The sequence below is a fragment of the Streptomyces sp. NPDC111520 genome (assembly GCF_055635295.1).
Map to the genome: position 1 here is coordinate 224,615 of NZ_JBVKBW010000010.1, position 110,075 is coordinate 334,689.

The 110,075-nt window shown below is 72.8% G+C and carries 107 protein-coding genes, 3 tRNA genes, 1 other RNA gene and 5 pseudogenes (2 of these 116 running past the window's edge); 58 read left to right on the top strand and 58 right to left on the bottom strand.

The window, feature by feature from the left end; translation table 11 throughout:
* On the bottom strand, window positions 1–2,756 hold the 5' portion of the coding sequence (locus tag ACZ7MY_RS24780; RefSeq protein ID WP_499604822.1) for a helix-turn-helix transcriptional regulator. It extends 13 nt beyond the left edge of the window; the window shows 2,756 of its 2,769 coding nt (coding positions 1–2,756); the start codon lies at window positions 2,754–2,756; its stop codon lies off the left edge, out of view.
* A gap of 146 nt (window positions 2,757–2,902) precedes the next feature.
* Here ACZ7MY_RS24780 and ACZ7MY_RS24785 point away from each other — a divergent pair, with 146 nt between their 5' ends.
* Complete coding sequence (locus ACZ7MY_RS24785) at window positions 2,903–3,577, top strand: esterase/lipase family protein (protein WP_499604823.1); 675 nt, start codon at window positions 2,903–2,905, stop codon at window positions 3,575–3,577.
* Window positions 3,578–3,668: 91 nt separating this feature from the next.
* Here the strand turns inward: ACZ7MY_RS24785 and ACZ7MY_RS24790 are convergent, their stop codons facing one another.
* The 9 genes from ACZ7MY_RS24790 to ACZ7MY_RS24830 form a co-directional block, all read right to left on the bottom strand.
* A complete protein-coding gene (locus ACZ7MY_RS24790; protein ID WP_499604825.1) occupies window positions 3,669–4,439 on the bottom strand; it encodes a hypothetical protein in 771 nt (256 codons plus the stop codon).
* 67 nt (window positions 4,440–4,506) lie between these two features.
* Window positions 4,507–5,412, bottom strand: coding sequence for an RNA polymerase sigma factor SigF (locus tag ACZ7MY_RS24795; RefSeq protein ID WP_499604826.1), 906 nt, complete (start codon window positions 5,410–5,412; stop codon window positions 4,507–4,509).
* Window positions 5,413–5,581: 169 nt separating this feature from the next.
* Entirely contained in the window at window positions 5,582–6,541 is a 960-nt protein-coding gene (locus ACZ7MY_RS24800) for an RNA polymerase sigma factor SigF (protein WP_499604828.1), read from the bottom strand.
* A 161-nt stretch (window positions 6,542–6,702) separates the two neighbouring features.
* A complete protein-coding gene (locus ACZ7MY_RS24805) occupies window positions 6,703–6,999 on the bottom strand; it encodes a Dabb family protein (RefSeq protein WP_499604830.1) in 297 nt (98 codons plus the stop codon).
* A 31-nt stretch (window positions 7,000–7,030) separates the two neighbouring features.
* Window positions 7,031–7,195 carry a hypothetical protein gene (locus tag ACZ7MY_RS24810; protein ID WP_018558266.1) on the bottom strand — a complete coding sequence of 55 codons (165 nt, stop codon included), beginning with the start codon at window positions 7,193–7,195 and terminating at the stop codon, window positions 7,031–7,033.
* Window positions 7,196–7,374: 179 nt separating this feature from the next.
* Window positions 7,375–7,461, bottom strand: a tRNA-Ser gene (locus ACZ7MY_RS24815).
* 10 nt (window positions 7,462–7,471) lie between these two features.
* On the bottom strand, window positions 7,472–7,927 hold the full coding sequence (gene tadA, locus ACZ7MY_RS24820) for a tRNA adenosine(34) deaminase TadA (RefSeq protein ID WP_499604832.1): 456 nt from the start codon (window positions 7,925–7,927) through the stop codon (window positions 7,472–7,474).
* Window positions 7,928–7,965: 38 nt separating this feature from the next.
* Entirely contained in the window at window positions 7,966–8,508 is a 543-nt protein-coding gene (locus ACZ7MY_RS24825; protein ID WP_499604833.1) for a tRNA adenosine deaminase-associated protein, read from the bottom strand.
* Between the two features lie 221 nt (window positions 8,509–8,729).
* Window positions 8,730–8,939: a hypothetical protein gene (locus ACZ7MY_RS24830; RefSeq protein WP_499604835.1), complete on the bottom strand. Its 210-nt coding sequence runs from the start codon at window positions 8,937–8,939 to the stop codon at window positions 8,730–8,732.
* A gap of 145 nt (window positions 8,940–9,084) precedes the next feature.
* Between ACZ7MY_RS24830 and upp the strand changes: the two genes are divergently transcribed.
* Window positions 9,085–9,720, top strand: coding sequence for a uracil phosphoribosyltransferase (upp, locus tag ACZ7MY_RS24835; RefSeq protein ID WP_499604837.1), 636 nt, complete (start codon window positions 9,085–9,087; stop codon window positions 9,718–9,720).
* Between the two features lie 93 nt (window positions 9,721–9,813).
* Here the strand turns inward: upp and ACZ7MY_RS24840 are convergent, their stop codons facing one another.
* Together ACZ7MY_RS24840 and ACZ7MY_RS24845 are read right to left on the bottom strand one after the other, a co-directional pair.
* Window positions 9,814–10,491, bottom strand: coding sequence for a LytR C-terminal domain-containing protein (locus ACZ7MY_RS24840; protein WP_499604839.1), 678 nt, complete (start codon window positions 10,489–10,491; stop codon window positions 9,814–9,816).
* A 132-nt stretch (window positions 10,492–10,623) separates the two neighbouring features.
* Window positions 10,624–10,920 (bottom strand): type II toxin-antitoxin system VapB family antitoxin, encoded by a 297-nt coding sequence (locus tag ACZ7MY_RS24845; protein WP_499513003.1) that lies wholly within the window; start codon window positions 10,918–10,920, stop codon window positions 10,624–10,626.
* Window positions 10,921–11,017: 97 nt separating this feature from the next.
* Between ACZ7MY_RS24845 and ACZ7MY_RS24850 the strand changes: the two genes are divergently transcribed.
* Window positions 11,018–12,574, top strand: coding sequence for a helicase HerA-like domain-containing protein (locus ACZ7MY_RS24850; protein WP_499604841.1), 1,557 nt, complete (start codon window positions 11,018–11,020; stop codon window positions 12,572–12,574).
* Between the two features lie 11 nt (window positions 12,575–12,585).
* On the opposite strand, the gene ACZ7MY_RS24855 is transcribed toward ACZ7MY_RS24850, so the two are convergent.
* Window positions 12,586–13,182 (bottom strand): HhH-GPD-type base excision DNA repair protein, encoded by a 597-nt coding sequence (locus ACZ7MY_RS24855; RefSeq protein WP_499604842.1) that lies wholly within the window; start codon window positions 13,180–13,182, stop codon window positions 12,586–12,588.
* Window positions 13,183–13,325: 143 nt separating this feature from the next.
* Between ACZ7MY_RS24855 and ACZ7MY_RS24860 the strand changes: the two genes are divergently transcribed.
* From ACZ7MY_RS24860 to ACZ7MY_RS24870, 3 genes are all read left to right on the top strand, one after another.
* On the top strand, window positions 13,326–13,769 hold the full coding sequence (locus tag ACZ7MY_RS24860) for a DUF7144 family membrane protein (protein WP_499604844.1): 444 nt from the start codon (window positions 13,326–13,328) through the stop codon (window positions 13,767–13,769).
* 132 nt (window positions 13,770–13,901) lie between these two features.
* Window positions 13,902–16,124: a family 2 encapsulin nanocompartment cargo protein terpene cyclase gene (locus ACZ7MY_RS24865; protein ID WP_499604846.1), complete on the top strand. Its 2,223-nt coding sequence runs from the start codon at window positions 13,902–13,904 to the stop codon at window positions 16,122–16,124.
* A gap of 346 nt (window positions 16,125–16,470) precedes the next feature.
* Window positions 16,471–17,754: a hypothetical protein gene (locus ACZ7MY_RS24870; protein ID WP_499604848.1), complete on the top strand. Its 1,284-nt coding sequence runs from the start codon at window positions 16,471–16,473 to the stop codon at window positions 17,752–17,754.
* Between the two features lie 16 nt (window positions 17,755–17,770).
* Here ACZ7MY_RS24870 and ACZ7MY_RS24875 read toward each other — a convergent pair whose 3' ends face one another.
* Together ACZ7MY_RS24875 and ACZ7MY_RS24880 are read right to left on the bottom strand one after the other, a co-directional pair.
* The gene (locus tag ACZ7MY_RS24875) at window positions 17,771–18,799 is read right to left on the bottom strand and encodes a CU044_5270 family protein (protein WP_499604850.1); all 1,029 of its coding nucleotides are present in this window, start codon (window positions 18,797–18,799) and stop codon (window positions 17,771–17,773) included.
* Complete coding sequence (locus ACZ7MY_RS24880; protein ID WP_499604851.1) at window positions 18,796–19,338, bottom strand: sigma-70 family RNA polymerase sigma factor; 543 nt, start codon at window positions 19,336–19,338, stop codon at window positions 18,796–18,798. The genes ACZ7MY_RS24875 and ACZ7MY_RS24880 overlap by 4 nt, the downstream gene beginning before the upstream one ends.
* Window positions 19,339–19,433: 95 nt before the next feature.
* On the opposite strand from ACZ7MY_RS24880, the gene ctaD reads away from it, so the two are divergent.
* Entirely contained in the window at window positions 19,434–21,101 is a 1,668-nt protein-coding gene (gene ctaD, locus ACZ7MY_RS24885) for an aa3-type cytochrome oxidase subunit I (protein WP_499604853.1), read from the top strand.
* 18 nt (window positions 21,102–21,119) lie between these two features.
* Here the strand turns inward: ctaD and ACZ7MY_RS24890 are convergent, their stop codons facing one another.
* The 3 genes from ACZ7MY_RS24890 to ACZ7MY_RS24900 are packed head-to-tail and all read right to left on the bottom strand — an operon-like array spanning window position 21,120 to window position 25,080.
* On the bottom strand, window positions 21,120–22,982 hold the full coding sequence (locus ACZ7MY_RS24890; RefSeq protein WP_499604855.1) for a GMC family oxidoreductase: 1,863 nt from the start codon (window positions 22,980–22,982) through the stop codon (window positions 21,120–21,122).
* Window positions 22,979–24,391, bottom strand: coding sequence for a tocopherol cyclase family protein (locus ACZ7MY_RS24895; protein WP_499604857.1), 1,413 nt, complete (start codon window positions 24,389–24,391; stop codon window positions 22,979–22,981). The genes ACZ7MY_RS24890 and ACZ7MY_RS24895 overlap by 4 nt, the downstream gene beginning before the upstream one ends.
* The gene (locus ACZ7MY_RS24900; RefSeq protein WP_499604859.1) at window positions 24,388–25,080 is read right to left on the bottom strand and encodes a FadR/GntR family transcriptional regulator; all 693 of its coding nucleotides are present in this window, start codon (window positions 25,078–25,080) and stop codon (window positions 24,388–24,390) included. Before ACZ7MY_RS24900 ends, ACZ7MY_RS24895 begins: the two co-directional genes overlap by 4 nt.
* 196 nt (window positions 25,081–25,276) lie before the next feature.
* Here ACZ7MY_RS24900 and ACZ7MY_RS24905 point away from each other — a divergent pair, with 196 nt between their 5' ends.
* Window positions 25,277–26,653 (top strand): serine hydrolase domain-containing protein, encoded by a 1,377-nt coding sequence (locus ACZ7MY_RS24905; RefSeq protein WP_499604860.1) that lies wholly within the window; start codon window positions 25,277–25,279, stop codon window positions 26,651–26,653.
* 34 nt (window positions 26,654–26,687) lie between these two features.
* Here the strand turns inward: ACZ7MY_RS24905 and ACZ7MY_RS24910 are convergent, their stop codons facing one another.
* On the bottom strand, window positions 26,688–28,019 hold the full coding sequence (locus tag ACZ7MY_RS24910; RefSeq protein ID WP_499604862.1) for an amidase: 1,332 nt from the start codon (window positions 28,017–28,019) through the stop codon (window positions 26,688–26,690).
* Between the two features lie 170 nt (window positions 28,020–28,189).
* Entirely contained in the window at window positions 28,190–29,164 is a 975-nt protein-coding gene (locus tag ACZ7MY_RS24915) for a lysylphosphatidylglycerol synthase transmembrane domain-containing protein (protein ID WP_499604864.1), read from the bottom strand.
* Window positions 29,165–29,641: 477 nt separating this feature from the next.
* On the opposite strand from ACZ7MY_RS24915, the gene ACZ7MY_RS24920 reads away from it, so the two are divergent.
* Window positions 29,642–30,577 (top strand): SigB/SigF/SigG family RNA polymerase sigma factor, encoded by a 936-nt coding sequence (locus ACZ7MY_RS24920; RefSeq protein ID WP_499604866.1) that lies wholly within the window; start codon window positions 29,642–29,644, stop codon window positions 30,575–30,577.
* Between the two features lie 28 nt (window positions 30,578–30,605).
* On the opposite strand, the pseudogene ACZ7MY_RS24925 reads toward ACZ7MY_RS24920, so the two are convergent.
* Window positions 30,606–30,776: pseudogene (locus ACZ7MY_RS24925) on the bottom strand (ANTAR domain-containing protein); the annotation flags it as partial.
* An 83-nt stretch (window positions 30,777–30,859) separates the two neighbouring features.
* Window positions 30,860–31,411, bottom strand: coding sequence for a cysteine hydrolase family protein (locus ACZ7MY_RS24930; protein WP_499604868.1), 552 nt, complete (start codon window positions 31,409–31,411; stop codon window positions 30,860–30,862).
* A 280-nt stretch (window positions 31,412–31,691) separates the two neighbouring features.
* Between ACZ7MY_RS24930 and ACZ7MY_RS24935 the strand changes: the two genes are divergently transcribed.
* Window positions 31,692–32,975 carry a ferritin-like domain-containing protein gene (locus ACZ7MY_RS24935; RefSeq protein ID WP_499604870.1) on the top strand — a complete coding sequence of 428 codons (1,284 nt, stop codon included), beginning with the start codon at window positions 31,692–31,694 and terminating at the stop codon, window positions 32,973–32,975.
* 686 nt (window positions 32,976–33,661) lie between these two features.
* Window positions 33,662–34,870, top strand: coding sequence for a hypothetical protein (locus ACZ7MY_RS24940; protein WP_499604872.1), 1,209 nt, complete (start codon window positions 33,662–33,664; stop codon window positions 34,868–34,870).
* Window positions 34,871–34,923: 53 nt separating this feature from the next.
* Here ACZ7MY_RS24940 and ACZ7MY_RS24945 read toward each other — a convergent pair whose 3' ends face one another.
* Window positions 34,924–35,274 carry a hypothetical protein gene (locus ACZ7MY_RS24945; RefSeq protein WP_499604873.1) on the bottom strand — a complete coding sequence of 117 codons (351 nt, stop codon included), beginning with the start codon at window positions 35,272–35,274 and terminating at the stop codon, window positions 34,924–34,926.
* A 167-nt stretch (window positions 35,275–35,441) separates the two neighbouring features.
* Here ACZ7MY_RS24945 and ACZ7MY_RS24950 point away from each other — a divergent pair, with 167 nt between their 5' ends.
* Together ACZ7MY_RS24950 and ACZ7MY_RS24955 are read left to right on the top strand one after the other, a co-directional pair.
* Complete coding sequence (locus ACZ7MY_RS24950; RefSeq protein ID WP_499604875.1) at window positions 35,442–35,846, top strand: VOC family protein; 405 nt, start codon at window positions 35,442–35,444, stop codon at window positions 35,844–35,846.
* Between the two features lie 116 nt (window positions 35,847–35,962).
* A complete protein-coding gene (locus ACZ7MY_RS24955; RefSeq protein WP_499604877.1) occupies window positions 35,963–37,072 on the top strand; it encodes a hypothetical protein in 1,110 nt (369 codons plus the stop codon).
* Between the two features lie 97 nt (window positions 37,073–37,169).
* On the opposite strand, the gene ACZ7MY_RS24960 is transcribed toward ACZ7MY_RS24955, so the two are convergent.
* Window positions 37,170–37,601, bottom strand: a complete 432-nt coding sequence (locus tag ACZ7MY_RS24960; RefSeq protein WP_499605044.1) for a hypothetical protein — start codon at window positions 37,599–37,601, stop codon at window positions 37,170–37,172.
* A gap of 539 nt (window positions 37,602–38,140) precedes the next feature.
* On the opposite strand from ACZ7MY_RS24960, the gene ACZ7MY_RS24965 reads away from it, so the two are divergent.
* From ACZ7MY_RS24965 to fmdA, 3 genes are all read left to right on the top strand, one after another.
* Complete coding sequence (locus ACZ7MY_RS24965; RefSeq protein WP_499604878.1) at window positions 38,141–38,431, top strand: FmdB family zinc ribbon protein; 291 nt, start codon at window positions 38,141–38,143, stop codon at window positions 38,429–38,431.
* A gap of 137 nt (window positions 38,432–38,568) precedes the next feature.
* Window positions 38,569–39,198, top strand: coding sequence for an AmiS/UreI family transporter (locus ACZ7MY_RS24970; protein WP_499604880.1), 630 nt, complete (start codon window positions 38,569–38,571; stop codon window positions 39,196–39,198).
* 76 nt (window positions 39,199–39,274) lie between these two features.
* Window positions 39,275–40,522 (top strand): formamidase, encoded by a 1,248-nt coding sequence (gene fmdA / locus ACZ7MY_RS24975; protein WP_499604882.1) that lies wholly within the window; start codon window positions 39,275–39,277, stop codon window positions 40,520–40,522.
* 89 nt (window positions 40,523–40,611) lie between these two features.
* Here the strand turns inward: fmdA and ACZ7MY_RS24980 are convergent, their stop codons facing one another.
* The 4 genes from ACZ7MY_RS24980 to ACZ7MY_RS24995 form a co-directional block, all read right to left on the bottom strand.
* On the bottom strand, window positions 40,612–41,304 hold the full coding sequence (locus ACZ7MY_RS24980; protein WP_499604884.1) for a hypothetical protein: 693 nt from the start codon (window positions 41,302–41,304) through the stop codon (window positions 40,612–40,614).
* 103 nt (window positions 41,305–41,407) lie between these two features.
* Window positions 41,408–41,983, bottom strand: coding sequence for a hypothetical protein (locus ACZ7MY_RS24985; protein ID WP_499604886.1), 576 nt, complete (start codon window positions 41,981–41,983; stop codon window positions 41,408–41,410).
* Window positions 41,976–42,527 (bottom strand): SigE family RNA polymerase sigma factor, encoded by a 552-nt coding sequence (locus ACZ7MY_RS24990; protein WP_499604888.1) that lies wholly within the window; start codon window positions 42,525–42,527, stop codon window positions 41,976–41,978. The genes ACZ7MY_RS24985 and ACZ7MY_RS24990 overlap by 8 nt, the downstream gene beginning before the upstream one ends.
* Before the next feature lie 94 nt (window positions 42,528–42,621).
* Entirely contained in the window at window positions 42,622–43,119 is a 498-nt protein-coding gene (locus tag ACZ7MY_RS24995; RefSeq protein ID WP_499605046.1) for a MarR family winged helix-turn-helix transcriptional regulator, read from the bottom strand.
* A 204-nt stretch (window positions 43,120–43,323) separates the two neighbouring features.
* Between ACZ7MY_RS24995 and ACZ7MY_RS25000 the strand changes: the two genes are divergently transcribed.
* Entirely contained in the window at window positions 43,324–44,172 is an 849-nt protein-coding gene (locus ACZ7MY_RS25000) for an alpha/beta fold hydrolase (protein WP_499604890.1), read from the top strand.
* 160 nt (window positions 44,173–44,332) lie between these two features.
* Here ACZ7MY_RS25000 and ACZ7MY_RS25005 read toward each other — a convergent pair whose 3' ends face one another.
* A complete protein-coding gene (locus ACZ7MY_RS25005; RefSeq protein WP_499604892.1) occupies window positions 44,333–45,505 on the bottom strand; it encodes a serine/threonine-protein kinase in 1,173 nt (390 codons plus the stop codon).
* Window positions 45,506–45,746: 241 nt separating this feature from the next.
* Here ACZ7MY_RS25005 and ACZ7MY_RS25010 point away from each other — a divergent pair, with 241 nt between their 5' ends.
* Window positions 45,747–46,517 carry a hypothetical protein gene (locus tag ACZ7MY_RS25010; RefSeq protein ID WP_499604893.1) on the top strand — a complete coding sequence of 257 codons (771 nt, stop codon included), beginning with the start codon at window positions 45,747–45,749 and terminating at the stop codon, window positions 46,515–46,517.
* Window positions 46,514–46,888, top strand: a complete 375-nt coding sequence (locus ACZ7MY_RS25015) for a winged helix-turn-helix domain-containing protein (RefSeq protein WP_499604895.1) — start codon at window positions 46,514–46,516, stop codon at window positions 46,886–46,888. Before ACZ7MY_RS25010 ends, ACZ7MY_RS25015 begins: the two co-directional genes overlap by 4 nt.
* Before the next feature lie 51 nt (window positions 46,889–46,939).
* On the opposite strand, the gene ACZ7MY_RS25020 is transcribed toward ACZ7MY_RS25015, so the two are convergent.
* The 6 genes from ACZ7MY_RS25020 to ACZ7MY_RS25045 all read right to left on the bottom strand — a co-directional run bounded on the left by ACZ7MY_RS25020 (window position 46,940) and on the right by ACZ7MY_RS25045 (window position 51,742).
* On the bottom strand, window positions 46,940–47,446 hold the full coding sequence (locus tag ACZ7MY_RS25020) for a hypothetical protein (protein WP_499604896.1): 507 nt from the start codon (window positions 47,444–47,446) through the stop codon (window positions 46,940–46,942).
* Window positions 47,447–47,668: 222 nt separating this feature from the next.
* A complete protein-coding gene (locus ACZ7MY_RS25025; RefSeq protein WP_499604897.1) occupies window positions 47,669–47,968 on the bottom strand; it encodes a hypothetical protein in 300 nt (99 codons plus the stop codon).
* 308 nt (window positions 47,969–48,276) lie between these two features.
* Window positions 48,277–48,537 (bottom strand): DUF7683 domain-containing protein, encoded by a 261-nt coding sequence (locus tag ACZ7MY_RS25030; protein WP_499604899.1) that lies wholly within the window; start codon window positions 48,535–48,537, stop codon window positions 48,277–48,279.
* Between the two features lie 829 nt (window positions 48,538–49,366).
* On the bottom strand, window positions 49,367–49,933 hold the full coding sequence (locus ACZ7MY_RS25035; RefSeq protein WP_499604901.1) for a hypothetical protein: 567 nt from the start codon (window positions 49,931–49,933) through the stop codon (window positions 49,367–49,369).
* Window positions 49,934–50,569: 636 nt separating this feature from the next.
* On the bottom strand, window positions 50,570–50,887 hold the full coding sequence (locus tag ACZ7MY_RS25040; protein ID WP_499604903.1) for a hypothetical protein: 318 nt from the start codon (window positions 50,885–50,887) through the stop codon (window positions 50,570–50,572).
* Between the two features lie 606 nt (window positions 50,888–51,493).
* Window positions 51,494–51,742, bottom strand: coding sequence for a hypothetical protein (locus ACZ7MY_RS25045; RefSeq protein WP_499604904.1), 249 nt, complete (start codon window positions 51,740–51,742; stop codon window positions 51,494–51,496).
* Window positions 51,743–52,014: 272 nt separating this feature from the next.
* Between ACZ7MY_RS25045 and ACZ7MY_RS25050 the strand changes: the two genes are divergently transcribed.
* Together ACZ7MY_RS25050 and ACZ7MY_RS25055 are read left to right on the top strand one after the other, a co-directional pair.
* Window positions 52,015–52,380, top strand: a complete 366-nt coding sequence (locus ACZ7MY_RS25050) for a hypothetical protein (protein ID WP_499604906.1) — start codon at window positions 52,015–52,017, stop codon at window positions 52,378–52,380.
* 471 nt (window positions 52,381–52,851) lie between these two features.
* On the top strand, window positions 52,852–53,304 hold the full coding sequence (locus tag ACZ7MY_RS25055) for an SMI1/KNR4 family protein (RefSeq protein WP_499604908.1): 453 nt from the start codon (window positions 52,852–52,854) through the stop codon (window positions 53,302–53,304).
* A 53-nt stretch (window positions 53,305–53,357) separates the two neighbouring features.
* On the opposite strand, the gene ACZ7MY_RS25060 is transcribed toward ACZ7MY_RS25055, so the two are convergent.
* Window positions 53,358–54,023, bottom strand: coding sequence for a YdcF family protein (locus tag ACZ7MY_RS25060; protein ID WP_499604910.1), 666 nt, complete (start codon window positions 54,021–54,023; stop codon window positions 53,358–53,360).
* A pseudogene (locus tag ACZ7MY_RS25065) lies at window positions 54,020–54,226 on the bottom strand (UTRA domain-containing protein); the annotation flags it as partial. The pseudogene ACZ7MY_RS25065 and the gene ACZ7MY_RS25060, both read right to left, overlap by 4 nt.
* Between ACZ7MY_RS25065 and ACZ7MY_RS25070 the strand changes: the two are divergent.
* The 3 genes and pseudogenes from ACZ7MY_RS25070 to ACZ7MY_RS25080 all read left to right on the top strand — a co-directional run.
* A pseudogene (locus ACZ7MY_RS25070) lies at window positions 54,225–55,064 on the top strand (replication initiator); the annotation flags it as partial. The pseudogenes ACZ7MY_RS25065 and ACZ7MY_RS25070 overlap by 2 nt on opposite strands.
* Entirely contained in the window at window positions 55,055–55,291 is a 237-nt protein-coding gene (locus ACZ7MY_RS25075; protein ID WP_499604912.1) for an excisionase family DNA-binding protein, read from the top strand. The pseudogene ACZ7MY_RS25070 and the gene ACZ7MY_RS25075, both read left to right, overlap by 10 nt.
* Before the next feature lie 10 nt (window positions 55,292–55,301).
* Window positions 55,302–56,536: pseudogene (locus ACZ7MY_RS25080) on the top strand (tyrosine-type recombinase/integrase).
* Window positions 56,537–56,615: 79 nt separating this feature from the next.
* Here the strand turns inward: ACZ7MY_RS25080 and ACZ7MY_RS25085 are convergent.
* Window positions 56,616–56,703, bottom strand: a tRNA-Ser gene (locus ACZ7MY_RS25085).
* Window positions 56,704–56,775: 72 nt separating this feature from the next.
* Here ACZ7MY_RS25085 and ffs point away from each other — a divergent pair.
* The 9 genes from ffs to ACZ7MY_RS25130 all read left to right on the top strand — a co-directional run bounded on the left by ffs (window position 56,776) and on the right by ACZ7MY_RS25130 (window position 65,393).
* Window positions 56,776–56,872, top strand: an RNA gene (ffs, locus tag ACZ7MY_RS25090) — signal recognition particle sRNA small type.
* A gap of 67 nt (window positions 56,873–56,939) precedes the next feature.
* Entirely contained in the window at window positions 56,940–59,213 is a 2,274-nt protein-coding gene (locus ACZ7MY_RS25095; protein WP_499604914.1) for a DNA polymerase III subunit gamma and tau, read from the top strand.
* Window positions 59,214–59,370: 157 nt separating this feature from the next.
* Window positions 59,371–59,706: a YbaB/EbfC family nucleoid-associated protein gene (locus ACZ7MY_RS25100; protein WP_499604916.1), complete on the top strand. Its 336-nt coding sequence runs from the start codon at window positions 59,371–59,373 to the stop codon at window positions 59,704–59,706.
* A 24-nt stretch (window positions 59,707–59,730) separates the two neighbouring features.
* Complete coding sequence (recR, locus tag ACZ7MY_RS25105; protein WP_499604917.1) at window positions 59,731–60,330, top strand: recombination mediator RecR; 600 nt, start codon at window positions 59,731–59,733, stop codon at window positions 60,328–60,330.
* Window positions 60,323–60,970 carry a DUF5063 domain-containing protein gene (locus ACZ7MY_RS25110; protein WP_499604919.1) on the top strand — a complete coding sequence of 216 codons (648 nt, stop codon included), beginning with the start codon at window positions 60,323–60,325 and terminating at the stop codon, window positions 60,968–60,970. Before recR ends, ACZ7MY_RS25110 begins: the two co-directional genes overlap by 8 nt.
* A 269-nt stretch (window positions 60,971–61,239) precedes the next feature.
* On the top strand, window positions 61,240–62,514 hold the full coding sequence (locus ACZ7MY_RS25115; RefSeq protein ID WP_499604920.1) for an aspartate kinase: 1,275 nt from the start codon (window positions 61,240–61,242) through the stop codon (window positions 62,512–62,514).
* A gap of 390 nt (window positions 62,515–62,904) precedes the next feature.
* Window positions 62,905–63,465, top strand: a complete 561-nt coding sequence (locus ACZ7MY_RS25120) for a SigE family RNA polymerase sigma factor (RefSeq protein ID WP_499605048.1) — start codon at window positions 62,905–62,907, stop codon at window positions 63,463–63,465.
* Window positions 63,462–64,490, top strand: coding sequence for a hypothetical protein (locus ACZ7MY_RS25125; protein WP_499604922.1), 1,029 nt, complete (start codon window positions 63,462–63,464; stop codon window positions 64,488–64,490). The genes ACZ7MY_RS25120 and ACZ7MY_RS25125 overlap by 4 nt, the downstream gene beginning before the upstream one ends.
* A gap of 48 nt (window positions 64,491–64,538) precedes the next feature.
* The gene (locus ACZ7MY_RS25130) at window positions 64,539–65,393 is read left to right on the top strand and encodes an SURF1 family protein (protein WP_499604924.1); all 855 of its coding nucleotides are present in this window, start codon (window positions 64,539–64,541) and stop codon (window positions 65,391–65,393) included.
* Here ACZ7MY_RS25130 and ACZ7MY_RS25135 read toward each other — a convergent pair.
* Complete coding sequence (locus tag ACZ7MY_RS25135; protein ID WP_499604926.1) at window positions 65,349–67,139, bottom strand: S9 family peptidase; 1,791 nt, start codon at window positions 67,137–67,139, stop codon at window positions 65,349–65,351. The genes ACZ7MY_RS25130 and ACZ7MY_RS25135 overlap by 45 nt on opposite strands.
* Before the next feature lie 46 nt (window positions 67,140–67,185).
* Complete coding sequence (locus ACZ7MY_RS25140) at window positions 67,186–67,491, bottom strand: DUF6191 domain-containing protein (protein WP_499604928.1); 306 nt, start codon at window positions 67,489–67,491, stop codon at window positions 67,186–67,188.
* Between the two features lie 67 nt (window positions 67,492–67,558).
* On the opposite strand from ACZ7MY_RS25140, the gene ACZ7MY_RS25145 reads away from it, so the two are divergent.
* Entirely contained in the window at window positions 67,559–68,023 is a 465-nt protein-coding gene (locus tag ACZ7MY_RS25145) for a GNAT family N-acetyltransferase (RefSeq protein WP_499604930.1), read from the top strand.
* 218 nt (window positions 68,024–68,241) lie between these two features.
* The gene (locus ACZ7MY_RS25150) at window positions 68,242–69,804 is read left to right on the top strand and encodes an alpha/beta hydrolase (RefSeq protein WP_499604932.1); all 1,563 of its coding nucleotides are present in this window, start codon (window positions 68,242–68,244) and stop codon (window positions 69,802–69,804) included.
* A gap of 45 nt (window positions 69,805–69,849) precedes the next feature.
* Here ACZ7MY_RS25150 and ACZ7MY_RS25155 read toward each other — a convergent pair whose 3' ends face one another.
* A complete protein-coding gene (locus ACZ7MY_RS25155) occupies window positions 69,850–70,029 on the bottom strand; it encodes a hypothetical protein (RefSeq protein WP_499604934.1) in 180 nt (59 codons plus the stop codon).
* A gap of 209 nt (window positions 70,030–70,238) precedes the next feature.
* Between ACZ7MY_RS25155 and ACZ7MY_RS25160 the strand changes: the two genes are divergently transcribed.
* Window positions 70,239–70,568 carry a deoxyxylulose-5-phosphate synthase gene (locus ACZ7MY_RS25160; protein ID WP_499604936.1) on the top strand — a complete coding sequence of 110 codons (330 nt, stop codon included), beginning with the start codon at window positions 70,239–70,241 and terminating at the stop codon, window positions 70,566–70,568.
* A gap of 82 nt (window positions 70,569–70,650) precedes the next feature.
* Here ACZ7MY_RS25160 and ACZ7MY_RS25165 read toward each other — a convergent pair.
* Both ACZ7MY_RS25165 and ACZ7MY_RS25170 read right to left on the bottom strand, forming a co-directional pair.
* Window positions 70,651–70,724, bottom strand: a tRNA-Pro gene (locus ACZ7MY_RS25165).
* Between the two features lie 88 nt (window positions 70,725–70,812).
* The gene (locus ACZ7MY_RS25170) at window positions 70,813–71,745 is read right to left on the bottom strand and encodes a metallophosphoesterase (protein ID WP_499604938.1); all 933 of its coding nucleotides are present in this window, start codon (window positions 71,743–71,745) and stop codon (window positions 70,813–70,815) included.
* A 76-nt stretch (window positions 71,746–71,821) separates the two neighbouring features.
* Between ACZ7MY_RS25170 and ACZ7MY_RS25175 the strand changes: the two genes are divergently transcribed.
* Window positions 71,822–72,283 (top strand): GatB/YqeY domain-containing protein, encoded by a 462-nt coding sequence (locus tag ACZ7MY_RS25175; protein WP_499604940.1) that lies wholly within the window; start codon window positions 71,822–71,824, stop codon window positions 72,281–72,283.
* 93 nt (window positions 72,284–72,376) lie between these two features.
* Here ACZ7MY_RS25175 and ACZ7MY_RS25180 read toward each other — a convergent pair whose 3' ends face one another.
* Window positions 72,377–74,692, bottom strand: a complete 2,316-nt coding sequence (locus ACZ7MY_RS25180; protein ID WP_499604942.1) for a transglycosylase domain-containing protein — start codon at window positions 74,690–74,692, stop codon at window positions 72,377–72,379.
* 397 nt (window positions 74,693–75,089) lie between these two features.
* On the opposite strand from ACZ7MY_RS25180, the gene ACZ7MY_RS25185 reads away from it, so the two are divergent.
* Complete coding sequence (locus ACZ7MY_RS25185) at window positions 75,090–75,440, top strand: WhiB family transcriptional regulator (protein ID WP_499604943.1); 351 nt, start codon at window positions 75,090–75,092, stop codon at window positions 75,438–75,440.
* On the opposite strand, the gene bagB is transcribed toward ACZ7MY_RS25185, so the two are convergent.
* Window positions 75,422–76,924: an ATPase BagB gene (gene bagB / locus ACZ7MY_RS25190; protein WP_499604944.1), complete on the bottom strand. Its 1,503-nt coding sequence runs from the start codon at window positions 76,922–76,924 to the stop codon at window positions 75,422–75,424. The genes ACZ7MY_RS25185 and bagB overlap by 19 nt on opposite strands.
* Window positions 76,921–77,901 (bottom strand): ATPase BagA, encoded by a 981-nt coding sequence (bagA, locus tag ACZ7MY_RS25195; RefSeq protein WP_499604946.1) that lies wholly within the window; start codon window positions 77,899–77,901, stop codon window positions 76,921–76,923. Before bagA ends, bagB begins: the two co-directional genes overlap by 4 nt.
* 71 nt (window positions 77,902–77,972) lie before the next feature.
* Here bagA and sp36 point away from each other — a divergent pair, with 71 nt between their 5' ends.
* The 4 genes from sp36 to ACZ7MY_RS25215 all read left to right on the top strand — a co-directional run bounded on the left by sp36 (window position 77,973) and on the right by ACZ7MY_RS25215 (window position 80,401).
* Window positions 77,973–78,134, top strand: a complete 162-nt coding sequence (gene sp36, locus ACZ7MY_RS25200) for a Sp36 family protein (protein WP_319134706.1) — start codon at window positions 77,973–77,975, stop codon at window positions 78,132–78,134.
* Complete coding sequence (locus ACZ7MY_RS25205) at window positions 78,131–78,595, top strand: RidA family protein (RefSeq protein ID WP_499604949.1); 465 nt, start codon at window positions 78,131–78,133, stop codon at window positions 78,593–78,595. The genes sp36 and ACZ7MY_RS25205 overlap by 4 nt, the downstream gene beginning before the upstream one ends.
* Window positions 78,596–78,707: 112 nt before the next feature.
* Window positions 78,708–79,580, top strand: coding sequence for an NUDIX hydrolase (locus ACZ7MY_RS25210; RefSeq protein ID WP_499604951.1), 873 nt, complete (start codon window positions 78,708–78,710; stop codon window positions 79,578–79,580).
* Window positions 79,577–80,401, top strand: a complete 825-nt coding sequence (locus ACZ7MY_RS25215; protein WP_499604953.1) for an MBL fold metallo-hydrolase — start codon at window positions 79,577–79,579, stop codon at window positions 80,399–80,401. The genes ACZ7MY_RS25210 and ACZ7MY_RS25215 overlap by 4 nt, the downstream gene beginning before the upstream one ends.
* 75 nt (window positions 80,402–80,476) lie before the next feature.
* Here the strand turns inward: ACZ7MY_RS25215 and ACZ7MY_RS25220 are convergent, their stop codons facing one another.
* Window positions 80,477–81,151 carry a Crp/Fnr family transcriptional regulator gene (locus ACZ7MY_RS25220; protein ID WP_431950174.1) on the bottom strand — a complete coding sequence of 225 codons (675 nt, stop codon included), beginning with the start codon at window positions 81,149–81,151 and terminating at the stop codon, window positions 80,477–80,479.
* A gap of 254 nt (window positions 81,152–81,405) precedes the next feature.
* Between ACZ7MY_RS25220 and nth the strand changes: the two genes are divergently transcribed.
* Genes nth through ACZ7MY_RS25235 form a run of 3 tightly spaced genes read left to right on the top strand, consistent with a single transcriptional unit; the run spans window position 81,406 to window position 84,129 of the window.
* A complete protein-coding gene (gene nth, locus ACZ7MY_RS25225) occupies window positions 81,406–82,227 on the top strand; it encodes an endonuclease III (protein ID WP_499604955.1) in 822 nt (273 codons plus the stop codon).
* Window positions 82,224–82,904: an NUDIX hydrolase gene (locus tag ACZ7MY_RS25230; protein ID WP_499604957.1), complete on the top strand. Its 681-nt coding sequence runs from the start codon at window positions 82,224–82,226 to the stop codon at window positions 82,902–82,904. The genes nth and ACZ7MY_RS25230 overlap by 4 nt, the downstream gene beginning before the upstream one ends.
* A gap of 22 nt (window positions 82,905–82,926) precedes the next feature.
* A complete protein-coding gene (locus ACZ7MY_RS25235) occupies window positions 82,927–84,129 on the top strand; it encodes a MarP family serine protease (protein ID WP_499604958.1) in 1,203 nt (400 codons plus the stop codon).
* Between the two features lie 86 nt (window positions 84,130–84,215).
* On the opposite strand, the gene ACZ7MY_RS25240 is transcribed toward ACZ7MY_RS25235, so the two are convergent.
* The 7 genes from ACZ7MY_RS25240 to ACZ7MY_RS25270 form a co-directional block, all read right to left on the bottom strand.
* The gene (locus tag ACZ7MY_RS25240) at window positions 84,216–84,395 is read right to left on the bottom strand and encodes a hypothetical protein (protein WP_499604960.1); all 180 of its coding nucleotides are present in this window, start codon (window positions 84,393–84,395) and stop codon (window positions 84,216–84,218) included.
* A 94-nt stretch (window positions 84,396–84,489) separates the two neighbouring features.
* Window positions 84,490–85,410 carry an alpha/beta fold hydrolase gene (locus tag ACZ7MY_RS25245; RefSeq protein ID WP_499604962.1) on the bottom strand — a complete coding sequence of 307 codons (921 nt, stop codon included), beginning with the start codon at window positions 85,408–85,410 and terminating at the stop codon, window positions 84,490–84,492.
* A 12-nt stretch (window positions 85,411–85,422) separates the two neighbouring features.
* Window positions 85,423–85,905 (bottom strand): phage holin family protein, encoded by a 483-nt coding sequence (locus tag ACZ7MY_RS25250; protein WP_499604963.1) that lies wholly within the window; start codon window positions 85,903–85,905, stop codon window positions 85,423–85,425.
* 52 nt (window positions 85,906–85,957) lie between these two features.
* Window positions 85,958–87,397 (bottom strand): Na+/H+ antiporter NhaA, encoded by a 1,440-nt coding sequence (nhaA, locus tag ACZ7MY_RS25255; RefSeq protein ID WP_499604965.1) that lies wholly within the window; start codon window positions 87,395–87,397, stop codon window positions 85,958–85,960.
* Between the two features lie 220 nt (window positions 87,398–87,617).
* Window positions 87,618–89,579: an acetate--CoA ligase gene (acs, locus tag ACZ7MY_RS25260; RefSeq protein ID WP_499604967.1), complete on the bottom strand. Its 1,962-nt coding sequence runs from the start codon at window positions 89,577–89,579 to the stop codon at window positions 87,618–87,620.
* 215 nt (window positions 89,580–89,794) lie between these two features.
* Window positions 89,795–92,089: a SulP family inorganic anion transporter gene (locus tag ACZ7MY_RS25265; protein ID WP_499604969.1), complete on the bottom strand. Its 2,295-nt coding sequence runs from the start codon at window positions 92,087–92,089 to the stop codon at window positions 89,795–89,797.
* 198 nt (window positions 92,090–92,287) lie between these two features.
* A complete protein-coding gene (locus ACZ7MY_RS25270; protein WP_499604971.1) occupies window positions 92,288–93,268 on the bottom strand; it encodes an ATP-binding protein in 981 nt (326 codons plus the stop codon).
* Between the two features lie 213 nt (window positions 93,269–93,481).
* On the opposite strand from ACZ7MY_RS25270, the gene ACZ7MY_RS25275 reads away from it, so the two are divergent.
* Entirely contained in the window at window positions 93,482–94,312 is an 831-nt protein-coding gene (locus ACZ7MY_RS25275; RefSeq protein WP_499604972.1) for a Fic family protein, read from the top strand.
* A 403-nt stretch (window positions 94,313–94,715) separates the two neighbouring features.
* Here the strand turns inward: ACZ7MY_RS25275 and ACZ7MY_RS25280 are convergent, their stop codons facing one another.
* The gene (locus ACZ7MY_RS25280) at window positions 94,716–95,546 is read right to left on the bottom strand and encodes an HAD family hydrolase (RefSeq protein WP_499604974.1); all 831 of its coding nucleotides are present in this window, start codon (window positions 95,544–95,546) and stop codon (window positions 94,716–94,718) included.
* A gap of 490 nt (window positions 95,547–96,036) precedes the next feature.
* Between ACZ7MY_RS25280 and ssd the strand changes: the two genes are divergently transcribed.
* From ssd to ACZ7MY_RS25315, 7 genes and pseudogenes are all read left to right on the top strand, one after another.
* The gene (gene ssd, locus ACZ7MY_RS25285) at window positions 96,037–97,197 is read left to right on the top strand and encodes a septum site-determining protein Ssd (protein WP_499604976.1); all 1,161 of its coding nucleotides are present in this window, start codon (window positions 96,037–96,039) and stop codon (window positions 97,195–97,197) included.
* Window positions 97,194–98,348: a TadA family conjugal transfer-associated ATPase gene (locus ACZ7MY_RS25290; RefSeq protein ID WP_499604978.1), complete on the top strand. Its 1,155-nt coding sequence runs from the start codon at window positions 97,194–97,196 to the stop codon at window positions 98,346–98,348. The genes ssd and ACZ7MY_RS25290 overlap by 4 nt, the downstream gene beginning before the upstream one ends.
* A gap of 23 nt (window positions 98,349–98,371) precedes the next feature.
* On the top strand, window positions 98,372–99,253 hold the full coding sequence (locus tag ACZ7MY_RS25295; RefSeq protein WP_499605049.1) for a type II secretion system F family protein: 882 nt from the start codon (window positions 98,372–98,374) through the stop codon (window positions 99,251–99,253).
* Window positions 99,250–100,023 carry a type II secretion system F family protein gene (locus ACZ7MY_RS25300; RefSeq protein ID WP_499604980.1) on the top strand — a complete coding sequence of 258 codons (774 nt, stop codon included), beginning with the start codon at window positions 99,250–99,252 and terminating at the stop codon, window positions 100,021–100,023. The genes ACZ7MY_RS25295 and ACZ7MY_RS25300 overlap by 4 nt, the downstream gene beginning before the upstream one ends.
* A gap of 11 nt (window positions 100,024–100,034) precedes the next feature.
* Entirely contained in the window at window positions 100,035–100,232 is a 198-nt protein-coding gene (locus ACZ7MY_RS25305; protein WP_499604982.1) for a DUF4244 domain-containing protein, read from the top strand.
* On the top strand, window positions 100,219–100,566 hold the full coding sequence (locus ACZ7MY_RS25310; RefSeq protein ID WP_499604984.1) for a TadE family type IV pilus minor pilin: 348 nt from the start codon (window positions 100,219–100,221) through the stop codon (window positions 100,564–100,566). Before ACZ7MY_RS25305 ends, ACZ7MY_RS25310 begins: the two co-directional genes overlap by 14 nt.
* Window positions 100,563–100,844: pseudogene (locus ACZ7MY_RS25315) on the top strand (Rv3654c family TadE-like protein); the annotation flags it as partial. The gene ACZ7MY_RS25310 and the pseudogene ACZ7MY_RS25315, both read left to right, overlap by 4 nt.
* A 35-nt stretch (window positions 100,845–100,879) precedes the next feature.
* Here ACZ7MY_RS25315 and ACZ7MY_RS25320 read toward each other — a convergent pair.
* Window positions 100,880–103,282: a DEAD/DEAH box helicase gene (locus ACZ7MY_RS25320; protein WP_499604986.1), complete on the bottom strand. Its 2,403-nt coding sequence runs from the start codon at window positions 103,280–103,282 to the stop codon at window positions 100,880–100,882.
* A gap of 135 nt (window positions 103,283–103,417) precedes the next feature.
* Here ACZ7MY_RS25320 and bldG point away from each other — a divergent pair, with 135 nt between their 5' ends.
* The 5 genes from bldG to ACZ7MY_RS25345 all read left to right on the top strand — a co-directional run bounded on the left by bldG (window position 103,418) and on the right by ACZ7MY_RS25345 (window position 109,382).
* On the top strand, window positions 103,418–103,759 hold the full coding sequence (bldG, locus tag ACZ7MY_RS25325) for an anti-sigma factor antagonist BldG (protein WP_018562186.1): 342 nt from the start codon (window positions 103,418–103,420) through the stop codon (window positions 103,757–103,759).
* 84 nt (window positions 103,760–103,843) lie between these two features.
* The gene (locus ACZ7MY_RS25330) at window positions 103,844–104,338 is read left to right on the top strand and encodes an ATP-binding protein (RefSeq protein WP_499604988.1); all 495 of its coding nucleotides are present in this window, start codon (window positions 103,844–103,846) and stop codon (window positions 104,336–104,338) included.
* Window positions 104,339–104,647: 309 nt separating this feature from the next.
* Window positions 104,648–107,071 carry a sodium-translocating pyrophosphatase gene (locus ACZ7MY_RS25335; protein ID WP_499604990.1) on the top strand — a complete coding sequence of 808 codons (2,424 nt, stop codon included), beginning with the start codon at window positions 104,648–104,650 and terminating at the stop codon, window positions 107,069–107,071.
* Window positions 107,072–107,244: 173 nt separating this feature from the next.
* Complete coding sequence (locus ACZ7MY_RS25340) at window positions 107,245–107,808, top strand: small secreted protein (protein ID WP_499604991.1); 564 nt, start codon at window positions 107,245–107,247, stop codon at window positions 107,806–107,808.
* A 56-nt stretch (window positions 107,809–107,864) separates the two neighbouring features.
* The gene (locus ACZ7MY_RS25345) at window positions 107,865–109,382 is read left to right on the top strand and encodes a DUF7059 domain-containing protein (protein ID WP_499604993.1); all 1,518 of its coding nucleotides are present in this window, start codon (window positions 107,865–107,867) and stop codon (window positions 109,380–109,382) included.
* Window positions 109,383–109,435: 53 nt separating this feature from the next.
* Here the strand turns inward: ACZ7MY_RS25345 and ACZ7MY_RS25350 are convergent, their stop codons facing one another.
* Window positions 109,436–109,714: an NINE protein gene (locus tag ACZ7MY_RS25350; RefSeq protein ID WP_499604994.1), complete on the bottom strand. Its 279-nt coding sequence runs from the start codon at window positions 109,712–109,714 to the stop codon at window positions 109,436–109,438.
* A gap of 153 nt (window positions 109,715–109,867) precedes the next feature.
* A protein-coding gene (locus ACZ7MY_RS25355; RefSeq protein WP_499604996.1) for a DUF2752 domain-containing protein crosses the window boundary here: on the bottom strand, window positions 109,868–110,075 show its 3' portion. The gene runs 206 nt beyond the window's last position; the window shows 208 of its 414 coding nt (coding positions 207–414); its start codon lies beyond the right edge, outside the window; it ends in the stop codon at window positions 109,868–109,870.

Sequence of the window (110,075 nt, forward strand, 5' to 3'; positions counted from 1 at the left end):
GACGCCAGTTCGACGCGTGAGCGCACCCCGAGCCGGCTGAAGACGTTCCGCAGGTGGTACTCGACCGTCCGCGTGCTGAGCAGCAGCAGGTCGGCGATCTCGCGGTTCGTGGCGCCCTGCGCCACCAGCTCGGAGATCCTCGTCTGCTGCGCCGTCAGCTCCCGGCGGCCACCGGGCTCCCGGTCCACCGGGCCCACCCGGTCCCCGGCGGCGCGCAGTTCGGCCGCGGCCCGTTCCGCCCAGGGACGGGCGTCGAACTGCCGGAACACCGCCACCGCCTCCCGCAGCAGGCCGCGGGCCTCGCCGGGCCGGCGGGTGCGCCGCAGCCGGGAGGCGTAGAACAGTTCCGTCTTGGCCAGTTCCAGGACGGTGCCGTCGTCCTGGTGCAGCCGCACCGCCTCCCGGAAGTGGTCCACGGCGCTCGCGTCGTCCTCCGCCAGCAGGCCGTGGCAGCGGTGCGCCAGCGCCAGCCGTACGCTGCTGCGGCTCGCCGCCGCCCACTTCTCGTACGCGCGCAGCGCCCCCGCCGCCTTCGCCCGCTGACCGCAGCGCACCGCCGCCTCGACGAAGTGGGGCGCGGCCATCCCCCGGACCGCCAGGTTCACCTGGCCCGCGCCGCCGCGCATCCGGGCGAAGCGGGAGAGCGCGTCGGCGGGCCGGTCCGCGGCGAGGTCCGCGCAGGCGGACACCCAGCTGTTGAACGCCCCGGGACGGCCCAGTCCCCGTACGGCGACGGCGCGTTCGGCGGCCGCCATCCGCAGCCCGGCGGTGGCGCTGTCGCCCTGCAGCGCGGCGAGCAGCGCCAGTACCGCGAGGTGGTCGACGGCGAGGTTGCGCTGTCCGGTCGCCGCCGCGAGCCGCAGCCCCTCCTCGGCGGCGGCCCCGGCCGCGGGGTACCGGTCGAGCGCCAGCGCGCACAGCGCCTCGTAGACCAGGGCCGCCGGCACCAGCGCGCCCGCCCCCTGCCGCCGCGCCCGGTGCACGGCCGAGGTCGCCAGGGCGTGCGCCCTCGGTGCGTCCCCCAGGGTGTACGCGGCCTGGGCGGCCCAGATCGCGGACTCGGGCTCCGTCAGCGTCTCGGCGAGCCGGACCACCCGGCGCAGCGCCCACTGCGCGCGGTCGTGCCGGCCCCGGAAGGTCGCCGCGAGGCCCGCGAAGTGGTCGAAGACCAGACGCTGTTCCGGCGGGTCGTCGCTGCGGCGCAGCGCGTCGGCGCGGTCGGCGAGGGCGAAGAAGGCGGCGAAGTCGCCCGCCACGCAGCCCGCTTCGCCGGCCAGCATCAGGGCCCGTACGGCCGGTGCGCGCAGGCCGGCGGGGAAACGTGCGGCCGCGGCGGCCAGATCGCGGCAGGCCACGGCGGGCACCCCGTCGCGCAGTTCGATCTCGCCCCGGACCAGCGCGCCCGGCGCCCCGCCGGGTGCCGGGCCGCCCTGTGCCCCGGCCCGGCGCAGCAGGCCGCGCGCCCGCCGGGTGTCCCCGGCGGCCTGCGCGTCGGCGGCGGCCGCGACCAGCCAGCGGACCCGGGTGTGCGGACGGGCGGCCGCCTCGGCGCCCCGCTCCCACGCGGCGGCGGCCGCGGCGTGGCCGGCGGAGCGGCGGGCGGCGCCGGCTGCGTGCTCCAGTTCCCGTTCCGTCCCCGGCGCGGGGTCCGCCGAGCGGCCGAGCCGGTGGAGCGCCCGGAACAGCAGGGCGGCCGGGGGGTCCAGCACCGAGGCGAGCGTCCCGTGCGCGGCCAGCCGGTCGGCGGGGGAGAGCAGTCCGGCCAGCGAGGCGCGCAGCAGCCGCCCCGGCACGGTCGCCGTCCCGTCGCGCACGTCGACCAGCCCGCAGGCAAGGGCCTCCTCGACGCCGCCGCCCGGCCCGCCGCGGCGGGCCGCGGACTCCAGCACCGGTACGGCCAGCGGCCCGCCGCAGAGCAGCAGCGCCACCACGGCCCGGGCGCCGGGGGTGAGCGCCCGGAAGCGTTCCCGGTGCCGTTCGCGCAGCCGGCTCCCCTCGGGCAGCGCGGGCGGTTCCGGCAGCCGCTCCTCCCGGGCCGCCGCGGCGAGTTCGACCAGGGCCAGCGGGTTGCCCGCGGCCAGGTCGAGCACCGCGACCGCGTCCGCGCCGTGCGGCGGCATCCCGGGGAAGCGCTCGGCGAGCGTGCGGCGCGCGGCGTCCGGCGGCAGTGGCCCCAGGCGCAGCACGTCCAGGCCCTCCAGCACGGAGGCGGCGGGGCAGCCGTCGTCGGCGGCGAACAGCACGGTGGCCGGGAGGCCGTCGAGGCGGCGCGCCGCCATGGCGAGCGCGCGCAGCGTCGCGGGGTCCAGCCGGTGCGCGTCGTCCACGCACCACAGCAGCGGGGCCGGGCGGGCGAGTTCGGCGACGAGACCGGACAGCGCGGCGCCCAGGGCGAGTTCGCCCCCGGCGGGCCGCCGTCCGGCGAGGACCTCGGCCAGGGCCGCGCCGTGCGGTCCGGGCAGGGCCCGTACGCGCGGGGCGAGCGGCAGGAGGGTGCGGTGCAGTCCCGCGAGCGGGACCCGCGCCTCGGCCCGTACGCCGTCGGTGCGCAGCACGGTCGCGCCGGCCGCCGCCGCGTCGTGCGCCGCGGCCGCGAGCAGCGAGGTGCGTCCGGTGCCCGGTGCGCCGAGCAGCAGCAGCGCCCGTCCCCCGCCCTGCCGGGCCCGGGCCGACAGGGCGTCCAGGAGGGCGCGTTCGCGGTCCCGGCCGTGCAGCGCCGGCGGCCACGCGGCGGGTTGGCTCCGTCCGGCCTCCATGACGCCAGTGTCTGCTGGCGCCCATCGGGAGGGAAGGGCCGTGCGTCATGTTCCGTTCATGACAGGAACGACACTGGTGATTCCACCGGTCCGTCACCCGCGTGCCGCTCGCAGACTCCTGTCGACCCCCACGACAAGGAGTTCAGATGCGACGAATATGGGCGATCCTGCTCACCGTGGCGGCCGCCGTCGGCCTCGGCACCTTCGTGGCGCCGGGCACCGCGAACGCCGCCACCCACACCCCGGTGGTCTTCGTGCACGGCTACACCGGCAGCGCGAGCAACTGGGACTACGCGGAGTCGGTCTTCGTGGCCGGCGGCTACAGCCGCGGCGAGCTCTTCGCGTACGAGTACAACTGGGCCCAGTCGAACAAGACCAGCGCGGCGGGACTGGCGGGCTATGTGCGCCAGGTGCTGGCCCGCACCGGCGCGACCAAGGTCGACATCGTCAACCACTCGATGGGCGGCCTGGTCACCCAGTGGTACCTCACACAGCTCGGCGGCACCTCGTCCGTCCGCCGGGTCGCCTCGGTCGCGGGCGCGAACCACGGCACCACCTACGCCTCGGCCTGCGTGATCTACGCGTCCTGCGTCGAGATGCTCCCGGGCTCGTCCTTCGTCCGCACCATCAGCAGCGGTGACGAGACGCCGGGCAGCACGGTCTACGCGACCTGGTACTCGCCGTGCGACGGGATCATCATCCCGTACACCAGCACCCCGCTGAGCGGCGCGAACAACCACCTGGTGGCGTGCACGACCCACATCGGGTTCCTCAGCGACACCGGCACCCTCGGCCAGATCCGCTCCTACCTGGCCGGCTGAGCGCACCGCCACGCCTTCCCGGGGAGGCGGGGACCGGTCCGGGGACGGGCCGGTCCCCGCCTCCGCCTCCGCGTGCGCGGGGCGGGCCGGGTCAGGAGTCCGCGACGGACACGTCCCGGGTCTCGACGTGCATGCCAGGTGGCACCCGCCAGGCCTCGACGCAGACCTCCCAGCCCTCCTTCACGCTGCCGCCGCCGGGCACCGGCACCGGCGCGGCACGGCTGCTGCGCACCGTGGCCCAGTCGACGCCCAGCAGGCCGATGACGTGCGTGCCGAAGGTGACGGTGCCCGCCGTCGCGGCACGGCCGCCGGTGTTGGTGAGGGTGACGGTGACCTTCTCGCACCAGCGGTCGCCGGCCGCCGCGCGCTCGACCGCGCTCACCACCAGGCGGGCCGGAGCGCCGGGCGCGGACGGGGGCGCGGACGTCCCGGGCGTCGGGTCTCCGGGAGCGGAACCGCCGGGAGCCGGGCGCTCCGTGGGGTCCCCGGAGGAGGTGGCGGTGGCGGGCGGTGCGGTGCCGTCCTGCCGCGGCGGGCCGCTCGTGGCGCCGGGCCCCGCCGGGGCGTCCGCCGCGGGCGGGGAGCCGGTGCCGCCCCCGCCCGGGGCGCGCGGTGCGGCGGGCGAGGTGCGGCCGGGACCGGAGGGCGCGGCCGTACGGCCGTCCAGCGGTACGAGGTCCACGTCATCCGTGGGCGGGGCGTTGACCGCGGGGCCGCCGGGCGGGCCCGGTGCACCGGCCGCCACGTACCCCGCGCCGTTGCTCTCGCAGTCCGGGCCCAGCGCGGCGAAGGCACCCAGGCAGACGACGGCCGCCGAGGCTGCGGCCAGCGCGCCCCGGCGGCCCCGTGGTATGTGCACCATCACGCCAGTGTACTGACGAACCGTCAGAGAGTAACCGGCCGGTCCCGCCGGCCGCCTGGCCCCGCCCCTAATGCTCGGCGGTCAGGCCCTCGCGCAGCTGCGCCAGGGTCCGGGTCAGCAGCCGGGAGACGTGCATCTGGGAGATACCGACCTCCTCGCCGATCTGCGACTGCGTCATGTTGGCGAAGAAGCGGAGCATGATGATCCGCCGCTCCCGCGCGGGCAGCTGGGCGAGCAGCGGCTTGAGCGACTCGCGGTACTCCACGCCCTCCAGCGCGGTGTCCTCGTAGCCCAGCCGGTCGGCCAGCGAGCCCTCGCCGCCGTCGTCCTCCGGGGGCGGGGAGTCCAGCGAGCTGGCGGTGTACGCGTTGCCGACCGCCAGGCCGTCGACCACGTCCTCCTCGGAGACGCCGAGCGCCGCCGCGAGTTCGGAGACGGTGGGCGAGCGGTCCAGCCGCTGGGCGAGCTCGTCGCTGGTCTTGGTCAGCGCCAGCCGCAGTTCCTGCAGGCGGCGCGGCACCCGCACCGACCACGAGGTGTCGCGGAAGAAGCGCTTCACCTCGCCGACGATCGTGGGCATCGCGAAGGTGGGGAACTCCACGCCGCGGTTGCAGTCGAAGCGGTCGATCGCCTTGATCAGCCCGATCGTGCCGACCTGGACGATGTCCTCCATCGGCTCGTTGCGGCTGCGGAAGCGGGCCGCCGCGTAGCGCACGAGCGGCAGGTTCAGCTCGATGAGCGTGTCCCGCACGTACGCCCGCTCCGGGCTGTCGTCCGGCAGCTCGGCGAGCCGCAGGAACAGCGAGCGGGACAGCGTGCGGGTGTCGACGCTGGTGTCGATGGCCTCGATCGTGCTGTCGACGGCGGTGGTGTCGGCGACGGCGGTGCCGGCGGTGTCGATGGCCTTGCCGTCAGGAGCATCGTGCGGCGCGTCGGTGTTCAGCACCTTCGGACTGCCCACTTCTACGGACATGCCACCCCCTTGAGGTCGCGGACGGGTGTCGCGGGCGACGGTTCGTTCCTCCACTGGAATACCGGAGGCCGGACCGCGACAAACGCGGTTCCCGCAGAATGTCACATGTCGGCAACGCGCTGTAGCGCCATGTCGACTTATTTCTCAGGGGGTGGGTAGTCCTCAAGGGTTACGATTCGAGCTGGTTTGCGGATCGGAGTCGGGCGAAGCTACGCGACAGCAGCCGGGACACGTGCATCTGCGAAACCCCGAGTTCGGCACTGATCTGGGATTGCGTCAGATTGCCGAAGTAGCGCAGCAGCAGGATCCGCCGTTCCCGTTCGGGCAGCTGTACGAGGAGGTGCCGCACCAGGTCCCGGTGCTCCACGCCGGTCAGGGCCGGGTCCTCGTAGCCGAGCCGGTCCAGCAGCCCGGGGGCCCCGTCGCCGCCCTCCTGGGCCGCCTCCAGGGACGTGGCGTGGTACGCCCGGCCGGCCTCCAGGCAGGCCAGCACCTCGTCCTCGGAGAGTTTCAGCCGCTCGGCGATCTCCGCGGTGGTGGGGGTGCGTCCGTGGGCCACCGTCAGGTCCTCGATGGCGCCGCTGACCTGGACCCACAGCTCGTGCAGCCGGCGCGGGACGTGGACGGTGCGCACGTTGTCCCTGAAGTAACGTTTGATCTCCCCCACGACCGTCGGCATCGCGAAGGTCGGGAACTGCACCCCGCGTTCCGGGTCGAACCGGTCGATGGCGTTGATCAGCCCGATCGTGCCGACCTGGACGACGTCCTCCATCGGCTCGTTGCGGCTGCGGAAGCGGGCCGCCGCGTAGCGCACCAGCGGCAGGTTCACCTCGATGAGCGCGGCCCTGACCCGGCCGTGCTCCGGAGTGCCCGGTTCCAGCCCCGACAACTGCTCGAACAGCACCTGCGTCAGCGCCCGCGCCTCCACCGCGTTGCTGTTGGTGCTCCTCTCGCGGTTGCCGCCACCGGTCGTCGTACCGGTCCCGCTGCCGCCACCGGTCGTCGTGCCGGTCCCGCTGCCGCCACCGGTCGTCGTGCCGGTCCCGCTGCTGCCGCTGCCGGTCGTCGTGCCGGTCCCGCTGCCGTCTCCGGAGGTCGATGGTGACGCGGGTCGGGCCGACACGGACATGCCACTCCTCATCGGTCCACTCATCCGGCAAAAGCGGTCATAGCATCACAATTCATGTGGACTGTGTGCAAGTGAGGCGCGGCCCTCAATGAAAAAGCCCTCCGCCCGGCGGGCGGAGGGCTGAGCCTCTGGAGCGGGGCCCGAGGGGCCGCCGCGGGGTGTCACTCGAACACGTAGTCGGCGACCACCCAGGTGGCGAACTCGCGCCACAGCGCCACCCCGGCCTGGTGTGCGGGGTGCTCCAGGTACGTCTTGAGCGCGTCGGCGTCCGCCACGGAGGAGTTGATGGCGAAGTCGTGGGCGATCGGGCGGTCCGAGATGTTCCAGCCCAGTTCCCAGGAGGCCAGCTCGGGGATCTGCCCGCCGAGCCGCTCGAAGGCGTCGACACCCGCCACGACCCGCGGGTCGTCGCGCTCGACGCCGGCGTTGAGCTTGAAAAGGACCAGGTGGCGTATCACGGTGCTGTGCTCCTCGCCGGCTCCCGGCCAGTCAGTTGACCAGCGCGGTCATGAACTCCCCGACGCCCTTTGCGGCGTCCGATATGCCCTGGAAGCCTATCTGCACGAGATCGGCTGCGCGGGCCGGCGACGTCACGATCGTATACAGCACGAAAGCCACGATGACGTACATGGTGATTTTCTTCGCCTGCGCCATGGCTGGAGTGTATCCACCGGATGGCCGTATCAGACCGGGTGACGGAGGGCCTCCTTACGGGTGATCCACGGCCCCGCCCCGCTCGCCGTGTGACCTTCGGCACAGCGCGTCCGGAAGGCCGGAAAACGCCGAATCGCCCGGTCCGTGGGGACCGGGCGATTCGGTTTCGTCACTCGCAGCGGTAGCGGTGGGATTTGAACCCACGGAGGAGTTGCCCCCTCACACGCTTTCGAGGCGTGCTCCTTAGGCCGCTCGGACACGCTACCGAGAGAGAGCTTAGCGGACGTCCGGGGGTGCTCCGAAATCCTTTGAGCGGAAGAAAGCGGTGAGCAGCTCACCGCACTCCCCGGCCAGCACGCCCTGGATCACTTCCGGACGGTGGTTGAGCCGGCGGTCGCGGACGAGGTCCCACAGGGAGCCCGCCGCACCGGCCTTCTCGTCGAGCGCGCCGTAGACGACGCGCTCCAGGCGCGAGGCGACGACGGCCCCCGCGCACATCGTGCAGGGCTCCAGGGTCACCACCAGCGTGCAGCCGGTCAGCCGCCACTCCCCGAGGGCCTTCGCGGCCTCGCGGACGGCGAGCACCTCCGCGTGGGCGGTCGGGTCGCCGACCGCCTCGCGTTCGTTGCGGCCGCGGCCGATGACCGTGCCCTGCGGGGACAGCACGACCGCGCCCACCGGTACGTCACCGGTGCGCGGGGCGAGGCGGGCCTCCTCCAGGGCGAGGCGCATCGCGGGGACCCAGGGGTCGCGCAGCGGGTCGGGACCGGTCAGCGGACCGCCTCCAGGACGTCGGCGCAGCCCAGCGAGTCGGCGATCTCCCCGAGCGCCTCCCCGGTCAGCGCGCCGTCGCCGCTGAGGGCCAGCAGCTCCTTGTCGCTCATCCCGAAGTCCGCGAGGAGCTCGGCGTCCCCGAGCGGGCCCACCGGTACGTGCTCCTCCGTCGGGCCGGGCACCACGTCGTCGTCGAGCTCGTCGGCGTCACCTTCCTCGGTGCCGTCGAGGTCGACGATGTCGTCCAGGTCCTCCGGGTCCCGTCCCAGCAGTTCGTCGGTGAGCAGGATCTCCCCGTACGAGCTGCGCGCCGCGGTGGCGGCGTCGGACACGTAGATCCGCGGGTCCTCCTCACCGTCGACGCGGACGACGCCGAACCAGGCGTCCTCCTGTTCGATGAAGACCAGGACCGTATCCTCCCCGGCTGAAGCCGCCCGGGCCAAGTCGGTCAGGTCGCCGAGGGTTTCCACATCGTCGAGATCGGTCTCGCGCGCTTCCCAACCGTCCTCGGTGCGCGCGAGCAGTGCGGCGAAGTACACCGTGACTCTCCCACAGGTCTCAGGCCGTCCGGACTTACGGGCGGGGGCCGAATGTTCCGGCGCAGGTCCCCGCCCACACTCGGCATCGTGGCAGAAACCTCGGCTTTGCGAAGGGTCTTCCGCGCGTGCCGCGTGCCAGGCCTTCCGGCTTTTTTCCGCGCGGCGGGCTGCGCCGACCCCGACGGTGCCCGCCAGGTGGGGGCATTGTGCCGACCTGGGCACTACCAGCGGAACGTCCGCATCCGCATCTGCTGGCGCGCGCGTGCCGCGCGCGCCCGGCGTGGCTGGACGCGGTCACGGAGTTCCTTCGCCTCGTTCAGCTCGCGCAGGAACATGGCACGTCGCCTACGGCGTTCGGCGTCGCGCTCCTGCTGCGTGCGGGCGTCGTCCGCGTCGTCCGCGTCGGCGCCGTCGCTGCCGCGCTCCGCCATGGGGCACCACCCCTAGAGATCCACGTGCCCGGCCGGGACAGTCCAGGCGTAAGTGCACGCATTCCCCCTACCGGGTGGTTCAAAGCCTGAGCGGCCGTACGGACCGGGCAGGCCGGGGCGCAGGCCGAACGTTAGAGTCGTGGACATGCGGATCCACGTCGTCGACCACCCCCTGGTGGCGCACAAACTCACCACCCTGCGCGACGAGCGCACCGACTCGCCGACCTTCCGTCGGCTGGCCGACGAGCTGGTCACCCTGCTCGCCTACGAGGCGACCCGTGACGTGCGCACCGAGCAGGTGGACATCAGCACCCCCGTCGCGGACACCACGGGTGTGCGGCTGTCCCACCCGCGTCCGCTGGTCGTGCCGATCCTGCGGGCCGGACTCGGGATGCTGGAGGGCCTGGTGCGCCTCCTGCCGACCGCGGAGGTCGGCTTCCTCGGCATGATCCGCGACGAGGAGACCCTGGAGGCCAAGACCTACGCCACCCGCATGCCGGAGGACCTGTCCGGCCGGCAGGTGTACGTCCTGGACCCGATGCTGGCCACCGGCGGCACGCTGATCGCCGCCATCGACCTGCTGATCGAGCGGGGCGCCGACGACGTGACGGCCGTGGTGCTGCTGGCCTCCCCGGAGGGCGTCGAGGCGATGGAGCGCGCGCTCGCCGGCAAGCCGGTCACCGTGGTCACCGCGGCGGTCGACGACCACCTCAACGAGAGCGGCTACATCGTCCCGGGCCTGGGCGACGCGGGCGACCGCCTCTACGGCACGGCCGGCTGACGCCCGCCGTCCCACGACGCACGGAACCGGCCGCCGGGGCGCCACGCCCCGGCGGCCGGTTCCGTCGTACCGCCGGTACCGCGGTACCCGGTGTCAGCAGGTGCCGGCGCTCGGCGCCGCGCTCGGGCGGGCCAGGGCGGCGAGGGCCTTCTCGACGGCCTTGTCACCGGAGAGCTTGGTGAAGCCCTTGCCGAGCATCACGTCCACCGTGCCGGTGGCGCGCTTGGAGCCGGCGGCCGCGGGCTTGAGTGTGCTGGTGCCCTTGATCTGGGCGCTGACCAGCTTCATCGCGGCCTCGGCCTTGGGCCCGTGGCCGCCGATCAGGAGCGCGGCCTCCTTCACCTTGCGGTCGTACTGGGGGTCGGCGTTGCCGAAGGTGCCCACCTTGAACCCGCGTGCGGCGAACTCGTCCGCGGTGTCCTTGGCCAGACCGCCCTTGGCGGTGGCGTTGTAGATGTTGACCGTGAGTTCCCCGGGATCCGGGAAGGCGGTGGGGGCGGCCCCGGCGGACCCCTTGGGGGCCGCGGTCTTGCAGGCGCGCTCCCCGGCGGTGGTCCCGGCCTTGACGGCGGCGGCCTTCGACGGCGTGGACTTGCCGCCGAAGACGTCGACCAGTTGGAGCGTGCCCCAGCCGGCGAGGCCGACCACGGCGACGGTCGTCACGACGACCGCCACGATGCGTACCCGGCTCCGGGGGCGGCGCATCCGCGGGTACTGGTTCCCGGTCACCCGGTACTTCCCGCCCATGCCAGGGGGCGTCAGCATGCTCATGTGCGCAGCGTAGTGCGATCGGGCGTCCGGGCGTACTAAACGATCAACCAATCGGGGCCATTCAGGGGGACTTGAACCCGAAAGGGCGAAGCGCTCCGCCCGCCCGGACGGGCCCGCGGAGCGGTCCGGAGGTCAGTCCATCTCCAGCACCCGGGCGTGCAGCACCTGGCGCTGCTGCAGCGCCGCGCGCACGGCCCGGTGGAGCCCGTCCTCCAGGTAGAGGTCGCCCTGCCATTTCACGACGTGCGCGAACAGGTCCCCGTAGAAGGTCGAGTCCTCGGCGAGGAGGGTCTCCAGGTCGAGGTTGCCCTTGGTGGTGACCAACTGGTCGAGGCGGACCGGACGTGGGGCGACGTCCGCCCATTCACGGGTGCTTTTCCGGCCGTGGTCGGGGTACGGCCGCCCGCTTCCGATGCGCTTGAAGATCACACGGAAAGCCTACCGGGCAAGGGCGTACGGGCGCAGCAACGGCGCAGGAGTGCGATGGTGGGCAAATACGGTGATAGCGGGAGCAGCGGAGCAGCCGATGACCACGCCGAGCCTGCCCGGCGCCGCCCGGGCCATCGCCGAGGGGTACGCCTTCACCGGTCCGGCCCTCGAACTCGGCGCCCTGCTCTGGGAGGGCCGGGCCCTGCCCGGGGCACCCGTCCGCGTCCCCCTGGCGGTGCTCAACCGGCACGGCCTCGTCGCGGGCGCGACCGGCACCGGCAAGACCAAGACGCTGCAACTCGTCGCGGAACAGCTGTCCGCGCAGGGCGTGCCGGTCTTCCTGGCCGACGTCAAGGGCGACGTCTCCGGCATCTCGGCCCCGGGCGCGCCCGGCGACCGCGTCGCCCGGCGGGCCGCCGAGGTCGGGCAGGACTGGACCCCGGCCGGCTGCCCCGCCGAGTTCTACGCCCTCGGCGGCACGGGTCGCGGCATCCCGCTGCGCGCCACGGTGACGAGCTTCGGGCCCGTGCTGCTCTCCAAGGTGCTGGGGCTCAACACCACGCAGGAGCAGTCGCTCGGCCTGATCTTCCACTACGCCGACACCAAGGGCCTGGAACTGCTGGACCTGAAGGACCTGCGGGCCGTGGTCACCTTCCTCACCTCCGACGAGGGCAAGCCGGAGCTGAAGGGGATCGGCGGGGTCTCCACCGCGACGGCAGGAGTCGTCCTGCGGTCGCTGACGACCTTCGAGGCCCAGGGGGCGGGGGCCTTCTTCGGCGAGCCGGAGTTCGACACCGCCGAGTTGCTGCGGACGGACGGCGACGGGCGGGGCGTCGTCTCCGTGCTCGAGCTGCCCGCCGTGCAGGACCGGCCACAGCTGTTCTCCACCTTCCTGATGTGGCTGCTGGCCGACCTCTTCGAGGACCTGCCGGAGGTCGGCGACCTGGACCGGCCCAAGCTGGTCTTCTTCTTCGACGAGGCGCACCTGCTCTTCACCGGGGCGAGCAAGGCGTTTCTGGAGGCCATCACGCAGACCGTGCGGCTGATCCGGTCCAAGGGTGTCGGCATCTTCTTCGTGACGCAGACCCCCAAGGACGTGCCCTCCGAGGTGCTCGGCCAGCTCGGCAACCGGGTGCAGCACGCGCTGCGCGCCTTCACCCCGGAGGACGCCAAGGCGCTCAAGGCGACCGTGCGCACCTTCCCCACCTCGCCGTACGACCTGGAGGAACTGCTCACCGGGCTCGGCACCGGCGAGGCCGTGGTCACCGTCCTCGACGAGGACGGCGCCCCCACCCCGGTCGCCGCGGTACGGCTGCGGGCACCGCGGTCGCTGATGGGCCCCGCCGACCCGGCGGCGGTGGACGCCGCGGTCGCGGACTCGGCGCTGTACGGGCGCTACGCGCAGGCGGTGGACCGGGAGTCGGCGTACGAGCGGCTCGCCGGACGGCCGGAGCCGGCCCCCGTACGGCCGTCCCCGCCGGGCCCCGCCGGGAGCGGGCGCGGGCGCGGCGAGCGACCGCGGGAGGAGACGGGGGTGGTCGAACAGGTGATGGGCAGCGGCGTCTTCCAGTCGCTGGCCCGCTCCATCGGCACCCAGATCGGGCGGGAGATCACCCGGTCGCTCTTCGGCACGTCCAAGCGCCGCCGTCGCTAGGGGCGGGGCCCTCAGGACTCCTTCGCGGACTTCGCTTCCTTCGCGGCCCGCTTCTGCTCCTGCTTGAAGGCCCGCACCTTGTCCAGGGACTCCGGGCCGGTGATGTCGGCGACCGACCGGTGGGAGCCGCGTTCCCCGTACGCGCCCGCCGCCTCGCGCCACCCCTCGGGTGCCACGCCGAGCTGCTTGCCGAGCAGCGCAAGGAAGATCTGCGCCTTCTGCTTCCCGAAGCCGGGCAGCTCGTTGAGCCGGGTGAGCAGTTCGCGGCCGGTGGGGACGTCGCGCCAGACGGCTCCGGCGTCGCCGTCGTAGTGCTCCACGAGGTACTGGCACAGCTGCTGGACCCGCTTGGCCATCGACCCCGGGTAGCGGTGGACGGCGGGCTTCTGCGAGAGCAGCTCGGAGAAGGCCTCCGGGTCGCAGGCCGCGATCTCACCGGCGTCGAGGTCCTCGCGGCCCATGCGCTGCGCGATGGTCCACGGGCCGGAGAACGCCCATTCCATCGGGATCTGCTGGTCGAGCAGCATGCCGACCAGGGCCGCCAGCGGACTGCGGGAGAGCAGGGCGTCGGCCTCGGGCTGCTGGGCGAGGCGGAGTGTGGTTGCCATGCACCGATGATCCCGCGACCCGCGGCACGCCGCCCGCGGGTCACCCGGACGGCGCAGCGCGGATGGCCGTACCCACCGGCCGGGCGGACCGTGTGGAGTGTCCGGGCAGCGAGCCCGGGCAGCGAGTGGACGGGAGCCGTCACATGAGCCAGCAGACACAGCCGGTCACCGAGCGCACGCACTCGGGGTGGGCGACGGGCGGTACCACCTTCGCCGGGGTGCTGCTCATCGTCTCCGGTGTCGTGATGATCCTCGAGGGCATCTCGGCCATCGCCCAGGACGACATCTGGGTCCGGCTCGGCGACTACGTCTTCAAGTTCAACCTGACGGCGTGGGGCTGGATCCACCTCGTGCTCGGCGTGCTGGTCATCGTGGTCGGCGCCGCCCTGCTCCAGAACGCCCCCGACTGGGCCCGGGTCGCCGGTGTCGCCCTGGCGGCGTTCAACATCGTCGTGAACTTCGCGTGGATGCCGTACACGCCGGTGTGGGCGATCATCGTCATCGCCGTGGACGTCTTCGTCATCTGGGCGCTGTGCAGGAGCTGGGGGGAGCACCGGGAGCACCGGGCGCACCCGAAGCGGGTCTGACCGCCGTCGCCGACGCCCGGGGCCGGTCCGGAGCACGGGCCGGCCCCGGGCGTTCCCGCGGTGTTTTCACCCGTTCGTATGGGTTGCCCGTGATGCCGGATAGGGGACGTGGCCCCGGGTAGCGCTGAACGAGTGACGCAGCCATTTGAACTGCCCGACTTCTACCTCCCGTACCCCGCGCGGCTCAACCCCCACGTGGAGGAGGCCAGGGAGCACTCCCGTGGCTGGGCGCGGGAGATGGGGATGCTCGAGGGCTCGGGCATCTGGGACACCGACGACCTCGACGCGCACGACTACGCGCTGCTGTGCGCGTACACGCACCCGGACTGCTCCGGGCCGGCCCTGTCCCTGGTGACGGACTGGTACGTGTGGGTCTTCTTCTTCGACGACCACTTCCTGGAGGCGTTCAAGCGCACGCAGGACCGCGAGGGCGGCAAGGCGTACCTGGACCGGCTGCCCGCCTTCATGCCGATGGACCTCGCGCAGGGCACGCCCGAGCCGCGGAACCCGGTGGAGGCGGGCCTCGCCGACCTGTGGGCGCGCACGGTGCCGGCGATGTCCATGGACTGGCGCGGGCGCTTCGCCGAGAGCACCGAGCACCTGCTCAACGAGTCCCTGTGGGAGCTGTCCAACATCAACGCGGGCCGGGTGCCCAACCCGGTGGAGTACATCGAGATGCGGCGCAAGGTCGGCGGCGCGCCCTGGTCGGCGGGGCTGGTGGAGTACGCCGCCGGGGCCGAGGTGCCGGCCGCCGTCGCCGGGGCGCGGCCGCTGCTCGTGCTGCGGGACGCCTTCTCCGACGCGGTGCACCTGCGCAACGACCTCTTCTCGTACCAGCGCGAGACGGAGGAGGAGGGTGAGTTCAGCAACGGGGTGCTGGTCCTGGAGACCTTCCTCGGCTGCTCGACGCAGGAGGCCGCGGAGTCGGTCAACGACCTGCTGACCTCCCGGCTGCACCAGTTCGAGAACACCGCGCTCACCGAGCTGCCCCCGCTCTTCGCCGAGCACGCGCTCGACCCGGAGCAGTGCGCGCGGGTGCTGGCGTACGTCAAGGGCCTGCAGGACTGGCAGTCCGGCGGCCACGAGTGGCACATGCGCTCCAGCCGCTACATGAACGGCGGCGGGGCGGGCGCCGCCGCGGGCCCCCGGTGGTCGGCGTTCGCGCTGCCCGGCGGGCTCGGGGTGTCGGCGGGCACCGTACGGACCACCGGCCGCGCCGAGACGGCCCGCGTCCGGGCGTTCACCCATGGGCCGCGGCACACCGGGCCGACCCCGCTGCCCGACTTCCTCATGCCGTTCCCGGCCCGGCTCAGCCCGCACCTGGACGCAGCGCGGCGCCACGTCGTCGACTGGGCACACCGGACGGGACTGCTGCTGCCGCAGCCCGGCGTCCCGCACTCCCACGTCTGGGACGAGCACAAGCTGGCCGCCTTCGACTTCCCGCTGTGCGCCGCCGGCATCCACCCCGACGCGTCACCCGAGGCGCTGGACCTCACCTCGGGCTGGCTCACCTGGGGCACCTACGCCGACGACTACTTCCCCGCCGTCTACGGCCGCACCCGCGACCTGGCCGGCGCCCGCGCGGCCAACGAGCGCCTGTCGGCCCTCATGCCGGTGGACGGCTACGCCGCCCCGGCCCCGGCCACCGCCCTGGAACGGGGCCTGGCCGACCTGTGGACGCGGACGGTCGCGACGATGGAACCGCAGGCGCGGCGCCGCTTCCGCACGGCCGTCGAGCACATGACGGGCAGCTGGCTGTGGGAACTGGCCAACCAGGCGCAGAACCGCGTCCCCGACCCCGTCGACTACCTGGAGATGCGCCGTCACACCTTCGGCTCCGACCTGACGATGAGCCTGTGCCGGCTGGGGCACGGCCGGCGGGTGCCCGAGGAGGTCTACCGCAGCGGGCCGATGCGCTCGCTGGAGAACGCCGCCGCCGACTACGCCTGCCTGATGAACGACGTCTTCTCGTACCAGAAGGAGATCGAGTTCGAGGGCGAGATCCACAACGCGCTGCTGGTCGTGCGGAACTTCTTCGACTGCGACGAAAAGGCCTCGCTCGCCGTCGTCCACGACCTGATGACCGGGCGGATGCGGCAGTTCCAGCACGTGGCCGAGCACGAACTCCCGGTCCTGTACGACGACTTCGCCCTCGACCAGGAGGCCCGGGCGGTGCTGGACGGCTATGTGCGCGAGCTGCAGAACTGGCTCTCGGGCATCCTCGCCTGGCACCGCGGCTGCCACCGCTACGACGAGGCCGAACTGCGCCGCCCGGTCGGCGCGTTCCGGCCCCCCACCGGCCCGACCGGCCTCGGCACGTCCGCGGCCCGCCTGGTCGTCTTGGCGGCACGCTGACGTATGCGGCGGGGGGCGGGGGCGCCCGCCCCCGCCGCGGGGTGGTTCTGCCCGGGGCGGGCGGCGGGCCGTCCGGCTCCGGGGGTGATGAGGGGTCCTCGTCCGTGACCGGTGCGGCCTTGCGCCCGGCACGGGCGGCGGAAATCATTTGCCGCGCCGCGCGGGGGATGTGACGATCCCGCACATGACCGAAAGCACCTGCCACGGAAAGGGCGCGCGCCGCCCGCACCGGTGAGCCCCGAAGCACCGGCCCCGCTGCCGGACGCTCTCGCGCACGGTCCCTCCCCACCCGCAGCCGGAGACCCCCGGCTGCCCCGCCCTGCACGGACACAGGAGGACCGACACCGTGAACGACGAACCACTGACCGCGATACGCCGGCTGGTCGACGCCGGCGACGCCCGTGGCGCCATCCGCGAACTGCGAGCCCACGCCGAGACCACCGACCCCGCCCGTCTTGCCCCCCTCATGGAGGGCGTCGCCCGGCTTTCCGGCCTCGACGCCCTCGCCGCCGCGGCCGCCGCGCTGGCCGCGGAGCCCCGCGGCGCGCAGGAGCTGTACGCGTACGGCTACGCCTGCGTCGAGGAGGGCGCGTCCTTCCTCGCAGTGCCCGCACTGCGCGCGGCGCTGCGTGAGGCGCCCGGCTCCCGCAGCGTTCTGGTGGAGCTGGTCGCCGCGCTGGAGCGCGAGGAACGCCACGGCGAGGCGACGGAACTGCTCCGCGCGCGCGAACCCGACCTCGCCCCCTGGCCGGAGCGCTACCTGCTGGCCCACAACGCACTGGTGGCCGGTGAGCCGGCACTCGCCCGCGCCACCGCCGCCCGGCTGCCCCGGCCGGATGGGGCCGACGAAAGCTGGCAGCCCGCCGAGGCACGCCTGCGCCGGATGCTCGGACGGGCCGACGCGCTGGCCGGGTTCAGCGCGCTGGACGACCGCGACCTGCGCGGCTGGCACCACGTCCTGACCGGCGGCCTGCTCGCGACGCTCTCTCCGTACGGCTTCGAGAGTATGACCGGCCGCTGGGCCTTTCTCCAGGACAGCCCGGCCCTGTGTCACCTCGGCCTGGACCGGCTCAGGCTGGCGATCGAGGCCGGCGGGACGGCACCGCGTGCGGTCTGCGCACTGCCGGACCGCTCCAGCCGGATCATGGCCCTGGCCGCGGCCCGGGTCCTGGGACTGCCCCTCGAGCCGTACGCGCCGGACCGCCCGGACACCGTGGTCGTCGGCTACGACCTGGGCGAGACCGACCCCGCCCTGCTCGGCGGTCTCCTCGACCGGGCCCCGGGGCAGGTGCTGTACGAGCACGCCACCTGCTGGACCCGGCCGCCCGCGGTCTGCGCCGACGTCAGCGGCCTGCTCGCGCAGCACTGTGTCCCGTTCTGGGGCGAGCAGTTGCGGCAGGACCCGGACGGCTCCGTCGGGAAGTCCGCCGCCGACGACCGCGCCGAGCAGGAGATCGCCGACGACGTCCTCGCCGTCGATACGACCCCGGACCCGGGCGACGGCGGGACCCCGCCCGATTCGGACGAGGCCTTCCGCTCCTTCGCCGCCCGGGTGGTGGGCCGCCCGCCGCGGGGGCCACGGGAACGGTCCGCCCCGTCCGGTCCGGTGCGCAGCGGGCGCTTCGCGTGAGGCGGCGGGCCGTCGGTCAGTCCATCCAGGCCTGGTAGGACATGACGTCGCCGGCCTTCACCCGGTACTCGGGCTGGTCCCTGGTGAAGGTCTCCTCGACGCCGAGGACGCGCCCGTCGGCCGGGTCGAGGACGAGCATGCGGCGCAGGCCGGCGGTGTCGTGGACGTAGGCCTGGCCGCGCCTGCCCAGGCGGTCGGTGACGGCGCCGGCCGGGCGGAGGCCCGGGGCGGCGGCGAGGAGTTCGTCGACGGCGGCGGTGCCGGCGGGCCCCGGCGTCCAGTCCTGCAACAGCGAGGCCAGCGCGTCCACCAGTTCCGGGGTGCCGGCGCAGGCGCAGCCGTACACCTGCGACAGGTAGCCCCGCAGTTCCTCGGCCGAGTCCGGGGGCTCGGTCCCGGACCGGCCGTACGCGGGGAGGGTGCCCGGGGGGAACGTGGCGCGGTGCAGGACCTCGCCGTCGGCGACGGTGTGCGGGGCGCCGCCGGAGTCGCTGATCACCGGTTCGCCGGGGTGCCGGGGGTCGGTGGCGACGACCAGTTCGGTGCCGCTGCCGTCGGCGTTCCAGCGGGTGAGGTGTTCCTCGGGCAGGGTGACGGGCGGCCGGGCGCCCGGTCCCGACTCCATGGCCATGCTCCACGTCATCACGTGGCTCCCCCGCCGGGTGCCCGTGCCGCCGCCCCGTGCCGCCGCCTCGCGGGCCGCGCCGGCCACGTCGGCCAGCGGGACCTCGCGTGAGCCGGCCAGCGGACGCAGCGCGACGGGGGCGGCGACCGCCGGGGTGCCGCCGGCCCCGGAGACCACGACGACCAGGGCGGCCACCACGGCCGCCGCCGCCGCGGCCAGGCCCGTGGCGAGGCCGCCCACCCGGCGGCCGGTCCGGCGGGGCGCGGACGCGGCGGCCCTCCCGGACACCGCTTCGGCGGCCAGGAGCCGCCGCAGCGTGTGCTCGGCCCGCGCGTCCAGCGGGCGGTCGCGCCAGCGCGGATCCCCGGCCGGCACGGGGTCGGCCCGGCGCAGCAGCTCCAGTTCCGGCTCGTCGGTCATGGCCCCTCCTGGGTCACGGTCATCCCCATGCGGTCGATCTGCTCGCGCAGCCTGCGGCGCGCCCGGTGCAGGCGCATGGCGGCGGCGGAACGCCCGCAGCCGAGCGCCACCGCCAGTTCCCCGACGTCCAGCTCCTCCCAGGCGGTCAGCCGCAGCACCTCCTGGTCGGGCGCCGCCAGCCGGCCCAGCGCCTCGTGCACCCAGGAGCCGGGTGCCTCGGTGCCGGGGCTCGGCACGAGGTGCGCGCCGTGCGCCGTCTCGTGGTTCCCGATCCGGTCCAGCAGCCTGCGCCGCCGCCCCTGCCCGCGCACGCTGTTCGCCATGCAGTTGCGGGCGACGCCGTACAGCCAGGGCAGCGAGTACGAGGGGTGCTCGGCGCGGCGCCGCCAGGCGACGGCGAAGACCTCCGCCACCACTTCCTCCACCTCGTCGTACGCCTGCCGCCCGGCCGTCCGCCGGGCGACGTAGCGGCTGACCGCCCAGTAGTGCTCGCGGTAGGCAGCGGCGAACGCCTGGGACTGCGTCTCGTCCGTGCTCATGACCGCTTGGTGTCCGCCATGGGTCCGATCATCACACCCCGCCGCTGTGACGTTCTCCGCGTGACGCCGGGGCCCGGCCCGGACACCTACCGGGCATGAGTCTCACGTTCCCGCGACGCGCGGCGTCCGCCGTGGCCTGGCTGACCACGACCGACCACAAGGCCATCGGCACGCTCTACCTCGGCACGGCGTTCGCCTTCTTCTGCGGGGGCGGGGTGATGGCCCTGCTGATGCGTGCCGAACTCGCCCGGCCCGGGCTGCAGGTCATGTCGAACGAGCAGTTCAACCAGCTGTTCACGATGCACGGCACCGTGATGCTGCTGATGTTCGCGACCCCGTTGTTCTCCGGCTTCGCGAACTGGATCATGCCGCTGCAGATCGGCGCCCCGGACGTCGCGTTCCCCCGGCTCAACATGCTCGCGTACTGGCTCTACCTCTTCGGCTCGCTGATCGCGGTGGGCGGCTTCCTCACCCCGCAGGGCGCGGCGGACTTCGGCTGGTTCGCCTACGCACCGCTGTCGAGCGCGGTGCACTCGCCCGGGGTGGGCGGCGACCTGTGGATCATGGGGCTGGCGCTGTCCGGCTTCGGGACCATCCTGGGCGCGGTCAACCTCATCACCACGATCATCTGCATGCGCGCCCCCGGCATGACGATGTTCCGGATGCCGATCTTCACCTGGAACGTGCTGCTCACCGGTGTGCTGGTGGTGATGGCCTTCCCGGTGCTGGCCGCGGCCCTGCTCGCGCTGGAGGCGGACCGGAAGTTCGGGGCGCACGTCTTCGACCCGGCGAACGGGGGGGCGCTGCTGTGGCAGCACCTGTTCTGGTTCTTCGGCCACCCCGAGGTCTACATCATCGCGCTGCCCTTCTTCGGGATCGTGAGCGAGGTCATACCGGTCTTCTCGCGCAAGCCGATGTTCGGGTACACCGGCCTCATCGCGGCGACGATCTCCATCGCCGGGCTGTCGGCGACGGTCTGGGCGCACCACATGTACGTCACCGGCGGGGTGCTGCTGCCCTTCTTCTCCTTCATGACGCTGCTCATCGCCGTGCCGACCGGGGTGAAGGTCTTCAACTGGATCGGCACGATGTGGAAGGGCTCACTCAGCTTCGAGACGCCGATGCTCTGGGCGACCGGTTTCCTCGTGACCTTCGTCTTCGGCGGGCTCACCGGCGTGATCCTGGCGTCGGCGCCGCTGGACTTCGCGGTCTCCGACTCCTACTTCGTCGTGGCGCACTTCCACTACGTCGTCTTCGGCACCGTCGTCTTCGCCATGTTCTCCGGGCTGCACTTCTGGTGGCCGAAGTTCACCGGCAAGATGCTCGACGAACGCCTCGGCAAGATCACCTTCTGGACGCTCTTCGCCGGCTTCCACGGCACCTTCCTCGTCCAGCACTGGCTGGGCACGCAGGGCATGCTGCGGCGCGTCCCGGACTACCTGGCGGCGGACGGCTTCACCACGCTGAACACCGTCTCGACGGTCAGCTCCTTCCTGCTGGGGCTGTCGATCCTGCCGTTCCTCTACAACGTGTGGCGGACGGCCAAGTACGGCGAGCCGGTCGGCACCGACGACCCCTGGGGCTGGGGCCGTTCCCTGGAGTGGGCGACGAGCTGCCCGCCGCCGCGCCACAACTTCCGCTCCCTGCCGCGCATCCGTTCCGAGTCGCCCGCCTTCGACCTGCGCCACGCCGCACCCATGGTGCCGGGAAGGGTGCCCACCCGGCCGGACACGCCGCTCCCGGCGGCCCGTTCCGACGCCTAGCGCGGGCACGCCGACCCCTCAGCCGGCCGCCCGTACCGCGCCCTCGGCGACGGCCAGGGCCAGCGCCATGATGCTGAGCTGGGGGTTCACCTCGGGGCAGCTGGGCAGCGCCGAGGCGTCGGCGATCAGCACCCCGTGGACGCCGCGCAGCCGTCCCGCGGGGTCGGCGGGCGCCACCCGCGGGTCCGCGCCCAGCGCCACCGTCCCCGTGGGGTGGAAGGCCGACAGGTGCAACTGCCGCGCCGTCACGCCCTCCAGGGCCGCCGAGAACTCCCGCGGCGTACGGGCCCGCGGGGCGGTGGGGACACCGGTGAGCACCTCCTCGGCCCCGGCGGCGAAGAGCAGGTCGCCCATCGCACGGACGGCGCGCAGCAGACGGCGGCCGTCGCGGGGGTCGAGGTCGTAGCGGAGCAGGGCGCCCTCGCGGCCGAGGACGCGTCCGCCGGGCCGGTCCGCGATCATCGCGCCGAGGGTGGCCAGCCGTCCGGAGTCCTCCAGTTCCGCGCGCAGCTCGCGGCCGACGCCCGGCAGCACGAACGAGCCCATGCCGGGCGGCGGGGCGGTGGCCTCGACGAGGATGCCGTCCCCGTGCAGCTCCTCCACGCCGACGCTCTGCAGCACCGCCGGTCCGCCGTCCGCGACCGGCTCGGCGAACCGCCCGGCGACACTGGTGGCGGGGTGCACGGCCAGGTTGCGGCCGGTCCGCGGGTGCCCGCCGAGGCCGGAGCGGCGCAGCAGCGGGGGAGTGCGCAGCGCGCCCGCGGCCACCACGACCAGGGGGCTGAGGATCTCCAGTTCGCTGCCGTCGGGCCGCCGTACCGCCACGCCGCAGGCGCGCGGGCCGCCGGGCCGGTCGGGCTCGGTCAGTACCCGCCGCACCTCGGCCCCGGTGACGATCCGGGCCCCGGCGGCGCACGCCTGCGGCAGCACCGACAGCTGGACGCTCTGCTTCGCCCCGGACGGGCAGCCCACCACGCACTGGCACGAGCCCCGGCAGCCGGGCGCGTTGCGCCGCAGGGGCGCGGCCCGCCAGCCGAGCGCGCCCGCGCCGAGCAGCGCGAGGTCGCCGTTGCGGCCCAGTACGTCGTGCGGCTGGGGCGCCACCCGCAGGGTGCGCTCCACCTCGTCCAGGTACGCGCCGAAGGCCACCGGGTCCGCGAGGTCCCCGAGCCCGTGCTCCTCCCGCCACCGGGCCAGCACACGGTCCGGAGTGCGGTAGCAGGTGCCGGAGTTGACGACCGTCGTACCGCCGACGGCGCGCCCGGTCGGCACGATCAGCGGGGGGTTCCCGAGGGCCACGGTGGCGCCGCCGTCCCGGTACAGCTCGGCGAACCGGTCGAGCGGGGCCCGCCGTCCGAACTCCGCCGTGGTGTGCCGCCGGCCCTCCTCCAGGACGACCACCCGCAGGCCGGCCCGGGCCAGGGTGCGCGCCGCCATCGCCCCGCCGGCGCCCGAGCCGACGACGACGGCGTCCGCGCGCGAGCGGTCCGGCCACTCGCCGGCGGGCACGCAGTCCAGCGGCGGGTCCTGCGGGGCCGCGGGCACCGCGCCGCGGGGCGCTCCCGACAGCAGCCGTTCGGTGCCCGCCGCCAGCAGCACCGGCACCTTGACCACGTCGAGCAGGGGCAGCAGCGCGGGCCGCGCGGCGAGTCCCGCCAGCACCCGTTCCCGCTCCCCCGGGCCCAGCCGCTCCAGCCGCCGCCCGGTGCGCGCCACCGCGTAGGCGTCGACCGCGGCCGACGCGGCACGGAAGCCGTGCCGGGTCCGCGCGGGCATCGCCGCCAGCAGGCCGTCCAGCCGGCGCGGCACGCCCGCGGGCCAGCCGCCGTCGCCCGCGTCGGCGAGCAGCGCGGCGACCAGGCCGCGGACGGCGGCGCTCACCGGCCGCCCACTTCGGCGTGGGCGGTGCCGGCGAGCGTCCACTGCGCCTCGGTGCGCCAGCCGCCGCGGCTCCGGCGCTCCAGCACGACGTGGGCGTCGGCGGTCTCGCTGTTGCGGCACACGGCGGGGGAGCCGTCGGGGTCGGCGTAGTCGAGGGCGAGGGTGCGCTCCGGCGGCTGCTCGACCCGTACGGTGATCCGCCGCCCGCCCGCCCGCCCGGTGACCGTCCACCGCGGCAGGCCGATGTCGGCGGTGAAGCGGCCGAGGCCGGCCCGCCCGAGTGCCGGGCGCAGGCCGCCGCGCGGCCAGTCGCGGCCGTCCTTGCGCAGCCGCAGGAAGACCAGCGGCGGCAGCCGGTCCAGACCCGGGCGGGTGGAGACCGCCGCGACGACCTCCAGCACGTCCCCGTCGCCGAGGTCGGCGTGCAGCCAGGCCCAGCGGCGGGCGTTGCCGTGGCCGTAGATGCGGGCCGAGGCCCCGGGGGCGCCGCGCAGGGCGAGTTCGGACGTCCCGTGGCGGAAGGTGCCCGTGTACCGGGCGCGGGGCGACGGCACGATCTGCGCGGCGGGCAGCAGCGGGTGCCGCCATGACCAGCGCGGGAAGGTGTACAGCGGCGGCTCGGTGCCGGGGTCCTCGGTGAGGTCCCAGGTCAGCTCGCCCGCCGTGCCGCGCAGCCGGCCGGGCACCGCCTCGACGCCGTCCGCCGTGAAGCCCTCGGCGCCCGTCGCGGGCGCCCAGGGCAGCGGCCCGAAGCGGGCGTGCTCCACGGGGCCTTTGCCGTCCGGGGGGAAGACGGCGGCCCAGCCGTGGGCGAAGGCGGGGGAGCCGTCGGCGGGGGCGACGAGTTCGTGGTGGAGCCACAGTCCGGTGCCGGTCGCCGGGTCGGTGGCCGTGGTGTACCAGACCTCGGTGCGGCCCGCGGCGCCGTCCCAGCGCGGCGCCCACTGCGCCCGGGGGTCGTCCCGGCGCGGGAAGCGGAAGCTCGCCAGGAACGGCACGAGCGAAGTCGCCGTACGGAAGCGCAGGGTGCCGGTGCCGGCCGGTTCCGGGTCGTCCCCGGCGGTGAGGGTGAAGGGCAGCGTGGTCATCGAGGCCAGCGGCCGCCGCGGGGTGACGGACTTCCAGCCCTCCAGGAGGCAGCGCTCGCCGTCGAGTTCGTACTCCAGCCGGTAGTGGACGCGCCGCCGGGCCAGCGGCGACACCTCCAGCGTGCCGGTGACGGCGGTGTCGGCCCGGCCCGCGACGCGCAGCCGTCCGCCGACGCGGGCCGCGGTCGTGCGGTGCGGCAGCAGCAGGCCGTCGCTGCGCGCCGTCAGTTCCAGCCGCACCGGCCGCTCCCGGTCCTCGCCGCGCAGCCGTACGGTGCCCGACATGCGCTCGGCGAAGACCGTCCCCCGTGCCGCGCTCACCGGGACTTCAGCCCCTCACGCATGATCTCCTCGGTCGCCGTCAGATAGGCCTCCGCCGCCGCGCGGGCGGCCGCGCCGTCGCCCTCCTCCACCGCGGCGACCACGGGCGCCAGCCGCGCGTACGCCTCCTCCCCGTCCTGGAAGGGGCCCGCGAGGTGCCGGCGCATCGGCAGGTAGGCGTTGAACAGGGTGTTGGTGAGGAGCACGTAGACGCGGTTGCCGGTGGCGCGGGCCAGTGCGCGGTGCACCTCGGCGTCCGCCAGCTGCACCGCGTCCGGGTCGCCGGCCGTGCGCACGGCCTCCACCAGCTCCCGCAGCCGGGTCCGCGCGGCGCCGCTCGCGCGGGCCGCGGCCGCGCCGGCGATCAGGGCGCCCACCCCGCGCCGTACCTCGAAGATCTCGCCGAGCCAGCGGGCGTCGTGCCGGACGAGCATGGGCAGCAGGTCGGCGCCGCCCAGGCGTTCGTAGTCCCGGACCCGGGTGCCGACGCCGTGCCGCGTCTCCAGCAGTCCGGCCTGCACCAGCCGGCCGAAGGCGTGCTTGAGGGTGGTCCGGGTGACGCCGTACCCCTCGGCCAGCGTGCGTTCGGGCGGCAGCAGACTTCCCGCGGGGTGGCGGCCGGAGAGGATCTCCTCGCGGATGCGGTCCTCCAGGACGTCCACGATCGACGTGCGCGGCAGCGCTTCCATCACACCTCCATGGTTCAGTGGATGAGCCACTCAACCAATGAGCCGACGCACCGTCAAGACCCGCCCCCGCGACGGCCGTCGCTCACCCGCCCGGCGGCGCGTCACCCGCCGTCCGGTCGCCGCACCGCGACGGTCGGCTTACGTTCGCGATGGCATGCCCTCGCCCCGCCCGTCCCCACGGCCGAAAGGCACCGACATGACGCAGCCGTGCGCCCGTCCGACCGGGCTCCGCAGCACCGTGCGGAGGGCCGTCGCGACGGCCCTCGCCGCCGCCGTGCTCCCCACGGCCCTGGCGTGCGGCGGGTCCGCGGAGAGCACCCGCTCCCCCGGGGGCACCAGGACGACGACGTCCGCGCCGGCCTCGCCGCTCGCGCGGGCCGAGGAGGACCGGACGGCGGACCCGGCCTCCGCCTCCCCCGCGCAGGCCTCCCCCGGCGGTTCGCCGACCAGTTCGCCGAGTGGTTCGCCGGGAGCGGGCGACGACTTCCCGGCGCTCACCGGCGAGGTCGTCAAGAAGCTCGACGACGCGCTGAAGGCCACGCTGAAGAGGACCGCGGTGCCCGGTGTGAGCGTCGGGTTGTGGGCCGCGGGCAAGGGCTCCTGGGTCCGCGCCCTCGGCGTGGCCGACAAGAGGTCAAAGGCGCGCATGTCGCCCGACCTCTACGTGCGGATCGGCAGCGAGACCAAGACCTTCACCGTGACGGCGCTGCTGAAGCTGGTCGACCAGGGGAAGGTCGCGCTCGACGACCCCGTCGCCCGCTACGTGGACGGCGTGCCCGGCGGCGACCGCATCACGCTGCGGCACCTCGCCGAGATGCGCAGCGGGCTCTACAACTACACGGACGACCCGGCCTTCCAGAAGACCCTCAAGGCCGACCCGCACCGGGAGTTCGTCCCCGCCGAACTGCTCGCCTACGCCTTCCAGCACCCCTCGCCGTCCGGTCCCGGCGCCCGCTTCCAGTACTGCAACACCAACACCGTCCTGCTGGGCCTGGTGATCGAGAAGGCGAGTGGCCAGTCCTTCGGCGACTACCTGCAGCGCAACGTGCTCGCCCCGGCCAAGCTGAAGCACACCGTCCTCCCCGCGGGGCGCGCCTTCCCGAGCCCGCACGCCCGCGGCTACACCCGGCAGACCAAGGACGGCAAGGAGGCCGACGCCACCGACTGGAACCCCTCCTGGGCCTGGGCGGCCGGCGCGATGATCTCCGACCAGCAGGACCTGCGGGCCTGGGCCCGCATCGTGGCCGAGGGCACCCTGCTGGCCAGGGCGACGCAGACGCAGCGCACGACCTTCCTCCCCACCCCCTACCCGGGCATCGGCTACGGCCTCGGCCTCTTCGACAACCACGGCTGGATCGGGCACAACGGCTCCCTGCCCGGCTACCAGAGCACGGCCGTCCACCTGCCCGGGGCCGGGGCCACCCTGGTCGTGCTGCTCAACACCGACACCCCCGTGGGCGGCAACGAGCCCAGCAGCCTCTTCGCCGAGGCCATCACCAAGATCGTCACCCCGCAGCACGTCTACGCGTTCCCGCCCACCAACGGCACCGGCACCAGCCCGAGCAGCAGCTGAGCGCGGGGAGGCCGCCCTTCCTGGCCGCGCGGGATCAGCCGGCCGGGAAGGGCGGCCTGCGGTCCCGCCACGGGACGGCCTGCTCCAACTGCGCGGCGACCGCCAGCAGCAGGTCCTCCCGGCCGTGGGCGGCGACCAGTTGCACCCCGACCGGCAGTCCCTCGCGGCTCTGGCCGAGCGGCAGGCTGACCGCCGGGTGCCCCGAGACGTTGAAGGCCGCCGTGAACGGCCCGTACGCGAACAACTCGCGCAGCCAGGAGCGCACCGTGTGCCGGGGGTCGTCGTGGTCGAGGGTGCCGTGCGGCGCGGGGAGCGCGCCCAGCGTCGGCGTGACGAGCAGGTCGTGACCGGCGAAGAAGCGGTCCACCGCGCGGGTCACGCGGTGCTGCGCCTCCATCGACGCCATCAGCTCCAGCGCCGTGCATGCCTCGGTCTCGGCGAGCACCGCCCGCGACACCGCCTCCAGCAGGGAGCGGTCGATGCGCGGGGCCGCCCGCAGCAGCGCGCCGCCACTGGCGAACGCGCCCGGCGCGGCGGCCTCCACGAGGTCGTCCCCGTCCAGGCGCGGCGCGTCCTCGCCGACGCGGTGCCCGATCCACTCCAGCACCTTGGCCGCGTCGACGGCGACCGCGGCGACCTGCGGGTCCACCGGCGTCCCCGTCCACGCGGCGGTGGTCACGGCGACCCGCAGCCGCCCCGGGTCGGAGCGCACCGCCCGCGCGTACGGCACCGGGGGCGCCGGGAGCGGGTACTTGGCGCCGTCACCTGGCCCGGACACGGCGTCGAGCAGCGCCGCCGCGTCCCGTACCGTCCTGGTCACGGCGAACTCCACCTGCAGCCCGAACGCCGCCTCGCCCGTGAGCGGCCCGCACGGGGTGCGCCCCCGGCCCGGCTTGAGCCCGACCAGCCCGCAGCAGGACGCCGGGATGCGGATCGAACCGCCCGCGTCGTTGGCGTGCGCCACCGGCACCGCCCCCGCCGCGACCAGCGCGGCCGAGCCGCCGCTCGACCCGCCCACCCCGCGCGCCGGGTCCCAGGGGTTGCGTGTCGGCCCGTACCGCACGGGCTCCGTGGCGAAGTTCAGGCCGAACTCCGGCGCGGTGCTCTGGCCGAGCGCCACCAGCCCGGCCTCCCGGAACCGGGCCATCAGATCGTGGTCGGCGTCCGCCACGGCACCCCGCAGGGCGCGGCTGCCCAGGGTGAACGGCACGCCCCGCACGAACGGCCCGCCGTCCTTGACGACGAAGGGCACCCCGCCCAGCGGCCCGTCCGCCCGGTGGGCGGGCGCGGGGTCGAACAGCGGGAGCGTCAGCGCGTTGAGCTCCGCGCCCGCCGCCTCCAGGGCCGTGCGCGCGACGGCCTCCACCTCGCCCGCCGTCACCTCGCCGGCGCGGATCAGCTCCCGCAGCCCGGTCGCGTCCCGCTCCGCGTACTCGTGCAGTTCCAGCGTTCCGCCCTCCCGCGCCCTGTCCCGCGGTCAGCGTGGCACGCGCCGCCGGGCCGCCACCACGGGGTTTTCGCCGGCGAGGGCGCGGGTCAGACGACCTTGCGGCGCACCAGCGCGCCCAGCACCAGGGCGCCGGGGACGAGGGGCAGCCAGACCGTCACGATGCGGTAGCCGAGGACCGCCGAGGTGGCCGCCGCGAGGGAGGCGCCGGTGGCGACGAGGGCCACCACGAGCGCCGCGTCGACCGAGCCGACACCGCCGGGGGTCGGCAGCGCCGCCGCCGCGACGCTGGCCACCAGGTAGGCGACGGCGACGTGGGTGAAGGGCACCGGGACACCCAGGGCCATGGTGACGGCGACGAGGCCGGCGGCCTGCAGGGCGGGGAAGGCGAGCGAGCCGCCCCACAGCGCGAGGGCCCGCGACGGCCGGGCGTGCAGCGTGCGCGCGTCGGTGAACGCCGTCGCCAGGAACGTACGGACCACCTGCCGCAGCCGGGGCATCGCGACCAGCACGACCGTCACGACCACGCACACCCCGGCCGCCACCCCCGCCGTGGGGCCGACCGGTACGGAGATGCCGTCGGGCAGCAGCCCGTCGAGCCGCAGCGCGTGCGGGAACACGGCGAGCAGCACCACCAGCAGGGTCCCCCGGCCCACGCACTCGGCCAGGAAGTACAGCGCGATGGCCGCCGCCGACCGGGCGGGCGGCAGCCCGCACGCCCGCATGAAGCGCAGGTTGACCGCGCTCGCCCCGATGCCCGCGGGCAGCAGGTGGTTCGCGGCGCCCGCGGCGAACTGCGTGGCCAGCAGCCGTCCCGCCGGGAGCCGTTCCAGGACCGTGCCCTGCCGCATGAAGGACACGGCGACCCAGGCCAGCCCGGTCGCCGCCACGGCGGCCAGCAGCCAGCCCCGGTTGGCGTCGAGCAACCCGCGGCCCCCGTCGGCGATCAGGTGCCAGTGCCGGGCCACCCACCACCCGACGAGCACGATCGGGGCCAGGCACGCGATCCGGCGCAGCGTGGCGCCGCTCAGGAGACGTGGAGTCGTCGTGGTGGTGATGCCCATGGTCGGTCGCCCCCGCGCGTCGTGCGCCTGTCCGCAGGTGTTGTCGCCCCTTCATGCCCTGTCCGCGCGACCTGCGGGTGTCCTGCGGCTGACGTCCGGCACGTCCCCGGATGGCGGAACGGCGTCGGTCCGGTGCGGGCCGTCCCGGGCGGGGCACCGTACGCGGCCCGGCCGCCGTTCGCGCCCCGCCGCGCCGGCGGGCCGTGTACGGGCGCCGGACCGCGGGCACGGACGGACGGCGGTGCCCGCCTGAGGGGGCCGGCCACCGGGCCGCGGCTCTCTGACGGAAGCTCAGCGCCGATGCCCGGAGGGAGGTTTGGACGGCGCGCGCCGGGGCACGCGATCCCCGTGCTTCGGAACGGAGGCACGCACGCGCGGGGCGTCCCGGCAGGGCGCCCGAGCGCGGGCGTGCCCTTCCGCACGGCACGCCCCTGCGCGGCGCGGCTCCCGTCCCCGGCAGGAAGGCACAGGTCCGCCATGGCCGCCCGAGAGCCCCGTACCAGGAATCCGCATCCGCCCCCGGGCGCCCGTCCGCGTCCGCACGACGACGCCCCGGACACCGCCGAGGTCCTGCGGCGGATCGCCGCCCTCCCCGACGGCGCGGAGAAGGACGCCCTGCGCGAGCAGGTCGTCGTCGCCTGGATCCCCATGTCGGAACGGCTCGCGCGCCGCTTCCGGCACCGCGGCGAGTCCACCGAGGACCTCGCACAGGTCGCCGCGCTCGGCCTGGTGAAGGCCGTGCTGCGCTACGACCCCGCCCGCGGCAGCGCCTTCGAGAGCTTCGCCGTCCCCACCATCGTCGGCGAGGTGAAACGCCACTTCCGCGACCACCTGTGGGGCGTCCACGTCCCCCGCAGGGTCCAGGAACTGCGCAGCAGGGTCCGCGCCGTCCGCCACGAACTCGCCGGGACGAAGGGCGGCACCCCCACCGTCGCCGAGATCGCCGCGCACGCCCGGATGAGCGAGGAGGACGTGGCCACCGCCATGGAGGCCCTCGACAGCTTCGCCCCCGCCTCCCTCGACTCCGCCACCCCCGGCGCGGAGGGTCGCGCCTTCCTCGATACCCTGGGGTCCGAGGACCCCTGCCTGGACTTCGTCGTGGACCGCGTGGCCGTCGCACCGCGGCTACGGGAACTCCCCCCGCGCGAGCGGCAGATCCTCTACCTGCGGTTCTTCCGCGACATGACGCAGACCCAGATAGCCGACCGGCTCGGCCTGTCCCAGATGCACGTCTCCCGGCTGATCAGCCGCACCTGCCGGCGCCTCCGCGAGGAGGTCGAGGCGTCCGAGGTGGCCGAGGCTGCTGGACGGGCCGGGGACGCCGGGCCCGCAGGAGCGCGCGGTGGACGTCCGCCGGCAGGGGCCGGCCGCCCGCGCTCGCCACGAGCGCGGCCGCGACCTCACGGAGCTTGACGTTGCCGTACTGGGAGGCCCGCACGAGGACCGCCCAGGCCACGTCGCCGGGGCAGGGCGTCGCCGCCATCACCATGCCGACGGCCTGGTCGATGACCGACCGGCTGCCCAGCGCGCGGCGCAACTGCTCGTTCTCCGCGCGGAGCCGTCCCACCTCGCTCGCCGCGTCGTCCTCGGGGCCGGCCGGCAGGGGAACCATCGTCAGCACCTCCTGACGTTTCGAATGCCCCGAATGCCCGTTCCCATACGGGTGCGGGAGGTGCAGGGCCGCCGGGCCGGGGCTCAGCGCAGCGCGATCCGGGCGGAGGGCGCGACGAGGGTGCCCATGTTGCGCTCCATCATCCGCAGCGCGGCGTCCGCCAGGTCGCGGTGGATGTGCGCCACCGCGTCCTGCGCGACGACGGTGGTCACGTGACGGATGTGCGCGTCCAGCGCCGAGTAGAGCACGCACTGCTCGGTGACCTGCCCGCACAGCACCAGGCGGTCCACCCCCAACTGCCCCAGCAGGTACTCCAGCGGCGTCTGGAAGAAGACCGAGTGCCGGGCCTTCACGACGAACAGCGAGTCCGCGTCGGGACGCACCGGCTCCACCAGGCCGGCGTGCGGGCCGTCGAGCGCGATGCGGAGGATCTCGTCGTGGTGGGAGCGCCAGCGGCCGAAGTTGTCGTTGACGTAGATGACGTCCACGTTCTCCTCCCGGGCCCGGGAGATCAGCCGGCGCACCCCGGGCAGCGCCTCGCGCACCGAGGGGAGCAGCAGCTCCGCGTCCTCGTGCTCGTAGGTGTTGATCATGTCGATGACCACGAGCGCGGTGGCGCCGCCGGTGTCGGGCATGTCGGGACGTCCTCGGGTGGGGGAGGGGCCGCCGGGCAGCATACGCCCGCGCCCGGGGCGCACCGCGGAGCCCGCGCCGGGCGCGGAGCCGAGGTCAGGCGGGCGGCGGGGGCCGCCCGCGGACGGCGTCCGGGGCCCGTTGGGCCGCACGGGCGGCACGGTACGGCGCGCGCGGCGTCGCGGCCCGGGGGGCCGGGACCCGGCTGGTAGCTTCGCCAGCCTCGCGGGTCCGCCCAGTGCCGTGTCCCGCGCGCCATTCTTCTCGGGGACGGAGACGTGGGTGACGGAACCGGTGGACGACCAGGACAACGGGCGCGGGGGCGACGAGGTCCCGCCGGCCGCCCTCGACCGCCGGGGCTTCGTCAAGTCGGCCGCGGCGGCCGCCGTCAGCCCCGCCGTCCTCGGCACCGCCGCCCACGCGGCCCCGCTCGCGGCGACGTTGCCGGTGGCGGTCCAGACCGCCGCCGCGGCGGTACCGGCGGTCGCCCCCGCGGTCGCCGCGGCCGCCGCCCACGGCATGGTCGCCCGGCTGCTCGCCGTCCCCGCGGCCTCCCGCCGTACCGACTGGCTGCACCAGGCCCTGCAGGTGGCCGTGGAGCTGGAACTCGCCACCATCCCGCCCTACCTGTGCGCGTGGTGGTCGGTACGGGACCGCTCCGACACCGTCGCCCGCCTGATCCGCGGCATCGTCACCGACGAGATGTTCCACATGGGCCTGGCCTGCAACATGCTGGTCGCCGTCGGCGGCCGGCCGCGGATCGCCGGCGTCACCCCGGACTACCCCTGCCGCCTGCCCGGCGGCGTGCGCAGCGAGCTGACGGTCTCCCTCTCCGGGCTGACCCGCGCGTACGTACGGGACGTCCTCATGGCCATCGAGACCCCGGAGTCCACGCTCCCCGAGCCGTCCGCCGGGCCGCCGACCATCGGCGACTTCTACAACGGCGTCGTCACCGCCTTCCTCGACCACCGCCCCGAGCTCAGCGTCCGCGGCCAGATCGGCCAGCGCATCGGCCCCGACGAACTGCGGCCGATGCGGACCCTGGACGACGTCGTCGCCGCCGTGGAGATCATCAAGGAGCAGGGCGAGGGCAGCTCGGACTCCCCGGAGGCACCGACCGGCGAGGCCGTCGGGGGCCACCGCGACCTGGCCCACTACTTCGCCTTCGCGGAGATCTACCACGGCCGGGCCCTGGAGGAGACCGACGGCCTGTGGGAGTTCAGCGGCCCGCCCATCCCGTTCCCGGACGTCCACCCCATGGGCGTGGTCCCCCGGGGCGGCTGGCCCCACCCGCCCCGCGAGGCCGCGACCCTGCTGCGCCGCTTCGACTCCGCGTACGGGGACCTGCTGCGCGGCCTGGAGTCCGCCTGGCAGTCGGCCGACCACGGCGCGCTCAACCGCGCGATCCGGACGATGGAGGAACTGGAGGAGCCCGCCCTCGCCCTCATGGGGATCCCGCTCGGCGACGGGCGCCACACGTACGGCCCCCAGTTCCGCCCGCCCGCCCCGGGAGCCGACCGCCCGCCCGCCCCCGCGACGACCGGCTCCCCCGGCGGCCGCGCGTAGCGGACCCTCACCGATGCGGCCGGTTCCGCACCCACCTCGACGCCCCGGCAGCCGATTGCATCGCAGTGCGCGCCGCGCGTCCGCGGGTGCCGGACGTGGGGACCGCGTCGCACCGGTCGCCGGGGGAGTCGGGGGCGCCGGCTCCCGCGACGGGCATGCCGCCTCGGCCGCGCGGGGGCGGCCGACCACCTTGGTGCGGGCCCTCGCCGATGCGGACCCGGGCCTGGTCGGGTTCGCCCACCGCGAGGCCCCTGCCCGGTGCCTGATCGCATCGCGTTGCGTGGGCCGTGTCCGCCCGTCCGTGTGCCAGGAGGGGCGGCGCGGGTGCCGGACGCGGGGATCGCGTCGCACCGGTCGCCGGGGGAGTCGGGGGCGCCGGCTCCCGCGACGGGCATGCCGCCTCGGCCGCGGGGCGGCGGCCGTCCACCCTCGTGCGGGCCCTCGCCGATGCGGGACCCGACCGGCCCGGGTTCCGCGTGCACCTCGACGTCCGCCCCAGGGGAGCGCCGCGCCGTCCGCACCTTCTCGGCGCCAGGCGTGGGATTTTTTGCGACGCGCGGGTGAGCCCGGCCTGTCATATGCCGGACGCGCAGTCCCGCGGGGCACCCATACGAGGCCGCGGCGCCACTGGGCGCCGCCCTGTCGCGGCCGTACCGGGCCGCCCGTTCGAGGGAGTCCCCCGCCTCATGATCCGCCCGATAGCGCTTGCCGCCGCCGCCGTCCTGGCGGCGGGCGCCTCCGTGATATCCGCAGCACCCGGTTCCTCCGCCCCCCGCGTCGAACAGGTCCGGGCCGCCGACCTCGGGCCGGGTGGGCCCTGGTTCCGGCTCCAGGACCAGCCCGGCAACGGCGACCGCACCCCCGGGATCCAGGAGGTCTCGCCCTTCGCGGACCCCGTCCGCTTCAACGGCAGCCTGCACCTCGCCATCACCGGCGACCAGCAGTCCCAGGCCGCGCACCCCTTCCCCGCGCGGGTCCCGCTCGCCACGATCGCGGCCTCGGAGCTGTCGTACGACTCCTTCGTCACCACCGGCAGCGTCACCGGCACCGCCGCCAACCTCCAGCTCCCCATGATCTGCGCGGGCAGCTTCACCACGCTCAGCTTCCAGCCCCAGCTCGCCACCGACAGCCAGGGCCGCCAGGGCGTCGTCCAGGGCGTCTGGCAGCACTTCGTCAACGGCCCCGCCTCGCTGTGGCGGACCTCGCGGCAGGCCGGGACGATCCCCGCCCAGGCCGACCGCACCCTCGCCGAGTACATCGCCGCCTGCACCGCGGCCGGCGACGGCGTCGACGGGGTCATCGCCAACGCGGGCCGGCTGGGCCAGCCCAACGCGGGGCTCACGCTCGACACGTACGTCGACAACCTGACCGTCAACGGCACCACGTACGACTTCCTCGTCGACGGCCGTACCAGCGCCCGCATCACCCTCGGCAACAGCACGCCGGGGCGGCCCTGCCACGCGGCCTCCGGGCAGATCGTCTTCACCGACCCGGCCGACGGTCCCGCGTACCGTTCCGTGGGCATCCGGCTGATCCTCGCCCGTACCCGCGGCGTCGACCCGGGCGACCTGACCGTCACCGTGGGCGGCGTCCCGGTCGTCCTGACCCCGGGGCCGGGCGGCACCCTCGTCGGCACCTACGCCCCGTCGCCCGCCGTCGACCTCGGTCCCGGCGGCACCTTCAGCGTCCCGATCACGGTGGCCTTCAACGACGGGCCCTACACCGTCGACGGCGCGGACACCGCCGAGACGGCGGGCGGCCCGGGCGGTCAGGGCGGCCCGGGCGGTCAGGGTCACCGGGGCGGCACGCTGACGCTCACGGCCCAACTGCTCGCCCTCGGCTACGAACCCCTGCAGTTCACCGGGGTCGCGGCCGTCACCACGCTCCGCGTCTGACGCCCCCGGCCGGGACCCGGGCCCCGCGGGCCCGGGTCCCGGCCGCGGCACCCCTACGCGGCCCGGAACTCGTGGACGACCTCGATCCGGCCCACGATGTGCCGGTTGAACTCCGGCAGTTCCTCCGCCGGCACCCACAGTTCGAGGATCGTCCGGCCGCCCACCTGGCGCACCGGGTAGCGGGCGGCGAACCCGGCCTCGACCTCGAAGCGCGTCACGTAACCGGCGCCGGAGGCGGGGACGTTCCAGTCGCGGGCGATGCGTACCGCGTAGTCCTCGTCGAGCACCGGGTAGAAGATCGGCTGCTCGGGCAGCCGCGGCGGCCACTCCCGCCACCCCGACGCCTCGACCAGGGCGAGTTCCTCCGGCCCGGTGGGGCGCCAGAGCGTCACGGTGTCCGTCATCGTCGTCCTCCTCGGCCGGTCCGGTCGTCCACCGTAGGGGCCGCCGGCGGCCCCGGCCCACCGGATTACGGCCGGGCATAGGATCGAAGGCACGGCATCGCGTGCCGGTCACCGGCCGGGTGAGGCATGGAGGTGCCCGTGAGAATGCCTTACGGAGGCATCCCACCGTGTCAGTCGAGTTGAACCACACCATCGTGCACGCCCCGGACAACCGGGAATCCGCCGACTTCCTTGCGCACATCCTCGGTCTGCGGGCCGGCGAGGAATGGGGCCCGTTCGTCCCGCTCCAGCTGAGCAACGGCGTCACCCTCGACTTCGCCACCGTCCCGGCGGAGACGATCGTCATGCAGCACTACGCCTTCCTGGTCCCCGAGACCGCCTTCGACGGCATCCTGAGCAGGATCCAGGAGGCCGGACTCACCTACTGGGCCGATCCGCACGGCAAGCGGCCTGGGGAGATCAACCACAACGACGGCGGCCGCGGCGTCTACTTCACGGACCCGGCGGGCCACGGCATGGAAGTCATCACCCGCCCCTACGGCAGCGGCGGCACCACCACCGGCGAGAGCTGAGCCGGCCGCGGGGAGGGTCCACAAGGGCCCTTCCCGCCCCCGATCTTGATGGATCGTCAGGTACGCCCGTACCCTGCCGACAGCGCGTCTCGCGCCCGTCGAGGGGAGTGGTCGTCATGGCCGAGGACCCGTCCGGTACACCGTCCGACGACGAGATGCTCCAAGCCCTGGCGCGACACCTCTCCGCGGCCGGCGGCGCGGTCCGGCTCGAAGCCTCCGCCAGGGCGGACCTCTCCTGGCACTCCGTGCTCGACTGCCGCATCCGCCGCACCACCGAGACCCGCAAGGAGACCGCCAGGACGGAGAAGGGCCGCAAGGACCTCTCCGCGCTCGCCACCTACACCCACCTCGCCGGCCACCGGCCCGGGCCGCCCGCCGAGCACGGCTCCCTGCGCCGGATCGAGCTGGTGCGCGAGGGGTCCGTACGCCACAACACCTGCGAGTGCGGCAACGGCGCATGGGTCTGCAAGCGGTGCGAGGGCCGCGGCCGGCTCCCCTGCGACCCGACGACGGCCTGCCCCGACTGCCGCGGACTGGAGTCCTGCGCCGAGTGCGACGGCACCGGCAGGCCGCGGCCGCGTACGAAGGACCGCGACCAGGGACGCGCCGCGCAGGCGACCGCGTCCCGCACCGTGCCCCGGCGTGTCCGCTGCGCCAAGTGCCGTCGTCCCGACGCCGCGTGCCCCACCTGCGCCGGGCGGGCCCGCACGAAGTGCCCGCAGTGCTCGGGGTCGGGCCTGGTCGACTGCCCGACGTGCAAGGGGGACGGCACCGTCGCGCACGAGGCGTGCGGGGGGAGCGGGGTCGTCACCACCTGGGTGGGCGGCGTCATCGAGCAGCGCAGCCACGAGGAGTTGGTGCGCCGGCCCCGCAGACGGCCGCCGTTCCCGGTCCGCCGGCGTACCGCCCGCCTGGGCCGGTGGCGCAAGGCCGTGCTGACCGGCGATGACCCGCTGCCCGGCGATCTCGACGCCGCGCACGCCGAGGCGCTCGCCCCGCACCTCGCCGTCCGCGCCGGAGAGGCCCACCGCCGGATCGTGCTGCGCCACTTGCCCCTCGCGCGCATCACCGTCCCCACCGACCCCGACCGCGTCCACTACGCGTTCCCGGGCGCCGACGGCATCGAGGTGCTGACGCTGCCCTCCCGTCGCCGGGTCGCGTACGGACTCGTGATCGCGGCGGCGGTCCTGGTGGTGGCCGTGCTGCTGCTCGTCCTGCTGGTGTAGCCGGCCGCCCGGGGTGCAGGGGGTACGACGAGGGCCCCGGCCTCGTCGGAGGCCGGGGCCCTCGTGCCGCCCGGGAGCGGCCGCGGTGCGCGGTGGATCAGGCGGGCACGGGCTCGCCGCCGATCTGGCAGGCCTGGCAGGGCGGCCGGCCGCAGGTGCACTGGGTGATCGCCTCGAGCACGCCGCGGTCGTGGTAAAGGCACTCGTCGCGGCAGGTGTGGCGGGGGATGAACCCGGCCTCGATCTCGCCGGGCCAGGGCTCGTGGCCGTCACGGCAACGGGCGAAGCGCTCCGGGTCGGTCGCGTGCAGCTCGTGCATCGCGGACCGGGCCTCGTCCTCCAGCTCCCGTATGCGGGTCACCAGGGCCTTGAGCTCGGTGGCGAGGCCCTGGTAGCGCTCGGCACCGGTCCGCACGTGTGCGGCCCGCAGGGCCATGGCTGCGTTGCCCAGGAACCTGCCGGCGTCCTGGAGGTCGGTGACGTGGTGCATCTGAAGGCCGTTCACGCCACGGACCCACACGGCGTCCATGCTCACTTCTCCACCTCTCCGGCGTTCGCCTTGTTCCGTGCGAAGCGTTGTGTGCCGTCCGATGAGCGGGGCTCCATTGCCACTGCATTCACGGAAAAGGCCGATGCATATGAACGCTAAAGCCGCGAGTGGTGTCCGTCCAGGAAAAGAGCAGTGAACCGCCTCACAGCGGTCATACCGCCCGCATCGCCCCCGGCCCGTCGCGCACCCCCGTCCCACCCCCGTCCCACCCCCTCGTTCCGGCGTCCGCGGGGCGGGAGGACGGGCCTGCAGACGTCCCGGGTCCCGGAATGCGGTCGCGCCCGCGATGCGGTATATCCGCGCTCCGGACCCGGGCGACAAGGCGGGGCAAATGGAAATGCAATGTTTCCCGGAGCACCGGAAAGGGAACTCCCGAACTGCCTTCCGGGGCACTCCGGGTGCCTTCGGCCGACCTTGACAACCACCTTGCGGAGGCGTCTCCTTGATATAGGGATTGTTCCCCCGGCGTGCGCTCAACGGGGTGTGCCGCAGACGTCGAGGTTGACCCGGGTGCGCCGATGACCGGAGGCGACTTCATGGCGACCTACGAATACCTTTGCAACGACTGCGGGCCTTTCGACGTCAGGCTGACGATCGGTTCCGCGCCCGCGACGCACGACTGCCCCGCCTGCGCGGGCGAGTCCCGGCGGGTGTTCTCCTCGCCCTCCCTGGCCGTCACGCCGCACGGGCTCGCCGTCTCCCGGGAACGGGAGGAGAAGTCCCGTGAGATGCCGGAGGTCGTGTCCGCCCCGCCGCCGCGCGAGCGGCCGCGGCCCCATCCGGCGCTGGCCCGGCTGCCCAAGCCCTAGCGCGAGGGCGGTGATCGGCGAGTCGTAGCTGCTCAGGGGGGTAGAAGCCGGAGCACGGACCCCGCTCCCGCCGATGCGGGACGAGGTGGCGTACCGGCGGCAATCCGTCCCCACGCGGACTTAGGAGGTGCGTCCCCGTGGCCAACGTGGGACTGCTCTTCGTCGGTGCGGTGCTGTTCATGAACGGCCTGCTGCTGCTGCAGAAGGTCGACCCCAAGTCGGCGGCGGTGTTCAACCTCTTCGTGGGTGCACTGCAGGTGCTGACCCCGACGTACCTCATCTTCACGGCCAACGGTGACCAGGACAAGATCCTGGCGGCGTCCGGGCTCTACCTCTTCGGATTCACCTACCTCTACGTGGGTATCGTCCTCCTCGCGGAAATCGACAACATCTGCGTCGGCTGGTACTCCCTGTTCGTGGCGATTGTCGCCCTCGGGTACTCGTTCGTGAATTTCCATCTCTTCAAGGACTACCCGTTCGGTGTCATCTGGCTGTACTGGGCGTTCCTTTGGGCTTTGTTCTTCCTGGTGCTCGGTCTCGGGAAAACGGAGTTGAGCACCTACGTCGGCTGGGTGACGGCGATCGAGGGCTGGGTCACCGGTGTGATCCCCGCGGCGCTGCTGCTGTCCGGCTACTGGAAGCACACCACCGAGATCGCCATCGCCCTGGGTGCCTTCGGTGTGGTCGTGTTCGCGGCGTTGTGGCCGCTCACCAGGAAATCGCGGGAACAGGCCCGGGCCGCCGCGTCGTCCGGATCGCCGGGTTAGGCGCGGGTCCGGCCGGCCCCGGCGCCCCCGAGGCACGGGACCACCGTCCTGACCGGATCAGAAAAGAGAGGCTGTCATGCCCGAAGTAGTTTTCAGCGTGGACCAGACCAAGTCGATGCGCGATCAGGACACCCCAGGACACAACAGGTGGCACCCTGACATTCCCGTCGTCGCCATGGTGAAGCCCGGAGCCGAGTTCCGGATGGAGTGCCGGGACTGGACCGACTGCCAGATCGGCAACAACGACTCCGCCGACGACGTCCGCGACATCGACCTCACCATCCCCCACATGCTCAGCGGACCGATCGGCGTGGAGGGCGCGGAGCCCGGCGACCTGCTGGTCGTCGACATCCTCGACCTCGGCCCCGTCCCACAGCAGAGCGGGGACGCCGCGGGCCAGGGCTGGGGCTACACCGGCATTTTCGCCAAGGCCAACGGCGGAGGCTTCCTGACCGACTACTTCCCCGACGCCTACAAGGCGGTGTGGGACTTCCACGGCCAGCAGGCGGTCTCCCGCCACCTGCCCGGGATCCGCTTCACCGGCATCACCCACCCGGGACTCTTCGGGACCGCCCCCTCCGCCGAGCTGCTGGGCCGGTGGAACGCCCGTGAGAAGGCGCTCATCGACACCGACCCCGACCGCGTCCCACCGCTGGCCGTCCCCCCGGACTCCGCCAACGCGCTGGCCGGCACGGCCACCGGCGACCTCGCCGCGCGCATCGCGGCCGAGGGCGCCCGCACGGTGCCGGCCCGTGAGAACGGCGGCAACCACGACATCAAGAACTTCACGCGCGGCTCGCGGGTCTTCTACCCGGTGCTCGTGAAGGACGCCAAGCTCTCCGGCGGCGACCTGCACTTCAGCCAGGGCGACGGGGAGATCACCTTCTGCGGCGCCATCGAGATGGGCGGCTTCATCGACTTCCACGTCGACCTGATCAAGGGCGGCATGGAGAAGTACGGCATCTCGACCAACCCGGTGTTCATGCCCGGCAACGTGGAGCCGCGTTACTCGGACTTCCTCACCTTCATCGGGATCTCCGTCGACCACGACACGGACACCAACTACTACCTCGACGCCACGCTCGCCTACCGCCGCGCGTGCCTCAACGCCGTCGAGTACTTCAAGAAGTTCGGCTACAGCGGCGAGCAGGCGTACCTGCTGCTCGGGTCCTCCCCGATAGAGGGGCGCATCAGCGGCATCGTCGACATCCCCAACGCGTGCTGCTCCCTGTACGTGCCGACCGCCATGTTCGACTTCGACGTGCGGCCGTCGTCCGCCGGACCGACGCGGGCGGACCGCGGCCAGGCCGCGCTGACCTCCTGACCCTCCCGGTCGCCCGGCGCACCCGGGTCCCGGCCCGTCCCCGGGCCGGGACCCGTCCGCGCCCGTCCGCGCCTGTCCCGCCGCGGCGGTCAGGCGCGGTAGATCGACTGGAGCCTGACCACTTCGCCGTCGCGGTCGAAGCTGACGTCGTAGCCCAGCCAGTCCCGCTCGTCGGCGGGCTGGGCCCACCACCGGCGGATGAACTGGTCCTGGGAGTAGGCGTGGGGAATGGCCACGTCACCCAGCGGGACCGACAGCAGGACCCGGCCCGCGGTAGCCATGCGCACCGTCGTGTAAGGGCCCTTGCCGGGGATCAGCTGCCACCCCTCGATCGGTCCGGTGAGGACTTCCCTGCGTGCGGCGCGCACGGAGAGGTACGTGTGCCCGCCCTCGATCCAGGCCCTCTCGACCTGCACGAACTGCTTGCTGCCCGCCCAGCGCGCGGGCGCCTGCGGTGACGGGGTGCCCGTGGGGCCGTCCGCCGGGCGCTCCGCCACGCCGTCCGTCCCGCCGTCCGCCGCCGGGGCCCCGGTGGAGCGGGCGGGGGAGGGCGTTCCGGAGTCCTCGGCCCGGGGCGTCGCCGGGGGCGAGGCGGGGGCCGAACTCGGCGCCGGGACGGGCGAGGCGGCGGCGTCGGTGCGTCCGGTCGGCCCGCCGTCCGTCCCCTCCCCCGAACAGGCGCCGAGGGCGAGCGTGGTGAGGGTGGTGAGGGCGAGGGCGGCGAGCCGGGCGGTGGCGGCGCGGCGGCGCGCGGAGGGCGAGGCGAACACGGTGGGTCCCATCGGGTCGGGGTCGGGTACGGGCGGCGTGCACAGGCTCTACGCACCGGCCCGCCCCGCGGGTTACACCGGGAATGTCATGGACCGGTAACAACCTTCCGCCGCGCTAACCGGCCTCCCGCAGGGACGCCACGCGTCCCTCCGCGTCGTAGTCGATCTCGAACGTCCACCGCGGCCCGCCCGCGAGCCGGCCGACCAGCTGGCCCAGTTCGCGGTCGGCGGGGCGGCCGTCCGACAGGCGCAGCGTCTCGACCGGCGTGGTGCGCGGCAGCGTCAGCGTGTGCACGACCCCGGTGGGCACCGGCGGCCCGTCCCCGGTCGCCCGCAGCTGCCGCACGGTGACCCGCACCATGTCGCCCTGGACCACCGCCTCGTGGACCAGGCCCAGTTCGCCGGCGTACTCCTCGCCCGGCGCGGGGGTCGGGCGGACGAAGGACGAGGGCGGCGGCGAGGGCGAGACCGCCGCCGGCCCGGGCCCCCCGGTGGTCCCGGCCAGCGCGATGCCGCCGCCCAGCAGCGCGCAGGCGAGCACCGCCACGGCGCACGCCCGCACCGTACGGGCGCGGCGGCGGCGCCGTTCGCCACGGGCCCGCACCTGCTCCGCGGCCACCGGTACGGTCCGTCCCCGGCCGGATTCCGCGAGTTGGGCGAGGAGCCTGCCCAGTTCGGTGCCGTCAGCCACGCCTGCCCTCCGGAAGTCGTTCCGCCCCGGGGTCCGCCTCCGTGTGCGCCAGCAGCCGCGCGAGCGTCGCCCGCCCACGGCTGAGGTGCACTTTCACGGTGCCGACCGGGGAGCCGGTCTCGGCCGCCACCTGGTCCACCGGCAGATCGCACAGGTGGTGCAGGACCACGGCCCGCCGCTGCGCCTCCGGGAGCTGCCGCAACGCCTCGACGAGCACCACGTGGTGCGGCTCCGGCGGCGGCACGGCCGGGGGCGGTCCCTGCCGGCGGGCCAGCGTCAGCGCCGTGCGCACGCGTCGCCACCGGCTGACGGCCAGGCGCCACGCCACGGTGCGCACCCAGGCCTCGGGCGCACCGTCCAGGTCGAGTTCGGCCCGGTGCTCCCAAGCCCGGGCGAACGCCTCCTGCACCACGTCCTGGGACTCCGCGAGGTCGCCGGTCATCGCGTACAGCTGACCGACGAGGCGACCGACGCTCGCGGCGTAGAACGCGTCGAACTCGGCCTCCCCCACCACACGCCCCGCGGGCTCCTCGGGCAGTCGCATTCCTCATCCCCCGCCGGACGCGTGCGCCCGGCACACACGTGGTCAACGCCGCGGGACCATTCTGTGGCCCGGGGCGACCACGTCAAGCGGCCGGTCAGGCCGTCGTCGCGGCGCCCGCGGTGTGCCGGTCCACGTTGGCCGTGAGCCGGCGCAGCAGGTCCTGAGCGGTCGCGATCTCCTCGCGGGTCAGCCCCACGGCTTCGCCGATCGCCGGCGGGACATTGCGGATCCGCTCCCGCAGCGCGGTCCCCTCCGGGGTCAGCGCCACCTCCACGACCCGCTCGTCGTCCGCCCGGCGCTGCCGCTTGAGCAGGCCGTGCGCCTCCAGGCGCTTGATCAGCGGCGTGAGGGTCCCGTAGTCGAGGTGCAGCGCGGCCACCAGCTCCTTGACGGTCACGGTGCGGTGCTCCCAGAGCACGACCATGACCAGGTACTGGGGGTAGGTCAGGCCGACCGCGTCCAGCAGGGGGCGGTAGACGCCGGTGACGGCGCGCGAGGCGGCGTACAGCGTGAAGCAGAAGTGGTTGTCCAGCAGGAGCGAGGGCTCCGCCAGGTCGTCGTTCCCGGGTGCGCGGGTGTCGTCGTTCACGATTCCCTCCCCCTCCGTCGGTCGGTTGGTCGGTCGGTCTTCCGGCCCACATTGTCGCACCTTCCCCGTGAGCTATGGGCTCGTACCCGATTAACTTGCACACAACTTAAATGGACGCTAGGTTTCTCGTCATCGGCCGGAGCGGACGCCCCGGGACCGACCACCTGTCCGGCGCGCCTGCCGGGCGCCGTACGCCAAGGAGCCACCGTGAACCTCAAGTCCGTCCTCCGCCCCACCCGCAAGAGCGCCGCCGTCCTGGGCGCCGCCGCAGGTGTCGCGGCGCTCACGCTGACGGCCACGGCACCGGCCAACGCCGCCAAGGCCGCGCACCACCCGCAGGAGAAGAAGCCCACGGTCGTCCTGGTGCACGGCGCCTTCGCGGACTCGTCCAGCTGGAACGGCGTGGTGACCCGCCTGAAGCACGCGGGCTACCCCGTCGTGGCCCCGGCCAACCCGCTGCGCGGCCTGGCGAGCGACGCGGCGTACGTCCACAGCTTCCTGGAGAGCGTCAAGGGCCCGGTCGTGCTGGTCGGCCACTCCTACGGCGGCTCGGTGATCAGCGAGGCCGCCGCGGACTCCCCCAACGTCAAGGCGCTCGTCTACATAGCCGCTTTCGCCCCGGACAAGGGCGAGACCGTCACGCAGATCTCCGACAAGTTCCCCGGCGGCACCCTCGGCGAGACCCTCAACCCCGTGCCCTTCCCGCTCCCCGGCGGCGGCACCGGCACCGACCTCTACATCAAGGCCGACAAGTTCCGCGCCCAGTTCGCGGCCGACGTGCCGAAGACCGTCGCCGAGCAGATGGCCGCCACCCAGCGCCCCGTGGCCGCCTCGGTCTTCGACGAGAAGGCCGCCGGCGCCGCCTGGCGGACCATCCCGTCCTGGGACCTCGTCACCACCCAGGACAAGAACATCACCCTCGCCGCCCAGCGCTTCATGGCCGAGCGGGCGCACGCCCACACCGTGGAGATCAAGGCCTCCCACGCCGTCTCGGTCTCCCGCCCCGACGCGGTCACCCGCATCATCGAGCAGGCCGCCCGCTCCACCGTCCGCTGACCCTCCCCGCACGCCCCTTGCCCCGGCCCCCACGGGCCGGGGCGCGCGGGTGCGCCCCCCGCCCGGTGCGGGATGATCGCGCACACGACCGGACCACGCACCGAAGCGCTCGAGGCCCACGGGATCCCGAGGCCCCTCTGATCGGTGGCCGGCCCGGTTCCTACGTGTCGAAGTGCCAGTCGAGCACGTCTTCGAGCTGTTCGAGCCACGCGTCGACATCGGCCTTGCGGTGGGCGCTGACCTCACAGGTGTAGGTGCCGTCGCGCAGGTAGACCTTCACCACGAGTTGCCTGCCGCGTCGGTGTGCCCCGTACTCGACGGCGGTGATCTCGGACCAGGCGAACTCGGCCGTGGTGTGGTCGAGCTGGAACGCGATCCCGTCGCCGTCCGCGGCGATGCTCGCCGCCCGGTCGGCGGCGACCATCGACGGCGCGTCGTCCTCCGGACCGGAGGGGTCCGGGACGGGGGGCCGCCCCGGCCTCTCCGGCGGCCGCGGCGCGGAGACCGTTGCCGCGTAGGCCGTGGGGACACGGTCCGCCGAGGGCACGGCGGGCGGTGCCGGGGGAACGGTCAGGAGGTCCAGGAACGCGGAGGGCGTCGGGCGCGCCGAGGGGGACTTGGCCAGGCACGAGGTCACGGCCTCGCGCAGGTCCGGTGGGATCACGGCGACGTCCGGGGGTTCGTGGACCGCGCGGTACATCAAGGACATCGGCGTTCCCTCGCCCCACGCGCTCCCGCCCGCCGCGGCGACCAGGACCACACCGAGCGCGAACATGTCGGCGGCGCCCGTGACGTCCTCGCCCAGCGCCTGTTCGGGAGCGAGGTACCCGGGGGTGCCGAAGGCCGCTCCCGTAGCGGTCAGCCGGGTGGACTCCACGGCGCGGGCGATGCCGAAGTCCAGCACGCGGGGGCCGTCCTCGGCCATGACGATGTTCCCGGGCTTGAGGTCCCGGTGGACAAGACCGCAGGAATGGATGGCCTCGAGCGCCTCCGCGAGCGCGGCACCCAGGCTCCGCAGGCTCGGCTCGTCCAACGGGCCCCCGGTGGCGAGGAGTTCCGCGAGCGTGGGTCCGGGCACGTACGCGGTCGCCAGCCAGGGCGTCGCGCAGTCGGGGTCGGCGTCCACGACCGGGGCCGTGTGGAATCCGCCCACCGTACGGGCCGCCGCCACCTCCGCACGGAACCGCTCACGGAAGGCGGGGTCGGAGGCCAGCTCCGGCCTGGCGACCTTCACCGCCACCGCACGGCCACCGCGGGACCGCGCCAGGTAGACCGTGCCCATGCCGCCCTCGCCGAGCTTCTTCTCGACGGTGTACGTGCCTATGCGATCCACGCGGACAGTATGTCCGACAAGCGCTTGCAAGATCAGGGCCCAACCCGAAGGTGGCGAACCGGCCACAACTGCTCTTGACTGCAAGGTACTTTGTATCGCAAAGTTCGAGTGGCCGACCGACCGGCGGCCCGCTTGCGAGTGCTCCCGAAGCGCTCACGAAGTGCGACCACAGGGGGACACCATGGGGACGCCATCACCGAGCAGCGCGGGATCCGAACCGAGGGCGCGTGCGGTCGGCCTGTTGGCGGCGACGGAAGACCTGCGGGTCAGGACCCGCGCGCAGATGAACGGCTCGCGGGTCGCCCTGCTCGGCTTCGGCCTGCTTGCCCTGGCGGCTGCCCCAATCGCCCGGTACGCCTTCAACTTCGGAGCCCACGGCCGCTACATCGGGTCGTATCCCGCCTTTGCCTACGCCGAGCTGAGTGGCCTGTGCGTCGTCCATCAACCAGGGGCCCCTTGTCTGAAGGGGGAGTTCGACGGGGCCGTCCTGCGCTCCACGGCCTGGGGCGTGTGGTTCTCGCTGCTCCCCCTGGCCTGGTTCGTCTTCGCGCGCTGGTACCGCCTGCGTGGTGAGGACCGCGGCGTCGTCCCCCGCCGCGGTGTGTGGATCCGCACGACCGCCGTGGCCACCGCAGCGATCACGACGGCCCTGATGGCCCTGTTGTTCGCCAGGAACCAACCGTGGGAGGCCGAGCTGCTGGAGAACAACTACGCCTCCCCGTGGTACCTCGTCGGCATCGGACTCCTGGCCCTCGGAATCGCCGAACGCAGTTGGTTCGCCGTAGCCGCCGGCATCTCTCACGCCCTGCTGCTCACCGGCTACCTCGGGGCCTCCTGGGGCAGCGGATGGCTCCCCTGGCAGCACCCCGTACACCCCGACTGGACCGACGGACCGCAGGCCAAAGCGCTCCTGCTCGCCGCCCTCCTGCTCCTCGCCGGCCTGGCCGAGTGGGCTGTGGCCCGTCGTCGAGCGACGCCCTACGCCACTGGTGCCGGTACGGTCGCACCATGAGTGTCGAGGACTCGACCGCTGGGTCGGATGAGCCGGAAGGCGTCCATCCGACCCAGTCGCTGGACGACACCGTCCACCAGCGTGTGCGCCTCGGCGTCCTCACCATCGCCCGAGAGGCCGATCGAGTCGAGTTCGGCTTCCTGAAGAAGCAGCTTGCCGTCACCGACGGAAACCTTTCCCGGCACCTGAAGGTGCTGGAGGACTCAGGCCTGATCACCGTGGAGAAGGGCTACGCCGGTCGGCGCCCCCGAACCTGGATCGCTCTCACCCGCCAAGGCGCGCAGGCGCTGGACGCAGAACTTCGCGCCCTGCGTGCACTCGTCCTCCGCCTGGAATCCCCTCGCCCCACGCCCGACCCACCCGGGACGTGATCAGGCCGACCTTCCGGCGCGCAGCGGGGCGCGAGCGACGCCGGGGGTGCCTCAGCGCAGTGAGTGACGCCGGTAGCAGGAATCCGGCGCCCCGAAGGTGATCTCGTTCTCATCGAGCCCGTTGGCGATGGTCAGTTGACCGTGGGGGAATCGGAAGCTGACAGCGACGCTGCCTTGGGCCATGTCCCTCCCGGCCCATTCGAGGAGCTCCACGTCCTCAAGGACCTGGCCCTGGAGGGCGTGGCATTCGGGGCGCACGTCATGGCGCCATTGGAGATCGAAGTCCGCCCACAGGACCGGCTGGTGGGGATCGACCGTGTTCCATGTGAGGGAGAGGTCGTCGAACTTGTGGTGGTTGATCTCGACCTGTTCGCCGGCGAAGTCGAGCAGCACAGGGCAGTCGGGGAACCACTCGTCGTCTTGAACGTCCCAGACCAGCCAGACATGGGTCAGCCGCCGGCCGACCAGCGCACGTAGTTGCCGACCGTGGCCTGCCATGACCGCGGAGCGGCCGCTGAGCCATTGAGGCCGGTAGCCCTCGATCCCGAAGTTGAACACGCCGGATCCTCTCAGAACCAGGCCTGCAGGCCACCCTGCCGGACTCCGGGGCGGTCCGGTACGCGGGTGCGGCCACCGGCGACGGCACCACCGGCAACGGCGGCCGGGTACTGACCCGGGTGCGAGGTGTGGTGATGGCGTCGACAGCGCACTCGTTGATGAACGACGCTGGACGCTGGCGAGTCGGACGGGAACTGAGACGCCTCGGCATCGTGAGGGTGCCTACCGTGCGACGAGGTTGAAGATCCCGATGATCGCGAAAGTTGCTCCGACGGCCACCAGCCCCCACCCGACGAGCTTGGCGATGATGCGGTTGAACTTGCGTGTGCCAGCGGTTGGTGCAGGCCACCCATAGGCGTCGTGGAAATCCTGCTGCGATTGGTTGCTGTATGACAGCAAGAAGTCGGTATGCCTGACGGCGATCAAGCCGAAGACCGTTGCCCCCAAGCCCAAGATCATCATGGTGATGGCTTCGCTGTGCGGTGACATGGATTCCCCCGCAATTGCTGTGAGCGCGTTCACGGCGGCTCCTGATGTGGAGTTGGGTTCGATCGGCGGACCGCATGTGTCAGCGAGTACGAGGCCACTTGAAGCGGCGATGTTTCATGCTGCCGTCGGTTCACCCCGCAGCCTCACAGAGGCAGGACGAGGCATCCAGCCCTCGTGAGCATCGCCTTACAAGTTCGGGCCCGGCTCCATGCGGCTGAGAGAAGGCGCCAACGCCGGCGGCCTCTGGTCGGTACGAGGCCGCCCTGCTTCGTGGTGATCCATCCACGTTGATGTCAACCGGTGATGTCGATCGGCTTGGTACTCGGCCGACAACACACCGGTTATGAGGCGGCGTAAGCGCTGGTCAGGTAGCCAAGGTTGGCGTCTGGCTCGCCGCAACTCAGGATCCTGTCCACCGCCGACCAGCTGTCGGCGGGTACGGGGTAGCAAAAGATCATCCATGGATCGTCTGGATCGGGCCCGATCACTGCGCGAAGCTGCATGACCTGCTCGCGGGTGATGGGGGATTCGCTGACGAGAGAGCCGTCGATCTTGCTGTAACCCTCCAAGGCCCAGACGACACTGGGTTCTTCGGCAGACACATCCCCGATCGTAAGCGCTGGCCTACGAGAGGCATCGGATCCCCTCTCACCGGCCCCACGGGGCTGCCCGAACCGTCACATCGGCACGTGTCCACGACCCTGATCGACCGCATTTCACCGCCCGATCGGGCACGCATCAGGCACAGGTCGAGCCCGGCTATCCGGACAACCAACCCTGTGCCCATGCGACGGCTGCGCTCCTCAGTTCATCCGTGAGCTCACCCGCCGCCGCACCCTCCCACTGGCCGGCTGGTGCGCCCAACAGCCTCGACACGACGATGAGCAGTCCCTCCGGGCCGATGCCCTCGAACTCGGCCCTCCAGCGGTCGAGCAGTACGTCTGTGACCCGCACGTCGTAGTGAGGCCGGCCAGCCACGCGATCATGGGCTGGGACCTTGCGGCTCGGCCCGGACGGGCTCGCGGTGCATGGACGTGACCGGACCCGTGCTGAAGAACGTGGCCCGCCAGGTCGGCGACGCGCTGTGGAGCCCGCCGGAGACCAGCTGAGACCACGAACGTCGAAGGGCCCCACCGCGACCGGTGGGGCCCTTCGACAACGTGCCCGGTGAGGCACTGGCGGAGGATACGAGATTCGAACTCGTGAGGGGTTGCCCCCAACACGCTTTCCAAGTCTGTTGGTGCGCCTTAGGAGCCTGTTCACGACAGTCGATATGCCTCCGGCCCAATTCAGCGGAGTGGTTCAGAGCTACTGAGACACACAGGCGAATGGGTCTGGACGCCGATGAATGAGACGGAAACTGAGACGGACTTCCCTAGCCAAGGGTTGTCCCGCGGGGCCACCTGGAGCACGCGGCGTGCCGCAGTGGCGTCAGCAGTGGATGCGGAGACGTATGACCAGGATGTCCGGTGCCAGGCTGTCGACGTAGGCATTGGCGAAGGAGAGGTACTCGTTGCCGTACCCGGGCCGTGAGGGAATCGACCCATCGGTCCATACGCCGTCGAGAGTGAGCAGGTGTTCGGTGGGGACCGCCCACTTGGCTTGGAGCCGGTAGACAGCAGGAAGGTCGAATTCGATCGAGGCGGCGGCGAAGTCGTCTCGCTCCTTCCAGAGGCGTTCGGTTTCCGCTGCGGCATGGGCACGCATGGCCTCGAAGTCGAGCAGGCCGCGGGGGCCGCCGTCACACAGGGACGGCACCCAGTTGCGTACTTCGCCGCGCGAGGTGAGCGGCTCCCTGAGCAGGCGTGGATCGTGCTCGTGTCCGGGGACCACGGTGAACTCCTTGCCCGGCCCTCCGAGGTGCCAGTGGTCCCACTCGCCCTGGTAGGGCTCGATGTCGCTGTTCCTGTCGTAAGGCGCAACGGCAGCCGCTATGGCGCCTGGCACATCAGAGCCGGCAGAGGGTGGTAGGCAGACGGTGACACGTTCACCCGACATGGTTTCCCCGATCGTTGGCGTGACGGACAGTGATGTTGCAATGAGCTGAGGCCGTACTTCGCGGGAAGCGGATTACCCTGGGGGCTCTGGGCTTGGGAATCACCGGGCTTGGCGGGCGGGAAAGTGGTTCTGATCGGGGGAAACGGGGGGCACGCGTAGCCGTGCCGCAGCACGTAGCGGACTCTGACTGACCGCAGCTATCCGCTCGATCGGGCACGCAGCGGGCACGGCCGTCAGACGAGCCGCTAACGCCTGCACCACGGAGCGAGGTCGGCAGCTGGGTACTCCTCCCGGCCGCCGGCCCGTTGCACCAGAAGACGCCCCCCATCCATGGAGACCCGATCTCCTGGCAAGAGAAACAGAGGACGTTCGAGGCGGAAGATCCAATCCGGATCGAACCTCACCTCGTTGAGTAGCAGCATCCTGGGTGCCGCCGTTGGACTGCCGAAGACTCGCATCGCTGCATGGTGCACCGCGCCAGGATCCGCGATCACCTCTTTAGGAGCGAGGTGGGGCGATCACGGTCTGACCTGGAGGTTCCCAGCCTTGGATGGAGTCAGCGGCGCTTCCCCCTGCGTACCGCGATTCCCCCTGATTCCCCGCCCCTTCCGGCACGAGAGTGGCACGGGCATACGACTATCGCGGGTTGCTGACCAGGTGATCCGTCTTGACGTCGAACTCGTCCGTCCCGTCAACGGCGGTGACACCGTGGGGATCAGTAGAAATCTTGACCACACCGCCGGCCGTCAGATCGGCAACGGGGTCAAGCACCCTGCAGTCCACCGTGATCTCCACCGGATAGGTCGTGTCAGGCCCAAGCTCCGGACCACCGAAGATCGGACATTTGTCTATGATCGTCCACGCGCGATCATGAGCGTCGATCAGTGCGACCTCGACCCACCCCGGAAAGTCGTCATCGACCAATCGCGTCGCCATGCAACGCAGCGAGATCACGATGCCCCCTCGGCTTCGTCTACGGATGCTCTTGTCATTTCTTCTGGAAGTGGTGCGAAGCCCTACCCACCTGGGACCTCGTGAGTGATCAACGCTGTGACCTGAGGCTGTGCCGTCAACGGTTGTCAGCGTTGTGCGCCCTCGGACGGCCCAGAGACGGCCCGGGGCGACCGACTTCGTTATTCGCTGGCAGCCGCTGAGCGCGCACGGGCCTGCTTTCTTGATCGCCGGTAGCGGTGCCACCGTGGGGACAACTCGCCCACAACCAGCGCGAACAGGGCGAAGACTCCAGATGCCATCCAACCTGCTGGTTCGTCGGTCACCTTCCGCATCAACCAGAACAGCAATGTGGTGATGACCCATGCAGCGAGCCAAAAACCACCACGTCTTACCCAGGGAGCCTTCACGACCGAAACCATACGTCTTGCGGCACGCTGTGGCGCAGGTGGTCAAGCTACGGCCGGAGCACCAGTTTGGAAGACTGAGGCTGTGGACCGGGCCCCGCCTGGGCAGACGCTCAACTGCAGAAATGCTGTGCTCTCACCGCTGTTCCCCGTGGTTCCCCGTACGGCCCCGCCCGACGTGGCACGCGTCCGTCGACGCGAACTACTGGCGCGACGGTTTCCGCCGGCCAAGCGCGTAGGCAGCGCAGACTGCGGTCACCGTCGTGACGATCCGGATGACCGTGTCCGTCTGGGAGAGCGCCAAGATCGTGAGTACGGCGACGTAGGCCTTCTTCCACCACACGCTGTTCTGCCAGTGGGCCCGCTTGCCGGACATCACCAAGGGAGCGATAACCAGGATGAGGCCGACCCCAACGCACAGCCCGAGGGCGTACCAGTCTGCGGCCTGCATGTCTTGTCCTCGGCTTCTGATGACCTACGTGCTCGGTCTGGACACTACCGCCGCGGCCCGCGTGTACTGATCTCGGAGGTCGCGCACAGTTCTTCTGGAAGTGATTTGGTGCCGCCCCGACCTGCGCTTCCTTCGATGGTCCATCTTCTGACCTGCGGGTTGTCGGTCGACCGCTGTCGCCGTTTGTCACTGTTGGCCACCCGTTGACGGCCCGGCAACGGCCCGAGAGCTTGCGATGGTGAGGCGTCTTCTGCAACTGGGACAATCCCGAGGTGAGCTATCCCGCAACAGACGAGCTGTCGTCAGCAGAGCGCGCATTCATGATCAATGCGACGGAGATTGACATCCTGCCGGGCGTCCGGGGAGATCTGGATGAACCGTTGGCATCCGCCGGTCCCACCGAGCTTGCGGCAATCCTTCTGCCGCTGATCGACAAGGGGTGGATTGAAGTCTCCCGCTACATCCCCTGGACCGCGGTTGACGGCACACCGGGAGTTCAGCCTGGACCATCCATCCCTCGGCACGACCTTCCTGCCTTGCTGGCCGATGCTGACAACTGGGAGTACCCGGACGACTTCGAGTGGCTGGGTCGCCTCACGCTCGTCCTTACCGAGGCCGGGCAGGAGATTCCCCGGTGACCTCCGCTCGCCCGGCGTCAAGGTTGGCGTAGCGGCTTTGCACGGGAGCTGCCATGGGGCGAGAGATCGGGGCCCGTACGCTGGCCGCGAATCGGGCTGGCTCCTTGCCTGCCCGCAATAGCCCGATGCGGGCCCCGATCTTCGAGGCTCGCCCCATGGTGGCTGTGTAAAGCCGTGGAGCCGACCGCCCCAGCCACAGCGGGTTTCCCCTCGGCAACCCTTCGCCGTTTGGCGGGCGGCCGGCGGCCGGGCCGGAGCGGGGCGAAGACTGGAGCGTCGGGCCGAGGCGCCGGGCCGCGCGCCGCCGCGCTCTGCGCGGCGGGAGCGTCTTGATGAGGTAGAGAAACCTGTAACAGGTCCTACTGAGGGCCCGCGGTTTCTGAGGGGGAAGCGTTGAGCGTCGAACGGCTTGCGGGCGTGGTGCCGGACTTGCGCCAGCATCGACGGGCACGGCCTCGTGGCATCGACTGGGTGGCGATAGCTCAGTTGCTCGGAACGGATCTTCCTAGCGACTATGTGGAGCTGGCCGACTGGTACCCCGGGTTGATCGTCTCCGACTTCCTCTACGTGAGCAGGCCCAAGCCGGGCCGGGAAGGGGAGTTCGTGGAACGGTGTCGTACTGAACTGGAGAACCTGCAAGGTCTCCGGGATGAGGACATGACTGGTGGGTTCGAGGTCTTCCCTGACCCAGATGGACTCCTCGTGTGGGGCTCCTCGGTCGAAGGGGATGAGTTCTACTGGCGTACGGGGGGTGACACCCCCGATGAGTGGACTGTGGTGGTCGGATCGGCGAGCGATCATTGGACCGACCTTCACTGCGGTTTGACGGAATACCTCGCCCGCCTTCTCTCCGGGCAGGCACAGCCTCACGATCTGCCTCCTCGCATCCAAGGAGGAGGCGGAACCGTCGACTACTTTATGTAGGTCATAGTGCAACGCGAAGGGCAGTCGTGCAGCGTGACGCGTGCGCTCAACCGCTAAGCGGAGGTGGCGTCAGTGGTGATGAGCCGACTTGTGAAGCCGTGCAGGCGCAGCCGTTTGTACGCGGCCATCACGTCGTCCGGCACCGGCTGGCTGATCATGAAGCCTTGCTCGGGGTAGATCAGCAGCCGCTGTAGGGCACCGACAAGCATGTCGATCACTAGACGAGCGTCGCCGATGGAGTCGACGTACTCGCCCAACATCATCGGTGTGGAAGCGCTGATGATCTCGACTTCGGGCCACAGCTTGCGTGCCGTGGCGAACGCTCGCCTCTCCTCGTACGGCTTGCTGATCAGCAGGACCGAGGACACATCGATCCCGGCCTTCTCAAGCAAGTCTCGGGTGAAGCGGATGTTCTCGCCCGTGTTGCGGGCGAGGGGCTCTACAAGCACGACTGAGCCGGGGACACCGAGCTCAAGTGCCCGCTCCCGGTAGTGGACGGCTTCACCGCGGGGCATGCGTTCGCGGGTCGTGGGGCTGGTGGTCCCGGTGAACACAAGCAGTGGCGCCATGCCGCGCTTGTACAGGTCCACCGCCGTGTCGGCCACGCCCAGGTCGTGGCTGCCGAGGCCGACGGCAACCGAGCATGGACGGGGCGTGCGGCCCATCTGGTGGTAGTCCCACAGGCGCCGTGTGTCTGCCCAATCCTGTGTTGAGATCACTGCTGGCCTTCTCTGTCCTTGGCGGAGTCGGGCACCTTGAAGTCGTACTCCCAGGCAAAGCGCGAGACTGCGTGCACGCCGATGGCGAATTCGATCACCAGGCCGGAAGCGGTGTAGGTCGTCCGATGGAGCTCGACGACCGGTTCGCCGGGGGGTAGTTGCAGGGTCTTCGCCTCGTCCGATGTGGCGGCACGGGCGAAAAGCTACCTCCGCCGGGAGATCGCCGCCCGCGCCGGCCTCACTCAGAAAGCCGCCCGCGAACGGTGCCGGGTCTCGTTCGGGAAGGTCGCCGAGTACCAACGCCGGGGCGCCGTCCACTTCCACGCCGTCGTCCGTTTCGACGGGCCGGACGGACCCGACTCCCCGCCCCCACCGTGGGCGACCCTCGACCTGCTCACCGACGCTATCCGCGCAGCTGCACGTCGCGTCTCTGTGCCCGTTCCCGCGGCCGGTGACTACCCAGCTCGCACCCTCACTTGGGGTACGCAGCTCGATGTCCAGCCCATCCGGTCTGCTGACGCTGGCACGGATGGGGAGCTGACCGAACAGGCTGTGGCCTCCTACGTGGCCAAGTACGCCACCAAAGCCGCCGAGACCACCGGCACCGTCGACCGCCGGGTCGGCAACCGCGAAGCCCTCGTACTCCTCGGCGTCCCCCCGCACCCGCGCCGCCTGATCGAAGCCTGCTTCGACCTCCACAAGTTCTACCCCGACCGCAAGCTCCTCGACTGGGCCCACATGCTCGGCTTCCGCGGCCACTTCTCCACCAAATCCCGCCGCTACTCCACCACCCTCGGCGCCCTGCGCCAGGTCCGAGCCGACTACCGTGCCGCCCAACAACGCGAAGCCCTCGGCCTGCCTGACCCCGACGACTCCCCGGAAGCCACCACGCTCGTCCTCGCCCACTGGGCCTACGCCGGACACGGCCACACCCCCGGCGAATCCGTCCTTGCCGCGTCGATCGCCCGGGACCTCCAGCTCAACCGCGAAACCGCCCGCGAAGCCTTGAAGGAACTCGATGAGGAGGGGACATGGCCGTGAACGAACTGCATGACCTGTTGGGGGCGGGAGACCCCACGCTGTTGCTCCTCACCGTGGAAGAGACCGCTCGGCGACTCGGGATCGGCCGGACCACCTGCTACAGCCTCATCAGTTCGGGAGAGATCGAGTCGGTCACTGTCGGCCGGCTGCGCAAAGTCCCCGCTGACGCTCTCCCCGCCTATGTGGCGAGGCTTCGCCGAACCACCCACACGATCGTGGCTGCCTGAGGGGGAGTGCATGACGGACCGACAGAGGACACGGCAGCCCAACGGCGCGTCGTCGATCTACTTTGGCAAGGACGGAAAGTGGCATGGCCGTGTGACCGTGGGCGTCCGCGACGACGGCAGGCCCGACCGCGCCACGTGGAGCGGACGTCCCGAGCGGAGGTCACCAAGGCTGTTCGGGAGCTGGAGCGGCTGCGTGATGAGAAGAAGCTGCGGAAGCCGGGCAAGGCCTGGACGGTGAAGACGTGGCTTGAGCACTGGGTGGAGAACATCGCCAGGCCGCACGTGTCGGAGAACACCTACGACGGCTACGAGGTGGATGTCCGCGTCCACCTGGTGCCGGGCCTGGGAGCGCACGGCCTGGACCGGCTGGAGCCGGAGCACCTGGAGCGCTTCTACCGGAAGATGCAGGACAGCGGCAGCGCCGCCGGTACGGCACACCATGCCCACCGCACTATGCGCACGGCTATCGGGGAGGCCCTGCGCCGCGGGCACGTCCCCACGAACGCCGCAGAGATCGCAAAAGCACCTCGCCTCGAAGAAGAAGAGATCGAGCCGTACACGATCGAGGAGGTTCAGAGCCTGCTCTTGCAGGCATCGAAGCGACGCAACAGCGCTCGGTGGGTGATCGCGCTCGCCCTCGGGCTGCGACAGGGAGAGGCCCTGGGTCTGCACTGGGAGGACATCGACCTGGAGACCGGATACCTCCGCACCCGCAAGAACCGCCTTCGCCCGAAGTACGCGCATGGCTGCGGCGGCGACTGCGGCAGGAAAGCCGGGTACTGCCCCCAGCGCGAGCAGGTACGCCGCGAGTACAAGTCGACCAAGTCACGGGCCGGCCGCCGCACCATCGGCCTGCCGGACCCGCTGATCAAGCTGCTCCGTCGCCACCTGGAGGAACAGGAGCGCGAAAGGATCGCCGCCGGCGACACCTGGCAGGGCGCCGGTTACGTCTTCGCTCAGCCTGACGGCTCGCCACTGGTGCCGAACACGGACTACCACCACTGGAAGGAGCTGCTTCAGCTCGCGGGAGTACGGGATGGCCGGCTGCACGACGCTCGCCACACCGCGGCGACAGTCCTACTTCTGCTCGGCGTCCCGGATGTCGTCGTGGACGCGATCATGGGCTGGGAACCCGGTGGCTCGGCTCGGATGCGCTCGCGGTACATGCACGTGACCGGACCCGTGCTGAAGAACGTGGCTCGCCAGGTCGGCGACGCGCTGTGGAGCTCGCCGGATACCAACTGAGACGGAAACTGAGACGGAGAACGTCGAAGGGCCCGACCGCGACCGGTGGGGCCCTTCGACAACGTGCCCGGTGAGGCACTGGCGGAGGATACGAGATTCGAACTCGTGAGGGGTTGCCCCCAACACGCTTTCCAAGCGTGCGCCCTAGGCCACTAGGCGAATCCTCCGCGGCAAACATTACTAGACCGGAGGGAGTGCTCGCGAACTCGTTCCCGGGTGATCCGATCATGTAGGCTGGGCGCAGCCCCTCACGTGGCGCTATCTCGCTGAAACCCCCCAGGGCCGGAAGGCAGCAAGGGTAGGTGGGCTCTGGCGGGTGCGTGGGGGGTCTTTTGCTGCCCTCGGGCCTGCGGGAACACGGGCCGGGGAGGCCGAGGGAGGGCCTCGGTGTGGCCGTCGTCACATGCGCCGGGCCCGGGTGTCGGTGGGGGCCGATATCGTCGTAGTCGTGTCCCTCGCTCTGTACCGCCGCTATCGTCCCGAGACCTTCGCCGAGGTCATCGGGCAGGAGCACGTCACGGACCCGCTGCAGCAGGCGCTGCGGAACAACCGGGTCAACCACGCGTACCTGTTCAGCGGGCCGCGCGGCTGTGGCAAGACGACCAGCGCCCGCATCCTGGCGCGCTGCCTGAACTGCGAGAAGGGCCCGACGCCGACGCCGTGCGGGGAGTGCCAGTCGTGCCGCGACCTGGCCCGCAACGGTCCGGGGTCGATCGACGTGATCGAGATCGACGCGGCGTCGCACGGTGGTGTGGACGACGCCCGTGACCTGCGGGAGAAGGCCTTCTTCGGGCCGGCGAGCAGTCGTTACAAGATCTACATCATCGACGAGGCGCACATGGTCACCTCGGCGGGCTTCAACGCCCTGCTGAAGGTGGTCGAGGAGCCCCCGGAGCACCTCAAGTTCATCTTCGCGACCACCGAGCCCGAGAAGGTCATCGGCACCATCCGGTCGCGCACCCACCACTACCCGTTCCGGCTGGTGCCGCCCGGCACGCTGCGCGACTACCTGTCGGAGGTCTGCGAGCGGGAGGCGATCCCGGTCGAGGCCGGGGTGTACCCGATGGTGGTCCGGGCCGGGGCCGGCTCGGTGCGTGACTCGATGTCCGTGATGGACCAGTTGCTCGCCGGTGCCGGCGAGGCCGGTGTGACGTACGCCATGGCGACCTCGCTGCTGGGCTACACCGACGGCACGCTGCTCGACGACGTCGTGGACGCCTTCGCCGCCGGTGACGGCGCGGCGGCGTTCGAGGTCGTGGACCGGGTGATCGAGGGCGGCCACGACCCGCGCCGCTTCGTGGCCGACCTGCTGGAGCGCCTGCGGGACCTGGTGATCCTCGCGGCGGTGCCGGACGCGGTGGAGAAGGGCCTGATCGACGCCCCCGCCGACGTCGTGGAGCGGATGCGGGCCCAGGCCGGGGTGTTCGGCGCGGCGGAGCTGAGCCGCGCCGCGGACCTGGTCAACGCCGGGCTCACGGAGATGCGCGGGGCGACCTCGCCGCGTCTGCAACTGGAGTTGATCTGCGCCCGCGTGCTGCTTCCGGCGGCCTACGACGACGAGCGGTCGCTGCAGGCCCGCCTGGACCGGCTGGAACGCCGTGCGTCCGCCGGTGGTTTCGCGGCGCCCGCGGGCGGCCCGGCGGTCCCGGTCGTGGAGTTCGGGGAGCCGCTCCCGCCCGGCGGCGGCCCCGCCGCGGCGCGCGCGGCGATGGGCGGCCCGGCCCGGCCCGCCGAAGCCGCCCCCGCGCCCACCCCCGCACCCGCCGCGTTCACCGCACCCCCGGCCCCCGCACCTGCCCCCGCCCCCCCACCCGCGCCGGCCCCCGCGGCCGCCCCGGAGCCCACTCCCGCGCCCCCGCCCGCGCAGCCCCCCGCCGCGCAGCGTCCCGGCGCGTGGCCGACCGCCACCGCCCCCGGCGGCGGGCAGCGTCCCGGCGCCTGGCCCACCGCGGCATCGGCGGCGGCCCCGGAGCCCGCCCCCGCCGCCACGCCCGCGCAGCCCCCCGCCCCGGCACCGAGCGCACCCGCCGCGTCCGCCGCGCAGCCCATCGGCGACGCCTCGCGCGTCCACCAGATGTGGCCGACCGTCCTCGAGGCGGTCAAGCGGCTGCGGAAGGTGACCTGGATACTGCTCGACCAGAACGCCCGGCTCGTCGGCTTCGACGGGTCGACGCTGCAGATCGGCTTCGACAACCCCGGCGCCCGCGACAGCTTCGCCAACCGCGGCCACGAGGAGGTGCTCAAGCAGGCGATCAGCGAGGCCCTGGGCGTCCAGTGGCGCATCGAGGCGATCGTCAGCCCGGGCGGCGGCCCCGGCGGCTCCGGCCCGGCGGGACCGGGCGGCGGCTCCGGCGGGCCCCGCCCCGCCCCCGCCTCCCCGGCACCGTCCGCGCACCAGCAGCAGCCGCACCAGCAGCCGCAGCAACCGCACCAGCAGTCCCAGAACCCGGGGCCGTCCCCGGCACCGCCGCCCGCCCCCGCGGCGGCGGCCCGTGCCGCGGTCAACGCGGCGCCGGCGGCCTCCGCGTACCCGCCCGTCGCCGACGAGCCCCCGCCCGTCGAGTACGACATGCCCGAGGACGACGACCCGGACCTGGACGAGACGGCGCTCAGCGGCCACGACCTCATCGTGCGCGAGCTGGGTGCCACCCTGATCGAGGAGATCGCCAACGAGTAGCGGCGGCGGCCCCGTTCCTCCTGTGGGGAACGGCACGGCCGGGGCGGAACGGGCGACGCGCGCCGCTCGTTCCCTCGTACGGGTAGCGCGAGCGGGCGCCCGAGCACGTAGGCTCGCCCTACCCGCACAACCGACGTCGTGAGGCAGGAGCGAGACCGTGATCCCCGGTGGTGGTCAGCCGAACATGCAGCAGCTGCTCAAGCAGGCACAGAAGATGCAGCAGGACCTCGCGGCGGCCCAGCAGGAGCTCGCCGAGACCGAGATCGAGGGTACGGCCGGCGGTGGCCTGGTGAAGGCGACCGTGACCGGAGCCGGCGAGCTGCGGGGTCTGGTCATCGACCCCGCGGCGGTCGATCCTGAGGACACGGAGACGCTGGCCGACCTGGTCGTCGCCGCCGTGCACAACGCCACCGCGAGCGCGCAGGAGCTGCAGCAGAACAAGCTCGGCCCGCTCGCCCAGGGGCTCGGGGGCATCCCCGGCCTTCCTTTCTAGTTCCGGCGGGGAAGAGGGCACAGCGTGTACGAGGGCGTGGTTCAGGACCTGATCGACGAGCTGGGCAGACTGCCCGGCGTGGGTCCCAAGAGCGCGCAGCGGATCGCCTTCCACATCCTCCAGGCCGATCCCGCGGACGTCCGACGGCTCGCGAACGCCCTCGGCGAGGTGAAGGCGAAGGTCCGGTTCTGCGCGGTCTGCGGCAACGTCGCGGAGGCCGAGCAGTGCCGGGTCTGCCGTGACCCGCGCCGCGACCCGGCCGTCATCTGCGTGGTCGAGGAACCCAAGGACGTGGTGGCGATCGAGCGGACCCGCGAGTTCCGCGGCCGCTACCACGTGCTCGGCGGCGCCATCAGCCCGATCGAGGGGGTCGGCCCGGACGACCTGCGCATACGGGAGCTGCTGGCGCGGCTCGCGGACGGCACGGTCACCGAGCTGATCCTGGCCACCGACCCCAACCTCGAGGGGGAGGCGACGGCCACGTATCTCGCACGCATGGTCAAACCGATGGGACTGAAGGTCACCCGTCTCGCGAGCGGCCTGCCGGTCGGCGGCGACTTGGAGTACGCCGACGAGGTCACGCTCGGCCGGGCCTTTGAAGGAAGGCGGCTGCTTGATGTCTGACAACGCCCTGGACCCCGACGACTTCGCCTCCTCGATCGCGGACCAGATCGAGAGCTTCATCCTGTCGGTGCGGGAGGTCGCCAAGGGCGACGACCCCGACAGCGCGGTGCCCTACCTGCTGCTGGAGGTCTCCCAGCTGCTGCTCGCCGGCGGCCGTCTCGGGGCGCACGAGGACATCGTCCCGGAGGAACGCTACGAGCCCGACATCGGCCCGGAGCCCGACGCCGACGAGCTGCGCCAGCGGCTCGCGGTGCTGCTGGAGCCGATCGACGTCTACTCCGAGGTCTTCGACCCGTACGTGCCGCGCAGCACGCCGGTGGCCTGCCGGATCTCCGACGACCTCGCGGACGTGGTGACGGACCTCGCGCACGGCCTGGCGCATTTCCGTGAGGGCCGGGTCAGCGAGGCGCTGTGGTGGTGGCAGTTCTCCTACCTGTCCAACTGGGGGCCGACGGCCTCGGCCTCGCTGCGGGCCCTGCAGTCCCTCGTGGCCCATGTGCGGCTGGACAGCCCGCTGGACGCGCTGGACGGCCTGGACACCGACCACGGTGCGGACGACGAGGAGAAGCTCGCCGCCGAGGCCGGCCGGGTGATGGCCGCCGAGATCGCCAGGCCCCTGGGGCTGCGCCCCAGCCGCTGAAGCCGGACCCGAACCGGGACCCGAACCGGGACCCGTACCCGTACGTCACCGCGCCCGTCCCCTCCCGGGGGCGGGCGCGTGGTCGTCCCGGGGTGTGGCGCCGGGGGCGTAGTGACCGGGAGCACGCCGGTCGGTGTGCATACCCCGGCGTGTCGATGGGCAGATGGCTCGCGGAGTGGGCCCGACATCTCAGCATGTGGTATTGAGGGGTCCGTCCCGGCCTGCTCGTTAGACTGAGCCGAACGCAGTACCGGATTTGAGGAGCGCACGTGGGCCTTGTCGTGCAGAAGTACGGCGGCTCCTCCGTTGCGGATGCCGAGGGCATCAAGCGCGTTGCCAAGCGGATCGTCGATGCCAAGAAGAGCGGCCACCAGGTGGTCGTCGTGGTCTCGGCGATGGGTGACACGACGGACGAGTTGATCGAGCTCGCCGAACAGGTATCTCCGATGCCTACCGGCCGCGAGTTCGACATGCTGCTGACCGCCGGAGAGCGGATCTCCATGGCCCTGCTGGCGATGGCGATCAAAAACCTCGGACACGAGGCGCAGTCGTTCACCGGCAGCCAGGCGGGTGTCATCACCGACTCCGTCCACAACAAAGCGCGCATCATCGACGTCACGCCGGGCCGTATCCGGACCGCGCTCGACCAGGGCAACATCGCGATCGTGGCCGGCTTCCAGGGCGTATCCCAGGACAGCAAGGACATCACGACGCTGGGCCGGGGCGGCTCCGACACCACCGCGGTGGCGCTGGCGGCGGCCCTGGACGCCGAGGTGTGCGAGATCTACACCGACGTCGACGGCGTCTTCACCGCCGACCCGCGCGTGGTGAAGAAGGCGCAGAAGATCGACTGGATCTCGTCCGAGGACATGCTGGAGCTCGCCAGCTCCGGTTCCAAGGTGCTGCTCCACCGCTGCGTGGAGTACGCCCGCCGCTACAACATCCCGATCCACGTCCGGTCGTCGTTCTCCGGCCTCCAGGGCACCTGGGTCAGCAACGAGCCGCGAGAGGACCTGCAGGGCATGGAGCACGCGATCATCTCCGGTGTCGCGCACGACACATCCGAGGCCAAGGTGACGGTCGTCGGGGTGCCCGACAAGCCGGGCGAGGCCGCCGTCATCTTCCGGGCGATCGCGGACGCCGAGATCAACATCGACATGGTGGTGCAGAACGTGTCGGCCGCGGCCACCGGCCTGACCGACATCTCCTTCACCCTCCCCAAGGCCGACGGCCCGAAGGCGATCGAGGCCCTCAAGCGCGTCCAGGGCGGCATCGGCTTCGAGGCGCTGCGCTACGACGACCAGATCGCCAAGATCTCGCTGGTCGGCGCCGGCATGAAGACCAACCCGGGGGTCACGGCGCAGTTCTTCGAGGCGCTGTCCAACGCGGGCGTCAACATCGAGCTGATCTCCACCTCGGAGATCCGCATCTCGGTCGTCACCCGCGCCGACGACGTCAACGAGGCCGTGCGCGCCGTGCATTCCGCGTTCGGTCTGGACAGCGAAAGCGACGAAGCGGTCGTCTACGGAGGAACGGGCCGCTGAGCACCTCGATTTCGGTCGAGTGACCCAAATCCCTGGTCTATACCGCTTGATCGGAAGCCTGTAGGCGCCAGACAATTTCAGCTCCCTGTGTGTCGCAACCGCGCGACGCACAGGGAGCGTCCTTGTGTCAGCGCACTGCCCTACTGTGCTGCAGGCCGGGCGCGGCGCAACAGCGCCAGCAAAAAGGGGCATTGGGGAAGAGTTGGTACGCATGGGCATATGTGCTGCACCGCCAAAAACGGTGCCTCGGGCGTACAACCCTGACGGGGGGACGCGTGTCCAACAGTCGTGGCAGAGGCACTCGGCATCGAAGCGCCCCTCGTGGGGCTGGGCGGCGCCCCGGCGCGCCCGCACGTCCGGCGGCCGTCGCGCGCAGTCGGCGGGATCCCGGTGATCGCGCCCTGGCCTGTGGTGCAGGCGCCCGCGGACCGCGGCGACACTGACGGCGCGATGTCAGTCGGGACGACCGTCGACCACCTCACCGAGACCTACCGGGCCCACTACCGCTCGCTGCTCGGCCTCGCCGCGCTCCTGCTGGACGACACCGCCTCCTGCGAGGACGTCGTCCAGGAAGCCTTCATCCGCGTCCACTCGGCCCGCAAGCGGGTCCGCGAACCCGAGAAGACGCTCGCCTACCTCCGGCAGACCGTCGTCAACCTCTCCCGCTCCGCGCTCCGTCGCCGCATCATGGGCATGCGCCTGCTGTCCAAGCCGATGCCCGACATGGCGAGCGCCGAGGAGGGCGCGTACGAGGCGCTGGAGCGCGACGAGCTGAAGGCGGCCATGCGCAAACTGCAGCGCCGGCAGCGCGAGGTGCTCGTCCTGCGCTACTTCGCCGACATGACCGAAGCCCAAGTGGCCGAGACCCTCGGCATTTCCATAGGCTCGGTCAAGGCGTACGGCTCGCGCGGTCTCGCGGCGCTCCGCGTCGCGATGGAGGCCCCGGCATGACCAACCCGAACCCACCCGGCGGTATGGAACCTGAGAACGACATCAGCGGCGGCGGTCCCGAGGAACGGCTGAGCCCCGACGAACTGGCGCTGCGCCGGCTCATGCGTGACGCCGTCAGCGGCATCCAGCCCGGCCACGACACGCTGGAGCACCTGCGCCGCGCGGTCCCCGCCCGGCGGGCGCACCGGCGGCAGTTGCTGGCCGGCACGGCGGCCGCGTGCCTGCTCGCGCTGGTTGCGGTCCCCGCGGCCCTGCACGCCGCGAACATCTCCGGCTCCACCCAAGCCGGGACGGCCAACGCCTCCAGCGCCCAGGACACCGGCGGCACCAACGGCGAGCCGGACGGTCCCGCCGCGGACGCCGGCACGCCGAGCCCGTCCGACGGCGACGGACGTCCCGACGCGGACCCCACGCGCACCGGCGGTTCCCAGGGGCAGGTCACCCCCGGGTCCTCGGGCCCCGCGGACCCCTCCGACACGCTCGCGGCCAACGCCCCGCTGTGCACCACCGGCGACCTCGGCAACGCCTCCGGCTACGCCGGCGCCGTCGACGGCTCCGGCCGGGTCAGCGGCTGGTTCCAGGTGGGGAACGTCTCCAAGGGCTCGTGCACCGTCGACGGCGGCGGTTCGGTGGGCTTCGCCGCCCAGGGCGCGGCCGAAGCGGCCCGCATCAGCGTCGTCGACCACACCGCGAACGACGGCACCACACTGCCCGACTCCCTCGGCAAGGCGCTGATCCTCAAGCCCGGGCAGAGCTACCGGGTCGAGTTCACCTGGGTCCCGGCCGCCGGCGGCCCGGGCGGCTGCACGCCCCCGTCCTCGCCGACGCCGACCGCGACCGCCACCGACAGCCCGACCGGCGAGGCGTCCGCGCCCCCGGCGGGTGAGAACGGCACCGGCCAGACCGGTCCGGCGGCCGTCGTCCTGAGCCACACCCCCGAGGCCGGAGCGCCCGTCGTCAACGCGACGATCGACGGCGCCTGCGCGGGGACGGTGTACAAGACCGGCGCCGTCGCCGCCCCGTAGCAGGGGGCGGTTCCCGGGACCGGGCGCCCGCCCCGTACCGTGGACGGCGTGTACCGGTTCCTGCTGTCCCCCCGCTGGCTGGGCGGGCACCTCTTCATGGTGTGCGCCGTGGTCGTCTGCACGTTCATGGGCAGCTGGCAGCTGAGCCGGTTCGAGGCGCGCGTCGACAGCCACCGCGCCGCCCAGGACACACCCGCGGCCGCCGCCCGCGACGCGGTGCCGCTGGAGCGCCTGCTGCCGCGTCCGGCCTCCGCGGTCACCACCGAGACCGTCGGCCGCGCCGTACGGGCCACCGGCCGCTACGACGCCGCGCACCAGTTCCTCGTACCGGGCCGCGAGCTCGACGGACGCACCGGCTACTACGTGCTCACCCTGCTGCGGACCGGCGACGGCGAGGCCGTCCTGCCCGTCGTCCGCGGCTGGCTGCCCGGCGACGCGGACCGCGCGACCGCCGCCGGCGTGCCCGCGCCGCCGGCCGGTGAGGTCACCGTCACCGGGGCCCTGCAGGCCCCCGAGGGCGCCGACACCGACGGCGCGATCGACCGCGGCGGACTTCCCGGGGGGCAGCTCGGGATCATCAGCGCGGCCTCCCTGGTCAACCTCGTCCCGTACCAGGTGTACGGCGCCTGGATCACCCAGACCGAGGGCGTCCGCGCGCCGCTGCGGGCCGTGCCGCCGGTCGCGCCCAGCGGCACCGGCCTGGACCTCAAGGCCTTCCAGAACCTCGGCTACACCGGCGAGTGGTTCGTCTTCGCCGGCTTCGTGGTCTTCATGTGGTTCCGGCTCGTCCGGCGGGAGGCCGAGTCCCGGCGCGACGCCGAGCTCGGCCTCACCGAGGAGGAGGGGCCGGCCGCGGCCTCAGCCGCCGAGGTGGCGCCGGACGAAGTCCAGCTCCAGTCGTAGCTGCTTGATCCGCTCGTCGACGACGAGCGAGCCGTGCCCCGCGTCGTAGCGGTAGACCTCGTGCGCCTTGCCCAGGCCCGCCAGCCGCTCGACGTAGTTCTCGATCTGCCGGATCGGGCAGCGCGGGTCGTTCAGGCCCGCCGAGATGTAGACCGGGGCCTTGACCCGCGCCACGTACGTGATCGGCGAGGACGCCTCGTAGCGGTCCGGGACCTCCTCGGGGGAACCGCCGAACAGGGTGCGGTCCAGTGCCTTCAGCGCCTCCATCTCGTCGCCGTACGCCGTCACGTAGTCCGCGACCGGCACCGCCGCCAGGCCCACCGTCCACAGCTCGGGCCGGGTGCCCAGGCCCAGCAGCGTCAGGAAGCCGCCCCAGGAGCCGCCGGAGAGCACCAGCCGGGCCGGGTCGGCGAAGCCCGACTCCACCGCCCACGTCCGGACCGCCTCGATGTCCTCCAGCTCGATCAGGCCGACGCGGTGCTTGAGCGCGTCCGTCCACTCCCGGCCGTAGCCCGTGGAACCGCGGTAGTTGATCCGCACCACCGCGTAGCCGTGGTCGAGCCAGGCCGCCGGGCCCGCCGCGAAGGCGTCCGAGTCGTGCCAGGTCGGCCCGCCGTGGATCTCGAACACCGTCGGGTACGGGCCCTCGCCCGCCGCGGGCCGCTGGACGAGCGCGTGCACCCGGCCGCCGGGGCCGTCCACCCACACGTCCTCCACCGGCAGCGAGCCCGGGGCCCGCTCGCCCGGCGCCTCCAGCACCACCGCGCCGGTCGTCGACCGCACCTCCGAGGGCGCCGCCGCCGACGACCAGAGGAACTCCACCGTCCCGTCGGGCCGGGCCGTCGCGCCGCTCACCGAGCCCGCCGGGGTCTCCAGCCGGGTCAGCTCCCCGTCCGCCAGCCCGTAGCGGTAGATCTCGCTGCGGGCCCGGTAGGAGTGCACCACCAGCAGCGCGGTGCCGTCGGGGTACCACTCCGCCGCGACGTCGCCCGGCAGGTCGATCGCCAGCGCGGTCTGCGTGCCCGCCGTGACGTCCCAGACCATCGGCTCCCAGCGGCCGCGCCGCTGGTGCGCCACCAGCAGCCGGGCGTCCCCGGGCACCGGGGCGAACCCCAGGCACTCCAGGCCCAGTTCCTTCGTGCCGCCCTCGCTGTCGTCCAGCTCCGCGACCGTCGTCCCGTCCGTCGTGACCACCCGCAGCGCCGAGTGCATCGCGTCGCCGTGCTCGGTGTGCTCGACCACGACCAGCGTGCCGTCCTCCGACAGCGCGCCGACCCCGCCGGACTCCTCGTGCCGGTAGATCTCCACCGGCTCCGCCCCGGGACGTACGACGTGGACCGTCGTGCCCTCCTCGTCGGTGGAGCGGCCGACCACCGCCAGCCCCCCGCGGCCCAGTGCCAGCCCCGCGGGGTACGACGGCTCCAGGCCGGGCGCGGCCGGCTCGTCCGGACCGCCCTCGAAGGGCTGCCGCATCCAGACCCCGAACTCGTCCCCGTCGGTGTCCGCGAACCACCACACCCACGCGCCGTCCGGCGTCAGCGTCCCGTCCGACGTGCCGTTCGGCCGGTCGGTGACCTGCCGCTGCGTCCCGGTCGTCCGGTCCCACGCGTAGAGCTCGTACGTACCCGTCGCATTCGACACGAACAGGCTGCGGTGGGGGGCGTCCTCGGCCCACTCCGGCAGTCCGACGCGTGGCGCCCGGAAGCGCTTCTCCCAATCCGGCATCCCAGCCATGACGTCGCTCATGCCACCATCAAACCCGATCGTGCCCCGCTGCGGACCGTGGGCGTCGTCACCCGCTGCGATCACGTCCCGGAACGACGATCAGCGCCGTCCCCCGGCCCAGGTCCACGCGCGACCGCGGGGGTGCGCCGTCGCCCTCCTCGTCGCGCAGCAGGAGCGTCGCCCGTCGCTCGTCCAACTCGCTCCGCTTGCCGGGGGAGAAGCTCGCGTGCAGCTGCTCGAAGCCGGTCGCGGAGACCTGCCCGCTCCGCCCGGCCCACCGCCCCGCGCGCAGCACCTGGTCGACGAGGGCCACTGCGCACAGCAGGATCACCAGGCCCGGCAGCGTCATGAAGACCACGAACGCGACACCCATGGCCCCACCTTCGCACAGCGCCGCCGCGGCGACGACGGCCCCGGCGGCATCCCGCTACCCTCGCGTCATGACCGCCGCCGAACAGCCCCTCGTCCCACCGGGCTTCGCCGTCCCGGAGCCGCCCGCCACCGACCGCTTCCGCCTGGAACCCCTCGGCCCGCGGCACAACGCCGCCGACCACGCCGCCTGGACGGCCGGCATCGACCACATCCGCGCCACCCCCGGCTTCGAGGGCCGCTCCTGGCCGCCGCCGGACGGCATGACCCCCGAGGCCAACCTCGAGGACCTGCGCAAGCACGCGGAGGACTTCGAGCGGCGCACCGGCTTCACCTATACCGTCCTGTCCGTGCCCGGCGGCGAGGTCATCGGCTGCGTGTACGTCTACGGCTCCCGCGCCGAGCCCGGCACCGTCGACGTCCGCTCCTGGGTCAGCGCCCCGCACGCCGCCCTGGACGCCGAACTCCACCGCGTCGTCCGCGACTGGCTGGCCCGCGACTGGCCCTTCGAGCGCATCGCCTACGCGCCCCGCTGAACCGCCCCGCCGAACCCCTTCCGGGGCGGCCCGGAGGTTCACCCCTTCGGCCCACCCGGGGCCGCCGCCACGCACGACGTGTGATGGGCTGATAACGCAGCGGAGTCGCGGGGGCGCGTCCGAGCGCTCCGCGACACGACCGGACCCGTCGGCCCCCGGGCAGGACCCGGCGCCGCGTCCGGTGCTCCCGTCACACGGCGCACGAGGAAGGCGTGGCGATGATCGCTGTCCTGGAGACCGACGGGATACCCCGGCGCAGGCTGCGCGGCGCGCTCGCGGTGCTGAGCACCTGCGGGCTGCTGCTGACCGCGGCCTGCGCCACCGCCGTCCCGCCCCGGCCGGCGACACCCGGGGACGGCCGGGCGGCGGACCCCGCCGCGGGCGTGCCCCCGGAGCTGCGGCGCTACTACGAGCAGCGCCTCGACTGGCGGTCCTGCCAGGACGTCCCCGGTTTCCAATGCGCCACCGTGAGCGTGCCCCTGGACTACTCCCGCCCGGAGGCCGGCGACATCACCCTGACCGCCGCCCGCGTACGGGCCACCGGCGACGCCGCCGCCCACGTCGGCTCCCTCCAGGTCAACCCCGGCGGACCCGGGGAGTCCGCCGTCGACTACCTGGTCGCCGCCGCCGGCACCTTCTCCCCCGCCATGCGCTCCGCCTACGACCTGGTCGCCGTCGACCCCCGCGGCGTGGGGGAGAGCACCCCCGTCGACTGCGACACCGACACCCCGGCCACCCCCATGGGCTTCGGCCTGCGCGTCTCCGGCGACGCCGCGGGGATCGCCGACTCCTACGACGCGTTCCGGGACCTCGCCGAGGCCTGCGAGAAGCAGGCCGGCGAACTGCTGCCCCACCTCGGCACCCCCGACGCGGCACGCGACATGGACGTCGTACGCGCCCTCCTCGGCGACGAGCGCCTGCACTACCTGGGCTACTCCTACGGCACCTACCTGGGCGCCACCTACGCCGAGCTCTTCCCCTCGCGGGTCGGCCGCATGGTCCTCGACGGCGCCGTGGACCCCGCGATCGACGGCTACCACGAGAACCTGGACAGCACCGCCGGCTACCAGCTCGCCTGGGAGTCCTTCGCCGCCGACTGCGCCGCCCGCCCCGACTGCCCGGTCGGGCACTCCGTCGCGGAGGCCGGCCGCGTCCTCGACGGCCTGGTGGACAAGCTGGACGCCGGCCCGCTGCGCCAGGGCAAGGACATCGCCGTCACCGGCGAGGACCTCCTCACCGCGGTCATCACGGCCCTGCGCGAGGCGTCCTGGGAGGAACTGCGCACCATGCTGCGCCAGGCCCTGGCCGGCGACACCACGCACCTGCAGCAGTTCGCCGGCACGGACGAGGACGACTCCGGCAACGCCGCGGACGCCCTGCTCGCCGTCGACTGCCTCAGCGCCACCCTCGGCGCCCGCTTCACCCCCGCCGAGGCCGAGGCCGCGCTGCCCGCCTTCCTGAGCGCCTCGCCCCAGTTCGGCGCCTCGCTGGCCCCGTTCCTGGTGCTCTGCACCCACTGGCCCGTGGCGCCGATCCAGGAACCCCGCCCCATCGCCGCCCCCGGCGCCGCCCCGATCCTCGTCGTCGGCACCACCCGCGACCCCGCCACCCCGTACCCCTGGGCCCAGTCCCTCGCCCGCGAGCTCGACTCCGGCCGGCTCCTCACGTACGACGGGGACGGCCACACCGCCTACCACCGCGGCAGCCCCTGCATCGACGACGCCGTCGACCGCTACCTCGCCCACGGCGAACTCCCCGACCCGGGCACGGTCTGCGGCTGACGTGCGGCTGTCGAGCCGGGCCGGATCACCCAGGGGTGCGCGCGGTCACGGAGCCGGGGTGGGGGCGTCGGAGCCCGAGGCCGGCCGGCGGGGCCCGAGACGTCCGAGGACCCGCCTGACGGGCCTGGACAGCCGTTCCAGCACCGCATCGCCGACCAGGTCCGTGATCAGCGACGCGACACCGCGGAAGACGGCGCCCACGATCGCGCCGGCTATGTCGTCCATCTGCTTCTCCGGGGGCCGTGCAGCCACATGACGCTACACGTGGGCCCGGACGCGATCTCCGGTCGGTCGGCCTGCGGGGACCGGGGGGGGCCTTGGCTCTGCAATCCGGGCCGACGCCGGACGCTGACCGTGTCCGGCACGGGTGCGGTCAGCGCACCCGCCGGAGAATCCTGTGGAAGCCCGGCCCGTACCACCCGTAGCCTCGGCGCATGCCCCATGCAAAGACGTCGTACGTCTGCCTGCCCTGCAGAGCCTCCTACAAGCAGCCGTACGTCGGGGACCACGAACGGCTGTGCCCACGTTGTGCTGAACCGCTCATCCACGTGGGCTCCGCCTTCGCCGCGCCGCGTCGCAACGACAGGGCCGGCTGGCGGGTGCTTTCCGTGCTCGTGAACGCGGGGGTCCGGTTCCACAAGAGCTGTTGCGGTGGTCCCGGTTACCGGCCGACGACTCTCAGAGAGATCCGCGAACGAATGGCGTACGCCCGCTCCAGCGGTGAACCGTTCGCCAAGGCGCTGGTACGCCCCGAGTTGCCTTGACCGTGAGCGTCCGTCACGCGGATGGTCACGCAACAGGGCCACCCGGGAAATTCCCAGGTGGCCCTGATCTGCATCCACGAAGTCGGGGTGGCGGGATTTGAACCCACGGCCTCTTCGTCCCGAACGAAGCGCGCTACCAAGCTGCGCCACACCCCGGTGTCGCGTCGTGGCCTTCGGCCCGGCGCGACGAGGATTACTCTAGCGGACCTCCCGCTGGAGACGAAATCCGGTTTTCGCGGGCGGCTCAGGCTCCCGGGGTCAGGGTGAGGAGGGTGGCCTCGGGCGGGCAGGCGAAGCGGACCGGGGTGTAGCGGTTGGTGCCGCAGCCCGCGGAGACGTGCAGGTAGGAGCGGTGCCCGGCGGCCCGGTGGGTGGACAGGCCCTTGACCCGGTCGGTGTCGATGTCGCAGTTGGTGACCAGGGCACCGTAGAAGGGGATGCACAGCTGTCCGCCGTGGGTGTGCCCGGCGAGGATCAGCGGGTAGCGGTCGGCGGCGAAGGAGTCGAGCACGCGCAGGTACGGGGCGTGGACGACGGCGAGGGAGAGGTCGGCGTCCGTGTCGGGGCCCCCGGCGATCGCGGCGTAGCGGTCACGGCGGATGTGGGGGTCGTCGAGGCCCGCGAAGGCGATCTCGATGCCGTCGTCCAGCTTGAGGCGGCCGCGGGTGTTGTTGACCCCGACCCATCCGGCCACGTCGAAGGCGTCGCGTACCTCTTCCCAGGGGTTGCGGGTGACGCCGATCGCCGGGTCGTTCTTGCCGTTGAGGCCGTGCTGGCCCCGGACGCGCTCGATCAGGTAGCGGGCGGGGTTGCGCAGCTTGGGGGCGTAGTAGTCGTTCGAGCCGAAGACGTACGCCCCGGGGAGGTCGAGCAGCGGGCCGAGGGCGTCGAGCAGCTCGGGGACGCCGTGGGGGTCGGAGAGGTTGTCGCCGGTGTTCACGACGAAGTCCGGCCGCAGTCCGGCCAGCGACTGCAGCCAGCGGCGCTTCTTGTCCTGGCCGCTGACCATGTGGATGTCGGAGAGCTGCAGGACGCGGATCGGCCGCATCCCGGCCGGCAGCACCGGCACCCGGACCCTGCGCAGGCGGAAGGACCGCACTTCGATTCCCGCCGCGTAGGCCACGCAGGCGGCTCCGGCGACTGTGATGCCCAGGGGTACTCCGTATCGCGCGCGCATGCCCTCCATGGTGGCAGACGGCTCGTCAGGGATAAATTTCCGGCCCTCCCGGTGGCGACCTGGCAGACTCGACGCCATGACCACCACGCTCAAGCAGCGTCTGCACGACGACCTCACGGCTGCCATCAAGGGACGGGACGAGCTGATCTCGTCCACCATCCGCCTCACCCTCACCGCGATCACCAAGGAGGAGGTCGCGGGCAAGGAGGCGCGCGAGCTCTCCGACGACGAGGTGCTGAAGGTGATCGCCCGCGAGGCGAAGAAGCGCCGGGAGGCCGCCGAGGCCTTCGAGCAGGGCGGCCGCAAGGAGTCCGCGGAGCGCGAGCTGGCCGAGGGCGCCGTGCTGGACGCCTACCTGCCCAAGCAGCTGGACGACGCGGAGCTGGCCGGGATCGTCGCCGCGGCGATCGCGGAGTCGGGGGCCGAGGGGCCCAAGGCGATGGGCGCGGTCATGAAGATCGTGAACCCGAAGGTCGCGGGCCTGGCCGAGGGCGGCCGGGTCGCGGCCGAGGTGCGCAAGCAGCTCGCCGGCGGCTGACGGCGCCGCCGGCAGCGGACGACGGACGACGGAAGGGGCGCCGGGACCGTTCGGTCCCGGCGCCCCTTCGGCGTCACGTCGTGTCCCGGGGGATCAGCCCGCCCCGGTGCCGCCCGTCTCGGGGACGACGCCGGTCCCGGCGCCGGGGCCGCCGTTGTTCCCGCCGCCGCGGCCGTTGCCGCCACCGGTGGTGAAGCCGTTGCCGCCGTCGCCGCCCGCGGTGTCGCCACCGAAGACCCCGCCGAAGAGGCCGCCGTCGTCCCCGCCGTTGCCGCCGCCGTTGCCGTTGCCCCCGTTGTCGCCGGGGCCGTGGTGGTCGTCATCGTGGTCACGGGGCTTCTCGGGCTCGCGGATCGCGACCGTCGGCAGGCTGGCGGAGGTCGTTCCCGTCAGCGCTCCGGACATGGCGTCCCGCCAGATGGGGCCCGGGGTGTCGGCGCCGAAGACCTTGGCGTGGTAGACGCCGCCGATGGTGATGTTGGTCATGTGGCGCTTGTGGGCCGGGTCGCCGACCCAGACCGCGCCGGCCATGTCGCTGGTGTAGCCCACGAACCAGGCGGCGTAGCGCTCGTCGGTCGTACCGGTCTTGCCCGCGCTGTCACGGTCGGACAGACCGGCCTGCTGGCCGGTGCCGTCCTCGACCACGCCCTTGAGCAGGGTGTTCAGGGTGGCCGCGGTCTGCTCGGTCATGGCCCGCTCGCAGTCGGTCTTGGGCACCGGCAGCTTCTTGCCGCTCGCGTCGGTGATCGACTGGATGGCGACCGGGGTGCAGTACACGCCCTTGTTGGCGAAGGTCGCGTAGGCGTTCGCCATGGTCAGCGGCGAGACCTCCTGCGAACCCAGGGTGAGGGAGGGCACCTGGCTGAGCTTCTTGCCGTTGGCCCGCTGGACGCCCATCGAGTCGGCCATCTTGACCACCGGGCAGACGCCGATGTCGCTGATCAGCTGGACGTAGTAGGTGTTGACCGACTTCGCGGTCGCCTCCTTCATCGAGTACGGGCCCTTCTCGGACTCGTTCTCGTTCGACACCGTCGCGTTCTCGGTGTTGAGCCAGTTGCCGCCGCAGGTCGTGACCGGGCTCGGGTAGGGCATCTCGTAGGGCGACGGGTAGGTCTGCGCCGGGTCGGTGCCCTGCTCTATGGCCGCGGCCGCGGTGATCGGCTTGAAGGTCGAACCGGGCTGGTATCCGACGCCGCCGCCCATGGCCTGGTTGACCGAGAGGTTGATCTGGGTCTGGTTCTTCCCGAAGCCGTACGGGCGGGACTGGCCCATCCCGATGATCTTGCCCGTGCCGGGCTGGACCAGCGTCACGGCGGTGGCGACGTCGTCGCTCTTGTACACGTGCCGGCTGATCGAGTCCTGGACGGACCGCTGCGCCTTCGGGTCGAGGGTGGTGCGGATGGTGAGGCCGCCCTGGTCCCAGCGCTTGGAGCGCTCGGACTTGGTCTTGCCGAAGGTCTTGTCGGTGAGGAAGACCTGGCGCACGTAGTCGCAGAAGAAGCCGGCGCCGTTCACGGCGGTGATGCAGCCGTTCTTGGGCTGGGTCACCTTGAGGCCGAGCGGCTTCTTCTTGCCCTCGTCGGCCTCCGCCTGCGTGATGTCCTTCATGTCGGCCATGCGCTGCAGCACCACGTCGCGGCGCTTCTTGGCCTCTTCCGGGTCGTTCACGGGGTCGTAGCGGCTCGGCGACTGGACGAGGCCGGCCAGCAGCGCGGACTCGGTGAGCGACAGGTCCTTCGCGGACTTGCTGAAGTAGCGCCGGGCGGCGGACTCGACCCCGTAGGCCTGCTCGCCGAAGAACGTGATGTTGAGGTAGTTCTCGAGGATCTTCTGCTTCCCCAGCTCCTGCTCGAGCTGGATCGCGTACTTCATCTCCTTGATCTTGCGACCGAGGGTCTGCTGGGTGGCCTGCTGGACCTTGGTGGGGTCGTCGCCGGCCTCCTCGACGAAGACGTTCTTGACGTACTGCTGCGTCAGGGTGGACGCGCCCTCGGAGACACCGCCCTCCTGGGCGTTCTTGTTGAGCGCGCGCAGGATGCCCTTGACGTCGATGGCGCCGTGCTCGTAGAAGCGGGCGTCCTCGATGGCCACGATGGCCTGCTGCATCGACTTGCTGATCTTGTCGAGCCCCACGACCTTGCGGTCGCGCGAGTAGACGGTCGCGATCAGGTCGCCCTTGGTGTCCAGGATCTGGGTGCTCTGGGAGAGCGGCGGTCGCTTGAGCTCGCCCGGCAGGGAGTCGAATCCGGCCGCGGTGCCCTTGGCGCTCAGTCCGAGTGCCCCTGCCGCCGGCAGGGCGATGCCGGCCAGTACGACGCCGGCCAGGACACTGACGCCCAGGAACTTGGCGGCCTGCTGCGCGGAACTGGTGCCGCCGCTGCTGGTGGGGCGCGATCGCTTGTGACCCATGGGGTGCAGCTTACGTTGCCATTCCCGGGACGTGGGCATGCTTGTTCGCCTACTCTGTAACAGACAGGCGCCAACACTGCGCACACGTCTGTCCTCCGTCATCACTCTTGTGGGTGATGAGAACTGCCCGAATTCCTGTCATATGCCAGCCATGTGACCTGGATCTCAGGCCCCAGAAGTGGCGAGCTGACCGTTTTGCGTCGATTCGCCCTTTCTGTCGTCGGCTCACTCCGTCGGGTGATCTGCCGCATACCCATAGTCCGTTCGGGCCATTCAAGATTGGGCCTGAAAGGGCTGTTGCGCCGTGCCCACCTTCCGTAACGTCCTCAACTGGCAACGGTGAATATGCCGCTTGCCGCCGTGGGGGAGCCTCGATTCGGGAGAGGACGGCGCCAGCATGAGCAGCTGGGTTACGGACTGGAGTACGCAGGCCGCGTGCCGCACGACGGATCCGGATGAACTTTTCGTCCAGGGAGCGGCCCAGAACAGGGCCAAGGCGGTGTGCACCGGCTGCCCGGTACGCACCGAGTGCCTGGCCGACGCCCTGGACAACCGCGTCGAATTCGGCGTCTGGGGCGGGATGACCGAGCGGGAGCGCAGGGCGCTGCTGCGCCGGCGTCCCACGGTCACCTCGTGGCGCAGGCTGCTGGAGACGGCGCGCACGGAGTACGAGCGCAGCACAGGTGTGCTCCCGCTCGACGACGAGGGCTACGACGGGGACTACGACGACTACGCAGCCGTCGGCTGACCCTGCGCGAGGCGTTCGCCGATCGCGCGCAGGCCCTCGAGGTCGTGGACGTCGCCGGGCAGGGCCGCGACGTCCACCATGGGCACGTCCGGGTGCACGGAGACGAAGCGGTCGCGGGTGCGCCGCTCGCGCGCGACCAGTTGCATCCGTTCGGCGTGCAGGCGCAGCAGGCCGGCGGCGAGACGGTCGGCGTCCAGCGGGTCCGTCTCCGGGGGCCGGTCCGCTGCGGGGTCCTGCGCGGGTGCCGCGGGTGCGGTTGCGGCCGGGGAGCCGGTGGGCGATTCGGGAGAGCTCGTGTCCGCACTGTCCGTACTGGGGGTCCCTTCGCCGCCGTCGGCCGTACGGAGTCCAGCTTTCCCGCCGGGCTGATCCACAATGCCGACGCTTTGAAGATTTTCTGCAGATTCGTCAAACTCCCCGGTCAGCCGGGGAGTTGACGGTTCCCCGGCCACAGGACCGGCCTCGTCGGTGCCGAGGGCGCCCGGGTGGTCGACAACGTCCACGGCGTCCACGCCGTCCATGTCGTCGGGGTCGTCCGCCGCGGTCAGGTCGTCCAGGGCCTCCGCCGCCGCCAGTGCCCGCTCCGCCGTGAGTTGCGCCGCCCCGCTGCCGTGCACGCGGTTGAGCACCAGCCCGGCGAGCGGCATGTTCTCCGCCGCCAGCCGCTCCACGAAGTACGAGGCCTCCCGCAGCGCGTCCCGCTCCGGTGCGGCCACCACCAGGAACGCCGTGCCGTTCGCCTGGAGCAGCTTGTACGTGGCGTCCGCGCGGGAGCGGAAGCCGCCGAACATCGAGTCCATCGCCGCCACGAAGGTCTGCACGTCGCGCAGCAGGTGCGCGCCCATGACCTTGCTGAGCGTGCCGGTCATCATCGACATCCCGACGTTGAGGAACTTCACGCCGGCCCGCCCGCCGACCTTCGCGGGGGCCATGAGCAGCCGGATGAAGCGACCGTCCAGGAAGGACCCCAGCCGCTTCGGGGCGTCCAGGAAGTCCAGTGCCGACCGGCTCGGCGGGGTGTCGACGATGATCAGGTCCCACGCGTCGAGCGCGCGCAGCTGGCCCAGCTTCTCCATGGCCATGTACTCCTGCGTGCCGGCGAAGCCCGCGGAGAGCGACTGGTAGAAGGGGTTGTCCAGGATCGCCCGGGCCCGTTCCCGGTCCGAGTGCTGCAGCACGACCTCGTCGAAGGTCCGCTTCATGTCGAGCATCATCGCGTGCAGTTCACCGCCCGCGGACTCGTCGATGCCGGCGACCTTGCGCGGGGTGTTGTCCAGTTCCGAGAGCCCCATGGACTGCGCCAGCCGGCGTGCCGGGTCGATGGTCAGCACGACGGCCTTGCGGCCGCGCTCGGCGGCACGGACGCCCAGCGCCGCGGCCGTGGTGGTCTTGCCGACCCCTCCGGAGCCGCAGCAGACGACGATCCGGGTCCTCGGATCGTCGATCAACGGGTCGATGTCCAATACCGGACTCTCCAGGCTCATGCGACCCCCAGCCCCTGCTTCCGCAGATTTTCAGCCAATCTGTACAACCCGCCGAGATCGACCCCGTCGCCCATCAGCTCCAGCTCGTACGCCGGCAGGCCCAGCGCGGTCAGCTCCTCGCGCTGGGCGCGCTCCAGGGCCACCCGTTCCGCGTGCTCGTGCGCCTGCGCCAGCAGCGGGTCGACGAGCCGCTCCGCGAGGCCGCCGCGCCGCGCGCCGCCCAGCCCGGCCTGGGAGAGGGCCTTGGCGATCGCCGTGCGCCGCCCGTCGCGCGCCGTGGCGACGGCGGCGCCGTCCATCACCACCGGGCGCACCATGTTGATGACCACGGCGCCGGTCGGCAGACCCGCCGCGCGCAGCTCCTCGACACCGTCCACGGTCTCCTGGACCGGCATCTCCTCCAGGAGGGTGACCAGGTGCACGGCCGTCTCCGGGGACTTCATCACCCGCATCACGGCCTGCGCCTGATTGTGTATCGGGCCGAACCGGGCCAGCCCGGCGACCTCGTCGTTGACGTTGAGGAAGCGGGTGATCCGTCCGGTGGGCGGCGCGTCCAGCACCACGGCGTCGTACGACCGCCAGCCGGCCCGGTCCTTGCGGCGCACCGCCTCGCAGACCTTGCCGGTCAGCAGGACGTCGCGCAGGCCCGGGGCGACCGTGGTCGCGAAGTCGATCGCGCCCAGCTTCTTCAGGGCCCGGCCCGCCCGGCCGAGCTTGTAGAACATGTCGAGGTAGTCCAGCAGCGCCTGTTCGGCGTCGATGGCCAGGGCGTGGACCTCGCCGCCGCCCGGGGCCACCGCGATCTTGCGCTCCTCGTAGGGGAGCGCCTCGGTCTCGAAGAGCTGGGCGATGCCCTGGCGCCCCTCGACCTCCGTCAGCAGCGTCCGCCGTCCCTCGGCGGCGAGGGCGAGTGCCAGCGCCGCGGCGACGGTCGTCTTCCCCGTGCCGCCCTTGCCCGTCACGATGTGCAGCCTCACACCTGCGAGCCTAACCAGTCGAGGGCGGGGCTACGCAGGGGCGTGGCTGTGCCAGGCATTACAGTCCCCTCATGACCAAGTGGGAATACGCGACCGTGCCGCTGCTGGTGCACGCGACGAAGCAGATCCTGGACACCTGGGGCGAGGACGGCTGGGAGCTCGTCCAGGTCGTGCCGGGCCCCAACAACCCCGAGCAGTTGGTGGCCTACCTCAAGCGGGAGAAGAACGCGTGAGCGCCGTCGAGCAGCGGCTCGCCGAGCTGGGGCTGACCCTGCCCGCCGTGGCCGCGCCGCTCGCCGCGTACGTCCCGGCCGTCCGGTCCGGCGCGTACGTGTACACGTCCGGTCAGCTGCCCGTCGTCGAGGGCAAGCTGACCTGCACCGGCAAGGTCGGTGCCGAGGTGACCGCGGAGGAGGCCAAGCAGCTCGCCCGTACCTGCGCGCTCAACGCCCTGGCCGCGGTCCGCTCCGTCGTGGGTGACCTCGACCGCGTCAAGCGCGTCGTGAAGGTCGTCGGCTTCGTCGCCTCCGCCCCCGACTTCACCGGTCAGCCGGGCGTCGTCAACGGCGCGAGCGAGCTGCTCGGCGAGGTCCTCGGCGACAAGGGCGTGCACGCCCGCAGCGCCGTCGGGGTGGCCGTGCTGCCGCTCGACGCGCCCGTCGAGGTCGAGATCCAGGTCGAGGTCGAGGACTGACGTCCGGTACCCCTCCGGCGGGCCGTGCCCCGGCCGCCGGAGGGGCGCCCCGGCCCGCCGCCCGGTCCGGGCCCTATCGAACATCCCCGCGGAAGCGCATAGCATCCGCCCCATGACCACCACGAACGGCCAGTGGTTCCCGCCGACCTGGCCCGAGCGGATCCGCGCCCTCACCGCGGGCACCCTGGAGCCCGTCGTGCCGCGCCGTGCGGCGACGGTCCTGCTGCTGCGGGACGCCGACGGCGGTCCCGCCGTGCACATGCTGCGGCGCCGGGCGTCGATGGCGTTCGCCGCGGGCGCGTACGCCTATCCGGGTGGCGGGGTGGACCCGCGCGACGAGCGCCCGGTGGCCTGGACGGGCCCCTCGCCGGAGAACTGGGCCGCCCGGCTGGGCCGGGGACTGGACCCCGCCTCGGCGCAGGCGATCGTGTGCGCGGCCGTGCGCGAGACCTTCGAGGAGTCCGGCGTGCTGCTGGCCGGGTCCGACGAGGCGTCCGTCGTCGCGGACACCACCGGCGAGGACTGGGAGGCGGACCGCCGCGCCCTGGTCTCGCGCGAGCTGTCCTTCGCCGACTTCCTCGACCGGCGCGCGCTCGTGCTCCGCTCCGACCTGCTCGGTCCCTGGGCCCGCTGGATCACCCCGGAGTTCGAGGAGCGCCGCTACGACACCTGGTTCTTCCTGACGGCGCTTCCGCCCGGCCAGCGCACCCGTGACGTGTCGGGGGAGGCGGACCGCACGGTGTGGCTACGGCCCGCCGAAGCGGTGGACGGTTACGACCGCGGCGAGATGACCATGCTGCCGCCGACCATCGCGACGCTGCGGGAACTGCTCCCGTACGGGTCCGCGGCGGCGGCCCTGGCCTCCGCCGCGGCGGGACGCGACCTCACCCCCGTGCTGGCGAGGGCCGCCCTCGTGGGCGACGAGATCGTGCTGACCTGGCCCGGCCACGACGAGTTCACCAAGCGCATGGGAGCCGCCGAATGACCTCGGCCCTTCAGCCCGGCGACCCCCGCGCCAAGATCGGCGGGCGGGCGACCGTCCGCGCGGTGTGCGTGCTCGCGCCGAACCCCTCGCCGATGACGCTGGACGGCACGAACACCTGGATCGTCTCCGAGCCGGACTCCGAGCTCGCCGTCGTCATCGACCCGGGCCCGCTCGACGAGGGCCACCTGAACACCGTGGTGTCCACCGCGCACTCCCTCGGCAAGAGGATCGCCCTCACCCTGCTGACGCACGGCCACCCCGACCACGCCGAGAGCGCCGCGCGCTTCGCCGAGCTGACCGGTACGGCCGTGCGCGCCCTGGACCCGGCGCTGCGGCTGGGTGAGGAGGGCCTCGGCGCGGGCGACGTCGTCACCACCGGCGGCCTGGAGCTGCGCGTCGTACCCACCCCCGGGCACACCGCGGACTCGCTCTCCTTCCACCTGCCCGCCGACCGGGCGGTGCTCACCGGCGACACCGTGCTCGGCCGCGGTACCACGGTCGTCGCCCACCCCGACGGGCGGCTGGGCGACTACTTGGACTCGCTGCGCCGGCTGCAGGCCCTGACGATGCACGACGGCGTCGCCACCGTCCTGCCGGGCCACGGCCCGGTCCTGGCCGACGCGCGGGGCGCCGTCGAGTTCTACCTCGCCCACCGCGCCCACCGCCTGGCCCAGGTCGAGACGGCCGTGGAGCAGGGCCTGACGACGCCCTCGGAGGTCGTCGCCCACGTGTACGCGGACGTCGACCGCGCCCTGTGGCCGGCCGCCGAGCTGTCGGTGCGGGCGCAGCTGGACTACCTGCTGGAGCACGGGCTGATCTGACGGCCCCACCCGCACCGCGGACGCCGAAGGGGCGCCACCTCCGGGTGGGCGCCCCTTCTCGTACGCGTACGGGCGTCAGCGCGAGCGCTTGGCCAGCCGCTCGACGTCCAGCAGGATGACCGCCCGCGCCTCCAGGCGCAGCCAGCCGCGGCCCGCGAAGTCGGCGAGGGCCTTGTTGACGGTCTCGCGGGAGGCGCCCACCAGCTGGGCGAGTTCCTCCTGCGTCAGGTCGTGCACGACGTGGATGCCCTCCTCGGACTGCACGCCGAAGCGGCGCGACAGGTCCAGCAGCGCCTTGGCCACGCGGCCCGGCACGTCGGAGAAGACCAGGTCGGACATCACGTCGTTGGTGCGGCGCAGGCGCCGGGCGACGGCGCGCAGCAGGGCAGTCGAGACCTCGGGGCGGGCGTTGAGCCAGGGCTGCAGATCGCCGTGGCCGAGGCCGAGCAGCTTCACCTCGGTCAGCGCGGTCGCGGTGGCCGTGCGCGGGCCGGGGTCGAAGAGCGACAGCTCACCGATCAGCTCGCCGGGTCCGACGACGGCGAGCATGTTCTCGCGGCCGTCGGGGGAGGTGCGGTGCAGCTTCACCTTGCCCTCGGTGACGACGTACAGCCGGTCCCCGGGTTCCCCCTCGTGGAACAGCGAGTCGCCACGCGCGAGCGTGACCTCCGTCATGGAGGCGCGCAGTTCAGCGGCCTGCTCATCGTCGAGCGCCGCGAAAAGCGGTGCGCGCCGCAGAACGTCGTCCACGAGCTCTCTCCTTGTCGACATCGCTGGGTCGGTCCCCATCATGCCCGACAGCAAAACAGTGCGATCAATCACAAGTCTGTCTTATGTGCTCGTGTGATTGTGTCCCGGGGGTCCGTTTGGGGGCCGGATCCCTGCTCTCCAGGGCGATTGTCGGTGGCGAGGCTTAGGCTGGCCGGGTGTCCGATACGCCAAGTGCGCAGAAGAAACGGCAGGGTGGCGGGGCCGGAAGGGTGGCCGCCGCCGCGGATTCCGCTGTGAGCGAACAGGCTGCCCGCAAGACCTCCACCGGCCGGACGCGGGCGCCGCGCAAGTCCGAGTCGCGGCTGGCCATGGTGCGCAGGGCCCGCCGGATCAACCGCGAGCTCGCCGAGCTGTACCCTTACGCCCATCCCGAGCTCGACTTCGAGAACCCCTTCCAGCTGCTCGTCGCCACCGTCCTCTCGGCCCAGACGACCGACCTGAGGGTCAACCAGACCACCCCCGCGCTGTTCGCCGCGTATCCGACGCCGGAGGAGATGGCCGCCGCCGACCCGGAGGAGCTGGAGCGGATCCTCCGCCCCACCGGCTTCTTCCGCGCCAAGGCGCGGGCGGTGCTCGGCCTGTCCGCCGCGCTCCGCGACACCTACGGCGGTGAGGTGCCCGGCCGGCTGGAGGACCTGGTCACGCTGCCCGGCGTGGGCCGCAAGACGGCCAACGTGGTGCTCGGCAACGCCTTCGGCGTCCCCGGGCTCACCGTGGACACCCACTTCCAGCGGCTCGTCCACCGCTTCGGCTGGACCAGCGCGAAGGAGCCCGAGAAGATCGAGCAGGACGTCATGGCGATCTTCCCGAAGAGCGAGTGGACGATGGTCTCGCACCGGCTGATCTTCCACGGCCGCCGGATGTGCCACGCCCGCCGCCCCGCCTGCGGCGTCTGCCCGATCGCCCCGCTGTGCCCGGCGTACGGCGAGGGCGAGACCGACCCGGAGAAGGCGAAGAAGCTGCTGAAGTACGAGCTGGCCGGCGGCCCGGGACAGCGGCTCAAGCCGCCGCCGGGGTTCCCGGGCAAGGCGGCGCCGCCGCTGGAGGTGGAGTGACGCAGGCACGACCCGACATCGAGGACGTCACCCTGGACCGCGAGGGGCTGCCGTCATGGCTGGCCCCGGTGGTCCACGCGGTCGACGCCGTACGGCCCGAGCAGCTCAGCCGTTTCCTGCCGCCGCCGAATGGCGGCAGGCCCTCGGCCGTACTCATCCTCCTCGGGGAGGGGGCCGAGGGGCCCGAACTCCTGCTGATGGAAAGGGCGGCGTCCCTGCGCTCCCACGCGGGGCAGCCCTCCTTCCCCGGCGGTGCGCTCGATCCCGAGGACGGCGACCCGGAGGGCGAGGGCCCGCTGCGGGCCGCGCTGCGCGAGGCGTGGGAGGAGACCGGCCTCGACCCGTCGGGGGTGCAGGTCTTCGGGGTGCTCCCGCGGCTCTACATCCCGGTGAGCGACTTCGTCGTGACACCGGTCCTCGGCTGGTGGCGTACGCCGTCCCCGGTGGGAGCGGTCGATCCGGCGGAGACCGCACGGGTGTTCACCGTTCCCGTGGCGGATCTCACCGACCCCGCCAACCGGGCCGTGGTGACCCATCCCAGCGGCCTCCAGGGGCCCGCCTTCCTGGTGCAGGGCGCCCTGGTGTGGGGTTTCACCGCGGGCCTGATCGACCGGATCCTGCACCACGCGGGCTGGGAACGACCCTGGGATCGCGCGAAGACGGTCCCGCTGGGTTGATCCTCCATGAGACGGTGTCCAGGTGAATGTGCTGGACATCGTGCTGCTGTTGGCCGCCGTGTGGTTCGCGATCGTGGGCTACCGCCAGGGATTCATCGTCGGCGTGATGTCGGTGGTCGGGTTCCTCGGCGGGGGTCTGGTCGCGGTCTACGTGCTGCCAGCGATCTGGAACGCGGTCACCGGCAGCGCCCAGCCCGGCACGGTGGCGGTGGTCGCCGCGGTGGTCCTGATCATCGTGTGCGCCTCGGTCGGCCAGGCCTTCACCACGCACCTCGGCAACAAGGTCCGTACGCACATCAGCTGGTCACCGGCCCGGGCCATCGACGCCGTCGGCGGCGCCCTGGTGAACGTCCTGGCCATGCTGCTGGTCGCCTGGCTCATCGGCTCCGCGCTCGCCACCACGACCACGCTGCCCAGCCTCGGCCGTGAGGTGCGCTCCTCCCGGGTGCTGCTGGGGGTGGCGCAGATCGTGCCGCGCGAGGCCGACAACTGGTTCGCCGACTTCAGTTCGGTGCTCGCGCAGAACGGACTGCCCCAGGTCTTCTCGCCGTTCGGCAACGAGCCCATCACCGCCGTCCCCGCCCCCGACCCGGCGCTCGCCGACAGCGCGGTCGTCGGCCGCGCGCGGCGCAGCATCGTCAAGGTCGTCGGCACGGCACCGAGCTGCGGCAAGGTGCTCGAGGGCACCGGCTTCGTCTTCGCCCCGCACCGGGTGATGACCAACGCCCACGTCGTCGGCGGCGTGGACAACCCGACCGTGCAGATCGGCGGCGAGGGCCGGGTGTACGACGGCAAGGTCGTGCTCTACGACTGGCAGCGCGACATCGCGGTCATCGACGTACCGTCCCTGGACGCGCCCGCGTTGTCCTTCAGCGGCACCGACGCCGACTCGCGCGACGACGCCATCGTCGCCGGCTTCCCGGAGAACGGCGGCTTCGACGTGCGTGCCGCCCGGGTGCGCGGGCGCATCCCGGCCTCGGGCCCGGACATCTACCACCGGGGCACCGTCGAGCGCGACGTCTACTCGCTGTACACACTGGTCCGCCAGGGCAACTCCGGCGGACCGCTGCTCACCCCCGAGGGGAAGGTGTACGGCGTGGTGTTCGCCAAGTCCCTCGACGACGCGGACACCGGCTACGCCCTGACGGCGGACGAGGTCCAGCCGGACGTCCGGGCCGGGCGTACGGCGAGCCGGCAGGTCGACACCGAGGGCTGCGCCCTGTAGGTCCTGCGGGGAGCGGCCGGCCGGACGGTGCCGGTCGGCCGTGTGCGGACAGCCGTGTGCAGCCGTGTGCGGTCGGCCGCGCGCGGTCAGTCGCGGGTATGCCTCAGCCGGGCGCCCACCCAGCGGGCGCGGCGCCTGAGGATGTGGGGAATGCCGAGTCGGGAGCCTCCGGACCCGTGGTCCGGGGCCTGCGTCCCGGTGGTGACCCGCGCCCTGTTGGCGCGGCGGTCGCGTGACACGTCACGGTAGTCGTGCGTCCAGCCCATACCGAGCTGTCTGCCCGGGCTCCATGGTCGGTAACCGCCTGCCGCTCCATCAGTTGGCCTATGCGCCCGGCATTTGGCTGATGGTCATACTGGATCAACGGTCCGGTTCGGGGTCCTGCAGCCAGTTGACCAGTTCGGCGGAGAACGCCGCGGGGTCCTCCTCGTGGGGGAAGTGCCCCAGCCCGTCGAAGAGCCGCCAGCGGTACGGCGCCTCCACGTACTCGCCGCTGCCCGCGGCGTGCCGGGCCCGCATCGCCGGGTCGAGCGAACCGTGCAGGTGCAGCGTGGGCACCCGCACCGGACGCTTCATGCGCCGGTTGAACTGGAAGCCGTCCACCCGGGCCAGCGAGCGCACCATCCAGCGGTACGGCTCGATCGAGCAGTGCGCCGTCGAGGGGATGAGCATCGCCCGGCGGTAGGCGTCCACCGTCTCGTCCTCGGGCAGCCGGGGTCCCGACCAGTCCCGCAGCAGCCGTCCCACCAGCGCCGCGTCGTCCGCGACGAGTTGCCGCTCCGGGATGAACGGGCGCTGGAACCCCCACACGTAGCCGCCGGCCGCGCTGTGCCGCAGGTCCGTCAGCATCGCCGAGCGCCAGCGCCGCGGATGCGGCATGGAGCACACCGCGAGCCGCCGGACGAGCTTGGGCCGCATCGCCGCCGCCGTCCAGGCCAGGTAGCCGCCGAGGTCGTGCCCGACCAGCGCGGCGTCCGGCTCGCCGAGCGAGCGGATCACGCCGGTGACGTCGAGCGCCAGGTTGGCCGGGTCGTAGCCGCGGGGCGTGCGGTCGCTGCCGCCCACCCCGCGCAGGTCCATCGCGACGGCACGGAAGCCCGCCTCGGCCAGCGCGGTCAGCTGGTGCCGCCAGGTCCACCAGAACTGGGGGAAGCCGTGCAGCAGCAGCACCAGGGGGCCGTCGCCGAGCTCGGCGATGTGGAAGCGGGCACCGTTCGCGGCGACGTCCCGGTGGGTCCAGGGTCCGTCGACGCGCACCGGGGAACTCTCAGCGACCGTCATGCCCCGAGCGTGTCACACCTTGGCCTCCACCGTGGCGCCCGATCCGTTGGAGGAGGCGCTGCGCGGGTGCGGCTTGACCCCCTGCAGCACCGCCGCGGTCTCCTTCGCGGAGGCGATGCTGCGCTCCGGCTTCTTGATCTTCTTGAACTTCGAGCGCGCCATCAGGCCCAGCAGGCCCGCCAGCACCAGGTAGGCACCGCCGACGATGAGGAACGACCAGGCGAGGCCCAGCCCCAGGTTGTGGATGCCGTACGCCGCCGCGAAGCTGAGCACCGGCAGCGAGAAGAGCGCCAGGATGCCGGCCGCTCCCACCGCTCCGCCGCCGATGCCGGCGCGCTTGACGTCCTGCCTCAGCTCCGCCTTGGCGAGGGCGATCTCCTCGTGGACCAGCTCGGACAGGTCCGCCGTCGCCGAGGCGAAGAGCTGACCGAGGCTGCGGCTTCCGTTGGGGCTCACGGTCACCCCCACGTTCACGGGCTCGTCCGCTCGGCTCATCGGGTCCTCCGTCGTCGTCATGGTGCGTCAGTCGTCATCCGGGGCAAACGGGTTACCCCCCGATCATGCCCGACTCATCCTCGCCGCTGCCCCCGGAGCGCGCCACTTCCGCGAGCCTGCGGTGCTCGGCCGCCTTCGCCTCGTGGATCGCCGCCATGCGCAGGTGGAACTCGGGGTTCGCCCACTCGTAGACGTCCGGGACGCCGTCCCGGTCCTCGTCGCGCTCCTCGTCCTCGCACATCCGCCGGTACCGGTCGTTGCGGAGTTTGAGCAGCACCGCGGCGAGGACCGCGGAGGTGAACGAGCCGATCAGGACGGCCGCCTTGACCTCCTCGGTCAGCACCTGGTCGCCCTCGAAGGCCAGTTCGCCGATGAGCAGGGAGACCGTGAAGCCGATCCCCGCGAGCGTGGCGACGGCCAGGACGTCGGGCCAGGCCAGGTCGGGGTTGAGCTCCGCCCGGGTGAAGCGTGCCGCCAGCCAGGTGCCGCCGAAGACCCCGACCGCCTTGCCGACGACCAGTCCCAGCACCACGCCCAGCGTCTCGGGACGGTGGAACACCTCGGCGACCGCGCTGCCGGCGATCGGCACCCCCGCGGAGAAGAGCGCGAACAGCGGCACCGCGAGTCCCGCCGAGAGCGGCCGTACGAGGTGCTCGATCCGCTCTCCGGGGGACCGCTCCTCGCCCTCCCGCCGGTGGCAGCGCAGCATCAGGCCCATCGCCACGCCCGCGATGGTGGCGTGCACCCCGCTGGCGTGCATGAGCGCCCAGTTGACCAGGGCGAGCGGCACGTACACGTACCACCCGCGCACCTCCTTGCGGAGCAGCAGCCGGAACAGGACGAGCCCGGCGACGGCCGGCGCGAGCGCGGCGAAGTTGATGCCCGAGGTGAAGAAGACCGCGATGATCAGGATCGCGAAGAGGTCGTCGACGACCGCCAGGGTCAGCAGGAACGCGCGCAGCGCGGACGGCAGCGCCGTGCCGAGCACGGCCAGCACCGCCAGGGCGAACGCGATGTCGGTCGCCGTCGGCACCGCCCAGCCCTGCAGGGAACCCCCGCCGACGGTGTTGACCACCGCGTACACGACCGCCGGCACGGCCATGCCGCAGAGCGCGGCGATGACGGGGAGCGCGGCCGCCGAAGGACGGCGCAGCTCACCCGCCACCAGTTCCCGCTTGAGCTCGATGCCCGCGACGAAGAAGAAGACCGTCAGCAGTCCGTCCCCGGCCCAGTGCCCCACCGACAGGTCCAGATGGAGCGACGCGGGCCCGAAGTGGAAGGCGACGGTGGACCGGTAGGAGTCACCCAGCGGGCTGTTCGCCCAGACCAGTGCCAGGACGGCGGCCACCAGCAGCATCACGCCGCCCACCGTCTCCGTCCGCAGCGCGTCGGCGACGAAGTTCCGTTCCGGGAGGGGCATCCGGCCCAGGAAGACGGAACGGCGGCGCTTGGTCGCGGTCACGGGGGCTGGACCTCCGGTCGGGTTCGGCATGGCTGATCACCTTGCCGACCAGACTTCCCGGCACGCCCCGATGCACTGTCGCGTTCTTTACGCGCTCAGCAGCTTACCGGCTCGGCGCCGGAGCCTCCGGCGTTTTTCACATTACGGACAATCGCCGGGCGTCGCAGGGGCGTCCGCAGGGGCGTCCGCACCGCCGTGAAACGGCGAAGAGGCCCCCGTGGGGGCCTCTTCGGTGCGGTGGCGGGGGTCGTCAGTCCTCGCTCGCGGCGGTCGGGAGCTTGGTCTGGATGAGGTCCATGACCGTGGAGTCGGTCAGGGTGGTGACGTCCCCCAGCTCCCGGTTCTCGGCGACGTCGCGCAGCAGACGCCGCATGATCTTGCCGGAGCGGGTCTTCGGCAGCTCGGCCACCGTGAGGATCCGCTTCGGCTTGGCGATCGGGCCGAGCGTCTTGGCGACGTGGTCGCGCAGCTCGGCGATCAGCTCCTCGCCGTCCTCGGCCGCGGCGGTGCCGCGCAGGATCACGAAGGCGACGATGGCCTGGCCGGTGGTCGCGTCGGTGGCGCCGACCACGGCCGCCTCGGCGACCTTCGGATGCGAGACGAGGGCCGACTCGACCTCGGTGGTCGAGATGTTGTGGCCCGAGACGAGCATGACGTCGTCCACCCGGCCCAGCAGCCAGATGTCGCCGTCCTCGTCCTTCTTGGCGCCGTCGCCGGCGAAGTAGCGGCCCTCGAAGCGGGACCAGTAGGTGTCCAGGTAGCGCTGGTCGTCGCCCCAGATGGTGCGGAGCATCGACGGCCACGGCTCGGTGAGGACGAGGTAGCCGCCGGAGCCGTTGGGCACCTCGTTGGCCTCGTCGTCCACGACGGTGGCGGAGATGCCGGGCAGCGGGCGCTGCGCGGAGCCGGGCTTGGTCTCCGTCACACCGGGCAGCGGGGAGATCATCATGGCGCCGGTCTCGGTCTGCCACCAGGTGTCCACGATCGGGCAGCGGCTGCCGCCGATGTGCTCGCGGTACCAGATCCACGCCTCGGGGTTGATCGGCTCGCCGACGCTGCCCAGGACGCGCAGCGAGGACAGGTCGAACTTGGCGGGGATGTCGTCGCCCCACTTCATGAAGGTGCGGATCGCCGTGGGGGCGGTGTAGAGGATCGTGACCCCGTACTTCTGGACGATCTCCCAGAAGCGGCCCTGGTGCGGGGTGTCGGGGGTGCCCTCGTACAGCACCTGGGTGGCGCCGTTGGCCAGCGGGCCGTAGACGATGTACGAGTGGCCGGTGACCCAGCCGACGTCGGCGGTGCACCAGTAGACGTCGGTCTCCGGCTTCAGGTCGAAGACGGCGTTGTGGGTGTAGGCGGTCTGCGTCAGGTAGCCGCCCGAGGTGTGCAGGATGCCCTTGGGCTTACCGGTGGTGCCGGAGGTGTAGAGGATGAAGAGCGGGTGCTCCGCCTCGAAGGCCTCCGGGGCGTGCTCCGCGGACTGCCGCTCGACGATCTCGTGCCACCACACGTCCCGGCCCTCGGTCCACGCGACCTCCTGGCCGGTGCGCCGGACGACCAGCACCTTCTCCACGCCGGCGGAGCGGCCGACCGCGTCGTCCACGGCGGGCTTCAGGGCGGACGGCTTGCCGCGGCGGTAGCCGCCGTCGGCGGTGATGACCAGCTTGGCGTCGGCGTCGGCGATGCGCGCGGCCAGCGCGTCGGCGGAGAAGCCGCCGAAGACCACCGAGTGCGCGGCGCCGACGCGGGCGCAGGCCAGCATCGCCACGACGGTCTCGGGGATCATGGGCATGTAGACGGCGACCCGGTCGCCGGCCGTGACGCCCAGCTCGGTCAGGGCGTTGGCGGCGCGGCTCACCTCGTCCTTGAGCTCGGCGTAGGTGATGGCCCGGCCGTCACCGGGCTCGCCCTCGAAGTGGATCGCCACTCGGTCGCCGTGGCCGGCCTCGACGTGCCGGTCGACGCAGTTGTAGGCGACGTTCAGGGTGCCGTCGGCGAACCACTTCGCGAACGGCGGGTTGGACCAGTCGAGGGTCTCGGTCGGCTCCTTCGCCCAGTTCAGCCGGCGGGCCTGCGCCGCCCAGAAGCCCAGTCGGTCGTCACCGGCCTGCTGGTAGGCCTCCGCGGTCACATTGGCACCGGCCGCCAGCTCGGCGGGCGGAGCGAACCGGCGCTCCTCCTTCAAAAGGTTGGCCAGGCTCTCGTTGCTCACGCCGTGCTCCTTCGCAGGGTGTCCTCTTGTGTCCCACGCCATAGCTCACCAGCCGGAGGGGCGGAATGACAAGGGTTCGCCGCAAATATTGGTTTAGACCTGTCGCGGTGCGGCGCCCCTGCACGGGTCCGGCCCGCCGGCGGGTGCGCGGCGGGCCGGGAGGGTGGGCCGGTCGGTTGGACCGGTCGGGTGAGCCGCCGCTGCGGGCGGCCCGGTCAGACCGTGTCGAGCACTTCCGGCCGTACGGCGGCGAACGTGCCGCTCCCGGCGCCGAGGACGTAGGCCTGGGCCTCGGCGACGTGGAAGTACATCCCGTGCAGCTGCAGCGATCCCTCGGCCACCCTGCGGGCGACGCAGGCGTGGGCCATCAGGTGGTCGAGCTGCTGCACGACGTTGACCAGGCAGAGCCGTTCGAGCTCGTCGGCCACCGGGCGGTCGGCGAGAGCGACCTCTCCGCGGCCGAGCCGGCCGATCCGCTCCAGCCGGGCGAGGCTCGGGCGGCCGTGGCGCAGCCAGCGGGCCAGCGGGGTCTGCGCCCCCGGCTCGTGGCCCGCCCCGCTGAGCAGCGCCTGCATCGCGCCGCACCCGGAGTGCCCGCACACCGTGATGCTGCCGACCTTCAGCACCTCCACCGCGTACTCGATCGCGGCGCCCACCGAGTCGCAGGAGGCGTCGGCGCCGGGCGGCGGCATCAGGTTGCCCACGTTGCGCACGGTGAACAGGTCGCCGGGCCCGCTGGAGGTGATCATGCTCGTGACCAGGCGGGAGTCGGCGCAGGTGAGGAAGAGCTGGGTGGGCCGCTGCCCCTCGCGGGCGAGCCGCGCCAGTTCGTCCCTGACCAGGGGCGCGGTGTTGCGCTGGAAGGCGCTGAGCCCGCCCACCAGCTGCCCGGCGGCACCCGCCTCCGTGCCCGGCTTGGTGCAGTGGTGGTTGCGCCACGGCGTCCAGGGGCGGCAGGCGTGCGTGCTGGAGGGGACCGCGATCGGTGTGCCCGACCGGCCCGTGAGGGTCGCCCAGCCGCCGCGCGCCCGGTGGCCGTCGCACCAGTGCTGCAGCGACTCGTAGGCGGCGTGGTCCATGAAGGAGCCGTCCAGGGTGATGACGGCGCTGGCGTCGTCCGGCACCTCCGCCAGCGCCCGGGTCAGCCGGGGCACCGCGAGGAAGGTCAACTGGCCGCGTACGTGCACCTGGTGGACGCCGGACTCCTTGTTCACCGTGATCCGGGTGTGCGTCAGCCGGCGCAGGGAGAGGAAGACGGCCACCGTGATGCCGGTCATCACCCCCTCCAGCACGCCGAGCAGCAGCACCGCGCCGAGCGTCGCCGCGTAGACCGGGAACTCCCGGTGCCGCTGCACGTGCTTGATGTGCGCGAAGCTCACCATCTTCATCCCGACCACCATCACCAGGGCGGCGAGGGCGGCGAGCGGGATGTGCTCCAGCAGCCCCGCCAGCAGCCCGGCACACAGCAGCACCCACACCCCGTGCAGCACCGTGGACCGGCGCGTCCGCGCGCCCGCGGCCACGTTGGCCGAGCCGCGGATCGCGCCGCCGGCCACCGGCAGCCCGCCGAGCAGGCCGGAGAGCACGTTGGACGTGCCCTGCCCGAGCAACTCCTTGTTCAGGCGGGCCGGGACGGCGTCCCCGGGCGCACCGCGCCCGGAGCGGATCTTGTCGATCGCGACCGCCGACAGCAGCGACTCCATGCTCGCGACGAGGGTGACGGTCAGGACGGCGGCGGCGATACCGAGCACCGGTCCGTGCGGCAGCCCGGGCAGCGCCACCGCGTGCCAGGCGGGCAGGTCGACCCGCGGCACCACGATGGGGACGCCGACGGCGGTCGCGGCGGCGATGGCGGCGAGCGGCGCCGGGACCGTGCGCAGCGCCCTGCCGGCCCGTCCGGGAAGGCGCGGCCAGCCGACCAGTACGACCACCGTGACCGCCGCGATCAGCAGCGCGCCGGGGTGCGGGGACGACAACTGCTGGGGCAGGGCCGCCAGATTGGCGAGCGCCGAGCTGTCGGGGTTGGCGCCGAGCACGACATGGAGCTGGGCGAGCGCGATGGCGGCGCCGATGCCCGCCAGCATGCCGTGCACGATCGCCGGGCTGACGGCGAGCGCCGCCCGGGCCACCCTCAGGGTGCCCAGGGCGAGTTGGGCGAGTCCGGCCAGCACGGTGATGGCGCAGGTGGTGCGCCAGCCGTAGCGCTGGACGAGCTCGGCGGTGACCACCACCAGGCTGGTGGCGGCGCCGCTGACCTGGAGCGGCGCGCCGCCCATCAGGCCCACGACGATGCCGCCGACGGCGGCGGCGATCAGCCCCGACTGCAGCGGGGCGCCGGTGGCCAGGGCGATGCCCAGGGACAGCGGGACGGCGATCAGGAAGACGGTGATCGAGGCCGAGAGGTCGTGCCGCCAGACGGCGGTGTTCCCTTCCTCGGCGGCGGGCGGTGGGGGCAGATCCCGCGGTGGGGTCTGCGACTGCTGCGTCTGCGGTTCTGGCGTGGCGTGCATGTTCCCGTCTCCTCCGGGGCGGCGCGGCTGCGTCCGGCTGGTGCGCGTACGCGGTCGTGGTCACGGCTGTTGCGGCGGGTGCTGTCGGCCTTTGAAAGTAACGGAATGTGATTGCTTGATTACTCTCAAGAGTCGGTAAATGGAGAGTAATGCAGACATAGGGCCCGTGGATCGGGATTCGCCCGAACGGGCGAACGATTACCCGGTGAGGGTGAACCGTTCGCCCAGGACGAAGCCGGGGTCGACCTGCGAGGCGAGGTCCGCGCCGGTCCGTGCGTTGCCCCAGCTCTCCGCGTTCTTGAGGTGGAAGTGGACCATCTGGCGGGTGTAGCGCTCCCAGTCCCGCCGCTCGTACGAGGCGTCCACGGCGTCGCGCATCGACCGCAGCGCCGCGCGGTTGGGCTCCTCCAGTTCCCCGAACCGCGGCGGCCGGCCCTTCTCCATGGCCCGGACCCAGTCCGAGTGCCCGACGGTGACCAGCAGGTCGTCACCGACGTGCGCGCGCAGGAAGTCCACGTCGTCCGGGCCCTGCACCTTGTTGCCGACGACGTGCAGGGCGACCCCGAAGTCCCGGGCGTACTCCTTGTACTGGCGGTAGACCGCCACTCCCTTCCGGGTCGGTTCGGCGACCAGGAACGTCATGTCGAAGCGGGTGAACATGCCGGAGGCGAAGGAGTCGCTGCCGGCCGTCATGTCGACGACGACGTACTCCCCGCGGCCGTCGACCAGGTGGTTGAGGAACAGCTCCACCGCCCCGACCTTGGAGTGGTAGCAGGCCACGCCCAGGTCGGACTCCTGGAAGGGACCGGTGACCATCAGCCGCGCCTCGCCGACGTCGAGCGCGACGGGCCGGGCGCAGGCGGCGTAGACCGGGTTGTCCCCGGTGATCCGCAGCAGGCGGGAGCCCTCGCCGGGCGGGGTGGTCTTGATCATCGTCTCCGCGGAGGCGATCCGCGGGTTGACGCCGCGCAGGTACTCCTTGATCTGCGGGAGGTGGGCGCCCATCGCCGGGAGGGCGGCGGCCTCCTCCTCGTCGAGGCCGAGCGCCGGGCCGAGGTGCTGGTTGATGTCGGCGTCGACGGCCACGACGGGGACGTGGGCGGCTGCCAGGTGACGGATGAAGAGGGAGGACAGCGTGGTCTTGCCGCTGCCGCCCTTTCCGACGAAAGCGATCTTCATGTTCGTTAAGCGTAGTGACGGCGCCGCCCTCCAGCGGCCTCCGGCGCGGGAGTTCACCCGTCGGTGGACATCGGGGTGGCTCGGGGCCCGCCTGCGGGCCCGTGTCCGGGCCCCGGGCGGGGCCCCACCCGGGACGGCGCGGACGCGCGCGGTGCGCGTGACGATGCCCACTCGCCCACCGGCGCCCCGCCGGGGGTGCGTAGGGTCGTGGGTATGGGTACGACAGCTGATCCGCTCGCCGTCCTCGGTTCGCTCCCCGGTGTCACCGAGTCGGTGGACTCCGTTCGAAAGGCCGTGGACCGGGTCTACGGGCACCGGGTGATGCGCCGCCGCTCCGAAGAGGTGTCCTCGGAGGCGGCGCTGCGCGGCGCCCGCGGCTCCGCGGCGCTCGCCGGGGCCGACTGGGCGCTGGAAGAAGTGCGCAGGCGCAGCGACTTCTCCTCCGACGAGGAGTCGCGCGCGGTGGGCGCCGCGCTGCGGCTCACCGCCGAGTCCGGCCAGTTGCTCTCCGTCTGGCGGCAGTCGCCGCTGCAGGCGCTGGCCCGGCTGCACCTGGTCGCGGCCGGCGGCGTCTCGCCGGACGAGACGGTCGGCCGCCCGCGGCAGGCGGGCGAGAAGGTCGAGGAGCCGCTCCTGGACGTCGCCGAATTCCCGCTGCCCGAACCGGCGGAGGTCGTCGCGCGGCTCGACGGGCTCGCCGGCCTGCTGCTGTTGGGCAGTGAGGCGCCGGCGCTGGTCGTCGCCGCGGTCGTGCACGGCGAACTGCTGTGCCTGCGGCCGTTCGGCTCGTACAACGGTCTCGTGGCGCGCGCCGCGCAGCGCGTCGTCCTCGTCGGGAGCGGTCTGGACCCCAAGTCCATCTGCCCGGCGGAGGTCGGCCACGCCGAACTCGGGCGCGCGGACCACCTGAAGGCGCTGCGGGGCTACGCCTCCGGCACCCCTCAGGGCATGGCCGCCTGGATCACGCACTGCGGGCAGGCCGTGGGCCTGGGCGTACGGGAGAGCGTGGCAGTCTGCGAGGCCCTGCAGCGCGGCGCCGCCTAGGCCTAGGACGCCGGGCAGGCGCCGCCCGCGGGATCCGTGGGGTCCGTGGGGCAGGGCGGCGCGGGATGCGTGGACACAAAGATGCGGCGGCACCTCGCGGGTGCCGCCGCTGGCATGACCGTCGGGTTACCAGGCGTGCACGATGTTCGCCCATCAGGTCGGGAACTTTGCCCGTCACCTGGTGCGGCCGGCCCGGTCAGCGGGTCTGCGTCGCGTGGGTTCCCAGCTGTCATGCTCGGTCCGTGGGGCCTGATTCGACGGGGTTCCTCGCGGAAGTCCGTGGTCTCGCGGGCCGTAAGACCTTTGTACTGCACCTTCGGGAGAACCGGAACCCCTCGCCACGGTTCTTTGCATACCGGGCCGGGTCGGTGCCTTCTTCTCGAAAGGTGCAATCGGGTCCACATCAGGACAGGACGAGCCTGCGCCGCCGCGCCGCGTACCAGACCAGGCCCGCCGTGGCGGCGGCGGCGCCGACCGCGGCCAGCGCCAGGACCGGCCCCGAGGGCATCGTGAGCGCGGGCACACGCTGGTGCAGCCGGACCGGCCGGCTGAAGGTGAGCGTCGGCCATTCGCGTGACGCCGCCTCCCTGCGCAGCCCGCGGTCGGGGTTGACCGCGTACGGGTGGCCGACGGACTCGAGCATCGGGACGTCGGTCACCGAGTCGCTGTAGGCGAAGGAGCGCTTGAGGTCGTAGCCCTCGGCCTCCGCGAGCTCGGTGATGGCCCGGGCCTTGGCGGGGCCGTAGACGTAGTGCTCGATCCGGCCGGTGTAGCAGCCGTCCTCGACGGCCATCCGGGTGGCGATGACGTGGTCCGCGCCGAGCATCTCGCCGATGGGCTCCACGACCTCCGCACCCGAGGCGCTGACGATGACGACGTCGCGGCCGGCCAGGTGGTGCTCCTCGATGAGCGAGGCGGCCTCGTCGTAGATGATCGGGTCGATGAGGTCGTGGAGGGTCTCGGCCACGATCTCCCGCACCTGCTGCACGTTCCAGCCGCGGCACATGTCGGAGAGGTACTTTCGCATCCCCTCCATCTGGTCGTGGTCCGCGCCGCCGAGCAGATAGACGAACTGGGCGTACGCGGTCCGCAGCACGGTGCGCCGGTTGATGAGGCCGCCTTGGTAGAACGGCCGGCTGAACGCCAAGGTGCTCGACTTGGCGATCACCGTCTTGTCGAGATCGAAGAACGCGGCGGTGCGCGGCGACAGGTGGTTTTCCACGAGGACGAGCATAGGGACCCACCATTCGGCGTAAGCTCCTGCGCGTGGGTTTGCCTGAGAAGGCCTTCGGGTACACCATGGAAGTCACGGATCGTTCGCGACCGTGCTAACCCGGTCTGGCTCCTCCCCCCCCGAGTCGGACCGTGGGGACGACCCCCGCTCTCCCCCCCGGCGGGGGTCGTCGCATGTCCGGGGGCATTTTCAGGCCTTGAGTCCGAACGCGCCCGGCATGTGAACGGCCCCCCGCGGCTTCCGCGGGGGGCCGGTTCTCTTTCCCGCGCGACTACGTTGAGTGACGGATCGCATTCGTTGCGCTGTGCGGTGGAAGCCACTCGTGCGGGTGGCGGAGATATCCACAACAGCCTGGTTATCCACTGATTCCCACCAAGATCATCAAATTTCGGCGACTCGCGAGACTCTGGCGGCAAATGCCGCGCCGGAGATGTGTCCGGTGCATGTGCCGGATACCGACGGCACGGGTCGGAACGAGCGAGGGGGCGTCGTGGTCGCCGAATCATTCAACGGTGAAACAAATGGAGCGCGTGAAGGGCGGGTGTCCGCGCGGGCATCGGGACGGCCGCGCGGAAAGGACGATCAGGGCGGCGGCCCGCTCATCGTCACCGAGGACGGGGCCCTCCTGGACGACCTGCTGCGGCTGTGCGCCGCCGCGGGCGCGGAACCGGAGGTCGCCTTCGGGGTCCCGCCGGCGCCGGGCAGTTGGGAGGCCGCGCCGCTGGTGCTGGTCGGGGCCGCGGACACCCGCCGCGTGCCGGGTACGGCGCGCCGCCGCCGGGGGGTGCTCCTCGTCGGCCGGGATCTGGACGATCCCGACGTGTGGCGCCGCGCCGTGGACGTCGGCGCCGAGCACGTCGCCTTCCTGCCCGACGCCGAGACATGGCTGGCCGACCGCATCGCCGACGTCGCGGAGGGCGCCGGGGAGCCGGCCCTGACGATCGGGGTCGTCGGCGGCCGAGGCGGCGCGGGGGCCAGCACCCTGGCCTGCGCGATGGCCGTCACGGCCGCACGCTCCGGGCGCCGCACGATGCTCGTCGACGCGGATCCGCTCGGCGGCGGGCTGGATGTGCTGCTCGGGGCCGAACGGGTGGGCGGACTGCGCTGGCCCGACCTCGCCGAGTCCCGGGGCCGGGTCAGCAGCGGGGCGCTGGAGGAGTCGCTGCCCCGGACGCACGCCCTGAGCGTCCTCAGCTGGGACCGCGGCGACACCGTCGTCATCCCGCCGCAGGCCATGCGGTCGGTGATGGGCGCCGCCCGGCGGCGCGGCGGGGTGGTGGTCGTCGACCTGCCGCGCCGGATGGACGAGGCGGTGGCCGAGGCGCTCGCCCAGATCGACGTGGGCCTGCTGGTCGTCCCCGCCGAACTGCGCGCGGTCGCGGCCGCCGGCCGGGTCGCCTCCCGGATGGCCATGGTGCTGCGGGATCTGCGGGTCGTCGCCCGGGGCCCCTTCGGCTCGGGGCTCACCGACGAGGCCCTCGCCGAGCTGGTCGGGCTCCCGCTCGCCGGCGAGCTGCCGCCCGAGCCCGGCCTGCCCGCCGCCCTGGACGGCGGCGAGGCGCCGGGCGGCAGCGGCCGGGGCCCGTTGTCCGGGTTCTGCTCGGCGTTCCTCACGGCGGCGCTGTCCGGCGGCGGGAGCGTGGCCGCATGAGCGCCGACGTCATGACCCCCGCCCTGCTCGACGCCGTACGTCTGCGGCTGGCCGCCTCCGGCGACGAGCCCACCCCGGCCGGCGTGGCCGCCGCGCTGCGGGCCCAGGGCCGGCTGCTCGGCGACACCGAGGTGCTCGACGTGGTGGCCGCGCTGCGCTCGGAGATGGTCGGCACCGGGCCCCTTGAGGGCCTGCTCGCCGAACCGGAGGTCACCGATGTGCTGGTGAACGGGCCCGACGAGGTGTGGGCCGACCGGGGCGCCGGGCTGGAGCGCACCGAGGTGCGGTTCGCGGACGCGTCGGCCGTGCGCAGGCTCGCCCAGCGGCTCGCCTCCGCGGCCGGCCGCCGGCTGGACGACGCCCGGCCCTGGGTGGACGCCCGGCTTCCGGACGGCACCCGGCTGCACGCGGTGCTGCCACCGGTGGTGGTCGGCGCTCCGTGCCTGTCCCTGCGGGTGGTCCGCACCCGTGCCTTCACCCTGGACGAACTGGTGGCCGCGGGCAGCATGGACGGCGGCACGGCCGCCCTCCTGCGTGCCGTGCTGGACGCCCGCCTGTCGTACCTGGTCTCCGGCGGCACGGGCTCCGGCAAGACCACGTTGCTGAGCTGCCTGCTCGGCCTCGTCCCGCCGGGCGAGCGCATCGTCCTCGCCGAGGACTCCGCGGAGCTGCGGCCGCGCCATCCGCACGTCGTCCGGCTGGAGACCCGGCCCGCCAACCAGGAGGGCGCCGGCCTGGTCACCCTGCGGGACCTCGTGCGGCAGGCGCTGCGCATGCGTCCGGACCGGCTGGTGGTCGGCGAGGTGCGCGGGCCCGAGGTGCTCGATCTCCTGGGAGCGCTCAACACGGGCCACGAGGGCGGCTGCGGCACCGTCCACGCCAACGCCGCGGGTGATGTGCCCGCCCGCCTGGAGGCGCTGGGCGCCGTGGCGGGCCTGGACCGGGCAGCACTGCACAGCCAGTTGGCCGCCGCCCTGTCGGTGGTGGTGCATCTGGTGCGGGACCGCTCGGGCCGGCGCCGGGTCGCCGAGATCCACGTCCTGGAGCGCGGCCCCGACGGGATCGTCGGCACGGTCCCGGCCCTGTGCGGCGGTGAACGCGGCCCCGGGTGGGCCCGGTTGGCCGCGCTCTGCGAGAGGGCGCGGCCGTGAACGCCGTCGTGGTCCTCGCCGCCATGTGCGCGGGCGCCGCCGCGTGGGCGTTGTGCGCACGGGACGAAGTCCTGCGCAGGGCACGCACGTTGCTGAGTGGCGCCTCAGGGGCCCGTGGGGCGCCTGGTGGACTCCTGGGGCCCGGAGACCTCGAAAGCCGCCTCAACGGGCTGCTGGAGCCGTTCCGGGTGCGGTTCGGCTGGCGACTCGGCCGCGAAGTGCTTTTCCTTCCGGGCGGGTTGGTCGTGGCCCTGGCCGCCGGATCGGTGCTTCCGGTCCTGCTCGGAGCGGCCGCCGTGCCGTTCGCCGGGCGGTGGCTGCGCGGGCGGGAACGGCGTGCCGAGGCGGAACGGCGGGCCGTGGCGGTGGGCGCGTTGTGCGCTGCGGTCGCCGGCGATCTGCGGGCCGGACTGGCCCCGTCCGCCGCGCTGGCCGGTGCGCTCGGCCGTGAGGGCTGGGCGGAGTGCCCCGGCCTGTCGGACGCCGCGCTGCCGCTGCTCGCCGCCGCCCGTTTCGGCGGTGACGTGCCGGCGGCACTGCGGGCGGCCGCCCGGCCGGCGGGCGCCGAGGGGCTCTCCGGTGTGGCCGCGTGCTGGCAGGTGGCCGTGGACGGCGGCGCGGGACTTGCGGACGGTCTGGACCGGATCGCGGCCGCCCTGCGCGCCGAACGCGACCAGCGCGAGGACCTGCGGGCCCAGTTGGCGGCGCCCCGTTCCACCGTGGCGCTGCTGGCCCTGCTGCCCGCCTTCGGGCTGGTCCTGGGCACCGGGCTGGGCGCGGATCCGCTCGGCACCTTGCTGCGCACACCCGCCGGGCTCGGCTGCCTGGCCGCCGGCGGGCTCCTGGAATGGGCGGGGCTCGCCTGGACCGCCCGCATCGTCCGCGCTGCGGAGGGCGGGTCATGAACGGCGAGGCCGTCCACAGGCTGGGGATCGTCGTGGCGTCCGTGGCCGCCGCCGTCTGTGCGGCTGCTGCCCTCGCCGCCGCACGGAGGGAGCGCGCCGCGCGGCGCAGGCTCCGGCTGCTCATGAGGGCGGCGCCGCCCAGGCGGCTCCGCCGATGGCCGGGTGCGGCCTCCGTCCGCAGCTGGACGCCGGTCGCCGGGGTCGCCCTGGGCGCGTTCGCCCTGATCGGCGGTGTCCCCGGCGCGGCGGCCGGGCTCGGCGCCGCGTGGGCGATGCGCCGCCGGCAGCGGCGGCCTCGGCCCGCGCAGCCCGGGGACCAGACCCGTGCCGCGCACCAACTGCCGCTGGCCGCAGATCTGATGGCCGCCTGCGTCGCCGCCGGGGCAGGGCCCCGCGAGGCCGCGGAGGCCGTCGGGCCGTCCCTCGGCGGGCCGCTCGGGGAGGCGCTCACCCGCGCCGCCGCCGAACTCCGGCTGGGCGGCGACCCCGCGCAGTGCTGGGGCCGGCTGGACCGGCTCGGCTGCCGGGAGCTCGCCCGGTGCCTGGAGCGCGCGACCACGACGGGAGTGCCGCCGGTCGAGGAGATCGCGCGTCTCGCCGCTGGGTGCCGGGCCGAACACGCCCGTTTCGGGGCGGCACGCGCGCGCCGCGCCGGAGTGCTGATCACCGCCCCACTGGGGCTGTGCTTCCTGCCGGCCTTCCTCCTCGTGGGGGTCGCGCCGGTGGTGATGGGGCTGGCGGGGGCGATCCTCGCCGGCACGACGAACTGAAGGGGGATCCCATGCGAGTCATGCGTTGTCTGAGGAAACTGAGCCGCCGGTGCCGCACCGGCGAGCGCGGGATGACCACGGCCGAGTACGCCGTGGGCACGCTGGCGGCCTGCGGTTTCGCGGCCGTGCTCTACAAGGTCGTCACCTCGGGCGCGGTCAGCTCCGCGCTCTCCGGGCTCATCAAGCGGGCCCTCGATGTGGCGTTCTGAACGCCGCCGCGACGCGGGCTACGTCACGGCCGAGGCCGCGGTGGTCATCCCGTCGCTGGTGTTCCTCACGGCGCTCCTGCTGTGGGGGATCGCCGCGGCGGCCGCGCAGATCCGTTGCGTCGACGCCGCGCGGGCCGGAGCCCGCGCGGCGGCCCGCGAGGAGCCCGACGCCGCGGTGCTGAGCGCGGCCCGCGCCGCGGCGCCCGCCGGGGCCGCCGTCTCGGTCCACCGGGGCGGCGACCTGGTCCGGGTCACGGTGGAGGCCCGTTCCCTGTCCCTGACCCTCCGCGGCGAGGCGGTCGCCGCCGCGGAGGGTCCGGGGGAGGGGCCGTGAGCCGGCGAAGGGACGACCGGGGTTCCGCGACGGTCTGGACGGCCCTTCTGGGGGCGCTGCTGGCGCTGGCCGCCTGCACCGTGCTGGCGTTCGGCGCCGCCGTCGCCGCACGCCACCGCGCGGGGGCCGCCGCGGACCTCGCGGCGCTGGCCGCCGCCGACCACGCCCTGCGGGGCAGCGCCGAGGCCTGCGCCGTGGCCGGGCGGGTGGCCGCGGCCCAGCACGCCCGGCTGGTGCGCTGCGCGGTCACCGGTGAGGTCGCCGACGTCACGGCCGCGGTCGGGCCCGCCCGGGTCCGCTCCCGGGCGGGGCCTCAGGACTCCGGATCGGGGGCGGGCGCCGACGCGGGTCCGGGCTCCGAAGGGCCCTCGGTCGCGAGGAGCACGTCGAGCAGACGGACCGCGGCCTGCTTGTCCAGCGGGTCGTTGCCGTTGCCGCACTTGGGCGACTGTACGCAGGACGGGCAGCCGAACTCGCACTCGCAGGAGGCGATCGCCTCGCGGGTGGCGGTGAGCCAGCTCCGGGCGGTCCGGAAGGCCCGTTCCGCGAAGCCCGCGCCGCCGGGATGGCCGTCGTACACGAAGACGGTCGGCAGCCCGGTGTCCTGGTGGAGCGGCACGGAGACGCCGCCGATGTCCCAGCGGTCGCAGGTGGCGAAGAGCGGGAGGAGGCCGATGGAGGCGTGCTCGGCGGCGTGGAGGGCGCCGGGCAGCTCCTCGGGGTGGATCTGCGCGGCATCGAGCTGATCGTCGGTGACCGTCCACCACACGGCGCGGGTGCGCAGGGTGCGGGGTGGCAGGTCCAGCTTGGTCTCGCCCATCACCTCGTTGGTGATCAGCCGGCGGCGGAGGAAGGAGACGACCTGATGGGTGACCTCGACGGAGCCGAAGTGGAGGCGGGCCTCGCCCCACTCCTCGACCCGGTCCTCGTCGAGCACGGAGATCGCCGTGGTGTCGCGGGCCATCGTCGAATACGGCGGGTCGGCCTGCTCCACGAGCGCGACGGAGTCCTCCAGGTCCAGGTGCCGTACGAGGTAGGTGCGGCCCTGGTGCAGGTGGACCGCGCCCTCGTGGACGGCGGTGTGCGCGGCGCCCGCGTCGACGGTGCCGAGCAGGCGCCCGGTCCCGGCCTCGACCACCTGGACGGGCTTGCCCCCCTCGCCGCGGATGTCGGTGAGGTCGGCCGCCCGCTCGCGCCGCGTCCAGTACCAGCCGCCGGAACGCCGCCTCAGCAACCCGCGGCGCTCCAGCTGGGGCAGCAGCATCGCGGTCTCGGGTCCGAAGAGCTCAAGGTCCTCCTCGCCCAGCGGCAGCTCGGCCGCGGCGGCGCACAGGTGCGGCGCGAGGACGTACGGGTTGTCCGGGTCCAGCACCGTGGACTCCACCGGACGGCGGAAGAGGGCGTCCGGGTGGTGCACGAGGTACGTGTCCAGCGGGTCGTCGCGGGCGATGAGCACCGCCAGCGCCCCCTGACCCGATCGCCCCGCGCGACCCGCCTGCTGCCACAGGGAGGCCCTCGTGCCCGGGTACCCGGCCAGGAGGACGGCGTCGAGCCCGGAGACGTCCACACCCAGCTCCAGGGCCGTTGTGGAGGCCAGTCCGAGGAGCCGCCCGGTGTGCAGGTCGCGCTCGATCGCCCGGCGCTCCTGGGGCAGGTAGCCGCCGCGGTAGGCCGCGACCCGGCGGGTCAGCCGGCGGTCGATCTCGCCGAGGCGTTCCTGCGCGATGAGGGAGATCAGCTCGGCGGCCCGCCGGGAGCGCACGAAGGCCACCGTGCGGGTGCCGTCGAGCACCAGGTCCGTCAGCAGGTCGGCGGCCTCGGCGGTGGCCGTGCGGCGCACCGGGGCGCCGTGCTCCCCGCTGAGCTCGGTGAGCGGGGGCTCCCACAGGGCGAAGGCGACCTCGCCGCGCGGGGAGGCGTCCTCGGTGACCTCGGCGACGGGCACGCCCGTCAGCCGGGTCGCGGTCGCGCCCGGGTCGGCGGCGGTCGCGGAGGCGAGGAGGAAGACGGGATCGGCGCCGTAGCGGGCGCAGACACGCCGCAGCCTGCGTATGACCTGGGCGACGTGCGAGCCGAAGACGCCCCGGTAGGTGTGGCACTCGTCGATCACGACGTAGCGGAGCTGCCGGAGGAAGGAGGACCACCGCGAATGGCCCGGCAGGACACCCAGATGGAGCATGTCGGGGTTGGTGAGCACGTACGTGGCGTACTGGCGGACCCACTCGCGCTCCTCGAACGGCGTGTCGCCGTCGTAGACGGCCGCGCGGACCGCCTTGCCCAGCGGGGCGGCGAGCTCGGCCACGGCACGCCGCTGGTCGGCCGCCAGGGCCTTGGTGGGCGCGAGGTAGAGCGCGGTGGCGCCCCGGCCGTTCGGCGCCTCGGAACCGTCCACGAGGGCGCTGAGGACCGGCACGAGGTACGCCAGGGACTTGCCGGAGGCCGTCCCCGTGGCGACCACCGCGGAGGTGCCGGCGAGGGCGTGGGCGGCCACTTCGGCCTGGTGTTCCCACGGCCGTTCGATGCCGCACGCGCGGACCGCGTCGATCACCTCCGGGCGGATCTGATCAGGCCAATCGGCATGGCGACCCGCCCGTGGGGGCAAGTGCTCCGTATGGGTGATGCGCGCGGCCCTGCCCGCCCCCGTGGCAAGCCGCTCCAGGAGGGCGACGGGGGAGGTGCGGCCGTGCGCCGACTGCGGAAGATGATCCTGAGCCATCGGCACTCAGTGTGTCACTGGCATGACGGACAATCGCCGTAAGGCGTCGTGCATGCCCGCTGGTAAGTGATTGAATGCCATCGCGGCTGCCGATCCATGGGGGGCGACCGCTCGATGCAAGGTGCTGGAGGATCCGTGGACCTGTCCCTGTCGACTCGAACCGTCGGCGACCGTACGGTCGTCGAGGTCGGCGGCGAGATTGATGTGTACACCGCTCCCAAGCTGCGCGAGCAGCTGGTGGAACTCGTGAACGACGGTAGCTACCACTTGGTCGTGGACATGGAAGGCGTGGACTTCCTGGACTCGACCGGGCTGGGCGTGCTGGTCGGCGGGCTCAAGCGGGTTCGCGCGCATGAAGGCTCGCTGCGCCTGGTGTGCAACCAGGAGCGCATTCTCAAGATTTTCCGTATCACCGGCCTGACCAAGGTGTTCCCCATCCACACCTCGGTCGACGAGGCCGTCGCGGCGACCGACTGACGTTCGGCGCCGGACCGTGGGGCTCCGGGCGACGCCGACGCCCGGGCCCCTGTCTTGCCCGCCCACAGGCACGAGGGGGAGGCCATGCCCACCGTAGAACTGCTCTTCAGCGCACTGCCGGAGCACGTCCGCACCGCACGACTGGTGGCGGCTGCGGTAGCCCGCAGGGCAGGGGTGGACGAGGCCGTCCTCGACGAGGTCCGGCTCGCCGTCGGTGAGGCGTGCAGCCGGGCCGTCGGCCTGTACCGCAGCAGCGGTGCGGACCGCCCGGTCCGGGTGGTGCTGACCGAGGAGGAGAAGAAGTTCTCCATCGAGGTCGGCGACAAGTCCCCCGAGGCGGACGACCGCCCCGCGGACGCCGCCAGTGTGCCCTCGGCGCGTGGCGACAGCCCCGCCGAACACCCCGAGCCGCTTCCCGACGGCTCGTCGTCCTCGTCCGACTCCTCCGAGGCGGAGGACGAGGGCCAGATGGGTCTGGCGGTCATCAGTGGCCTCGTCGACGACGTCGAGGTCTTCTCGGGAGAGTACGGCGATGTCATCCGGATGAGCTGGCCGCTGAACCCGGCCGCGCTCTCCTAGCCGCTCCGCCCCCCTCACGCGCTCCTGCCGAGCAGCCTGCGAGCTTCCGCCGCAGGTCAGCTCGGCGTGCCCGCGTTCACCCGGTGGTTGATCCACTTACACGGTGACTGTTCACCTTTTCCGGTGATATCTGTGGGCGATCTCCTTTGCTATATCCCCGGCCTCGGCGAATTTCGTTTCCTGCGCCCTGTTTTGATCTAGTTCGGCTCCCTACAATCCGTCCATCTTTGCTCAGCCCACAAGCCTGAGCGTCGCGGCTGCTAAGTCGCCGGAGCCGCGCGCCCACGTGCCAAACGTCAAGGAGGACGAATGGCGGGGCCACTCACCCCTCACCTGCAGGACATCGCTCAACCCCTGGCCGCATCACCCGTACTGACGGACGGCAACCGCAATCTCGTGCTCGTCATCGCCGCCGTGGCGCTGGCCGCACTCGTGCTCGCCGTGGTGCTGGTACGTCAAGTGCTCAGTGCCGACGAGGGCACCGACAGCATGAAGAAGATCGCGGCTGCCGTGCAGGAAGGCGCGAACGCCTACCTCGCACGGCAGTTCCGCACCCTGGGAGTCTTCGCGGTCGTCGCGTTCTTCCTGCTCATGCTGCTGCCCGCGGACACCACGTCGCAGCGCATCGGCCGAAGCGTGTTCTTCCTGGTGGGCGCCGGATTCTCGGCGGTCACCGGCTACATCGGCATGTGGCTGGCGGTGCGCAGCAACGTCCGCGTGGCCGCTGCCGCACGAGCCGCGACCCCGGCGCAGGGTGAGCCCGCGGCCGACCTGACGACCGTCTCGCACCACGCGATGAAGATCGCCTTCCGCACCGGTGGTGTGGTCGGCATGTTCACGGTGGGCCTGGGTCTGCTGGGCGCCTCCGTCGTCGTGCTGGTCTACAAGGCCGACGCGCCCAAGGTGCTGGAGGGCTTCGGTTTCGGTGCGGCGCTGCTCGCCATGTTCATGCGTGTCGGCGGCGGCATCTTCACCAAGGCCGCGGACGTCGGCGCCGACCTGGTCGGCAAGGTCGAGCAGGGCATCCCCGAGGACGACCCGCGCAACGCCGCCACCATCGCGGACAACGTCGGCGACAACGTGGGCGACTGCGCCGGCATGGCGGCCGACCTATTCGAGTCCTACGCCGTCACGCTGGTGGCCGCGCTGATCCTCGGCAAGGTCGCCTTCGGCGACTCCGGCCTGGCCTTCCCGCTGCTGATCCCGGCGATCGGCGTGCTCACCGCGATGGTCGGCATCTTCGCGGTGGCCCCCCGCCGCAAGGACCGCAGCGGCATGACCGCCATCAACCGCGGCTTCTTCATCTCCGCGGTGATCTCGCTGGCGATGGTGGCCGTCGCGGCGTTCGCGTACCTGCCCTCGACGTACGCAGAGCTGGCCAACGTGCCGGGCGACATCGCCTCGCACGGCGGTGACCCGCGCATCCTCGCGCTGGTCGCGGTCGCCATCGGCATCGTGCTGGCGGCGCTCATCCAGCAGCTCACCGGCTACTTCACCGAGACCAGCCGGCGTCCGGTGCGCGACATCGGCAAGACCTCGCTGACCGGTCCCGCCACGGTGGTCCTGTCCGGCATCTCCGTCGGCCTGGAGTCCGCGGTGTACTCGGCCGTCCTCATCGGCCTCTCCGTGTACGGCGCCTTCCTGCTGGGCGGCGCCTCGATCTGGCTCGCCCTGTTCGCGGTGGCGCTGGCCGGCACCGGCCTGCTCACCACCGTCGGCGTGATCGTCGCCATGGACACCTTCGGCCCGGTGTCCGACAACGCGCAGGGCATCGCCGAGATGTCCGGCGACGTGCACGGCGAGGGCGCCCAGGTGCTCACCGACCTCGACGCGGTCGGCAACACCACCAAGGCGATCACCAAGGGCATCGCCATCGCGACCGCCGTGCTCGCGGCGACCGCGCTGTTCGGTTCCTTCAAGGAGGCCGTCGACACCGCGGTGCGGGAGGCGAACATCTCCGCAGGCGACCTCAGGTGGCTGGACCTGGACATCTCCCAGCCCAACAACCTGGTCGGCCTGCTGCTCGGTGCGGCCGTCGTCTTCCTCTTCTCCGGACTGGCCATCAACGCGGTCTCCCGGTCCGCCGGGGCCGTGGTCTTCGAGGTGCGCCGGCAGTTCCGCGAGCGGCCCGGGATCATGGACTACACCGAGAAGCCCGAGTACGGGCGCGTCGTCGACATCTGCACCAAGGACGCGCTGCGCGAGCTGGCCACCCCCGGTCTGCTCGCCGTGCTCGCCCCGATCGCCGTGGGCTTCACGTTCGGCATCGGCGCGCTAGGCTCGTACCTCGCCGGGGCCATCGGCGCGGGCACCCTCATGGCGGTCTTCCTGGCGAACTCCGGCGGCGCCTGGGACAACGCCAAGAAGCTCGTCGAGGATGGTCACCACGGCGGCAAGGGCAGCGAGGCCCATGCCGCCACGGTCATCGGCGACACCGTCGGCGACCCCTTCAAGGACACCGCGGGTCCGGCCATCAACCCGCTGCTCAAGGTCATGAACCTGGTGGCGCTGCTGGTCGCCCCCGCGGTGGTCCAGTTCTCCTACGGTGACGACGCCAACCTCGGCGTGCGGATCGGCGCCGCGGCCGTGGCGATCCTGGTCATCGTGGTCGCCGTCTACATCTCCAAGCGCCGCGGCATCGCGGTCGAGGAGGACGAGGGCGTCGACACCGGCCAGGACGACGGCCAGAGCACCAAGCGGTCGGCCGACCCGAACGCCACGGCCACGGTCTGACGTAGTGTGAGCTCATCCAGATACGGCGGCGGGCGTCATCCTCCGGGGTGGCGCCCGCCGCCTTCGCCCACGTCAGATGCATCACCCCGTTCTTGGTTCATAAGGGGCAATAGTGGGCACATCGAGCGGAAGCGATGTGGCCCGTGGACAGGAGCCGTGTAGGTTCCGGGGCCGTGAAGAACAAACTCGCGGCTGCGCTGTCCGTCACGGCTGTGATCCTCGCGACGGGGTCGCTGTCGGGATGCGGCGACGGCAACAAGGAGCTCGACGCCTGGGCGAAGACGGTCTGCGACCAGGCCTCCGCACAGGTCAAGAAGATCAACGACGCGAACACCCACATCAGCAACACCCCGAGCAACGCCACGCCGAAGGACGTCAGGAGCGCCGACTCCACGGCGTTCGGTCAGATCTCGGAGGCCTACAAGGCGCTCGCCGGAATCGTCGGCAAGGCCGGTGACCCGCCGGTCGACGACGGCGCCAAGCTCAAGCAGGACGCGGTCGGCGACCTCAACTCGCTGTCCACCGCGTACGCGAACCTGCGCAAGCAGGTCGACGCGCTGCCCGTCTCCAACCAGGCGAAGTTCGCCGACGGCCTCAAGAGCGTCTCCGACAGCCTGGCCAAGGTGAGCAAGAGCGGCGAGCAGGCCCTCGACACGCTGCGCCGCGGCGAGGTCGGCGAGGCGATGGCGAAGCAGCCCGGCTGCCAGGACTCCGGCGCCCAGCCCTCGAAGTCCTGACCGCCCGAGGGCGGGTGGGGCCCGCCGGGCGCCCCCTCCGGGGTGACAATGGCAGCGTGAGTACGCAGCCGCACCCGCAGCCCCTGCCCGCCCCCGACCGCGCCGGCCGCCTCCGCGACGCGTTGCGCGCCGCCGCCTTCACGGCCGACGGCTGCCTCGACCTGCTCGGGGCGACGGCCTACGCCGCGCTCTCGCGGGCGGAGACGGTGCCCGCCCTGCGCGCCACCCGCGGCGGCGGCCCGCTGGAGAGCCTGGTGCGGCTCTTCCTGCTGCAGCAGCCCGTACCGTACGACCAGCTGCGTGACGTGCTGCCCCTCGACGCGGCCCTGGACGACGGCTGGCTCGTCCGGGACGGCGACGAACTGCGGGCCACCGTGGACGTCCGCCCCTACGGCGGCGACGGCGGCGAGGACTGGTACATCGTCTCGGACCTCGGCTGCGCCGTGGGCGGCGCCAACGGCATCCGTACGACGCCCGGGGTGGACCGCGCGGACCTCGTGCTCGGGGTCGGCGGCGCCTCGACCACCCTCGCCGGGATCACCGTCCGCACGCCCGTGGCCCGCGCGCTGGACCTCGGCACCGGCTCCGGCATCCAGGCGCTGCACGCCTCCCGGCACGCCACCCGGGTCACCGCGACCGACGTCAACCCCCGTGCCCTGCACTTCACGCGACTCACCCTCGCCCTGTCGGGTGCCCCCGAGCCGGACGTCCGGCAGGGCAGCCTCTTCGAGCCCGTCGGCGACGAGCGCTTCGACCTGATCGTGTCCAACCCGCCCTTCGTCATCTCCCCGGGCAGCCGCTTCACCTACCGCGACGGCGGCATGGCCGGCGACGACCTGTGCCGCACCGTCGTGCGGCAGGCCGCCGGGCACCTCGCCGAGGGCGGCTACCTCCAACTGCTCGCCAACTGGGAGCACACCGAGGGCGAGGACTGGCGGGACCGGGTCGCCGGCTGGGTGCCCGACGGCTGTGACGCGTGGATCGTGCAGCGCGAGGTGCAGGACGTCACGCAGTACGCGGAGCTGTGGCTGCGCGACGGCGGTGACCACCTGGCCGGGCCGGATGCGTACGCCGCACGCTACGAGGAATGGCTGGACGCCTTCGAGCAGCGCAAGACCAAGGCCGTCGGCTTCGGCTGGATCACCGTGCGCAGGACCGGCTCGGACCGTCCCGTCGTCACCGCGGAGGAGTGGCCGCACCCGGTGGAGCAGCCGCTCGGACCGCACATCGAGGCGTGGTTCGGCCGGCAGGACTTCCTGCGGGCCCATGACGACGCGGCGCTGCTCGACGCGCGCTTCCGCCTTGCGGACGAGGTGGTGCAGGAGCAGGTGGGCCTGCCCGGTGCCGAGGACCCGGAGCACGTCGTCCTGCGGGCCAACCGCGGCATGCGGCGCGCGACGAGGGTGGACACGGTCGGCGCGGGGTTCGCGGGCGTCTGCGACGGGACGTTGACGGCCGGTCGGATCCTCGATGCCATCGCCCAGTTGCTGGGCGAGGACCCGGTGGTGCTGCGGGACCGTACGCCGGAGGCGATCCGGCTGCTGGTGGAGCAGGGCTTCATCGAGCCGGTGTGAGCGAACGCGACGGCCCGCCGCCGCGGAGCGGAGGCGGGCCGTCGCGTGGGTGGTCAGCGCAGGACGCGGCCCTGCGCGTCGGTGGGCGCGCTGCCGGCGATGCGCACGATGCCGTCGATGAAGCCCCACAGGCCGCCGGCGCCCAGGGTGACGACCGAGACGACCAGCTGCAGGATGCCGATCTTGGTGTGGCCGGTGTAGAAGCGGCCGATGCCGAGACCGCCGAGGAAGATGCCGAGCAGACCGGCGGCGACCTTGGACTTGTCCGACAGCGGCCGGCCCGACGGGTCGAGACCGAACGGGGCGTCAGTGGTGGGGGCGGGCGTGGCCATGGACGTGCTCCTCGTGCAACGGGGACGGTTCAGCGGGAGCGCGCGCATCGGTACGATCCGGCCCCCCGCGTCGGATTGGCTGAATCTTGGCATTAGAAATGGACATCTGTCGCTCTGATTAACAGACGTCACGGAACCGTGATCGCCGCGTTGTCAAACCGCGTTGCGTACGACGGCCCAGGTCACGGCGATCCCCAGGACCGCCATCTGCGCACGTCGTCCCAGCGTCGGCCGGTACGACCGGCCGCGCAGCCCCTCCGTCACCCACCGCGCGTACAGATAGAGGGGAAAGGGACTCGCCAGCAGCAGCAGCGCGTTGTCGTGGAAGGCGGCCGTGAGGTCGCCGTGCATCAGGTCGTAG

Excerpts from the sequence above, each read along its gene's own strand:
- ACZ7MY_RS25330 (WP_499604988.1), top strand. The coding sequence starts at position 103,844 with ATGCCCACCGTAGAACTGCTCTTCAGCGCACTGCCGGAGCACGTCCGC.
- ACZ7MY_RS25075 (WP_499604912.1), top strand. The coding sequence starts at position 55,055 with ATGGCCGTGAACGAACTGCATGACCTGTTGGGGGCGGGAGACCCCACG.
- ACZ7MY_RS25160 (WP_499604936.1), top strand. The coding sequence starts at position 70,239 with ATGCCCCATGCAAAGACGTCGTACGTCTGCCTGCCCTGCAGAGCCTCC.
- ACZ7MY_RS24920 (WP_499604866.1), top strand. The coding sequence starts at position 29,642 with ATGGCCGCCCGAGAGCCCCGTACCAGGAATCCGCATCCGCCCCCGGGC.
- ACZ7MY_RS25295 (WP_499605049.1), top strand. The coding sequence starts at position 98,372 with ATGTGCGCGGGCGCCGCCGCGTGGGCGTTGTGCGCACGGGACGAAGTC.
- fmdA (WP_499604882.1), top strand. The coding sequence starts at position 39,275 with ATGCCCGAAGTAGTTTTCAGCGTGGACCAGACCAAGTCGATGCGCGAT.
- ACZ7MY_RS25155 (WP_499604934.1), bottom strand. The coding sequence starts at position 70,029 with ATGGACGACATAGCCGGCGCGATCGTGGGCGCCGTCTTCCGCGGTGTC.
- ACZ7MY_RS25305 (WP_499604982.1), top strand. The coding sequence starts at position 100,035 with ATGCGAGTCATGCGTTGTCTGAGGAAACTGAGCCGCCGGTGCCGCACC.
- ACZ7MY_RS24810 (WP_018558266.1), bottom strand. The coding sequence starts at position 7,195 with ATGGCGCAGGCGAAGAAAATCACCATGTACGTCATCGTGGCTTTCGTG.
- ACZ7MY_RS24785 (WP_499604823.1), top strand. The coding sequence starts at position 2,903 with ATGCGACGAATATGGGCGATCCTGCTCACCGTGGCGGCCGCCGTCGGC.
- ACZ7MY_RS25045 (WP_499604904.1), bottom strand. The coding sequence starts at position 51,742 with ATGCAGGCCGCAGACTGGTACGCCCTCGGGCTGTGCGTTGGGGTCGGC.
- ACZ7MY_RS25110 (WP_499604919.1), top strand. The coding sequence starts at position 60,323 with ATGTCTGACAACGCCCTGGACCCCGACGACTTCGCCTCCTCGATCGCG.
- ACZ7MY_RS24940 (WP_499604872.1), top strand. The coding sequence starts at position 33,662 with ATGATCCGCCCGATAGCGCTTGCCGCCGCCGCCGTCCTGGCGGCGGGC.
- ACZ7MY_RS25240 (WP_499604960.1), bottom strand. The coding sequence starts at position 84,395 with ATGGGCTGGACGCACGACTACCGTGACGTGTCACGCGACCGCCGCGCC.
- ACZ7MY_RS24850 (WP_499604841.1), top strand. The coding sequence starts at position 11,018 with ATGACCACGCCGAGCCTGCCCGGCGCCGCCCGGGCCATCGCCGAGGGG.
- ACZ7MY_RS25145 (WP_499604930.1), top strand. The coding sequence starts at position 67,559 with ATGACCGCCGCCGAACAGCCCCTCGTCCCACCGGGCTTCGCCGTCCCG.
- ACZ7MY_RS25125 (WP_499604922.1), top strand. The coding sequence starts at position 63,462 with ATGACCAACCCGAACCCACCCGGCGGTATGGAACCTGAGAACGACATC.
- ACZ7MY_RS25350 (WP_499604994.1), bottom strand. The coding sequence starts at position 109,714 with ATGGCCACGCCCGCCCCCACCACTGACGCCCCGTTCGGTCTCGACCCG.
- ACZ7MY_RS25140 (WP_499604928.1), bottom strand. The coding sequence starts at position 67,491 with ATGGGTGTCGCGTTCGTGGTCTTCATGACGCTGCCGGGCCTGGTGATC.
- ACZ7MY_RS24980 (WP_499604884.1), bottom strand. The coding sequence starts at position 41,304 with ATGGGACCCACCGTGTTCGCCTCGCCCTCCGCGCGCCGCCGCGCCGCC.
- ACZ7MY_RS25210 (WP_499604951.1), top strand. The coding sequence starts at position 78,708 with ATGACCACCACGAACGGCCAGTGGTTCCCGCCGACCTGGCCCGAGCGG.
- ACZ7MY_RS24945 (WP_499604873.1), bottom strand. The coding sequence starts at position 35,274 with ATGACGGACACCGTGACGCTCTGGCGCCCCACCGGGCCGGAGGAACTC.
- ACZ7MY_RS24840 (WP_499604839.1), bottom strand. The coding sequence starts at position 10,491 with ATGAGCATGCTGACGCCCCCTGGCATGGGCGGGAAGTACCGGGTGACC.
- nhaA (WP_499604965.1), bottom strand. The coding sequence starts at position 87,397 with ATGCCGAACCCGACCGGAGGTCCAGCCCCCGTGACCGCGACCAAGCGC.
- ACZ7MY_RS24830 (WP_499604835.1), bottom strand. The coding sequence starts at position 8,939 with ATGGCGGAGCGCGGCAGCGACGGCGCCGACGCGGACGACGCGGACGAC.
- ACZ7MY_RS24900 (WP_499604859.1), bottom strand. The coding sequence starts at position 25,080 with ATGGAAGCGCTGCCGCGCACGTCGATCGTGGACGTCCTGGAGGACCGC.
- ACZ7MY_RS25185 (WP_499604943.1), top strand. The coding sequence starts at position 75,090 with ATGAGCAGCTGGGTTACGGACTGGAGTACGCAGGCCGCGTGCCGCACG.
- ACZ7MY_RS25135 (WP_499604926.1), bottom strand. The coding sequence starts at position 67,139 with ATGAGCGACGTCATGGCTGGGATGCCGGATTGGGAGAAGCGCTTCCGG.
- ACZ7MY_RS25310 (WP_499604984.1), top strand. The coding sequence starts at position 100,219 with ATGTGGCGTTCTGAACGCCGCCGCGACGCGGGCTACGTCACGGCCGAG.
- ACZ7MY_RS24960 (WP_499605044.1), bottom strand. The coding sequence starts at position 37,601 with ATGGACGCCGTGTGGGTCCGTGGCGTGAACGGCCTTCAGATGCACCAC.
- ACZ7MY_RS24880 (WP_499604851.1), bottom strand. The coding sequence starts at position 19,338 with ATGAGCACGGACGAGACGCAGTCCCAGGCGTTCGCCGCTGCCTACCGC.
- ACZ7MY_RS25095 (WP_499604914.1), top strand. The coding sequence starts at position 56,940 with ATGCGCCGGGCCCGGGTGTCGGTGGGGGCCGATATCGTCGTAGTCGTG.
- sp36 (WP_319134706.1), top strand. The coding sequence starts at position 77,973 with ATGACCAAGTGGGAATACGCGACCGTGCCGCTGCTGGTGCACGCGACG.
- ACZ7MY_RS24795 (WP_499604826.1), bottom strand. The coding sequence starts at position 5,412 with ATGTCCGTAGAAGTGGGCAGTCCGAAGGTGCTGAACACCGACGCGCCG.
- ACZ7MY_RS25015 (WP_499604895.1), top strand. The coding sequence starts at position 46,514 with ATGAGTGTCGAGGACTCGACCGCTGGGTCGGATGAGCCGGAAGGCGTC.
- ACZ7MY_RS25150 (WP_499604932.1), top strand. The coding sequence starts at position 68,242 with ATGATCGCTGTCCTGGAGACCGACGGGATACCCCGGCGCAGGCTGCGC.
- ACZ7MY_RS25335 (WP_499604990.1), top strand. The coding sequence starts at position 104,648 with ATGGCGGGGCCACTCACCCCTCACCTGCAGGACATCGCTCAACCCCTG.
- ACZ7MY_RS24905 (WP_499604860.1), top strand. The coding sequence starts at position 25,277 with ATGACGCAGCCGTGCGCCCGTCCGACCGGGCTCCGCAGCACCGTGCGG.
- ACZ7MY_RS24990 (WP_499604888.1), bottom strand. The coding sequence starts at position 42,527 with ATGCGACTGCCCGAGGAGCCCGCGGGGCGTGTGGTGGGGGAGGCCGAG.
- ACZ7MY_RS24855 (WP_499604842.1), bottom strand. The coding sequence starts at position 13,182 with ATGGCAACCACACTCCGCCTCGCCCAGCAGCCCGAGGCCGACGCCCTG.
- ACZ7MY_RS25035 (WP_499604901.1), bottom strand. The coding sequence starts at position 49,933 with ATGTCGGGTGAACGTGTCACCGTCTGCCTACCACCCTCTGCCGGCTCT.
- ACZ7MY_RS24965 (WP_499604878.1), top strand. The coding sequence starts at position 38,141 with ATGACCGGAGGCGACTTCATGGCGACCTACGAATACCTTTGCAACGAC.
- ACZ7MY_RS24955 (WP_499604877.1), top strand. The coding sequence starts at position 35,963 with ATGGCCGAGGACCCGTCCGGTACACCGTCCGACGACGAGATGCTCCAA.
- ACZ7MY_RS25290 (WP_499604978.1), top strand. The coding sequence starts at position 97,194 with ATGAGCGCCGACGTCATGACCCCCGCCCTGCTCGACGCCGTACGTCTG.
- ACZ7MY_RS24915 (WP_499604864.1), bottom strand. The coding sequence starts at position 29,164 with ATGGGCATCACCACCACGACGACTCCACGTCTCCTGAGCGGCGCCACG.
- ACZ7MY_RS24800 (WP_499604828.1), bottom strand. The coding sequence starts at position 6,541 with ATGTCCGTGTCGGCCCGACCCGCGTCACCATCGACCTCCGGAGACGGC.
- tadA (WP_499604832.1), bottom strand. The coding sequence starts at position 7,927 with ATGCGCCTCGCCCTGGAGGAGGCCCGCCTCGCCCCGCGCACCGGTGAC.
- upp (WP_499604837.1), top strand. The coding sequence starts at position 9,085 with ATGCGGATCCACGTCGTCGACCACCCCCTGGTGGCGCACAAACTCACC.
- ACZ7MY_RS24930 (WP_499604868.1), bottom strand. The coding sequence starts at position 31,411 with ATGCCCGACACCGGCGGCGCCACCGCGCTCGTGGTCATCGACATGATC.
- ctaD (WP_499604853.1), top strand. The coding sequence starts at position 19,434 with ATGAGTCTCACGTTCCCGCGACGCGCGGCGTCCGCCGTGGCCTGGCTG.
- ACZ7MY_RS25180 (WP_499604942.1), bottom strand. The coding sequence starts at position 74,692 with ATGGGTCACAAGCGATCGCGCCCCACCAGCAGCGGCGGCACCAGTTCC.
- ACZ7MY_RS25280 (WP_499604974.1), bottom strand. The coding sequence starts at position 95,546 with ATGCTCGTCCTCGTGGAAAACCACCTGTCGCCGCGCACCGCCGCGTTC.
- ACZ7MY_RS25300 (WP_499604980.1), top strand. The coding sequence starts at position 99,250 with ATGAACGGCGAGGCCGTCCACAGGCTGGGGATCGTCGTGGCGTCCGTG.
- ACZ7MY_RS25170 (WP_499604938.1), bottom strand. The coding sequence starts at position 71,745 with ATGCGCGCGCGATACGGAGTACCCCTGGGCATCACAGTCGCCGGAGCC.
- ACZ7MY_RS24875 (WP_499604850.1), bottom strand. The coding sequence starts at position 18,799 with ATGACCGACGAGCCGGAACTGGAGCTGCTGCGCCGGGCCGACCCCGTG.
- ACZ7MY_RS25265 (WP_499604969.1), bottom strand. The coding sequence starts at position 92,089 with ATGCACGCCACGCCAGAACCGCAGACGCAGCAGTCGCAGACCCCACCG.
- ACZ7MY_RS25215 (WP_499604953.1), top strand. The coding sequence starts at position 79,577 with ATGACCTCGGCCCTTCAGCCCGGCGACCCCCGCGCCAAGATCGGCGGG.
- ACZ7MY_RS25275 (WP_499604972.1), top strand. The coding sequence starts at position 93,482 with ATGGGTACGACAGCTGATCCGCTCGCCGTCCTCGGTTCGCTCCCCGGT.
- ACZ7MY_RS25245 (WP_499604962.1), bottom strand. The coding sequence starts at position 85,410 with ATGACGGTCGCTGAGAGTTCCCCGGTGCGCGTCGACGGACCCTGGACC.
- ACZ7MY_RS25320 (WP_499604986.1), bottom strand. The coding sequence starts at position 103,282 with ATGGCTCAGGATCATCTTCCGCAGTCGGCGCACGGCCGCACCTCCCCC.
- bagB (WP_499604944.1), bottom strand. The coding sequence starts at position 76,924 with ATGAGCCTGGAGAGTCCGGTATTGGACATCGACCCGTTGATCGACGAT.
- ACZ7MY_RS24860 (WP_499604844.1), top strand. The coding sequence starts at position 13,326 with ATGAGCCAGCAGACACAGCCGGTCACCGAGCGCACGCACTCGGGGTGG.
- ACZ7MY_RS25175 (WP_499604940.1), top strand. The coding sequence starts at position 71,822 with ATGACCACCACGCTCAAGCAGCGTCTGCACGACGACCTCACGGCTGCC.
- ACZ7MY_RS25250 (WP_499604963.1), bottom strand. The coding sequence starts at position 85,905 with ATGAGCCGAGCGGACGAGCCCGTGAACGTGGGGGTGACCGTGAGCCCC.
- ACZ7MY_RS24790 (WP_499604825.1), bottom strand. The coding sequence starts at position 4,439 with ATGGTGCACATACCACGGGGCCGCCGGGGCGCGCTGGCCGCAGCCTCG.
- ACZ7MY_RS25270 (WP_499604971.1), bottom strand. The coding sequence starts at position 93,268 with ATGAAGATCGCTTTCGTCGGAAAGGGCGGCAGCGGCAAGACCACGCTG.